The sequence below is a fragment of the Ralstonia sp. PBBBR1 genome, assembly GCF_002256165.1.
GTDB classification, from domain to species: domain Bacteria; phylum Pseudomonadota; class Gammaproteobacteria; order Burkholderiales; family Burkholderiaceae; genus Ralstonia; species Ralstonia thomasii.
Genome location: NZ_NKIL01000002.1, coordinates 56,491 through 170,850, shown reverse-complemented (window position 1 = coordinate 170,850; position 114,360 = coordinate 56,491). Strand labels below are relative to the sequence as shown.

Annotated in this window: 99 protein-coding genes and 4 tRNA genes (2 of these 103 cut by a window edge); 41 read left to right on the top strand and 62 right to left on the bottom strand. The window is 63.2% G+C overall.

The window, feature by feature from the left end; genetic code table 11:
* The 4 genes from CFE42_RS00790 to CFE42_RS00775 all read right to left on the bottom strand — a co-directional run.
* On the bottom strand, positions 1-1,278 hold the 5' portion of the coding sequence (locus CFE42_RS00790; RefSeq protein WP_004626954.1) for a branched-chain amino acid ABC transporter permease. It extends 57 nt beyond the left edge of the window; the window shows 1,278 of its 1,335 coding nt (coding positions 1-1,278); it begins with the start codon at positions 1,276-1,278; its stop codon lies beyond the left edge, outside the window.
* A complete protein-coding gene (locus CFE42_RS00785; protein ID WP_024541690.1) occupies positions 1,279-2,226 on the bottom strand; it encodes a branched-chain amino acid ABC transporter permease in 948 nt (315 codons plus the stop codon).
* A 126-nt stretch (positions 2,227-2,352) separates the two neighbouring features.
* The gene (locus CFE42_RS00780; RefSeq protein ID WP_004626959.1) at positions 2,353-3,609 is read right to left on the bottom strand and encodes a branched-chain amino acid ABC transporter substrate-binding protein; all 1,257 of its coding nucleotides are present in this window, start codon (positions 3,607-3,609) and stop codon (positions 2,353-2,355) included.
* 219 nt (positions 3,610-3,828) lie between these two features.
* Positions 3,829-5,457: a 3-(methylthio)propionyl-CoA ligase gene (locus CFE42_RS00775; RefSeq protein WP_004626960.1), complete on the bottom strand. Its 1,629-nt coding sequence runs from the start codon at positions 5,455-5,457 to the stop codon at positions 3,829-3,831.
* Positions 5,458-5,801: 344 nt separating this feature from the next.
* Between CFE42_RS00775 and CFE42_RS00770 the strand changes: the two genes are divergently transcribed.
* The 13 genes from CFE42_RS00770 (at position 5,802) to CFE42_RS00710 (ending at position 19,198) form a co-directional block, all read left to right on the top strand.
* On the top strand, positions 5,802-7,391 hold the full coding sequence (locus tag CFE42_RS00770) for a protein adenylyltransferase SelO (protein WP_004626962.1): 1,590 nt from the start codon (positions 5,802-5,804) through the stop codon (positions 7,389-7,391).
* A gap of 157 nt (positions 7,392-7,548) precedes the next feature.
* Complete coding sequence (msrB, locus tag CFE42_RS00765) at positions 7,549-7,935, top strand: peptide-methionine (R)-S-oxide reductase MsrB (protein ID WP_004626963.1); 387 nt, start codon at positions 7,549-7,551, stop codon at positions 7,933-7,935.
* 48 nt (positions 7,936-7,983) lie between these two features.
* Entirely contained in the window at positions 7,984-8,556 is a 573-nt protein-coding gene (locus tag CFE42_RS00760; RefSeq protein ID WP_004626965.1) for a septation protein A, read from the top strand.
* On the top strand, positions 8,556-8,828 hold the full coding sequence (locus tag CFE42_RS00755; protein ID WP_004626967.1) for a BolA family transcriptional regulator: 273 nt from the start codon (positions 8,556-8,558) through the stop codon (positions 8,826-8,828). Before CFE42_RS00760 ends, CFE42_RS00755 begins: the two co-directional genes overlap by 1 nt.
* Before the next feature lie 42 nt (positions 8,829-8,870).
* Entirely contained in the window at positions 8,871-9,668 is a 798-nt protein-coding gene (locus CFE42_RS00750) for a peptidylprolyl isomerase (RefSeq protein ID WP_004626968.1), read from the top strand.
* A 291-nt stretch (positions 9,669-9,959) separates the two neighbouring features.
* Positions 9,960-10,940, top strand: coding sequence for an ABC transporter substrate-binding protein (locus tag CFE42_RS00745; protein ID WP_004626970.1), 981 nt, complete (start codon positions 9,960-9,962; stop codon positions 10,938-10,940).
* Positions 10,941-11,115: 175 nt separating this feature from the next.
* The gene (locus CFE42_RS00740) at positions 11,116-12,024 is read left to right on the top strand and encodes an ABC transporter permease (protein WP_004626972.1); all 909 of its coding nucleotides are present in this window, start codon (positions 11,116-11,118) and stop codon (positions 12,022-12,024) included.
* Between the two features lies 1 nt (position 12,025).
* A complete protein-coding gene (locus tag CFE42_RS00735) occupies positions 12,026-12,820 on the top strand; it encodes an ABC transporter ATP-binding protein (RefSeq protein ID WP_004626975.1) in 795 nt (264 codons plus the stop codon).
* Between the two features lie 243 nt (positions 12,821-13,063).
* The gene (gene tssI / locus CFE42_RS00730; RefSeq protein ID WP_004626976.1) at positions 13,064-14,611 is read left to right on the top strand and encodes a type VI secretion system tip protein TssI/VgrG; all 1,548 of its coding nucleotides are present in this window, start codon (positions 13,064-13,066) and stop codon (positions 14,609-14,611) included.
* A 161-nt stretch (positions 14,612-14,772) separates the two neighbouring features.
* A complete protein-coding gene (locus CFE42_RS00725; RefSeq protein WP_004626979.1) occupies positions 14,773-15,861 on the top strand; it encodes an ABC transporter ATP-binding protein in 1,089 nt (362 codons plus the stop codon).
* Between the two features lie 71 nt (positions 15,862-15,932).
* Positions 15,933-16,973, top strand: coding sequence for an ABC transporter substrate-binding protein (locus CFE42_RS00720; protein WP_004626981.1), 1,041 nt, complete (start codon positions 15,933-15,935; stop codon positions 16,971-16,973).
* Between the two features lie 103 nt (positions 16,974-17,076).
* Positions 17,077-18,345: an ABC transporter permease gene (locus CFE42_RS00715; protein WP_004626984.1), complete on the top strand. Its 1,269-nt coding sequence runs from the start codon at positions 17,077-17,079 to the stop codon at positions 18,343-18,345.
* Between the two features lie 16 nt (positions 18,346-18,361).
* The gene (locus tag CFE42_RS00710) at positions 18,362-19,198 is read left to right on the top strand and encodes an ABC transporter permease (RefSeq protein WP_004626986.1); all 837 of its coding nucleotides are present in this window, start codon (positions 18,362-18,364) and stop codon (positions 19,196-19,198) included.
* A 198-nt stretch (positions 19,199-19,396) separates the two neighbouring features.
* Here the strand turns inward: CFE42_RS00710 and CFE42_RS00705 are convergent, their stop codons facing one another.
* On the bottom strand, positions 19,397-20,161 hold the full coding sequence (locus CFE42_RS00705; RefSeq protein WP_004626988.1) for an SDR family oxidoreductase: 765 nt from the start codon (positions 20,159-20,161) through the stop codon (positions 19,397-19,399).
* 131 nt (positions 20,162-20,292) lie between these two features.
* On the opposite strand from CFE42_RS00705, the gene CFE42_RS00700 reads away from it, so the two are divergent.
* Entirely contained in the window at positions 20,293-21,219 is a 927-nt protein-coding gene (locus CFE42_RS00700; RefSeq protein WP_004626990.1) for a LysR family transcriptional regulator, read from the top strand.
* A gap of 9 nt (positions 21,220-21,228) precedes the next feature.
* Here CFE42_RS00700 and CFE42_RS00695 read toward each other — a convergent pair whose 3' ends face one another.
* The 4 genes from CFE42_RS00695 to CFE42_RS00680 all read right to left on the bottom strand — a co-directional run bounded on the left by CFE42_RS00695 (position 21,229) and on the right by CFE42_RS00680 (position 31,269).
* Entirely contained in the window at positions 21,229-22,122 is an 894-nt protein-coding gene (locus tag CFE42_RS00695) for a transporter substrate-binding domain-containing protein (protein WP_004626991.1), read from the bottom strand.
* A gap of 208 nt (positions 22,123-22,330) precedes the next feature.
* Complete coding sequence (locus CFE42_RS00690) at positions 22,331-26,152, bottom strand: autotransporter domain-containing protein (protein WP_004626993.1); 3,822 nt, start codon at positions 26,150-26,152, stop codon at positions 22,331-22,333.
* Positions 26,153-26,445: 293 nt separating this feature from the next.
* The gene (gene purL / locus CFE42_RS00685; RefSeq protein ID WP_004626994.1) at positions 26,446-30,552 is read right to left on the bottom strand and encodes a phosphoribosylformylglycinamidine synthase; all 4,107 of its coding nucleotides are present in this window, start codon (positions 30,550-30,552) and stop codon (positions 26,446-26,448) included.
* Positions 30,553-30,699: 147 nt separating this feature from the next.
* Entirely contained in the window at positions 30,700-31,269 is a 570-nt protein-coding gene (locus CFE42_RS00680) for a winged helix DNA-binding protein (protein ID WP_004626997.1), read from the bottom strand.
* An 85-nt stretch (positions 31,270-31,354) separates the two neighbouring features.
* Here CFE42_RS00680 and CFE42_RS00675 point away from each other — a divergent pair, with 85 nt between their 5' ends.
* Together CFE42_RS00675 and pgi are read left to right on the top strand one after the other, a co-directional pair.
* Positions 31,355-32,950 (top strand): bifunctional ADP-dependent NAD(P)H-hydrate dehydratase/NAD(P)H-hydrate epimerase, encoded by a 1,596-nt coding sequence (locus tag CFE42_RS00675; RefSeq protein WP_004626998.1) that lies wholly within the window; start codon positions 31,355-31,357, stop codon positions 32,948-32,950.
* Positions 32,951-33,021: 71 nt separating this feature from the next.
* Positions 33,022-34,641, top strand: a complete 1,620-nt coding sequence (pgi, locus tag CFE42_RS00670; RefSeq protein ID WP_004627001.1) for a glucose-6-phosphate isomerase — start codon at positions 33,022-33,024, stop codon at positions 34,639-34,641.
* 9 nt (positions 34,642-34,650) lie between these two features.
* Here pgi and CFE42_RS00665 read toward each other — a convergent pair whose 3' ends face one another.
* A complete protein-coding gene (locus tag CFE42_RS00665; RefSeq protein WP_004627002.1) occupies positions 34,651-35,361 on the bottom strand; it encodes an ABC transporter ATP-binding protein in 711 nt (236 codons plus the stop codon).
* Between the two features lie 64 nt (positions 35,362-35,425).
* Between CFE42_RS00665 and CFE42_RS00660 the strand changes: the two genes are divergently transcribed.
* Both CFE42_RS00660 and lepB read left to right on the top strand, forming a co-directional pair.
* Entirely contained in the window at positions 35,426-36,043 is a 618-nt protein-coding gene (locus CFE42_RS00660; protein WP_004627004.1) for an arylesterase, read from the top strand.
* Positions 36,044-36,127: 84 nt separating this feature from the next.
* Positions 36,128-36,820, top strand: coding sequence for a signal peptidase I (gene lepB / locus CFE42_RS00655; RefSeq protein ID WP_004627005.1), 693 nt, complete (start codon positions 36,128-36,130; stop codon positions 36,818-36,820).
* 84 nt (positions 36,821-36,904) lie between these two features.
* Here the strand turns inward: lepB and CFE42_RS00650 are convergent, their stop codons facing one another.
* From CFE42_RS00650 to cyoA, 15 genes are all read right to left on the bottom strand, one after another.
* A complete protein-coding gene (locus CFE42_RS00650) occupies positions 36,905-38,845 on the bottom strand; it encodes a SurA N-terminal domain-containing protein (RefSeq protein ID WP_004627008.1) in 1,941 nt (646 codons plus the stop codon).
* A gap of 158 nt (positions 38,846-39,003) precedes the next feature.
* Positions 39,004-39,080: transfer RNA gene (locus tag CFE42_RS00645), tRNA-Asp, on the bottom strand.
* A gap of 44 nt (positions 39,081-39,124) precedes the next feature.
* Positions 39,125-39,200, bottom strand: a tRNA-Val gene (locus CFE42_RS00640).
* Between the two features lie 67 nt (positions 39,201-39,267).
* Complete coding sequence (locus CFE42_RS00635) at positions 39,268-39,540, bottom strand: HU family DNA-binding protein (RefSeq protein WP_004627009.1); 273 nt, start codon at positions 39,538-39,540, stop codon at positions 39,268-39,270.
* A 157-nt stretch (positions 39,541-39,697) separates the two neighbouring features.
* Positions 39,698-42,112, bottom strand: coding sequence for an endopeptidase La (gene lon / locus CFE42_RS00630; protein ID WP_004627012.1), 2,415 nt, complete (start codon positions 42,110-42,112; stop codon positions 39,698-39,700).
* A gap of 170 nt (positions 42,113-42,282) precedes the next feature.
* The gene (gene clpX, locus CFE42_RS00625; protein ID WP_004627013.1) at positions 42,283-43,557 is read right to left on the bottom strand and encodes an ATP-dependent Clp protease ATP-binding subunit ClpX; all 1,275 of its coding nucleotides are present in this window, start codon (positions 43,555-43,557) and stop codon (positions 42,283-42,285) included.
* Positions 43,558-43,754: 197 nt separating this feature from the next.
* Positions 43,755-44,402 carry an ATP-dependent Clp endopeptidase proteolytic subunit ClpP gene (gene clpP, locus CFE42_RS00620; protein WP_004627017.1) on the bottom strand — a complete coding sequence of 216 codons (648 nt, stop codon included), beginning with the start codon at positions 44,400-44,402 and terminating at the stop codon, positions 43,755-43,757.
* A gap of 41 nt (positions 44,403-44,443) precedes the next feature.
* Positions 44,444-45,787: a trigger factor gene (tig, locus tag CFE42_RS00615; RefSeq protein WP_004627018.1), complete on the bottom strand. Its 1,344-nt coding sequence runs from the start codon at positions 45,785-45,787 to the stop codon at positions 44,444-44,446.
* A gap of 245 nt (positions 45,788-46,032) precedes the next feature.
* A complete protein-coding gene (mnmC, locus tag CFE42_RS00610; RefSeq protein WP_037043516.1) occupies positions 46,033-48,051 on the bottom strand; it encodes a bifunctional tRNA (5-methylaminomethyl-2-thiouridine)(34)-methyltransferase MnmD/FAD-dependent 5-carboxymethylaminomethyl-2-thiouridine(34) oxidoreductase MnmC in 2,019 nt (672 codons plus the stop codon).
* 294 nt (positions 48,052-48,345) lie between these two features.
* Entirely contained in the window at positions 48,346-48,540 is a 195-nt protein-coding gene (locus CFE42_RS00605; protein ID WP_004627020.1) for a hypothetical protein, read from the bottom strand.
* 217 nt (positions 48,541-48,757) lie between these two features.
* Positions 48,758-49,183, bottom strand: a complete 426-nt coding sequence (locus CFE42_RS00600; protein ID WP_004627021.1) for a GNAT family N-acetyltransferase — start codon at positions 49,181-49,183, stop codon at positions 48,758-48,760.
* Between the two features lie 7 nt (positions 49,184-49,190).
* The gene (cyoD, locus tag CFE42_RS00595; protein WP_004627022.1) at positions 49,191-49,619 is read right to left on the bottom strand and encodes a cytochrome o ubiquinol oxidase subunit IV; all 429 of its coding nucleotides are present in this window, start codon (positions 49,617-49,619) and stop codon (positions 49,191-49,193) included.
* A complete protein-coding gene (cyoC, locus tag CFE42_RS00590; protein WP_004627023.1) occupies positions 49,616-50,281 on the bottom strand; it encodes a cytochrome o ubiquinol oxidase subunit III in 666 nt (221 codons plus the stop codon). Before cyoC ends, cyoD begins: the two co-directional genes overlap by 4 nt.
* Positions 50,274-52,277 (bottom strand): cytochrome o ubiquinol oxidase subunit I, encoded by a 2,004-nt coding sequence (gene cyoB, locus CFE42_RS00585; RefSeq protein WP_004627024.1) that lies wholly within the window; start codon positions 52,275-52,277, stop codon positions 50,274-50,276. The genes cyoC and cyoB overlap by 8 nt, the downstream gene beginning before the upstream one ends.
* A 103-nt stretch (positions 52,278-52,380) precedes the next feature.
* Positions 52,381-53,433: a ubiquinol oxidase subunit II gene (gene cyoA / locus CFE42_RS00580; protein ID WP_004627025.1), complete on the bottom strand. Its 1,053-nt coding sequence runs from the start codon at positions 53,431-53,433 to the stop codon at positions 52,381-52,383.
* A 156-nt stretch (positions 53,434-53,589) separates the two neighbouring features.
* Between cyoA and CFE42_RS00575 the strand changes: the two genes are divergently transcribed.
* Positions 53,590-54,909, top strand: coding sequence for an MFS transporter (locus CFE42_RS00575; RefSeq protein WP_004627026.1), 1,320 nt, complete (start codon positions 53,590-53,592; stop codon positions 54,907-54,909).
* An 83-nt stretch (positions 54,910-54,992) separates the two neighbouring features.
* Positions 54,993-55,181: a CsbD family protein gene (locus CFE42_RS00570; RefSeq protein ID WP_004627028.1), complete on the top strand. Its 189-nt coding sequence runs from the start codon at positions 54,993-54,995 to the stop codon at positions 55,179-55,181.
* A gap of 138 nt (positions 55,182-55,319) precedes the next feature.
* Here the strand turns inward: CFE42_RS00570 and CFE42_RS00565 are convergent, their stop codons facing one another.
* From CFE42_RS00565 to CFE42_RS00555, 3 genes are all read right to left on the bottom strand, one after another.
* Positions 55,320-55,535: a hypothetical protein gene (locus tag CFE42_RS00565; protein ID WP_004627029.1), complete on the bottom strand. Its 216-nt coding sequence runs from the start codon at positions 55,533-55,535 to the stop codon at positions 55,320-55,322.
* A gap of 486 nt (positions 55,536-56,021) precedes the next feature.
* Positions 56,022-56,774: a hypothetical protein gene (locus tag CFE42_RS00560; RefSeq protein WP_004627030.1), complete on the bottom strand. Its 753-nt coding sequence runs from the start codon at positions 56,772-56,774 to the stop codon at positions 56,022-56,024.
* Positions 56,775-56,800: 26 nt separating this feature from the next.
* Positions 56,801-58,120 carry an MFS transporter gene (locus tag CFE42_RS00555; RefSeq protein ID WP_004627032.1) on the bottom strand — a complete coding sequence of 440 codons (1,320 nt, stop codon included), beginning with the start codon at positions 58,118-58,120 and terminating at the stop codon, positions 56,801-56,803.
* A gap of 213 nt (positions 58,121-58,333) precedes the next feature.
* Here CFE42_RS00555 and CFE42_RS00550 point away from each other — a divergent pair, with 213 nt between their 5' ends.
* Together CFE42_RS00550 and CFE42_RS00545 are read left to right on the top strand one after the other, a co-directional pair.
* Positions 58,334-59,263, top strand: a complete 930-nt coding sequence (locus CFE42_RS00550) for a LysR family transcriptional regulator (RefSeq protein WP_004627034.1) — start codon at positions 58,334-58,336, stop codon at positions 59,261-59,263.
* A 34-nt stretch (positions 59,264-59,297) separates the two neighbouring features.
* A complete protein-coding gene (locus CFE42_RS00545; RefSeq protein ID WP_004627035.1) occupies positions 59,298-59,612 on the top strand; it encodes a hypothetical protein in 315 nt (104 codons plus the stop codon).
* A 108-nt stretch (positions 59,613-59,720) separates the two neighbouring features.
* Here the strand turns inward: CFE42_RS00545 and CFE42_RS00540 are convergent, their stop codons facing one another.
* The 9 genes from CFE42_RS00540 to CFE42_RS00500 all read right to left on the bottom strand — a co-directional run bounded on the left by CFE42_RS00540 (position 59,721) and on the right by CFE42_RS00500 (position 69,930).
* Positions 59,721-60,188, bottom strand: coding sequence for a hypothetical protein (locus CFE42_RS00540; RefSeq protein ID WP_004627037.1), 468 nt, complete (start codon positions 60,186-60,188; stop codon positions 59,721-59,723).
* A gap of 17 nt (positions 60,189-60,205) precedes the next feature.
* Entirely contained in the window at positions 60,206-60,955 is a 750-nt protein-coding gene (locus CFE42_RS00535) for an FAD:protein FMN transferase (protein WP_238563712.1), read from the bottom strand.
* A gap of 29 nt (positions 60,956-60,984) precedes the next feature.
* Entirely contained in the window at positions 60,985-61,545 is a 561-nt protein-coding gene (locus CFE42_RS00530) for an FMN-binding protein (RefSeq protein WP_004627041.1), read from the bottom strand.
* Between the two features lie 35 nt (positions 61,546-61,580).
* Complete coding sequence (locus CFE42_RS00525; RefSeq protein ID WP_004627043.1) at positions 61,581-62,957, bottom strand: porin; 1,377 nt, start codon at positions 62,955-62,957, stop codon at positions 61,581-61,583.
* 37 nt (positions 62,958-62,994) lie between these two features.
* A complete protein-coding gene (locus CFE42_RS00520) occupies positions 62,995-64,401 on the bottom strand; it encodes a cytochrome-c peroxidase (RefSeq protein WP_004627046.1) in 1,407 nt (468 codons plus the stop codon).
* Positions 64,402-64,990: 589 nt separating this feature from the next.
* A complete protein-coding gene (locus CFE42_RS00515; RefSeq protein WP_004627049.1) occupies positions 64,991-65,128 on the bottom strand; it encodes a hypothetical protein in 138 nt (45 codons plus the stop codon).
* A gap of 194 nt (positions 65,129-65,322) precedes the next feature.
* Positions 65,323-65,409: transfer RNA gene (locus CFE42_RS00510), tRNA-Leu, on the bottom strand.
* Between the two features lie 150 nt (positions 65,410-65,559).
* The gene (locus tag CFE42_RS00505) at positions 65,560-68,679 is read right to left on the bottom strand and encodes an efflux RND transporter permease subunit (protein WP_004627051.1); all 3,120 of its coding nucleotides are present in this window, start codon (positions 68,677-68,679) and stop codon (positions 65,560-65,562) included.
* A 42-nt stretch (positions 68,680-68,721) separates the two neighbouring features.
* Positions 68,722-69,930 (bottom strand): efflux RND transporter periplasmic adaptor subunit, encoded by a 1,209-nt coding sequence (locus CFE42_RS00500; protein ID WP_004627052.1) that lies wholly within the window; start codon positions 69,928-69,930, stop codon positions 68,722-68,724.
* A gap of 185 nt (positions 69,931-70,115) precedes the next feature.
* Between CFE42_RS00500 and hpnD the strand changes: the two genes are divergently transcribed.
* Positions 70,116-70,949: a presqualene diphosphate synthase HpnD gene (hpnD, locus tag CFE42_RS00495; protein WP_004627055.1), complete on the top strand. Its 834-nt coding sequence runs from the start codon at positions 70,116-70,118 to the stop codon at positions 70,947-70,949.
* On the opposite strand, the gene CFE42_RS00490 is transcribed toward hpnD, so the two are convergent.
* The 3 genes from CFE42_RS00490 to CFE42_RS00480 form a co-directional block, all read right to left on the bottom strand.
* Positions 70,950-72,134 (bottom strand): DUF1501 domain-containing protein, encoded by a 1,185-nt coding sequence (locus tag CFE42_RS00490; protein ID WP_004627057.1) that lies wholly within the window; start codon positions 72,132-72,134, stop codon positions 70,950-70,952.
* Between the two features lie 25 nt (positions 72,135-72,159).
* Positions 72,160-73,785 (bottom strand): DUF1800 family protein, encoded by a 1,626-nt coding sequence (locus CFE42_RS00485; protein ID WP_004627059.1) that lies wholly within the window; start codon positions 73,783-73,785, stop codon positions 72,160-72,162.
* 70 nt (positions 73,786-73,855) lie between these two features.
* Positions 73,856-74,302, bottom strand: coding sequence for a hypothetical protein (locus tag CFE42_RS00480; RefSeq protein WP_012435871.1), 447 nt, complete (start codon positions 74,300-74,302; stop codon positions 73,856-73,858).
* 191 nt (positions 74,303-74,493) lie between these two features.
* Here CFE42_RS00480 and ompR point away from each other — a divergent pair, with 191 nt between their 5' ends.
* The 4 genes from ompR to CFE42_RS00460 all read left to right on the top strand — a co-directional run bounded on the left by ompR (position 74,494) and on the right by CFE42_RS00460 (position 78,045).
* On the top strand, positions 74,494-75,216 hold the full coding sequence (gene ompR, locus CFE42_RS00475) for a two-component system response regulator OmpR (protein ID WP_004627064.1): 723 nt from the start codon (positions 74,494-74,496) through the stop codon (positions 75,214-75,216).
* 33 nt (positions 75,217-75,249) lie between these two features.
* Positions 75,250-76,611 carry an ATP-binding protein gene (locus CFE42_RS00470; RefSeq protein WP_004627065.1) on the top strand — a complete coding sequence of 454 codons (1,362 nt, stop codon included), beginning with the start codon at positions 75,250-75,252 and terminating at the stop codon, positions 76,609-76,611.
* Between the two features lie 283 nt (positions 76,612-76,894).
* The gene (locus CFE42_RS00465; RefSeq protein WP_004627068.1) at positions 76,895-77,443 is read left to right on the top strand and encodes a peroxiredoxin; all 549 of its coding nucleotides are present in this window, start codon (positions 76,895-76,897) and stop codon (positions 77,441-77,443) included.
* 80 nt (positions 77,444-77,523) lie between these two features.
* Positions 77,524-78,045, top strand: coding sequence for a carboxymuconolactone decarboxylase family protein (locus CFE42_RS00460; RefSeq protein ID WP_004627069.1), 522 nt, complete (start codon positions 77,524-77,526; stop codon positions 78,043-78,045).
* Between the two features lie 81 nt (positions 78,046-78,126).
* Here the strand turns inward: CFE42_RS00460 and ispF are convergent, their stop codons facing one another.
* Both ispF and ispD read right to left on the bottom strand, forming a co-directional pair.
* The gene (gene ispF, locus CFE42_RS00455) at positions 78,127-78,633 is read right to left on the bottom strand and encodes a 2-C-methyl-D-erythritol 2,4-cyclodiphosphate synthase (protein WP_004627072.1); all 507 of its coding nucleotides are present in this window, start codon (positions 78,631-78,633) and stop codon (positions 78,127-78,129) included.
* Positions 78,630-79,388, bottom strand: coding sequence for a 2-C-methyl-D-erythritol 4-phosphate cytidylyltransferase (gene ispD, locus CFE42_RS00450; protein ID WP_004627075.1), 759 nt, complete (start codon positions 79,386-79,388; stop codon positions 78,630-78,632). The genes ispF and ispD overlap by 4 nt, the downstream gene beginning before the upstream one ends.
* Before the next feature lie 172 nt (positions 79,389-79,560).
* Between ispD and mfd the strand changes: the two genes are divergently transcribed.
* From mfd to CFE42_RS00430, 4 genes are all read left to right on the top strand, one after another.
* Positions 79,561-82,992, top strand: coding sequence for a transcription-repair coupling factor (gene mfd / locus CFE42_RS00445; RefSeq protein ID WP_004627077.1), 3,432 nt, complete (start codon positions 79,561-79,563; stop codon positions 82,990-82,992).
* Positions 82,993-83,029: 37 nt separating this feature from the next.
* Positions 83,030-84,223 (top strand): acetylornithine deacetylase, encoded by a 1,194-nt coding sequence (gene argE, locus CFE42_RS00440; RefSeq protein ID WP_004627079.1) that lies wholly within the window; start codon positions 83,030-83,032, stop codon positions 84,221-84,223.
* A 112-nt stretch (positions 84,224-84,335) separates the two neighbouring features.
* Complete coding sequence (gene serB, locus CFE42_RS00435; RefSeq protein WP_037043458.1) at positions 84,336-85,193, top strand: phosphoserine phosphatase SerB; 858 nt, start codon at positions 84,336-84,338, stop codon at positions 85,191-85,193.
* 6 nt (positions 85,194-85,199) lie between these two features.
* Complete coding sequence (locus CFE42_RS00430) at positions 85,200-86,261, top strand: PDDEXK nuclease domain-containing protein (RefSeq protein WP_004627083.1); 1,062 nt, start codon at positions 85,200-85,202, stop codon at positions 86,259-86,261.
* 74 nt (positions 86,262-86,335) lie between these two features.
* Here CFE42_RS00430 and CFE42_RS00425 read toward each other — a convergent pair whose 3' ends face one another.
* From CFE42_RS00425 to phaC, 9 genes are all read right to left on the bottom strand, one after another.
* A complete protein-coding gene (locus tag CFE42_RS00425; protein ID WP_004627086.1) occupies positions 86,336-87,547 on the bottom strand; it encodes a cystathionine beta-lyase in 1,212 nt (403 codons plus the stop codon).
* A 41-nt stretch (positions 87,548-87,588) separates the two neighbouring features.
* Entirely contained in the window at positions 87,589-88,332 is a 744-nt protein-coding gene (locus CFE42_RS00420; RefSeq protein WP_004627087.1) for a hypothetical protein, read from the bottom strand.
* Complete coding sequence (bktB, locus tag CFE42_RS00415) at positions 88,307-89,491, bottom strand: beta-ketothiolase BktB (protein ID WP_004627089.1); 1,185 nt, start codon at positions 89,489-89,491, stop codon at positions 88,307-88,309. The genes CFE42_RS00420 and bktB overlap by 26 nt, the downstream gene beginning before the upstream one ends.
* An 87-nt stretch (positions 89,492-89,578) precedes the next feature.
* Positions 89,579-90,940, bottom strand: a complete 1,362-nt coding sequence (gene rimO / locus CFE42_RS00410) for a 30S ribosomal protein S12 methylthiotransferase RimO (RefSeq protein WP_004627092.1) — start codon at positions 90,938-90,940, stop codon at positions 89,579-89,581.
* Between the two features lie 66 nt (positions 90,941-91,006).
* Positions 91,007-91,987, bottom strand: a complete 981-nt coding sequence (locus tag CFE42_RS00405) for a tRNA-dihydrouridine synthase (protein ID WP_037043460.1) — start codon at positions 91,985-91,987, stop codon at positions 91,007-91,009.
* A 198-nt stretch (positions 91,988-92,185) separates the two neighbouring features.
* Positions 92,186-92,740 carry a polyhydroxyalkanoate synthesis repressor PhaR gene (gene phaR, locus CFE42_RS00400; RefSeq protein WP_004627096.1) on the bottom strand — a complete coding sequence of 185 codons (555 nt, stop codon included), beginning with the start codon at positions 92,738-92,740 and terminating at the stop codon, positions 92,186-92,188.
* Between the two features lie 405 nt (positions 92,741-93,145).
* On the bottom strand, positions 93,146-93,886 hold the full coding sequence (locus CFE42_RS00395) for a 3-ketoacyl-ACP reductase (protein ID WP_004627097.1): 741 nt from the start codon (positions 93,884-93,886) through the stop codon (positions 93,146-93,148).
* A 122-nt stretch (positions 93,887-94,008) separates the two neighbouring features.
* A complete protein-coding gene (locus CFE42_RS00390) occupies positions 94,009-95,190 on the bottom strand; it encodes an acetyl-CoA C-acetyltransferase (RefSeq protein WP_004627100.1) in 1,182 nt (393 codons plus the stop codon).
* 89 nt (positions 95,191-95,279) lie between these two features.
* Positions 95,280-97,073, bottom strand: a complete 1,794-nt coding sequence (gene phaC / locus CFE42_RS00385; RefSeq protein WP_004627102.1) for a class I poly(R)-hydroxyalkanoic acid synthase — start codon at positions 97,071-97,073, stop codon at positions 95,280-95,282.
* Between the two features lie 269 nt (positions 97,074-97,342).
* Here phaC and CFE42_RS00380 point away from each other — a divergent pair, with 269 nt between their 5' ends.
* The gene (locus CFE42_RS00380) at positions 97,343-97,579 is read left to right on the top strand and encodes a hypothetical protein (protein ID WP_004627104.1); all 237 of its coding nucleotides are present in this window, start codon (positions 97,343-97,345) and stop codon (positions 97,577-97,579) included.
* Between the two features lie 4 nt (positions 97,580-97,583).
* On the opposite strand, the gene pgeF is transcribed toward CFE42_RS00380, so the two are convergent.
* Positions 97,584-98,393, bottom strand: coding sequence for a peptidoglycan editing factor PgeF (pgeF, locus tag CFE42_RS00375; RefSeq protein WP_004627107.1), 810 nt, complete (start codon positions 98,391-98,393; stop codon positions 97,584-97,586).
* Complete coding sequence (locus CFE42_RS00370; protein ID WP_004627109.1) at positions 98,377-99,489, bottom strand: RluA family pseudouridine synthase; 1,113 nt, start codon at positions 99,487-99,489, stop codon at positions 98,377-98,379. Before CFE42_RS00370 ends, pgeF begins: the two co-directional genes overlap by 17 nt.
* A gap of 15 nt (positions 99,490-99,504) precedes the next feature.
* On the opposite strand from CFE42_RS00370, the gene CFE42_RS00365 reads away from it, so the two are divergent.
* Positions 99,505-100,362, top strand: coding sequence for an outer membrane protein assembly factor BamD (locus CFE42_RS00365; protein ID WP_024541696.1), 858 nt, complete (start codon positions 99,505-99,507; stop codon positions 100,360-100,362).
* Positions 100,363-100,428: 66 nt separating this feature from the next.
* On the opposite strand, the gene CFE42_RS00360 is transcribed toward CFE42_RS00365, so the two are convergent.
* The 3 genes from CFE42_RS00360 to CFE42_RS00350 all read right to left on the bottom strand — a co-directional run bounded on the left by CFE42_RS00360 (position 100,429) and on the right by CFE42_RS00350 (position 103,657).
* Positions 100,429-102,570, bottom strand: coding sequence for an ATP-dependent DNA helicase (locus CFE42_RS00360; RefSeq protein WP_024972642.1), 2,142 nt, complete (start codon positions 102,568-102,570; stop codon positions 100,429-100,431).
* Between the two features lie 84 nt (positions 102,571-102,654).
* Entirely contained in the window at positions 102,655-102,858 is a 204-nt protein-coding gene (locus CFE42_RS00355; RefSeq protein ID WP_004627116.1) for a DUF465 domain-containing protein, read from the bottom strand.
* Positions 102,859-102,892: 34 nt separating this feature from the next.
* A complete protein-coding gene (locus tag CFE42_RS00350; protein ID WP_012435888.1) occupies positions 102,893-103,657 on the bottom strand; it encodes a hypothetical protein in 765 nt (254 codons plus the stop codon).
* On the opposite strand from CFE42_RS00350, the gene CFE42_RS00345 reads away from it, so the two are divergent.
* The 3 genes from CFE42_RS00345 to CFE42_RS00335 all read left to right on the top strand — a co-directional run bounded on the left by CFE42_RS00345 (position 103,647) and on the right by CFE42_RS00335 (position 106,728).
* Positions 103,647-103,775, top strand: a complete 129-nt coding sequence (locus CFE42_RS00345; RefSeq protein ID WP_259393685.1) for a hypothetical protein — start codon at positions 103,647-103,649, stop codon at positions 103,773-103,775. The genes CFE42_RS00350 and CFE42_RS00345 overlap by 11 nt on opposite strands.
* Positions 103,768-106,101, top strand: a complete 2,334-nt coding sequence (locus CFE42_RS00340; RefSeq protein WP_004627120.1) for a Tex family protein — start codon at positions 103,768-103,770, stop codon at positions 106,099-106,101. The genes CFE42_RS00345 and CFE42_RS00340 overlap by 8 nt, the downstream gene beginning before the upstream one ends.
* Positions 106,102-106,287: 186 nt before the next feature.
* Positions 106,288-106,728 (top strand): hypothetical protein, encoded by a 441-nt coding sequence (locus CFE42_RS00335; protein ID WP_004627123.1) that lies wholly within the window; start codon positions 106,288-106,290, stop codon positions 106,726-106,728.
* 79 nt (positions 106,729-106,807) lie between these two features.
* Here the strand turns inward: CFE42_RS00335 and CFE42_RS00330 are convergent, their stop codons facing one another.
* On the bottom strand, positions 106,808-108,709 hold the full coding sequence (locus CFE42_RS00330) for a potassium transporter Kup (RefSeq protein ID WP_004627126.1): 1,902 nt from the start codon (positions 108,707-108,709) through the stop codon (positions 106,808-106,810).
* Between the two features lie 390 nt (positions 108,710-109,099).
* Here CFE42_RS00330 and CFE42_RS00325 point away from each other — a divergent pair, with 390 nt between their 5' ends.
* Positions 109,100-109,339 (top strand): hypothetical protein, encoded by a 240-nt coding sequence (locus tag CFE42_RS00325; RefSeq protein WP_004627127.1) that lies wholly within the window; start codon positions 109,100-109,102, stop codon positions 109,337-109,339.
* 16 nt (positions 109,340-109,355) lie between these two features.
* Here CFE42_RS00325 and CFE42_RS00320 read toward each other — a convergent pair whose 3' ends face one another.
* Entirely contained in the window at positions 109,356-110,390 is a 1,035-nt protein-coding gene (locus tag CFE42_RS00320) for a quinone-dependent dihydroorotate dehydrogenase (RefSeq protein WP_037043519.1), read from the bottom strand.
* Between the two features lie 230 nt (positions 110,391-110,620).
* Here CFE42_RS00320 and CFE42_RS00315 point away from each other — a divergent pair.
* From CFE42_RS00315 to CFE42_RS00300, 4 genes are all read left to right on the top strand, one after another.
* Positions 110,621-110,697: transfer RNA gene (locus CFE42_RS00315), tRNA-Met, on the top strand.
* A 193-nt stretch (positions 110,698-110,890) separates the two neighbouring features.
* Positions 110,891-111,478, top strand: coding sequence for an NUDIX hydrolase (locus tag CFE42_RS00310; protein WP_004627131.1), 588 nt, complete (start codon positions 110,891-110,893; stop codon positions 111,476-111,478).
* A gap of 24 nt (positions 111,479-111,502) precedes the next feature.
* Positions 111,503-112,249 (top strand): leucyl/phenylalanyl-tRNA--protein transferase, encoded by a 747-nt coding sequence (gene aat / locus CFE42_RS00305; RefSeq protein WP_004627134.1) that lies wholly within the window; start codon positions 111,503-111,505, stop codon positions 112,247-112,249.
* The gene (locus tag CFE42_RS00300; protein ID WP_004627135.1) at positions 112,236-113,003 is read left to right on the top strand and encodes an arginyltransferase; all 768 of its coding nucleotides are present in this window, start codon (positions 112,236-112,238) and stop codon (positions 113,001-113,003) included. Before aat ends, CFE42_RS00300 begins: the two co-directional genes overlap by 14 nt.
* Here the strand turns inward: CFE42_RS00300 and CFE42_RS00295 are convergent, their stop codons facing one another.
* The 4 genes from CFE42_RS00295 to CFE42_RS00280 all read right to left on the bottom strand — a co-directional run.
* Positions 113,004-113,171, bottom strand: coding sequence for a hypothetical protein (locus CFE42_RS00295; protein ID WP_004627138.1), 168 nt, complete (start codon positions 113,169-113,171; stop codon positions 113,004-113,006).
* 14 nt (positions 113,172-113,185) lie between these two features.
* Positions 113,186-113,500 carry a TM2 domain-containing protein gene (locus CFE42_RS00290; RefSeq protein ID WP_004627140.1) on the bottom strand — a complete coding sequence of 105 codons (315 nt, stop codon included), beginning with the start codon at positions 113,498-113,500 and terminating at the stop codon, positions 113,186-113,188.
* A gap of 69 nt (positions 113,501-113,569) precedes the next feature.
* Complete coding sequence (locus CFE42_RS00285) at positions 113,570-113,851, bottom strand: hypothetical protein (protein ID WP_004627142.1); 282 nt, start codon at positions 113,849-113,851, stop codon at positions 113,570-113,572.
* Positions 113,848-114,360: the end of a LutB/LldF family L-lactate oxidation iron-sulfur protein gene (locus CFE42_RS00280; RefSeq protein ID WP_004627143.1), read on the bottom strand. The gene runs 897 nt beyond the window's last position; only the last 513 of its 1,410 coding nucleotides appear in the window; the start codon falls outside the window, past its right edge; it ends in the stop codon at positions 113,848-113,850. Before CFE42_RS00280 ends, CFE42_RS00285 begins: the two co-directional genes overlap by 4 nt.

Sequence of the window (114,360 nt, the reverse complement as noted above, 5' to 3'; positions counted from 1 at the left end):
AGCACGCAGGCCGAAGGCGCCCACCAGCCACAGCACGGCGGTGACAATCCATGGCTTGAGGGTATTCGGTTCGACAGACAGGCCGAACAGCGTGGCCACGCCACCCGAGGCGTCGTCCTGCACGGCGTAGATCATTTCCACGGTGGAAATCAACGCGACCAGCAGGATGACCGCCGGCACAATCGCCAAACCGTAAGCTGGCAGGAGCGTCTTCAGCTTGCCGCGTCGCAGGATCGGCAGATGTATGACCAAAAGGCTGGCGATGCCGCCCGGCGCGTACATGACCATCAGCACAAAGAACAACCCCAGGTACAGCAGCCACGCCTTGGTGATGCCCGACAGCGCCACGGTGAAGAACACCGTGAGCACCGCGCCGATGATCGGCCCGAAGAAGCTGCCCATGCCGCCAATGAACGCCGCCAGCAGCACGGAGCCCGAGCGCACTGCCGACACGTTCTCGGCCGTCACGATCTCAAAGTTGATGCACGACAGCGCGCCGGCAATGCCAGCGAAGAACGCCGACAGAATTACTACCAGGAAGCGCACGCGCTGCGTGTTGTAGCCGATGAACTCCACGCGCTCAGGGTTGTCGCGCACCGCGTTGGCGATGCGGCCCAGCGGCGTCTGCGTCCAGGCGTACATCAGCGCCATTGAAATCAGGCACCACGCGGCGATCAGGTAATACACCTGGCGTGCCGGGCCGAAGGTGATGCCGGCCAGGGCATCGCCAATGCTGCGGTTCGTGGAGACACCGCCCTCGCCACCAAAGAAGTCCGGAAACATCAACGCGCTGGCAAACACCATCTCGCCGATACCCAGCGTGATCATGGCGAACGTCGTGCCGGACTTCTTGGTGGTGACGTAGCCGAAGATCACGCCGAATAGCGCACCGCCCAGGCCGCCGGCAATCGGCAACAGCGCAACGGCGAGCGGCCCGCCGATGCCCAGCGCCTGCACGGCGCCGATCTTGTTGAGCAGGTGCACGGCCATGAAGGCGCCCAGGCCGGCATACACCGCGTGCCCGAACGACAGCATGCCGGACTGCCCCAGCAGCATGTTGTACGACAGCGCGAAGATGATCATGATGCCCATCTGCGAAAGCAGCGTGATGGCAAAACCCTGCGGCCAGATGAGCGGCAGCACGATCATCACCAGCGCAGTGGTGGCCCAGAGCATCCAGCGGGCAAGATTGACAGGCTTGAACTTCATCGTCCGCGCTCGATCGTTGGCCGGCAGCGCGGCTTGTTGTTGCGCTTGTTGGTGCATGGTGCGTTCCATTTAGCTCTCCCGCGTACCCATCAGCCCACGCGGGCGGAAGATCAGCATCAGCACCAGCAGCAGATACGGCAGCACCGGTGCGACTTGCGCAATCGTCAGGTTCCAGACCGAGATGAGCGGCACGTCGGGGTTGAGCGTGACACCGATCTTCCCGAGCACGCTGGTCACCGAAATATCAAGCGTGACGGCAAAGGTCTGGATGCAACCGATCAGCAGCGACGCAACGAACGCGCCCACAAGAGACCCCATGCCGCCCACGACCGCCACCACGAAGACGATGGAGCCGACCGCTGCCGCCATCGATGGTTCGGTCACGAACGCGTTGCCGCCAATCACGCCCGCCAACCCGGCCAGCGCACAGCCGCCGCCGAACACCAGCATGAACACGCGCGGTACGTTGTGACCCAGCGCTTCCACCATGTCCGGATGCGTGAGCGCAGCTTGAATGACGAGCCCGATACGCGTGCGCGTGAGCAGCAGAAAAATGCCAACCAGCATCAGTAACGACACCAGCATCATGAAGGCGCGGTACTTGGGAAACGACGAGGTGAACAGCGTGAACAACGGGCCATCCAGCGCGTCCGGCACGCGGTACGGCACGGCGGGCAGGCCCCACACCAGCTTCACGCCTTCTTCAATCAGATAGGCCAGTCCGAAGGTAAACAGCAGTTCGGCCACGTGGCCATAGCGGTGCACCGTGCGCAGGCCGAAGCGCTCGACAACTGCGCCCAGCGCGCCCACCAGCAGCGGCGCCACGATCAACGCGGTCCAGAAGCCCAGATAGCCGCTGACGACATAGGCGAAATACGCGCCCAGCATGTAGAAGCTGGCGTGTGCAAAATTGAGCACGCCCATCATGCTGAAGATCAGCGTCAGGCCCGAAGACAACATGAACAGCAGCAGCCCGTAGCTGATGCCGTTCAAGAGATTGATGACTAGAAATTCCACGCTGCAGCCCTTCCAGCAGATTCGGCGGAGCACGGGCGAGCGCATCAATGCGCTGGCCCATGGACTCCGTTTAAAACATCGCCGCACGATAGCATCGGACGGCCCTTCGGCACACCACCCGCCGCCTTACTGTGGACGCTTCATCTGGCAGGAAGTCGGCTGCGACGCGACGTACTGGTCGAGCACCGCATCGGTCTTCCAGCCGTAGCCGGTGTTTTCCTGGTCGAACTTGACGTTCTTGCCGTTGGTTTTTTCCCAGGTGGCGATGTAGAGCGGCTGCTGGCCCTGGTGGTCAGACGCGCGCATCTCGAAAGTGCCGTTCAGGCTGTCGACCTTCATGCCTTCGAAGGCCTTGGCCACCTTGGCAGGCTCGGCCGACTTCGTCTGCTTGATGGCCTTGGCCAGCATGGCGATGCCGGTGTACGACGCCATGAGGTAGTAATCGTCGTTGTACTTCTTCTTGTAGCCCTCGACGATATCGGCGCCCTTGTAGCCGTCGTTGTTGACGTTCCAGTAGCCCACGTATTTCACATGATCTGCCCCTGCGGAGCCCATCGCTGTCGGAACGCCCGTGGTCGAGGCGTAGTACGTATAGAAGTTCGCGTTCAGGCCTGCATCCTTGCCGGCTTTGATGAGCAGTGCCAGGTCGCTGCCCCAGTTGCCGGTGATGACGGTGTCGGCACCCGACGACTTGATCTTCGAGACGTACGGCGAGAAGTCCTTCACCTGCGCCAGCGGGTGCAGGTCTTCACCCACGATCTCGATGTCTGGACGCTTGCGCTTGAGGTATTCCTTGGCCGCACGCGCGACCTGATGGCCGAACGAATAGTTCTGGTTGATCAGGTAGACCTTCTTGACCTTCGGATCTTTCGCCAGGAAGCTGGTCAGCGCTTCCATCTTCATGTCGGAGTTGGCGTCCAGGCGGAAGTGCCAGTAATTGCACTTGCTGTTCGTCATGTCCGGATCCACCGCAGCGTAGTTCAGGTAGACGATTTCCTTACCCGGATTACGCTCGTTGTACTTGGCCACGGCGTCTTCCAGCGCCATGCCCACGCTCGAGCCGTTGCCCTGCACGATGTAGTGGATGCCCTGATCAGCCACCTGCTTGAGCGCCGTCAGGCTTTCCTGCGGCGAGAGCTTGTTGTCGAAGCCCACCACTTCGAACTTCGTGCCGTCGCCGGCCCAGTTCTTCTGCGTGGCGAGATCGGCAATGTACTGCCAGCTGCGCAACTGGTTCTGACCCAGCGCGCCCATCAGGCCGGACAACGGATCGATCCAGGCGATCTTCACGGTTTCGGCGGCGGACGCTGCAGTGGGCAGAGCTGCCCCACCGATTGCCGCAACACATGCAACAGCCACAACCAACGGACGGAACTTCGTCATGCGTGTCTCCTTCATGTGGTGGAGCCGCCGGCGAGTCACTCTCCGCATGCCTCTGGTGGGCGTGCGGCTGCTTGCGTCTCCAGGTTGCAACGCGCCCGGGCTTCATCCCGCTGCGTCGACGTGTCCGTCGCGCGGCGGCCGGCCCTGATCCGGTTGTCTTACGTCCGCCGTCCTCGTGCCGGGGTGACCCCGTGCACGGGCGGCGGTTTCTATATGTAGCTAAGCCTGTACAGCGGGGAACTGATAATCCTTGAACTGCTCGCGCAGCTTCAGCTTCTGCATCTTGCCGGTGGCCGTGAGCGGAATTTCGGTGACAAACACCACGTCATCCGGAATCCACCATTTGGCAACCTTGCCTTCGAAGAACTTGAGCATCTCCTCACGCGTGAGTTCCACACCTGGCTTCTTCATCACCACCAGCAACGGGCGCTCGTCCCACTTCGGGTGGTGGCACGAGATGCATGCGGCCATGTGCACGCCGGGGTGCGCAGCGGCCACGTTTTCCACATCGATGGACGAAATCCACTCACCGCCCGACTTGATCACGTCCTTGCTCCGATCTGTGATCTGCATGTAGCCATCGGCATCGATATTGGCCACGTCCCCCGTCGGGAACCAGCCATCAACCAGCGGCGACACCTCGTTGCGGTAATAGCTCTGAATGGTCCAAGGCCCGCGCACGTAGAGGTCGCCGAAAGCCTTGCCGTCCCACGGCAGTTCGTGGCCCTCGGCATCGACGATCTTCATCTCGACGCCGTAGATGGCGCGACCCTGACGTTCGAGCACATGCTGCTTGGCCTCGTCCGGCAGGTCGGCATGCTTGCCCATCAGCTTGCACGTGGTGCCCAGCGGGGACATTTCCGTCATGCCCCACGCGTGGATGACTTCGACGTCCAGTTCTTTGAGCGTACGGATCATGGCCGGCGGCGCAGCCGAGCCGCCAATCACGGTCTTGCGGAACGTCGAGAATTTCAGCTTGTTGGCCTGCACGTGTTGCAGCAGGCCCAGCCATACCGTCGGCACGCCGGCGGAGAACGTGACCTTCTCCTGCTCGAACAGTTCGAACAGCGAAGCGCCATCCAGTTTCGGCCCCGGGAAGACGAGCTTGGCGCCCACCAGCGGCACCGAATACGGCAGCCCCCACGCGTTGACGTGGAACATCGGCACCACCGGCAGAATCACGTCCTGCGCCGAGCACCCGAGCGCATCGGGCAATGCAGACGCATACGAATGCAGCACTGTGGATCGATGCGAGTACAGCGCGCCCTTCGGGTTGCCCGTAGTGCCCGACGTGTAGCACAGGCCTGCTGCGGTGTTCTCGTCGAACTGCGGCCAGGTGTAGTCGGCGCTCTGCGCGTCCAGCAGCTCTTCGTAGCAGAGCATCGGCACGCTGGAAGTGGGCATGTGCGCGCGATCGGTCATCGCCACCCAGCCCTTCACGTTCGGGCAGTGCGGGGCGATGCCCTCGATGAGCGGCACGAACGTCAGGTCGAAGAAGACGTACTGATCGTCTGCGTGATTGACGATGTAGGCGATCTGGTCAGGAAACAGCCGCGGGTTGATGGTGTGGCACACCGAGCCCGAACCGGAGACGCCGTAATAGATTTCGAGATGGCGATAGCCGTTCCAGGCCAGCGTACCGACGCGTTCGCCGGGCTGCACGCCCAGTGCGGCCAGCGCATTCGCCAGTTGCTTGGAACGGTCTCGCACGTGCCGGTACGTGGTGCGATGGATATCGCCCTCGACACGGCGCGACACGACTTCAGTCGAACCGGAATTGCGCGCTGCATGTTCGATGATGGTCGAGATGAGCAACGGAGCGCTCATCATTTGTCCCATCAGGGCCATGGTGTCTCCTAGAAAAAACTGAACAACCGTTCTATTTTTTGGCCGATTGTTCCCGTGATCGCCAAGCACGTCAACGGGATATTGTTGTGCGCTGCCACATCGGCCCCCATGTTTACCCGGCCATCTGAAAAATCCTGCGAATCGTTGTGGTGCAAGGGTTCGCAGGCTGCAGCTTTTTTTACTCGCAAGTACAATACGCGATAGCGTTGCTGCGTCTCAACATGGCGTTTTCCCCTACGCAGAGCGCATTTTGCTGCGCTGCAAAGCGCACAACCTTTGAGGATTCGGCACTGTTTTTGCGCCGTTTCCTGTGTTATCCGCCCCCTGCCCGGCGCTCCCATCCCATGACTGCCTCCCCCGCCGCCTTGCCTGACGATTCCCTTGCGAGCCCCTTCGACTGGCCTGGCCGCCCCGCAGCAGCCCCCGGTTTCTCGGCACTGGGCGAACGCTTTCTTACACGCCTGCCCCCGATGCCCATGCCTTTGGGAGCGATTGGCGAACCGTATCTGGTCGGGTTCTCGCCAGATGCCGCAGCGTCGCTCGGCATCACGCGCGCCGAACTCGACACCGCTGCGGGGCTGGCCGTATTCACCGGTAACGCCGTCGCCACCTGGAGCGACCCGCTCGCCACTGTCTACTCAGGCCACCAGTTCGGCGTGTGGGCAGGCCAGTTGGGCGATGGCCGTGCGCTGCTGCTGGCGGAATTCCAGACCGCCGACGGCCCCTACGAAGTCCAGCTCAAAGGTGCCGGCCGTACGCCGTATTCGCGCATGGGCGACGGGCGCGCCGTGCTGCGATCGTCCATTCGGGAATTCCTCTGCTCGGAAGCCATGGCAGGCCTCGGCATTCCGACCACGCGCGCCCTGTGCGTGACCGGCGCTGACGCCCCCGTGCGCCGCGAAGAGATCGAAACCGCTGCCGTCGTTACGCGCCTCGCGCCGTCGTTCGTGCGCTTCGGTCATTTCGAACACTTTGCGGCCAGCGAACAGCTGCCCCAGCTTCGTGCACTCGCCGATTACGTCATCGACCGCTTCTACCCCGCCAGCCGCAGTGAGCCGCAACCGTATCTCGCGCTGCTGCGCGAACTCGCCCGCCGCACCGCTGAACTGATGGCCGACTGGCAAGCCGTTGGCTTCTGCCACGGCGTGATGAACACAGACAACATGTCGATTCTTGGCCTCACGCTCGACTACGGCCCGTTCGGCTTCCTGGACGGCTTTGACGCCAACCACATCTGCAACCACTCGGACACCGGCGGCCGTTACGCCTATGCGCAGCAGCCGCAGATCGGCTACTGGAACCTGTTCTGCCTCGCGCAGGCGTTGCTGCCGTTGTTCGGCGAAGATCCCGACGTTTTCGTCAATTTGAGCGACGAAGCGCAGGCTCAACCCGCCATCGATGCCGCGCAAAACGTATTACTGACCTACCGCGACGTCTACGGCGCGGCGTTCTACGCACGTTATCGCGCCAAGCTCGGCCTCTCCACCGCACAGGACGCAGACGAGGCGCTCTTCGGCGATCTGTTCAAGCTCCTGCACAACCAGCGTGCCGATTACACGTTGTTCTTCCGCCACCTCGCCGACGTACGCCGCGACGACACGCCGGCTGCGGCAGAAGCGCGCACCGTGCGCGATTTCTTCTTCGACCGTGCAGCCGCAGACGTATGGCTTGCCGCTTATCGGCAGCGCTTGCAGGCCGAACCGCAATCCGACGACGAACGCGCAGCCGCCATGCAGCGCGTCAACCCGAAATACGTGCTGCGTAACCACCTGGCTGAAATCGCCATCCGCCGCGCCAAGGAAAAGGATTTCTCCGAAGTCGAAAACCTGCGCGCCGTGCTGGCCCGCCCGTTTGACGACCACCCCGGCTTCGAGCACTACGCGCAGCCCGCGCCGGACTGGGCATCGTCATTGGAAGTGAGCTGCTCGTCGTGAGCCGGCATGCCGACATGCGGGGCGCGTGATGCACCGGAACTGACGCCGTGCTCTAATCCGCGCCTGTCAGGATTGCCGCTGCCGCACGACAAAACAACGTCAGCCGCTCGATCGCTCCATCCCGCGGTTGCCGAATCCAACAAGGAGTCTCATCACCATGACCGTCAAGAAATCCGACGCCGAATGGCGCGACCAACTCTCCGACATCGAATACCGTGTCACCCGGGAAGCGGCCACTGAGCGCCCCTTCACCGGCAAGTACTGGGACCACTGGGATCGCGGCGTCTACAACTGCGTCTGCTGCGGCACGCCGCTGTTTGAATCGTCGACCAAGTTCGATGCGGGCTGCGGCTGGCCGAGCTATTTCCAGCCCATCAACGGCGAGGTGATCGACGAGAAGACGGACCGCTCGCACGGCATGCTGCGCATCGAAGTGCAGTGCAAGAATTGTGGCGCGCACCTCGGCCACGTGTTCGAGGATGGCCCCGCGCCCACTGGCCTGCGGTATTGCATCAACTCGGCTGCGCTAAAATTCGGCGATTGATCTTTCCCTACTCATCGTCCGTATAGGCCCGCACAAGCGCGTTCCCGCATGAAATTCCTGTTCGATCTGTTCCCGGTCATCCTGTTCTTTGCTGCCTTCAAGGTCGCCGGTATTTATGTGGCGACCACCGTCGCGATGGTCGCCACCGTGCTGCAGATCGCCTGGGTGTGGTTCAAGCACCGCAAGGTCGACGCCATGCAGTGGCTGTCGCTGCTCATCATCGGGGTGTTTGGCGGCGCAACGCTTATCTTCCACAACGAAACCTTCATCAAGTGGAAGCCGACGGTGCTCTATTGGCTGTTTGGCGTTGTGCTGTTGGGCAGCGTGGTGGTCGTTCGCAAGAACCTCATCCGCGCCATGATGGAGCAGCAGGTATCGCTGCCCGAAACGATGTGGGGGCGCCTGAACCTGGTGTGGGCGCTGTTCTTCCTGGTCATGGGCTGCCTGAACCTTTATGTGGCCTACAACTTCGACACCGACGTGTGGGTCAACTTCAAGCTGTTCGGATCGATGGGCCTGATGGTGGTATTCATCCTTGCGCAGAGTGTCTGGCTGGCGCGCCACATGCAGGAGCGCCCGGCCAACGCGGCCAACGATGCCAACATCGGAGACGACCGCTGATGGCCGCAGATCCGCAAGAAATTGAACGCCTCCTGCGGGAGGCCTTCCAGCCTGTCCAACTGGTCGTTGAAGACGACAGCGCCAAGCACGCCGGGCACGCCGGCGCAGCCTCCGGCGGCGGGCATTACAACGTCGAAATCGTCAGCGCGGCCTTTGCAGGCAAGAACCGTTTGGCCCGTCATCGCATGGTGTATGATGCGCTGCACACGCTGTGGCCGGCGGCAATCCATGCGCTGGCGATCCGCGCGGTCACTCCCGAAGAAAACACGTAAGCGCATTCCACGCTCACTCGTCCTTCCCTCGAACGCAATCCCATGAAGATTTCCAGCCTCACTGCCAGCCTGCTGGCTGCTGCCCTTGCTGCGACCGTTGCTCCCGCGATGGCGCAAAACGCCGCGGTGGTCAACGGCAAAGCCATCCCGAGCGCCAAGGTGGACGCGCTGATCAAGAAGTCGGGCCAGCCCGAATCGCCCGAGCTGCGCGCCAGGGCCCGCGACATGCTGGTCGACCGTGAACTGATCGAGCAGGACGCGGCCAAACGCGGTCTGCTGGAGCGTGACGACATTCAGGAACAACTCGCTGCTGCGCGCCTGAATGTGCTCGTGGCCGCCGAGTTCGAAGACTACGTCAAGAACAGCCCTGCCACCGAAGACGAACTGCACAAGCAGTACGACAAGATCAAGGCGCAGTTCGGCAACGGCAAGGAATACCACGCCCACCACATCCTGGTGGACAAGGAAGCCGACGCGAAGGCCATCATCGCCAAGCTCAAGGCCGGCGCCAAGTTTGAAGACATCGCCAAGGCGCAATCGAAGGACAAGGGATCGGGCGCCAACGGCGGCGATCTGGACTGGGCGAACCCGGGCACCTACGTGCCGGAATTCTCGGCCGCTCTCACCGGCCTGAAGAAGGGGCAGATCACCCAGACGCCGGTCAAGACGCAATTCGGCTGGCACGTGATCCGCCTGGACGACACGCGCGACGCCAAGATCCCGTCGTACGAAGAGGTCAAGCCGCAACTGCTCGAGATGATGATGGGCGACCAGAACTGGCAACGCAGCAAGTTCCAGGCGATGCTGAAAGACCTGCGCGAAAAAGCGAAGATCCAGTAAGCAGAGCAGCCCGTTGGGGCAGTGAAAAAAGGGGCCGCGTGCCCCTTTTTGATTTGATGGCGACGTTGCATCGCACGCAATCGGAATCCCCTCCCTGCCCCAGGTTTTCTTTTGAAGTGTTTGCTGAAAAGCATTGCGATTTGGCCGATAATGTGCGCCCACGCGCGCCGGCATTGCACTGCTTCGGTGCGCTCAAGAATCAAGACAGTCTTACAAAACCAACCACGCCGGCACGGGCATATCCCGCCCGCCGCCAGAGCGAAACCACCCAAAAGGAAACAGGAGATCCTTATGTCCACGTTCAAGCACGCCTTCCGCATTGCCGCGCTTGCCGCCATTCCGATGGCACTGCTGCAAGCCGCACCGGCACTGGCCCAGGCCACCAAGTCGGTCGAAGTGCTGGCCATCGTTGAGCACCCGGCGCTCGACGCCATCCGCGATGGCGCCAAGGAACAACTCAAGGCCGAAGGCTTTGACGCAGGCAAGAACCTGAAGTGGGAATACCAGAGCGCACAAGGCAGCACGGCCACCGCCGCGCAGATTGCCCGCAAGTTCATCGGCGACAAGCCGGACGCCATCGTCGCCATCGCTACCCCGTCGGCGCAGGCCGTTGTGGCTGCCACCAAGTCGATCCCCGTCGTGTATTCGGGCGTGACCGATCCGGTTGCCGCACAACTGGTCAAGAGCTGGGCGCCGACCGGCACCAACGTGACCGGCGTGTCTGACAAGCTGCCGCTGGACAAGCAGATCGCCCTGATCAAGCGTGTGGTGCCCAATGCCAAGCGCGTGGGCATGGTCTACAACCCGGGCGAAGCCAACTCGGTCGTGGTCGTCACCGAGCTGAAGAAGCTGCTGTCGGCGCAAGGCATGACGCTCGTCGAGTCGGCAGCTCCGCGTACCGTGGATATCGCGCCGGCCGCCAAGAACCTGATCGGCAAGGTCGACGTGATCTACACGAACACCGACAACAACGTGGTGTCGGCGTACGAATCGCTGGTGAAGGTGGCCAACGAAGCGAAGATCCCGCTGGTGGCCGGCGATACCGACAGCGTCAAGCGTGGCGCCATCGCTGCACTGGGCATCAACTACTACAAGCTGGGCCAGCAGACCGGCAAGGTCGTCGCCCGCATCCTGAAGGGTGAGAAGCCGGGCGCGATTGCGTCGGCCGGCAGCTCCGACCTGGAGCTGTTCGTGAACGAAGGCGCAGCCAAGAAGCAAGGCGCCACCCTGTCGGCGGACCTGCTGAAGGACGCCAAGGAAGTCATCAAGTAACTCGCAAGGCGCCGGGCCGGCCTCCGCCCGACGGAGCCGGCCCGGCGCGGGTCTGCCTGCCCGAGCCCCAACGCGGCTATCCGCCGCATAATGGCCGGGCGCTTACGCTCCTACCCACAAGCGTCCCCGTTCATTGCACACAGGCCGGTGCCCAATCACCGTGCCCTACTCTGTCATGTCACTGTTTTCATTGCTCGGCGCCCTGGAGATCGGTCTGATCTTCAGCCTCGTGGCGCTCGGGGTGCTGATCTCCTTCCGCATCCTCAACTTCCCTGACCTCACTGTCGACGGCAGCTTCCCGATGGGCGGCGCTGTGGCGGCCACGCTCATCGCTGGCGGACACGATCCGTTCATGTCGACGCTGGGTGGCACGCTGGCCGGCGCAGTTGCCGGCTTCATTACGGGCTGGCTCAACGTGCGCCTGAAAATCATGGACCTGCTCGCCAGCATCCTGATGATGATCGCGCTGTACTCGGTCAACCTGCGCATCATGGGTAAGCCGAACGTGCCGCTCATCTCGGAGCCGACGATCTTCTCGCTGCTGCAGCCGGAGTGGATGCCCGACTACGTGTTCCGACCCGTACTGCTGGGTGTTGTCGTGGTCGTCGTCAAGCTGCTGGTGGACTGGTTCTTCTCGACGCAGATCGGCCTGTCGCTGCGCGCGACCGGTGCCAACCCGCGCATGGCACGCGCGCAGGGCGTCGCCACCGGCGCGGCCACGTTGGCCGGCATGGCGCTGTCCAACGCACTGGTGGCGCTTGCTGGTGCGCTCTACGCGCAAACGCAGGGCGGCGCCGACGTGTCGATGGGTATCGGCACCATCGTCATCGGCCTGGCTGCCGTCATCATCGGCGAGACCGTGCTGCCGGCACGCCGCCTGGTGCTGACCACGCTGGCCGTGGTGGTGGGCGCGATCCTGTATCGCTTCTTCATCGCCCTGGCGCTCAACAGCGATTTCATCGGCCTGCAGGCGCAGGATCTGAACATGGTGACCGCCGCGCTGGTGGTGATCGCGCTCGTGCTTCCCGGTGTGCGCCGCAAGGTGTTCGGCAAGCTCGCCAAGAACGGTACCAAGGGGAACTGACATGCTGAGCGCACAAGGACTCACCCTCACCTTCAACCCGGGCACGCCGATTGAGACGCGCGCGCTGCGCGGCCTGTCGCTGGAGATCCCGTCGGGCCAGTTCGTGTCCGTGATCGGCTCGAACGGGGCCGGCAAATCGACGTTCCTGAACTCCATCAGCGGCGACCAGCTGGTCGACTCGGGCCGCATCACCATCGACGGTGAAGACGTCACGCGCAAGACCGCGTGGCAACGCGCCGACAAGGTCGCCCGCGTGTTCCAGGACCCGATGGCCGGCACCTGCGAAAACCTGACCATCGAAGAGAACATGTCGCTGGCCATGTGCCGCGGGCAGCGTCGCGGTTTCAAGTTCGCGACCAACCGCAAGTGGCGCGAGATCTTCCGCGAGCAACTGCGCCGGCTCGACCTAGGCCTGGAAAACCGCCTGACCGATCGCATCGGCCTGCTCTCCGGCGGGCAGCGCCAGGCCGTGAGCCTGCTGATGGCCTCGCTGCAGCCGTCGCGCATCCTGCTGCTGGATGAGCACACCGCCGCGCTCGACCCGAAAACGGCCGCCTTCGTGCTGGAGCTGACCGCCAAGATCGTCTCGGAGAGCAAGCTGACGACGATGATGGTGACGCACTCCATGCGCCAGGCGCTCGACTACGGCGACCGCACGGTGATGCTGCACCAGGGCAACGTGATCCTCGACGTGCAGGGCGAGGAACGCCGTGGCCTGGACGTGCCGCACCTGCTGCAGAAATTCGAGGAAACGCGCGGTGCCAAGGTGGACGACGACGCGCTGTTGCTGGGCTGAACCAACCGCTGCTTTTCAACGCGCTAGAGAAACGGGCACCTTCGGGTGCCCGTTTTCTTTTGGGGCAAGCGCATCAATGTCGCATTCGACGTTCGATTTACTATCACTTGTTCTGAATTCTGATTTTGAAAATTAGAAACGGCTTTCAGAACCGTCTCATGTATTTGCAGCATCGCTTTTGGCAGCCTTTGGCAGGTTTGCACGTATTTCATTTTGTCGATTACTTGCCAAAGGAGCCCCTTCATGGACGGCCTAGATCATTTGCCGCTTTCTGGCCGGACCATTTCCGTTTCAGGCGCGGCATTGCCCATGCTTCTTGGGCAACCCACCTTGGTGTTTTCAAGTCTATCCGGCACGGACAACCTCAACGAACTGTTCGAATACGATCTGGAACTGCGCACGCCAGATGAACGTAACGCAATCTATGGCCCCGCAGCCGACCTTGACAAAAAGACCCTGGAGGGCACCGAAGTCACGATCCGGATTGAACTGGATGGCTCGGGCATCGGGTTGCAAAGCGGCACGGGTGCAGGCACACGCGAGATCACCGGGATCGTCACACGGGTGCGCGGCCCCTATCTGGTAGGCCGACATATCGCCTATCGCCTCACACTGCGGCCCTGGTTATGGCTTGCAACGCTGCGCTCAGACTACAAGATCTACCAGGAAATGAACGTTGTTCAGATTCTGGATGCGTTGCTGGGAAATTACATCTACCCGGTAGAAAAACGCCTGGATGTGCGGAGGTACCCGAAAAGGGTCTTTCAGCAACAGTATGGCGAGACGGACTTCGCCTACTTCCAGCGCCTCACTCAAGAGTGGGGAATTTCCTGGTTCATGGCCCATTCCGGCGGGCGGCAACGCCTTGTGCTAACCGATAGCAATAGCGCATTCGGGCCCTGCTCAAGCGCCGCATATCACACGATCCGCTGGCAGGCCACACCCAACCGCATCGACGAAGAACATGCCCATGAATTCGAACTCATTGACCAGCTTGTCTCGGGCGAGTGGCGTACATCGGACTACGACTTTGGCAAGCCTCGTGCCGACCTGAGCATTCGGGACCGCGACCCGCGCGAGACTGCGCACTCAACGCACAGTCTCTACGAATACCCCGGCGACCACAGCCAGCCGGCAACCGGCAGCGACCCATGGGACGAAGGCCGATTCATCGCTCGCATTCGGATGGAGGAAATCCGGCAGCATGGATTGCGCGGCAAAGGCAAGGGTAACTTGCGCGCAATGGTGCCGGGCTGCACCTTCCACCTCGTTGGTTTTCTTGAACAGGAAGCCAACCGTGAATACCTCATCTTCGGCACCAAGCTTCGCATTGAAGACATCGGCGAAACCACGGGAACCGGCCAGCAATGGCGTTGCGAAGTGGAATTCGAGGTACAGCCAACCAACGAAATATTCCGGCCCGCACGCACGCAGCACAAGCCACGTATGTCTGGCCCGATCCAAGCGCGTGTCGTCGGCCCGGCAGGACACCCGATACATACCGATCAGTACGGGCGCATCAAGGTGCAGATGCCGTACGACCTGTACGGCAACAACGACGAGCACAGCTCATGCTGGGTACGCGTTGCCAATGCGTGGGCGGGCATACGACCTAAACTCAGACACATCGGCACCACCACACGATCGACCGCCGAGCTTGCTCGGGCAAGGCATCCGGGGTTTTCCCTATTGTGGTGCCACGGGCCCGCGCGCCCGTGGGACGTGCCTGCGCGGCTGCCAAAAATGGCTCCATCAAATAACCGGGATTGGGTCCACTTGGCAGAACAATGAGCCGCTATAGTCCATCAACAATTCGTCACAACACAGCATGTGGACCGAGGCAGATGGATCGGGAAACAGCACAACGGGCTGCATGAGCGCAAGCCAGCGAATGCAGTCTGCAGCCGACAGGGCTCAGGCTGGATGACCGACATGGTACGGAGGAAGCAGCAATGAAGACCGACGACGTGATCGTCAGCTTTCGCGGTGTACGCAAGACGTATGACGGCGAGACCCTCGTGGTCAAGCACCTGGACCTGGACATCTACCAGGGCGAGTTCCTCACCCTGCTCGGCCCCTCCGGCTCGGGCAAGACCACGTGCCTGATGATGCTGGCCGGGTTCGAATTCCCGACCGGCGGCGAAATCCGCCTCGAAGGTGCGCTGCTCAACAACGTGCCGCCGCACAAGCGCAACATCGGCATGGTGTTCCAGAACTACGCGCTGTTCCCGCACCTGACGGTGGCGCAGAACGTGGAATACCCGCTGACGGTGCGCAAGATCCCCGCCAGCGAGCGTGCAGACCGCGTGCACAAGGCCCTGCAGATGGTCCGCATGGAAGGCTTTGCCAAGCGCTACCCCGCCCAGCTCTCCGGCGGCCAGCAGCAGCGCATTGCCCTGGCCCGCGCGCTGGTGTTCGAGCCCAAGCTCGTGCTGATGGACGAGCCGCTCGGCGCGCTCGACAAGCAACTGCGCGAACACATGCAGTACGAGCTGAAGTCGCTGCACGAAAAGCTCGGCGTGACCTTCGTCTACGTGACGCACGACCAGGGCGAGGCGCTCACCATGTCCGACCGCGTGGCCGTGTTCGACAAGGGCATCGTGCAGCAGCTCGACACGGTGGACAGCCTCTACGAACGCCCCTGCAACGAGTTCGTCGCCAACTTCATCGGCGACAGCAACACGCTGCGCGGCACCGTCACCCGTGTCGACGGCGACTACTGCGAACTGCAACTGAACAACGGCGCCCGCATCATGGGCCGCAATATCGCCGGCGCCAATGTGGGGGCCGCCGCCACCGGCTGTATCCGCCCGGAGCGCATGCGCCTGGCCGAAGGCGCCTCCGCCGCCGGCAATGCGCTGGTGGGCCAGACGCGCGGCCTCGTCTACTTTGGCGACCACGTGCGCATGCGCTGCGCCCTGCCCGATCAGCCTGAATGTTTCGTGAAGGTGCCGCTGGGCACGCGTGCGCTTGAAGGCTTCGCGCCCGGCGCGCCGATCCAGCTTGAGTTCGCACCTGAACATCTGCGCGTTTTTGCATGACGCACGCGGGCAGCCCTGCCGGCATGCCTCGACCACACGTTGTACCCACACGCCAATAAGAGGAGCCAGGAATGAAACAGATCACAAAGACGCGTCTGTCCGTGCTTGCCGGCGCATTCGCCATTGCATTCGGCGCGCACGCTGCGGAAATCACCGTTGTGAACTTCGGCGGCGCCAATGGTGACGCACAGAAGGCCGCCTTCAACAAGCCGTTCGAGGCGCAGACCGGTAACAAGGTCACCGTGGTCGAGTACAACGGCGAGCAGGCCAAGATCAAGGCCATGGTGGAAGCCAAGCACGTCAACTGGGACGTAGTGGAAGTCGAATCGGGCGACATCGGCCGCGGGTGTGACGAAGGCCTGTTCGAGAAGCTCGACTGGAGCAAGATCGCCAAGAAGAGCGATCTGATCCCCGAGTCGCCGAGCACCTGCGGCGTGGGCTTCTTCGTGTGGTCGACCGCGATGGCGTACAACGCCGACAAGCTCAAGACTGCCCCGACCGGCTGGGCCGATTTCTGGGACGTGAAGAAATTCCCGGGCAAGCGCGGCATGCGCAAGGGTGCGCGCGGCAACCTGGAATTCGCGTTGATGGCCGACGGCGTGCCGGTCAAGGACGTCTACAAGGTGCTCGCCACCAAGGACGGCCAGAACCGCGCGTTCAAGAAGCTCGATCAGCTCAAGCCGAACATCCAGTGGTGGGAAGCCGGCGCACAGCCGCCGCAGTTCCTGGTGGCGGGTGACGTGGTGATGTCCACCGCGTTCAACGGCCGCATCGACGCCGCGCAGCGCGAAGGCAAGAACCTGAAGGTGGTCTGGAACGGCAGCATCTACGACCTGGACTACTGGGCCATCCCCAAGGGCACGCCCAACAAGGCGCTGGCCGAGCAGTACATCGCCTACACGCTGTCGCAGAAGCCGCAGCAGGAATACGCCAAGCACATCGCGTACGGCCCGGCCAACGTGGCGGCGATCAAGGCGCTCGACGCCAAGACGCAGGCCAACATGCCGAACTCCCCGGAGAACGCCAAGAACGCCGTGCTGCAGAACCTGCAGTTCTGGACCGACCACGGCGACGAGCTGGAACAGCGCTTCGCCTCGTGGGCGTCGAAGTAACCGCATAGCGGTGTAACGCAGTGACCGCGCGGATGCCTTGCAGGTTTGGCAAGGCATCCGCCGGACGAATTCCCGTAGCGATGGCGAGGCAGCATTGAACACCATGACGATCGCGGCTGAATCGGTTCCGGAATCGACGGCCAAACTCAAACGCGAATTGAAGAGCGCTGAGGCGCGCAGGCGTGCGATGGCGCTGGCGCTGGTGGCGCCGCTCGCCATCTTCCTGCTGCTGATCTTTGTCGTGCCGATCGGCGCCCTGCTCACGCGCGCCGTGCAAAACCCCGAGGTGGCCGACGCGCTGCCCAAGACAGTCATCGCCCTGAAAAACTGGGACCGCAAGAGCCCGCCGGCCGACGCCGCCTACGCCGCCCTCGCCGCAGACCTCACCATCGTGAGCGAAGGCGAAGCGATGGGCGCACTGGCCCGCCGCCTCAACACCGAAATCCCGGGCTTCCGCTCGCTGGTTGCAAAGACCGCGCGCGCCATGCCGCTGGCCGATGATCAGGGCAAGGCATTGACGCTGACACCCGGCCAGATCCGCGCCAAGCTCCTCGAAGTCGACGAGCGCTGGGGCGATGTCACCTACTGGCAGGCCATCGCCAAGAACAGCAGCCGCACGTCGCCGTTCTATCTGCTGGCCGCGCTGGACCACCGGCAGGATGCCTTCGGCCAGATCGAAGCGACCGACCCCGACGAGCAGATCTACGTGACGGTGTTCATCCGCACCTTCGTCATCAGCGCGATGGTGACGTTGTTCGCGCTGCTGCTGGGTTATCCGCTCTCGTACTGGATTGCCTCGCTGCCGGAGCGCCGCGCCAATCTCGTCATGGTGATGGTGCTGATCCCGTTCTGGACGTCCATCCTCGTGCGCGTGGCGGCGTGGATCGTGCTGCTGCAGACCGAGGGCCTGATCAACCACGGCCTGATGGACCTCGGCATCATCAAGGAGCCGCTGGCGCTGCTGTTCAACCGCGTGGGCGTGTACATCTCGATGACGCACATCCTGCTGCCGTTCATGATCCTGCCGCTGTACAGCGTGATGAAGTCGATCCCGCCTACGTACCAGCGCGCGGCAGTGTCGCTGGGCAGCCATCCGTTTGCCGCGTTCTGGCGCGTGTATGTGCCGCAGACGTATCCGGGCATCGGCGCCGGCGCGCTGCTGGTGTTCATTCTCGCGCTGGGCTACTACATCACCCCCGCACTGCTCGGCGGACCGAACGACCAGATGGTCAGCTACTACGTGGCCTACTTCACCAACGTCACGATCAACTGGGGCATGGCGTGCGCGCTGGGTGCGCTGCTGTTGCTGGCGACGCTGGTGCTGTATGCCGTGTATGGACGCTTCACGCGGCCCAAGGTCCGCGTTGGTTGAACGGAGCCCATCGACCATGAAACTCACCAAACCGATGTTTGCCCCGCACACCTCGCTCATTGAACGCATCTGGTACTTCGCGCTGCGCGGCCTGGCCGTGCTGACGCTGCTGTACCTCGTGCTGCCGGTACTGGTGATCGTGCCGCTGTCGTTCTCGTCGAGCACGTTCCTCTCGTACCCGATTCCGAGCTATTCGCTGCGCTGGTACCAGAACCTCGTCACGTCGGACGAATGGCGCATGGCCGCCGAGAACAGCTTCATCGTCGCGCCTGCCGCCACGATCGTGGCAACGGTACTGGGCACGCTGGCCGCCATCGGGCTGAACAAGGCCGACTTCCGTGGCAAGGGCCTGCTGATGGCGGTGCTGGTGTCGCCGATGATCGTGCCGGTGGTGGTCGTGGGCGTTGGCATGTATCTGTTCTTTGCCCCGCTGGGCCTGGCGAATACGTATATCGGGCTGATCCTCGCGCATGCGGCGCTGGGCGTGCCGTTTGTGGTGACGACCGTGCTGGCGACGCTGCAGGGCTTCAATCACAACCTCGTGCGGGCAAGCCTTTCGCTGGGTGCCAACCCGGTCGTGACGTTCTTCCGCATCACCCTGCCCGTGATCGCACCGGGCGTGATTTCCGGCGCGCTGTTTGCGTTTGCCACCTCATTTGATGAGGTGGTGGTGACGCTCTTCCTGGCGGGTGCCGATCAGGTGACGCTGCCACGCCAGATGTTCACAGGCATTCGCGAGAACATCTCGCCGACGATTGCGGCGCTGGCGACGATCTTGATCGTGTTTTCGACTTGCCTGCTGCTGACGTTTGAGTGGCTGCGGGGGCGGGCTGCGGCTAAGGCGGTGGCGTAAGCGGTTTGGGTTTTGGTTGTTTTCTGTGGTTCATTCCCTGTTTCAGCCCCGGCAGGGGGTGAAACAGGGAATGCGCTGCTGTCCCAAGCATCAAGCCCCAAGTTCCCACACCTCGGAACTCAACACGCGAAGCTCTTCGCACGGCGCTCAGAGCTCGGCAGTTGGCGTTCTGAACGCCATGCCCCGGGACGGGCGTGCTTAGAGGAACATCCCGCCCGAAGCTTCAATACGCTGCGCATTGATCCACCGGTTGTCCGGCGACAGCAGCGAGGCCACCACGCCGCCAATATCGTCCGGCACACCAGCGCGTCCCAGCGCCGTATTGGCCGCCACCATGGCATTGAGGCTGGCGTTGTCGCGCACCGCACCGCCACCAAAGTCCGTCTCGATGGCGCCCGGCGCCACCACGTTCACGGCAATGCCGCGCGGGCCGAGTTCCTTCGCCAGATACCGCGTCAGCACCTCCACCGCGCCCTTCATTGCCGCATACGCGCCGTAGCCCGGCAGCGCAAAACGCGCCAGCCCCGACGAGATATTGACGATGCGCCCGCCGTCAGCCATGAGCGGCAGCAGGATCTGCGTGAGGAAGAACACGCCTTTGAAATGCACATTCATCAGTTCGTCGAACTGGGCTTCAGTGGTTTCGGCCACCGTGGCGTGCACGCCCACGCCGGCGTTGTTGACGAGGTAATCGAAGCGCTCGGCCTTCCACTGCGTCAGCACGCCGTGCACGGCCTCGGCAAAGGCGGGGAACGTGGCGATCTTGCCGGTGTCAAGCTGCAAGGCAGCGGCACGGCGACCCTGGGCTGCCAGTTCGGCGACGAGGGCATCGGCTTCAGCGCGGTTAGTGCGGTAGGTGAAGATCACGTCGGTGCCGCGCTGGGCCAGCTTCTGCACCATGTTCTTGCCAAGGCCGCGGCTGCCGCCGGTAATGATCGCGATGGGGGTATGGGTCTGCGTCATGGTTGCTCTCCGGTTGGGTTTGGGATGGGTGTTGAACACCGTGAGAGCATGGTATTGAGCGATAAATAAAGAATAAATCTCGCTTATCCTATCGCTGTGTTTGCTCACAGATAACAATCAACCCACCCGCCATGTCTACCAACCGACTAGAAGCCATGCAGATTTTTGTGCGCGTGGCCGAACTTGCCAGCTTCACGCGTGCGGCAGAAGCGCTGAGCATTCCCAAACCGGCCGCCTCGGTGGCGGTGCAGCAGCTGGAAACGATGCTCGGCACGCGCCTGCTGCACCGGACCACCCGCAAGGTGCAGCTTACGCAGGACGGCCAGACGTTCTATGAGCGCTGCCAGGATCTGCTGGCCGACATGGACGAGCTGCAAACGATGTTCCGCCAGAGCCCGCAAGCCCTGCGCGGCCGCCTGCGTGTCGACATGCCGGTGGGCGTTGCGCGCCGCATCGTCATCCCCGCCCTGCCCGCGCTGCTCGATGCGCATCCCGAGCTGGAAATCGAACTCTCCAGCACCGACCGCCGCGTTGACCCTGTACGCGAAGGCTTCGACTGCGTATTGCGCATCGGCGTGCTGACCGACAGCAGCCTGATCGCCCGCCCGCTCGGTCAACTGCATCAGGTCAACTGCGCGAGCCCCGCCTACATCGCGCGCTATGGCATGCCGAGAACGCTCGACGACCTCGACCGCCATCGCATCGTCCACTACGTGCAGACGCTGGGGACGAAATCGCCTGGATGGGAATACACGGTGGACGGCCGCTCCGCATTCCGGCCGATGAAAGGCGCGGTGACCGTCAGCTCAGCCGAGAGCTACGACGCTGCGTGCCGCGCGGGGCTGGGGATGATCCAGGCGCCGGTGTACGCGGGGCTGTCGTCGGCGATTGCGGACGGCACGCTCATCGACGTCATGCCCGACTTCCGGCCCCCGCCGATGCCGGTGTCGCTGGTGTACCCGAACCGGCGGAATCTGCCGGTTCGGGAGCAAGTATTCATGAACTGGATGGCAAACCTGTTGGCGACGCACCTGGAGACGGCATCGAGCGGGCGATAGTGAGCGAGGTCACTGCGCCGGCTTATCGCTACGCTTTTTCAGGTTGGCGCGCAGTGCATCGCTCATCGGCATGTCGAGGTTTGCACCGGCCGGCGGGATGGGCGACTCGAACCATTTCTTGTACAGCGCGGTGAATTCGCCGGATTTCATGAGCCGTGTGATGGTCGCATCCACGAGCCGCTTGAAGGCGGGGTCGTCCTTGCGAACCATGCAGGCGTACGGCTCGACCTGCAGGGTTTCCGCCACGACTTCCAGCGCAGCGGGATTTGCAGAATTGGCACGCAGGCCGTACAGCAGCACGTCATCGAGCGCCAATGCCGTCGCTCGGCCGGTTTCGACGAGCTTCAACGCGTCTGCGTAGTCCTTGCCGGAAATGATCTGGACGTCGATGTTGTGTTCTACGGCAAACTTCTTGAGCACCTTTTCGTTCGTGCTGCCTGCCGTGCTCGCGACGGTCTTGCCGGCCAGGTCCGGGTAGTTTTTGATGCCCGAATCGCGCTTGGTCAAGAGGCGCGTTCCCGCGTAGAAGAAATTGATCGAGAAGGCCACGTCCTTGCCGCGCGCGCTGGTGTTGGTGGTCGATCCGCATTCGAGGTCGTAGGTGCCGTTCACCAGCAGCGGGATCCGATTCGTGCCGGTCACCGGAATCGCTTCGACCTGCAGAGACGGCTTCTTCAGCCGGGCGCGCACATCGTCGACGATGGCTTGCGTCAGGTCGACGGAAAATCCGACCGCCTTGTTCGGGGCCAGCAAGTAGCTGAACGGAACCGCCGCTTCACGGTAACCAACCGTGATCTTGCCTGCCGCAGCGACCTTTTCCAGCGTCTGGGCGTGGATGCCCTGCGCCGCCACCGTTAGACCCGCCACGACAAGCGTGGAAGCGAGTGTGTGTCTCGTGTTCATTTGCGTCTCCATGGATGCGTCCCGCACTCTGTAGGCTTTTGGCAGCTACAGCGCCCTCCCTACGGAATCTAGGCGCAACCCCGTTCTTGCCATTGATGCAGGTCAACATGCCGGACCCGTGTGGCTCAGCATGAAAAAAAAGCGCCGAGTTGCCCCGGCGCGTTGTTCATCGTTCTGTCCAGCGTGCGCATTGGCACGCCCTATTCCGTCAGAACCTGTGATTGACCCGCACATACGCGGACTGCGTAGACACGTGGCTCGTGTTGAGGGTCGCATCCACGCCCAACGACACCGTGGTTGCCTTGGTTGCCTGAAGCGTGACGCTGGCACCGGTCGTCAGGAACGAACGCGGCAGATCGGTGCCCGGGGCGGTGAACGCGGTGGCGTCCTGGCTCTGGACCTGGACGACGCGCCCCGCGTTCATCAGCTCGTGCGCATAGCCCACGCGAAGCTGCACGTTGAGCGGGCGCACATCACCGAAGGCCTTGTCGAGCGTGACGCCCACATACGGCTGGAGACTGCGCGCGCTGTCCGGACCGGCTTGCAGGTTCTGGCCGTTTGCGCCGTTCTCGCCGAAGCCGCTGCCGCGCACATAGGCATAACGCATGCCGACGTGTGGCGCGAGCCGGATGCCGCCCATCTCCAGGGGCAAGCTGGCCTGCGTGGCGGCGGTGAATTCGTGCGCCAGATGGTCGCCCTCAGCGGTACCCACACTGCCAAACGGCCGCTTCTGCGAGAGGAAATCGAGCCCATAGCCCACGGTAGCCGATAGATCGACGGCGCCCATCGGCTGCGCGCCGTAAAGCGCCACGCGCAACGTGTCGATGGTGCCCGATGCGCCGGTGGTGTCTTCGCCGAGCGTGGTGTGCGTGTAGCCGCCCGCTACGCCAACGGTGGCGGCACCCACGCGGCCCTCCGCGCCCGCGAGGAACCCATAGGCATGCGTGAGGAAGCCCGGCGCATTGCCCGACCCACCCACCTTCGTGCTGGAGCCGCTGGCCGTGACCCACACATCTTTGGAACCAGCCAGGGCATCCTGCGGCCCAGACACCCGACCGAGCAGCGCCGCGTTGGCGCCCTGTGCCTGCAGCAGCGCTGTCGTGCCCTGCGCCGTGTAGATGGTGGTCTTTGTCGGCGCCACGACGGTCGGACTGCCTGGGTTGCCGGGCGCTGTTGCTTCAGCAAGCAGCACGTCGACCGCATTCCTTCCGTAGTCCACCGATGTCTGTAACGTGCCGAGGTTGGCTCCGGCCGTTGCTGTGTTGACGTTTGCGAAGCGCCCCGTCACGCCACTGGCTGCGCTCAGCACGGTATAGCGGCGGGCGGTATAGGTGCCTGGATCGAACACGATGGCCAGCGAGCCGCCGAGCGCTGCCGCACCGCCCACGCGCAGTTGCGCTGCGTCCGTGGGGCTGACTTCGATGGCGAGCATCCCCGTCGAGCCTTGCGTGTAATTGCCGCCCACGGAAAGCGTTCCGATGGAGCCGCCCGGCGCGACCACCCCGCTGCTGCTCACATCGCCGGAAACCGTGCCATGGCCGCGCAGGGTGCCCAGCGCGTTCACCAGGACATTGCCGCCAAGCACAGCACCGGCGTTCGCTGCATCGCCAACGGCCAGGGTGCCGCCCGCTACCGTGGTCGACCCCGAGAAGCCGCTGCTGACACCGTTGAGCGTGAGCGTGCCCGTGCCCTGCTTGATCAACGCGCCGTTGCCGCTCAGGCTGCCGCTGAAGGTTTGGGAGGAATCGTCGGCCAGCGTAAGCGCGCTGCCGTTCAGCACCACGCGGCTACCAGCTACGCCGGAGAGATACGCCACCGTCTGGTTGCCGCCAGCAGACAGATCGAGTGACGAACTGGCCCCCGTGAGCGTGACGCGCGTAGCCGAAGCCAGGCGGCCGGCACCCGACAGCGCCAGCGTGCCGGCGTTGATGGTCGTTGCCCCGCTATAGGTGTTCACGCCGGACAGTGTTTGCGTGCCGCCATTCAGCGTGAGGCCACCCGTACCGCCGATCGCGCCGCTAAACGCGCCGCCTGCATTGGCCAGCGTGAGTGTCCGGCTGCCCAGGGCGACCGCGCCCGAGCCGCTCAACGCGTTGATGGTGGCGTCGGCGGTCGTCCCGGAAATATCGAACGAGCCGTTGTTGACCACGCCGCTCGAGGCCGCAATGCTGCCGCCCCCGGTCAACGCCAGTGTGCCGGCGTTGATCGTCGTCGCGCCGGTAAAGCCGTTCGCACCCGACAGCGTTTGCGCGCCATTGGCGACCGTGAGGCCGCCCGTACCGCCAATCGCGCCGCTGAACGTGCCGGCTGCGTTGGCCAGCGTGAGTGTCCGGCTGCCCAGGGCAACTGCGCCCGTGCCGGTCAATGCGTTGATGGTGGCGCCGGAGGTCGTCCCCGAAATATCGAACGTGCCGTTGTTCACCACACCGCTCGAAGCGGCGATACTGCCCGCGCCGGACAACGCGAGCGTGCCCGCATTGATGGTCGTGCTGCCGGCATAGCCCGCCGTGCCCGAGATGGTCAACGTGCCAGCCCCCGTTTGCACCACATTGCCCGACCCGCTGATGGTGCCTGCGTACGTCACTGCATCGCTGCGGTTGAAAGCCAGCGTGCCGTTGTTGACGATATTGCCCGCCACCGAGCCGGTGGTCGCACCGTTGCCGATCTGCAGCGTGCCGGTGGTGATGGTAGTAGCGCCCGTGTAGGTGTTGTCGCCCGTCAGCGTGATCGTTCGACTGCCGGTGACGCCCACGCTGCCCGCGCCCGATATGACGCCTGAAACAACGAGATTCGTCGTGGTCGAATCGAGCGTGACACGCGACGTGGCGTCGCCCAGCGTGACGTCGTTGGACAGCGAGAGGCCTGCACTGCCCGCCGTGATCTTTGCTGCCGCCCCCGCGGCCACGTCGAGGTTGCCGATGATGTTGGACCCCGTCAGCAGTTGCAGCGTGTTGTTCGTCCCATTGAACTGGATGGCAGCCGCCCGCGTGAGACCGTCGCTGTACAGGCCGCCGCTAATGGTGCCGCCATTGACGATGACGTCACCGTTGGTAATGACACCCACGCCCGCGGCACCGCCATTGCCCGCACCGCCGGTGATCGTGCCAACGTTGGAAAGCACGTTGAACCCGGCAGCCAGATTGACGCCCGCGCCGCTGGCACCGGCCGTGCTGCCGCCGCCACCACTGGCACCGCTTACACCGCCCACGATCGACCCAATGTTGGTCACCTGGGTACCGGAGCCCAAGGTCAGCAACCCGTCGCCGCCGCCACCGCCGCCGCCCGGGTTCCCGGCAGAACCTCCGTTGCCGCCGTTGCCACCGATCAGCGTGCCTTGGTTGTTCACGTCGGCCGCTGGCGTCACTATGACGAACGCTGCACCGCCACCGCCGCCGCCACCGCCGTTGGAGGCCGGCCCCGATGTGCCGGCACCGCCATTTCCGCCCGCGCCCCCCTGCACGGTCATCCCGCCGTTGACTGTGACGCTGGTGCCCGTGGAATACACGCCCGCACCGCCGCCGCCCGCGCCGCCTGCAAAAGTGAATCCGTCGAACGCTTGGCCAGACCCGCCCTGCGCGTTTGCATTGACCACGGCATCGCCAGCGAGCACGACTGCGGGCGCGCCGCCCGGGCCGCCCTGCCCGCTGTCGTTCGTGGCACCGGTGCCGCCCGTCCCGCCGGAAGTCGGCCCGCCCGGGACCTGAACGGTGGCCGAGCCTCCGCCCAGCGTCGACGAACCACCGCCCCCGCCATTGCCGCTGCCGCCATTACCGCTGCGGTTCGGGATGCCATTGCCGCCAGCAGCGCTGCAGGCTGTGATCGTGCTCGACGAGCAGGTCGCGGCCCAGCTCGGGAGTGCCGCGCCGGCCAGACCGAGTGATACGCCAATCGAAATGATGGATGCGCGCCGACGCGCATGTGTCGTGTCGCCGCTGGCGTCAACGCCCCCGCGCGATGCCTTTGTCAGTTCCGATACCACTTGCGGAGCACGCAAGGTGCGGCTCCAGACCAGCCGATAGACCCGGTTCATGTTGATCCCCTCGTCGCGTAGTCCCATGGGTCGGGCGCTGATCATTGAGAGGCTGGACCGTGGCGCGAGTGACCCGTTTTTTTTTCTTGTCGTTCTCTGGCGCGCCGGCTGCGGGACTGCATTTTCGGCTCATCGGCCGGGGCGCATGCGCGCGAAATATAACATTTGCCTAGGAAATATTGCCCGGGCTATCGGTAAGGGTTGATGTCCAGCCTCGTCGTCCCAACGGAGGGCGAAAAAAAACGCGCCGAGTCGCCCCGGCGCGTTCTTCATTTTGCTGCTGAGCGGACTGCTTACGCCATCCACTTGCGCGCATTGCGGAACATCCGCATCCACGGGCTGCTGCCGTCGCCGGCGGCTTCCCACTCCTTCGGATGCCAGCTCATCTGCACGGCGCGGAACACGCGTTCCGGGTGCGGCATCAGTGCGGTGAAGCGGCCGTCGTGCGTCGTCACCGAGGCAATGCCCTTAGGCGAGCCGTTCGGGTTCAGCGGATAGGTCTGCGTGACTTCGCCGCGGTTGTCGACGTAGCGCAGGCCAACAGCCACCTTGTCGATGTCGCCTTGCTGCGAGAAGTCGGCATAGCCTTCGCCGTGCGCAACGACGATGGGAATGCGGCTGCCTTCCATGCCCGCGTAGAAGATCGACGGCGATGCTTCGACCTGCACGGTCACCAGACGCCCTTCGTACTGCTCCGACTGGTTGCGCGTGAACTTCGGCCATGCACCGGCGCCCGGGATGATCGGGGCGAGGTTCGCCATCATCTGGCAGCCGTTGCACACGCCCAGCGCGATCGAATCGGTGCGGTTGAAGAAAGCCGCGAACTGCTCGGCGAGCATGCTGTTGAAGAGGATCGTCTTCGCCCAGCCTTCGCCCGCGCCGAGCACGTCGCCGTAGCTGAAACCGCCGCAGGCGACGAAGCCCTTGAAGCTGGCGAGGTTCGTGCGGCCGGCCAGCAGGTCGCTCATGTGCACGTCGTAGGTATCGAAGCCGGCCTTGTCCATCGCGTAAGCCATTTCGATCTGCGAGTTCACGCCCTGCTCGCGCAGGATCGCCATGCGCGGGCGGGCGCCCGTGGCAATGAACGGCGCGGCCACGTCTTCCGCAATGTCGAACGTGAGCTTGGGTGAGATGCCCGGGTCTTCAGCGTCGAGGATGCGGTCGTATTCGCTCTGCGTGCACTCGGGGTTGTCGCGCAGGCTGGCGATGCGCCAGGAGACATCCGTCCAGGTGCGTTGCAGTTCGATACGCGACGCGCTGAACACCTTCTTGGCGTCGCGCCAGACTTCAATGTGGTCGTTGGCGTTGGGCGCGCCGATCACGTGGCTGCAACCGGCCAGGCCGTGCTCGCGCAGCACCGCAAAGACGGCGTCGCGCTGGGCCAGCGGCACCTGGATGACGGCGCCGAGTTCTTCGGCAAACAGCGCGCGCAGCGTCAGGTCGGCGCGGCGGCCGGAGACTTGCTGCGCCCAGTTCTTGGCGTCGCCGTAGTCGGATTCGTGCGCACCGTCGAGCGTGAGCATGTCGACGTTGATCGACACGCCGCAGTGTCCGGCGAAAGCCATTTCGCAGACGGTCGCCCACAGGCCGCCGTCGGAGCGGTCGTGATACGCCAGCAGCGAACCGCTGGCATTCAGTTGCTGGATGGCTGCGAAGAAGCGCTTGAGGTCTTCGGCGTCATCCACGTCCGGCACGCTGTTGCCGATCTGCTCCGTGACTTGCGCCAGGATGCTGCCGCCCATGCGGTTCTTGCCGCGGCCCAGGTCAATCAGGATCAGCGTGCTGTCGGCCGGCGCGTTCGCCGATTCGACCTGCTTGAGCTGCGGCGTGAGCGTCTTGCGCACATCCGTCACGGGCGCAAACGCCGAGACGATGAGCGAGACCGGCGCGACCACTTCATTCGCCGCGCCTTCGTCTTCCCACTTGGTGCGCATCGACAGCGAATCCTTGCCCACCGGAATGCTGATGCCCAGTGCCGGGCACAGCTCCATGCCGACCGCTTTGACGGTGTCGTACAGGCGCGCGTCTTCACCATTCACGCCGCAGGCGGCCATCCAGTTGGCCGACAGCTTCAGTTGCGTGAGGGAGTCGATCGGGGCGGCGGCGATGTTGGTGATGGACTCGCCGATAGCCATGCGGCCCGAAGCCGGTGCGTTGATGACGGCCAGCGGCGTGCGCTCGCCCATCGTCATCGCTTCACCGGCGTAGCCCTTGTAGTCCAGCGTGGTGACGGCCACGTCGGCCACCGGCACCTGCCAAGGGCCGACCATCTGGTCGCGCGTGTTCAAGCCGCCAACGGTGCGGTCCCCAATGGTGATGAGGAACGACTTGCTGGCCACCGTCGGGTGACGCAGCACGTCGCGTGCGACGACTTCCAGGTCCAGACCGGTGACATCGACTTCCGGCAGTTCCTGCGCGACGCGGCGCACGTCACGGTGCATGCGCGGCGGCTTGCCGAGCAGCACGTCCATCGGCATGTTGACCGGGAAGTGTTCGGGCAGGTCGGCTGCGGTGTCGCTGTCGACCACTTGCAGTTGCTGTTCATCCGTGGCGAAGCCGACCACCGAGAACGGGGCGCGCTCGCGCTCGCACATGGCCTGGAAGCGCGGGAAATCGCCGGGGGCAATCGCGAGCGTGTAACGCTCTTGCGATTCGTTGCACCAGATTTCTGCAGGGCTCAAGCCCGACTCTTCCAGATGCACCTGACGCAGATCGAAGCGCGCGCCCTTTCCGGCGCCGTCCACGATTTCCGGGAAGGCGTTGGAGATGCCGCCCGCGCCCACGTCGTGGATCGACAGGATCGGGTTGTCTTCGCCCAGCGCCCAGCACGCGTTGATGACTTCCTGCGCGCGGCGCTGCATTTCGGGGTTGCCGCGCTGGACGGAATCGAAGTCCAGGTCGGCGGTATTGGTGCCGGTAGCCATCGAGCTGGCAGCACCGCCGCCCATGCCGATGCGCATGCCGGGGCCGCCCAGCTGGATCAGCAGCGTACCGGCCGGCAGGCCGTGCTTGTGCGTATGACCGGCGTCGATATTGCCGATACCGCCCGCGATCATGATCGGTTTGTGATAACCGCGCACAGTGCCGCCGACGTTCTGCTCGTAGACGCGGAAGTAGCCGCCGAGGTTGGGCCGGCCAAATTCGTTGTTGAACGCAGCGCCGCCGATCGGGCCTTCGATCATGATCTGCAGCGGCGAGGCGATGCGGTCCGGCTTGCCGACCGGGCCCGGTACAGCTTCATCCGGGTTGCGGTGCGCCACCGGCTGGGCGGTATCGCGCGCGTTTTCCCACGATTGCACGGCTTCCGGCAGCAGCAGGTTCGACACGGTAAAGCCAGTCAGGCCCGCCTTGGGCTTGGCGCCGCGGCCGGTTGCGCCTTCGTCTCGGATTTCACCGCCGGCGCCGGTCGACGCACCCGGGAACGGCGAGATGGCCGTCGGGTGGTTGTGCGTCTCCACCTTCATCAGCGTGTGCGTGAGGGCTTCGCGGCGGCCATATTGCGGCACGCCTGTCTCGCCTTCCGTGCCAGCGTGCGCAAACCAGCGCTCGGCCATGCCGCCTTCCATCACGGCGGCGTTGTCGGAATACGCGACGATCGTGCCCTGCGGCGCCAACTGGTGCGTGTTGCGGATCATCGCGAAGAGCGACTTGTCTTGCGTCTGGCCGTCGATGGTCCAGTCTGCGTTGAAGATCTTGTGCCGGCAGTGCTCGCTGTTGGCCTGCGCAAACATCATCAGCTCGACGTCGGTCGGGTTGCGTTCGAGCTTGCGGTAGGCGTCGACCAGGTAGTCGATTTCATCGTCAGACAGGGCGAGGCCCATCTCGACGTTGGCGGCTTCCAAGGCACGACGACCAGCATCCTGGCCACCGGCGATATCGACAAAGCGCAGTGCCTTGGCGGGCAGCACGTCGAACAGGCCATAGCCGGCTTCGCGCGAGTCGATGACGGTTTCGGTCATGCGGTCGTGCAGATGCTCGGCGACGGCGGCGCGGGTGGCGTCGTCCAGGTGCTTGGCAGCACCGGTCAGGCTGCGAATGAGGCCCTTCTTGCATGTGACGGTGAATTCCACGCCACGCTCGATGCGATGGATTTGCAGCAGTGCGCAGTGGCGGGCGATTTCCGTCGCCTTGCTGGCCCATGGCGAGATCGTGCCGAAGCGCGGGATGACCACAAAACGGTCGCCCTCGACATCGGCCGGCGCGGGCGAACCGTAGGTCAGCAGCGCTTGCACACGGGCGGATTCATCGGCCGACAGGGGCGTGTCGGCGGCCACGAAATGCAGGTATTGGGCACTGACGGCATCGATGTCCGGATCGATGCGCTTGAGGGTGGAAAGCAGGCGTTGCTGACGGAAGGCGGACAGCGCGAGAGCGCCGGGAAAGCACGAGAAATGCGCCATGGTGGGCAAGGCAGGCAGTAGCTGGAAGAGGAGGTTCCCGGCGTGCGCGGGGAAACCGCCATTGTACCTTGCCCCGTCCTTGTTACCGACCCTCAAATCGGCCCGAAATGCGCCTGCCTCGGCCGGAACGGGTCAAAAACGCCCGTTTTACAGCGACGTAGCGGACCGTGCCGCCTGCTCGTAAAGACCCGTCAGCACGCGCAGCAGGCGCGCCAGTTCGCCAATTTCGGCATTTTCCTCGCCGCTGGGCGAAATATTGCTGGTCAGGCACTGCTCGCGGATCTCGCGGTAGCGGGCGCAGGCCTTTTCGCCGGCTTCGGTGGTGGTGTAGGTGACTTCCTTGCCGTTGCGCGTGCCCTCCACCAGGTCCATCCCCTGCAGTTTCTTGAGGGAATACGTGACAAGGTGGGTGTCTTCCACGTTCAGCACGAAGCAGATGTCGGCCAGGCGCTTGGCGCGGCCGCGGTGGTTGACGTGATGCACCACCAGCACGTCGAGGAAGGTCAGGTCGCGCACGCCGGCGGCGGCCATGCAGCGCACGCACCAGCGGTTGTAGGCGTTGTAGGCGGTGTTGAGCGCGAACTCGAACTCCGACAACTCGGGGCTGCGCGCCGACACCAGGTGTGACGAAGACACGATCGGCCCGCCCTTGCCTGCGTCCTCATTGGCTGCGGATTGCGGCAGATCAGCTTTCGGGGTGGTCGGCGATTTGGACATTGCAACAGGCTGGGAAAGGACCGGAAACGCGGGCTATTGTAAGAGAATAGATCGTCATGTCTGCACTGTTGAAAGCGTAGTTGCCATGTCCTCACACCCTAGCTGGCGCGAAATCCTGATCGACGGCGCACTGGCCGCACACCACGGCGCCGACCTGCTCTTCGGCACAGCGGGCATCCGCGCGCTGGAAGCAGCTGCGTACCGAACCCTCGAACCCTTCACCTTGATGGCCAGGGCGGGCGAAGCCGCCGCCGACTGGCTGCAGACGCGCGCGCCACACGGGCATGTCCTGCTCGTTGCCGGCCCAGGCAACAACGGTGGCGATGCGCTCGTTGCGGCGACGGTGCTGCATCTGGCGGGGCGCGCCGTCACGGTGTGGCTTGCCGCAGACCCGGCCAAGCTGCCTGATGACGCGCGCCGCGCCTGGACGGAGGCTTGTGCCGCGAATGTCCCCATTGAACCTCTGCACACGGCCGTTTCGGTGCCGGCGGCTGCCTCCGTCATCGTCGACGGCCTCTTTGGTATCGGACTCGCCCGGCCGCTGACGGGGTTGCATGCCGCACTGGTCGACACCATCAACGCCAGCGGCTTGCCGGTGTTTGCGCTGGACATTCCCTCGGGGCTGAACGGCGATACGGGCCAGCCGCCCGCCCCAGATTCGCCCGTCATTCAGGCACGCGCCACCATCACGTTCCTCGCCGTCAAACCGGGGTTGCTGACCGGCGATGGCCGCGACGCCACCGGCGACATCGCGCTGGCCGACTTGCAGGCTGCGCAAGCGGCTTATGACGGCGTGATTGAAGCGGACGCCTTTGTCAACACGCCGTCACGCTGGCTTGCGCATGTGCCGCGCCGGCGGCATAACGGCCACAAGGGCACATATGGCAGTGCGGCAATCGTGGGCGGTGCGGCAGGCATGGTCGGAGCGCCGCTGCTGTCGGCGCGCGGAGCGCTCTATCTGGGCGCGGGCAAGGTGCACGTGGTCTCGCTTGCCGCCGATGCACCGCGCATCGACCCCGCGCAACCGGAATTGATGCTGCACACCTGGGGCGCACTCGATCTGGGCGGCATGCAGGCGCTGGCCGTGGGCCCCGGCATGGGTACCGGCAAGGAGTCGGAAGCCGCGCTCGAGCATCTGCTGGACCGCATGCTGTCGGTGCGCACGCCCGCCGTGTTCGACGCCGATGCACTGAACCTCTTTGCGAAAACGCCCGCCCTGCTCGCGCGTCTCACGCAACTGGCCGGCAGCGGTGTGCCGTTGGTGCTGACGCCGCATCCGCTGGAAGCCGCGCGACTGCTGCATACCGATGCGCTCGCCGTGCAGCACGATCGGCTGTCCGCCGCCAAGGCGCTTGTCAATCGGACGGGCGCGGTGGTCGTGCTCAAAGGCTCGGGCACAGTCATCGCGGCGCCTGGCATCCCGCCGGCCATCAACCCAACCGGCAACGGCGGGCTCGCCACCGGCGGCACGGGCGATGTACTGACCGGCATGATCGGCGCACTGCTTGCGCAAGGCATGGGCGCGCGCGAAGCTGCACTTGCGGCCGTCTGGCTGCATGGTCGTGCGGCCGATGACCTTGTCCACGCGGGTGTGGGCCCCATCGGGCTGCACGCAAGCGAGCTTTGCGTACCGGCACGGCGTGCGCTCAACGCCTTGCTGGCGTCGGACGTTCGCCGATAGAAACGCGTCATACAGCACCGTTATACTGCCCACTCGTTTTCCAGCCCCTACCTCACGTCACATCACGCCGTATGCCTACAGCCCTACCCGCCTGGCAGTCCCTCACGCAACATGCAGAATCGATCCGCGCGACACATATGCGCGACTGGTTTGCCGCGCCGGACGCCGAAGAACGGGTACGTGCCTTCACGCTGGAGGCCGCTGGCCTGACGGTCGATTACTCAAAAAACCGCATCACCCCCGACACGCTTTCCCAACTGCTGCAACTTGCTGAGGAAGCCGGCGTGCTCACCCTGCGCGACGCCATGCTGCGTGGCGAACGCATCAACAACACCGAGCACCGCGCCGTCTTGCACGTGGCCCTGCGTGGCCGCGCTGAAGACGACTATCGTGCCGACGGCGAGCCCGTCATGCCCGAAGTGCTGCGCGTGCGCGCGCAGATGCGCGACTTTGCCAACCGTGTGCACAGCGGCGCATGGACAGGCCATTCCGGACGGCGCATCACGGACGTGGTGAACATCGGCATCGGCGGATCGGACCTCGGCCCGCGGATGGTATGCCGTGCGCTCGACCACCTTGCCGTGCCGCAGGTGCGCGTGCATTTCGTCTCCAACGTCGACGGCACGGACCTGGCCGAAACGCTCGACCATCTGAACCCCGACACCACGCTCGCCATCGTCTGTTCCAAGACGTTCACCACGCTGGAAACGATGGCCAACGCGCACAGCATGCGCCGGTGGTTTGTCGACCACGGCGTCGCGGAAAGCCAGCTCAAGCACCACTTCGTCGCTGTCTCCACCAACCGCGAGGCCGTCGTGCAGTTCGGCATCGACCCGGACAACATGTTCACGTTCTGGGATTGGGTTGGCGGGCGGTTCTCGCTGTGGTCGGCGGTGGGCCTGTCGATCGTGCTGGCGATCGGGCCGCAGCAGTTTGAAGCGATGCTCGACGGCGCGCGTGCGATGGACCGCCACTTTGCGACGGCCGCGCCGCGCGAGAACCTCCCGCTCATTCTCGGGATGCTGTCGGTCTGGTATCGCGGCTTCTTCGATGCGGCGAGCGCATGCACCGTGCCCTACTGCGCGCCGCTGGAACTGCTGACCGACTTCATGCAACAGTTGGAGATGGAGAGCAACGGCAAATCGGTCCAGCGCAACGGCGCGGCCATCGATACCGACACCGGCCCCATCGTCTGGGGCACGGCCGGCACCAACGGGCAGCATGCGTATTTCCAGTTGATCCACCAGGGCTCGCAGATCGTGCCGGTGGATTTCATCACCACGCTCGAGCCGGTGCGCAACCTGCCTGGCCACCATGCCAAGCTGCTCGCCAACTGCTTCGCGCAGGGCGAGGCACTGCTGCTGGGGCGCACCGCCGAGGAGGTCCGCGCGGGCGGCGTCACCGACGAAGCGCTGGTGCCGCATATGGTGTTCGAAGGCAATCGCCCGAGCACGACCATCCTGATGGAGCGGCTGGACGCTGCCTCACTCGGCGCGCTCATCGCCTGCGCCGAGCACCGCACCTTCGTGCAGGGCGCGGTCTGGAACATCAACTCGTTCGATCAGTGGGGCGTGGAGCTTGGCAAGAAACTCGCCAAGCCGATCCAGGCGGAACTGGAAGGTGCGCCGGCCTCTGTGGCGCATGATGCGTCGACGGTGGCGTTGATTCGCCGCGCCAAAGCCGCGCTCTGACGCAAACGTTCAGAGTTCGGTGACAGCCTCGTCGCCCACGAGATGCCCTGCTTCGATGGTGAGAATGCGGCTGCAACGCGCCGCCACGGAGCGGTCGTGCGTCACCAGCACCAGCGTGGAGCCGGCACTGCGGTTGAGTTCAAACATCAGCGCGATCACGGCCTCGCCCGTGGCGGTGTCGAGACTGCCGGTCGGTTCATCGGCAAAGAGAATGTCGGGCTCGGTCACAAACGCACGTGCCAAGGCCACGCGTTGCTGTTCGCCGCCCGAAAGCGTCTTTGGATAGTGCGACAGCCGCGCACCCAGGCCGACGCGCTCCAGCAGAACCGTTGCGCGACGCCGCATTTCGGCGGTGCTCACGTCGCCCTGCAACTCCAGCGGCAACATCACGTTCTCAAGCGCCGTCAGATGGGGCAGCAGCTGGAACGATTGGAAGACAAAGCCCACGTGGCTGCCGCGCACGGCCGCACGGCCATCCTCATCCAAGACGAACAAGTCGTTGCCCAGCAGCTTGACCGAACCCGATGTCGGCAAGTCCAGGCCGGCGAGCAACCCTAGCAACGTCGATTTGCCCGAGCCGGAAGCGCCAACAATGGCCAGTGTCTCGCCCCTTTCCACACGGAAGGCAACATCGCTCAGAATAGGCAACTCACCGGTGGCATCGCGCACGGTCTTGTGCAGCGAATCGACTTCAATCACCCAGGTAGCGGAAGACGACATGATTGAACTGGTAGGTAGTAGAAGGCGCAGTGTGAAGTCACTAGCAGCGGCACTAGGCTTCGCCATGTTCAGCATGCTGCCGCTCGCACAGGCCGCTGCAGCAGAAGGCGCGCCGGCATCGCATCGTGTGGTGGTGCTGGGTGACAGCCTGTCGGCGGGATACGGTCTGGCGCAAGGCACAGGCTGGGTCGCGTTGCTCGACAGGCGCCTCAAAGAACGGAAGCCCGATTATAGCGTCGCCAATGCAAGCATCAGCGGCGACACCACGGCCGGCGGCCGCTCGCGCCTGCCCGCCGTGCTGGCCCGCGAAAAGCCCTCTGTCGTGATTCTCGAACTGGGCGGTAACGACGCGCTGCGCGGCCTGTCGCTCGCCTCCAGCGAGGGCAACATGAAGGCGATGATCGAAGCATCGCAAGCGGCTGGCGCGAAGGTGCTGCTGGTGGGCATGCGCATCCCGCCGAACTACGGCCCGGATTACAGCGAGCGCTTCTTCGCCATGTTCGGCAAGCTGGCGCAGCAGTACAAGCTGCCACTGGTGCCATTCCTGCTCGAAGGGGTTGCGCAGCGGCCCGACTGGTTCCAGGAAGATCGCATCCACCCCATTGCCGCAGCGCAGCCGACGATGCTCGATAACGTGTGGCCCAAACTGGAACCTCTCCTTAAAGCCCGGGTCGGAAGATGACCCTTCTGCCGCACCGATGGCGTCATCCGGCGCATCGGATTTCCGGCTCCGGCACGGCGGCCACCTCTCACTCGGGCGAACACCATGAAGCTTCTGGCAAGCGGGCTGCGCGCAGCGCGTGACAACAAGCGGTTCCTGGTCGGCATGTCGCTGCTTTTTGCCTTCCGCGCCTGCATTGCGGACTGGGCAGTCGTGCCGAGCGGCTCAATGAATCCCACGCTCATCGAAGGCGACTACATCTTGATGAACCGGTTGGCTTACGGGGTGCGCGTACCGGCCACCACCGTCTGGCTCAAGCGCGGCAGCGACCCGCGACGTGGTGATGTCGTCGTCTTCTCCTCGCCCGAAAACGGCACGAAGCTGGTCAAGCGGCTCATTGGGCTGCCCGGCGACGTGGTTGAAATGCGTGACGAAGCGCTCTACATCAATGACCGGCGCATGGCCTATGCGCCGCTGCCAGACGTCGCACCCGGCGCGCTGCCGCAAGCAACGGCGATGCTGCCGCACGAACTCTGGTCGGAAGCGCTACCGGGCCGGGAGCACACCGTGATGGTCTTGCCGGAGGTGCGTGCCCTGCGCAGTTTCGGTCCCATCACCGTCCCGCAAGACCACTACCTCATGCTGGGTGACAACCGCGACAACAGCCGCGACTCCCGCTACTTCGGCCTCGTACCGCGCAAGAATCTGATCGCCCGCGCTTCCCATGTGGCCCTATCGTTCGATCCAGACCACTTGTACATGCCGCGCCTCGCACGCATGGGCAAGCCGCTGGACTAGCGCAACGCCAAAAAGTACGCAAAGAAAAAGCCCCCTCGTTATTGAGGGGGCTTTTTCGTCAGGCTACGTGCTCTGCACGCCGTATCAGTCCTCTGCCGTATTGGCTGGCTTGCTGCTGTCGACCGCGCTGCTGTTGATCTTCACCTTCGAGCGCGCCTTCAGTGCTTCATAGTAGGCGTTGAACTCGGTCTGACCAGCGGCCTGAGCCAGTTGTTGTGCATCGGCAGCACGGCGCGTCTCGTCCACATTGGCCGGCGGCAGCACCTTGTTGATGCGATACAGCGCGTAGCCCTCAGGACCCAGGTCGACACCAATGGTGGTCGGCAGCTTGGTCGCATCCGCGCGCAGGATGGCTGTCAGTGCAGCCGGCGGCGTGCCCTGCGCCTGCTGGCGCGAGACCGTCTGTGCAGCACCGAAGCCATCGGCGCTGTTGCTCTGCTTCACGGCGGCAAGCTTCTCTTCGCCAGCCTTCTTGGCCAGCGCAGCCGCTTGCTCGGCGATCACCTTGGCCTTGACCTGTTCACGCACGTCGGCCAGCTTCTTCACCGTGGCCGGGCGGTACTCCGCCGCGCGCGCTGCAACCAGCGTGGTCGGGCCCACTTGGATGGCGGCCGTATTGCGGTGATTCTTGATCACGTCGTCAGCGAACAGCGCCTTGAGCACCTTGTCGTTGCCGATGGGGCTGCCGGACTGCGCCGGGCTCGGGGTGCGGGTTACGTTGTCGGTCGTCTGGATCTGCAGCTTGAGCTTGTCAGCCACCGGCTTCAGGCTGTCGGACTGATCTTCCACCGTGTTGGAGAACGCATCGGCCAGCTCCGAGTACTTCTTGTTCGCGAGTTGCGTACGCAGTTCGCGTTCAAGCTCAGGCTTCACGGCTTCCAAGGGCTGCACGCCGCCGCCCTTCACTTCTTCCAGCTTGATGATGTGGAAACCAAAATCGCTTTGGACCACGTCACTGATGTCGCCCGGCTGCTTGAGCGCAAACAGCGCGTTCTCGAACGGCGGCACAGTCGCGCCCTTGCCGAGGAAGCCCAGCTCGCCACCCTGCGCGGCCGAGCCTGGATCACCCGAGTACTTCTTGGCAAGCTCGGCAAAGCTCGCGGGATTCTTGCGCACCTCGGCCAGGACTTCTTCGGCCTTCTTCTTGGCGGCTTCCTTGTCGGCAGGCTTGGCGTTATCCGGCAGCTTGATCAGGATGTGAGCGGCGCGGCGTTCTTCCTGTGTCTTGAAGCGCGCAGCGTTCTGATCGTAGTACTCCTTGATCTGCTCGGGCGGGACCGGAATCTGCTTCATCATCTCTTCGCCCGAGAACACGACATACTCGGCCTTGACTTGCTCCGGCACAGAGAATTCCTGCTGGTGCGCGTCGTAGTAAGCCTGGATGGCCTTGTCGTCCGCATTGACCTTTGCAGCGTAGTCGGCCGGCTTGAACAGCAGTGTCTGAACTTCGCGTTGCTGATCGCGTACCTGGATGAGGCGCTCCACCAGCGACTTCGGCACAAACGCCGACGACACGATCGATTGCGGAATCTGTTGCTGCGAGAGCTCGAAGCGCAGATTGCCTTCCAACTGCTCGGGCGTCATGTTCTGCGCAGACAGCAGCCGTACGTAGGCTTCCTGATCGAAGGAGCCATCCGGCTTGCGCAGCGCCGCCACGGCCGGAATCTGCAGGATCGTGTCGCGAATCTTCTCGTTCGAGATGGTCAGGTTCGCACGCACGACTTCATTGGCCAGCACGCGTTGCTGAATGATGCCGTCGAGCACGTCGCGGCGCATCTGTGGACCTTCGAACTGGCGCGGATCATATTGCGCGCCAAGCATCTGGCGCAGGCGCTCGGTCTGCTCGCGCACGCGCGCGTCGACTTCGTTGGTCGAGATGACCTTGCCGTCGACCTTGGCGGCGTCATGCGAGCTGTCCATGAAGCTCGAATAGCTCTGCACGCCGAAGAACACGAACGACGGGAACACCAGAATCAGCAGCACCAGAAACATCAAGCGCCGATGCGTACGTACGAAATCAAGCATGCTGGACCGGAGGTGAATGGAAGATGGAAAATCCGGCGATTCTATCAGGTGCCGCCGACATTCCGGACAATCGCGGCACAGCGTCCCGGCATGACCTGCAAAGCATTCGCCGCTGAAAAGACAAAGGCCCGAACGAATCGGGCCTTTGTACAGAAATCTGGCGGAGCGGACGGGACTCGAACCCGCGACCCCCGGCGTGACAGGCCGGTATTCTAACCGACTGAACTACCGCTCCAGATTGGGTCGGACCACCCGACACGTGAGCGGCAATACGAACGATGGTGGGTGCTGAGAGGCTCGAACTCCCGACCCGCGCCTTGTAAGGGCGCTGCTCTACCAACTGAGCTAAGCACCCGTTCGTACTGCCGGCGTGAGCCGGACTGTCCGGCGCCCGCGTTGTCACCCACGAGCACCAAAGCCCGTTAGTTTAGCGCATCTTTCAGCGCTTTGCCAGGTTTGAATTTCGCAACCTTACCGCCTTCGATTGTGATGGCGGCACCCGTGCGCGGGTTGCGTCCATTACGCGAAGATCGCTTGCCGACCAAGAATGTCCCGAAGCCGACCAGCGTGACCGACCCGCCCTCGCACAACGCATCCTTGATGCCGTCGATCAGTGCGTCGATGGCGCGACCCGCTGCGGCTTTTGACATGTCAGTTTGCGTCGCCACATGGTCGATGAGATCTGTTTTGTTCATCGTGCCACCTCCCCGAACACCCGCTAGTGTGGATTCATTAAAGTGGCCGTCAATCGACGTGTCAAGGCGAAGAACTGTGTGCCACATGTCGCAGCCAGCGCAAAGAAAAAGGGCCCGAACATGTCGGGCCCTTCTTCAACCTCGGCAGGCTACGGTGTCAGTGATGCACCATTTCCTGCGACTTGCCGTCATCGCCCTGGGCGGGCGCCGGCTTGGCTTCTTCCTCCGGAAGAGGCTCCGGCTTGCGCACCAGCGCGAGTTCCAGCACCTTGTCGATCCAGCGGACCGGCTGAATCTCGATGCTGTTCTTCACGTTGTCCGGAATGTCAGCCAAGTCCTTGACGTTCTCCTCCGGAATCAGCGCGAGCTTGATGCCACCGCGGTGAGCTGCCAGCAGCTTTTCCTTCAAGCCGCCGATCGGCAACACTTCACCGCGCAGGGTGATTTCGCCGGTCATTGCCACGTCTGCGCGCACCGGAATACCGGTCAGCACCGACACCAGCGCCGTCGTCATTGCAATACCTGCCGACGGGCCATCCTTGGGCGTCGCACCTTCGGGTACGTGGATGTGGATGTCACGCTTTTCGAACATCTCATCCTTGATACCCAGCCGAGCCGACCGCGAACGCACCACCGAGCGCGCAGCCTCGACGGACTCCTTCATCACGTCGCCCAGCGAACCGGTGCGGGTGATGTTGCCCTTGCCCGGCATCAGCGCGGCTTCGATGGTCAGCAGATCGCCGCCCACTTCGGTCCATGCCAAACCAGTCACCTGGCCCACCTGGTCTTCCTTGCCGGCCAGACCGAAGTCGAAACGACGCACGCCAAGGAATTTGTCCAGGTTCTCCGAATCGACCTTCACGGACGTATTGGCTTCCTTCTTCAGCAGCAGTTGCTTGACGACCTTGCGGCAGATCTTCGAGACCTCGCGTTCCAGGGAACGCACACCAGCTTCCCGCGTGTAGTAGCGGATGATGTCGCGCAGCGCGGCTTCGGTCACCTCGATCTCGCCCTCTTTCAGACCATTGTTCTTGATCTGCTTGGGCAGCAAGTAGCGACGGGCGATGTTGACCTTTTCGTCTTCCGTGTAGCCCGACAGACGAATCACTTCCATCCGGTCCAGCAGCGGCGCCGGAATGTTCAGCGAGTTCGACGTCGCCACGAACATCACATCCGACAGGTCGAAGTCCACTTCGATGTAGTGGTCCTGGAACGTGTGGTTCTGTTCCGGGTCCAGCACTTCGAGCAGGGCCGACGAGGGATCGCCGCGGAAATCCGCACCCATCTTGTCGATCTCGTCCAGCAGGAACAACGGATTGCGCACGCCGACCTTCGTCAGGCTCTGCAGGATCTTGCCCGGCATCGACCCGATGTACGTACGGCGGTGACCCCGAATCTCGGCCTCGTCACGCACTCCGCCAAGCGCCATGCGCACGAACTTGCGGTTCGTTGCACGCGCCACCGACTGCCCGAGCGACGTCTTGCCAACACCCGGCGGCCCCACGAGGCACAGGATCGGCGCCTTCAGCTTGTCGACGCGCTGTTGCACCGCGAGGTATTCAAGGATGCGCTCCTTGACCTTCTCCAAACCATAGTGGTCCTGATCCAGCACCTGCTCGGCGTTCGACAGATCGTTGTTCACCTTGCTCTTCTTGCGCCACGGCAGACCAACCAACGTGTCGATGTAGTTGCGCACGACCGTCGCCTCGGCCGACATCGGCGACATCAGCTTGAGCTTCTTGAACTCGGACTCGGCCTTCTTCTTGGCCTCCTTCGGCATGCGGGCGGCCTTGATCTTCTTGTCCAGCTCTTCGAGATCGGCGCCTTCCTCGCCTTCGCCCAGTTCCTTCTGGATGGCCTTGACCTGCTCGTTCAGGTAGTACTCGCGCTGGCTCTTCTCCATCTGGCGCTTGACGCGGCCACGGATGCGCTTTTCCACCTGCAGGATGTCGATCTCGCCTTCCAGCTGCGAAAGCAGGCTCTCCAGACGTTCGGTCACATTGAACATCTCGAGAATCTTCTGCTTCTGCTCGAGCTTAATCGGCAGATGCGCAGCAATGGTGTCGGCCAGACGACCCGGCTCGTCGATGCCCGACAACGAAGTCAGGATTTCAGGCGGGATCTTCTTGTTCAGCTTCACGTACTGATCGAACTGCGACACGATGGCGCGACGCAGCGCCTCGGTCTCAGCCGATTCAGTGGGTTCCGGGCCGACGGGCACAGCTTCGCAGAAGAAGTGCGATTCGTCGTCGGTGACGGACAGGATATTGGCGCGCTGCGTGCCCTCGACCAGCACCTTCACGGTGCCGTCCGGCAGCTTCAGCATCTGCAGAATGTTGGCGATACAGCCGACCTCATACAGATCCTTATCGGTCGGCTCGTCCTTGGCGGCAGTCTTTTGCGCCACGAGCATGATGCTCTTGCCCGCCTCCATCGCAGCTTCCAGCGCCTTGATGGATTTGGGGCGCCCCACGAACAGCGGAATCACCATGTGCGGAAACACCACGACGTCACGCAGCGGCAACAGCGGCAGGCGAATCTGCTCAGCGGGTAAAAGTTGGGTTCCGGACATTATTTTCCCCAGAAAGTCATGTAAGGGCTAAATTGGGCACAGCGGCGGTTTTACAAGACCGCTGCTGCAAGTCGCATGCCGACCCGGTTTCCCGAAGCAAAAAAAGCCGCTCGCGAGCGAACGGCTTCCTGCAGGGGATGCATACGGCGCATCCCGGCCGGGCATTCGCGTCAGTTGGAACCTGCAACCTTGGGTTGCTCTTCGTAAATCAGCAAGGGCTTGCCTTCGTCGGAGATCGTACTTTCATCGATCACCACCTTTTGCACACCCTTGTGGTTGGGGAGGTCATACATCACATCCATCAAAGCGTGCTCAACGATGGAACGCAGACCGCGCGCTCCCGTCTTGCGCTTGATCGCCTTGCGGGCAATTGCCGTCAGCGCGCTCGGACGAATCTCCAGCTCCACCCCTTCCATTGCCAGCAGCTTCTGGTACTGCTTGACGATTGCGTTCTTTGGTTCGACCAGGATTTCCATCAAGGCAGCCTCGTCGAGCTTGGCCAGCGTCGCCACCACGGGCAGACGGCCGATCAACTCGGGAATCAGACCGAACTTGATGAGATCTTCCGGCTCCACTTGCGGCAGAACTTCGCTGACGTCGCGCTCTTCCTTGCTCTGCACCTCCGCGCCGAAGCCGATACCGGTCTTGTCGGAGCGCTGCATGATGATCTTTTCCAGACCATCGAACGCGCCGCCGCAGATGAACAAGATGTTGGTCGTATCAACTTGCAGGAAGTCTTGGTTTGGATGCTTGCGGCCACCTTGCGGCGGCACCGACGCCATCGTCCCTTCCACCAGCTTCAGCAGCGCCTGCTGCACGCCTTCGCCAGAAACGTCCCGGGTGATGGAAGGGTTGTCAGACTTGCGCGAAATCTTGTCGATCTCGTCGATGTAGACGATGCCGCGTTGGGCTTTGTCCACCTCGTAATTGCAGTTCTGCAGCAACTTCTGAATGATGTTTTCGACATCCTCGCCCACATAGCCTGCTTCGGTCAGCGTGGTGGCGTCGGCGATGACAAACGGCACGTTCAACAGACGCGCCAGCGTTTGAGCAAGCAGGGTCTTGCCCGAGCCAGTTGGCCCGATGAGCAGGATATTGCTCTTCGACAGCTCGACATCGTCCTTCTTGCCGAGGTGCCTTAAACGCTTGTAATGGTTGTAGACCGCGACCGCCAGGATCTTCTTGGCCTGCTCCTGACCGATCACATATTGGTCCAGGCTTTGGCGGATTTCATGCGGTGTGGGCAGATCGGACTTGACCGCCAGACCACCTTCCTTTTCGGAGATGGCGGCTTCGTCCCGGATGATCTCGTTGCACAGGTCGATACATTCATCGCAGATGAAGACCGAGGGGCCGGCAATCAGTTTTTTGACCTCATGCTGGCTCTTGCCGCAAAACGAGCAGTACAGCAGCTTTTCGCCAGTCGAGCCTTTCTTGTCCGCCATAACGATTACCAGTAGTTCTTGGCAGCATCATACGCCAAATTATCTGGCGACGATCCGCAGGTGTTGTTCGAAGCAAAAACGAGGCGCGAGGCCTCGTTTTTGACACCGCTTGACATGTTTCGTGCGGTTAACCGGGGTGCCGTAGAATGCACCGGCAACCTCGCCTACCGCGCACATCGGCGCACGACTTCGACACTTCAACGCTTGGCGATGACCTGGTCGATCAGGCCGTACTCCTTGGCCTGCTCGCTACTCATGAAGTTGTCGCGATCCGTATCGCGGGCGATCTTGTCGACGGGCTGACCCGTTACCTCCGAAAGCACCGTGTTCAGGCGCTCGCGCAGATACAGAATCTCGCGCGCCTGGATCTCGATATCCGAGGCCTGGCCCCGAGCACCGCCCAGCGGCTGGTGAATCATGATGCGCGAGTTTGGCAGCGCCAGACGCTTGCCCTTGGCACCGGCCGCGAGCAGGAACGCGCCCATGCTGGCCGCCATGCCCATGCACAGCGTCGACACGTCGGGCTTGATGAACTGCATCGTGTCGTACATCGCCAGGCCGGACGAAACCGAACCACCCGGGGAATTGATGTACAGCGAGATGTCCTTGTCCGGATTCTCGCTTTCCAAAAACAGCAACTGTGCCACCACGAGGTTGGCAGTCTGGTCGTTGACCTCGCCCACCATGAAGATCACTCGTTCCTTGAGCAGGCGCGAGTAGATATCGTAGGCGCGCTCGCCGCGGCCCGACTGCTCGACCACCATCGGCACCAGACCGAGCCCCTGCGTTTCGAGCGCGGAAGCCTGGGTGCGGGCAAGTTGGTCGATCAGTTCATTGCGGATCATGCGGTTCTCCGGTGCTTATTTCGGGAGCTATATCGATCGAATCAGCCTTGCGCCGGCGTGGCAGTCAGCTCTTCGAACGACACGGCCTTGTCAGTGACTTTGGCCTTGTCGCACACAAAATTTACCACGTTGTTTTCGAGCACGTAGGCTTCCATCTCGGCCAGGCGCTGTTGGTCGCCGTAGTACCAGCGGATGACTTCCTTCGGATCTTCGTAGCTCTTGGCGAACTCTTCGATCTCGGTCTTGATCTGCTCCGGCTTGGCTTCCAGGCCGTTGGCCTTCACGACTTCGGCCAGCACCAGGCCCAGCTTCACGCGGCGCTCAGCTTGCTGCGTGAACATCTCGGCCGGGATCGGCATGTTCTTGGCGTTCGGCATGCCGCGCGATTCGAGGTCACGGCGAGCCATTTCAACCAGGCGCTCTTGGTCTTGCTCGACCAGCGACTTCGGCACATCCAGCTCTGCCACCTTCAGCAGCGCTTCCATGACTTGGTCCTTGAGCAGCGCGTGCGTGCGGCGCTTGACTTCACGCTCGAGGTTCTCGCGGATATCGGCGCGCATCTTGTCCAGGTTGCCGTCGGCGATGCCCAGCGATTGGGCAAACGCTTCGTTGACTTCCGGCAGGTGCGCCCACTCGACTTGCTTGAGCGTGACGGTGAATTCAGCCGTCTTACCCGCGACATCCTTGCCGTGGTAGTCCTCGGGGAATGCCAGCGGGAATTTCTTCGACTCGCCTTGCTTCAGGCCCAGCGTGGCTTGCTCGAACTCGGGCAACATGCGGCCTTCGCCCAGCACGAAGCTGAAACCTTCAGCCTTGCCACCGGCAAATTCCACACCGTCAATCGTGCCGACGAAATCGACCGTCACGCGGTCGCCGTCCTGGGCAACGGCTGCACCGCCGTCACCATGCTCGCCGGCTTCGCCGCGCGGGTGGTAGTGCACGCGTTGCTTGCGCAGGATGTCGAGGGTCTTGTCGATCTCGGCATCGGTGATTTCGGTCTTGGTGCGGGTCAGTTCCGCGCTGGCCAGATCGCCGAGCCTGACTTCCGGATACACCTCGAAGGTGGCGTCGAACGCGACCTGGTCATCGGCCACGCCTTCGGTCTTCAGCTCGAAGCGCGGTTGGCCGGCAACCTTCACGCCTTGTTCGTTGGTGATGTCAAAGAACTGACGGGCGGCCTTGTCGTAGCGCACCTCGAATTCGACCTGTTGGCCGTATTGCTTCTCGACCATCTTCATCGGGACCTTGCCCGGGCGGAAGCCGGACATCTTGACGGTCTTGGACAGACGCGCCAGACGGCTTTGCTTCTCTTGCTCCACTTCGGCCTTCGGGACAGCCAGGGTCACTTTGCGATCAAGCTTGCCGAGGTTTTCGATAGTCGACATGGTCGTAATTCCAGATTCAGAAGATGGTTGCGTCGAACGGCGCAGCGCCAGCAGCAGCCGTGGTTCAAAGTTCTTGGTCTTGCCGGGCTTGCAGGAATGCGGCGCGAAGGCTGCACTGATTGCACAATGCACGGCACAACGGACGCGTTCAGGCTGGCAAACGCAAAACGCATATTATGGCATGGAACGTTCGGCGGCCCTGATTTTTTGGGTCGGAACGCTTGGAAAACCCTTCAAACGGCGCGTTAATCCAGAGGTTCCGCAGCTTCGCTTTCCGCGGGTGCGGCGCCCTGCTCCTGCGTGCGTCGAAGCTGCAATGCGCGCAGGATGAAACGGCCGGGATCAAGCGCTGCAGCCAGGTCCGATTCAAGCGGCAGCGGACCACCGTCGATCTGGGCCGCCAGCAACTCCGCACCCAGTACCGACCAGGTGAGGCCCCGCGCGCCATACGCAAGTGCGGCATACAGCCCGGCGAGGCGAGGCAGCTGCGCATGCGGACCGCGCAAACGAAAGCCCGGCGCCAAGGCCGCCGCCTCATCCACCAGCGGGCCGATCAACGGCAGCCGATTGGCTGACACGCACCGCACACCGACGTAGCCCTGCAGTTGCGCAGGGTCCAGCTTCGCCAGTGCACCCAATTGCTGAGGCTGCAACCCAGACAGTCGCCGGAGATTGCCGGCGTGATCGGCCACGCGCTCGGTCAGATCGGCTTCACCGGGCTGGAACGACGAGCCCGTGCGCACCGTTTTCGCGCCCGGCTCGGTGGGCAGCAAGTAGCCATCGCCGCAGACGACGGCCTTCGGCCACGCGGCGCCCGCTTCCAAACTGGTGATGGGCACGTCGGTGAGTTGACCGCGAACGGGCTTGAGCGACGCGGATGTCAGCGCAGCCAGGCGCGTAGCGCCAAGACCGTTGGCGAGGATGACGACCGGCGCGCTCGCGATCACATCGCCCTGCGCATCGAGGACCTGCCATTGATCGCCGTCTTGGCGCAGCGATTCGACGTGCGTACCCCAACGTGTGTCGATTGCAGCGCCTGCAGCGGCCAGATTGGCACGGCAAACATCAGGCGGCGCAACCCAGCCCGCTTGCGCAAACCACCAGCCGCCCTGCGGCACGCTGGCACCGACGCGCTTGGCGGCGGCGTCCACATTGAGCCAATCGATGTAGTCGACCGGGTAGCCGAGCGCCCGCACGATGCGTTGCTGTTCAGTGGCGTCGCCCACGTGTTCGGCGAGTTGGAGCACGCCGGTGGGCTGGAAACCTGTGGCGAAGCCGGCGCGATCGAGAGCATCCCAATGGCGGCGTGCGAGCAGGTTGCCGGCGCGCGATAGGCGCGAGAGCACGCTGTCGTCGATGGATACATGCGGATGCATGGCCGCAGCACGGTGCGCCGACGTGCCGTGTGCGGGGCCATCGTTTGCGTCGATGAGCGTGATGCGCCAGCCGCGCGACGCGAGCCGTTCCGCAACGGAGCAGCCCGCGAGCCCGGCGCCGAGCACGATGGCGTGACGCTGGCTCCAGACAGGCGCTTCAGCCGGCCCACGCCGTGTGCGCCAATGGGTCGGAAATTGCGCGACGGTCATGTCGCGCTTGGTTCCGAAACCGGGCGCCTTGTGCGCCTCGAAGCCGGCCTCCTGCAAGCCGCGCCGCACGAATCCTGCGGCGGTGTACGTGGCCAATGTCGCGCCGGCGCGAGCGACCCGCGCGAGCTGCCTGAACACGCGCGGCTGCCACAGATCGGGGTTCTTGGCGGGAGAAAAACCGTCGAGATAGAACGCGTCGGCAGCGCACGACAGTCGCGGCAGCATCTCCATCGCATCACCGAAAAACAGCATCAGCGTAACGCGGCCGCCGTCGAACGCCAGTCGATGCACGCCGGGCACCGGCACCGGCCATGATTGACGGAGCGTCTCGGCCAGCGGAGCCAGCGCACCGATTGTCGGATGCACGATCGACAAGCCTGCGCGATCGAACGGATGCTTCTCGATCGAGACGAAATCGAGCCGTGCACAACGCTGTGGATCGTCGCGCCATGCAGCCCAGGTGGCCAGGAAATTCAAGCCCTGGCCGAAGCCGGTTTCGACAATGGTGAAGGTGCGTTTGCCTTGCCACGCGCCCGGCAAGCGGTTACCGCCCAGGAAAACGTGAATCGCCTGGGCCAGACCGCCTTCGGAGCTGTGATAGACGTCGTCGTATTGCGCGGAGAACGGCGTGCCGTCCGACGTGAGCTGAGGCGTGGCGAGAACGAGGCCGCGTGGCATGGAACACCCTGGGAAGAAGCAGCGAATTGTAACGCCGCCCTTCCCCTGCGCTTTGATCTGAAGCAGTCCGCTTGCCGTCTTCAGGCTGGATGCCGGACCGACCCGACTGTCCATGCGCACGGTCATCGAATGCTCGGTCATTGTGGCCGGATAACCGCGCGGCTCGTCCAATCCATCCCGTCTTTACGGCGTCGCGGTACACGCGTGAGGGTGTCGGTCAACACCACTGCCGCATCTTATGAATGGGAATTCAGAATGGAGCGCCAAGAATGGGCGGGGCGCAGCCAGACGGCCTCAAGCCGCATCATCTGCAGACCGGCGCCGCCAAGCCATGAGTGCAACCGCCAGCGCCGCCACTGACAGGCCGATTGCCAGCCCAGTCAGCCGCCCCGCGCGACGGGCCTCATCAGCTTGCTGGCGCGCCTCGATGGCCTGGCGCACGGTTTCCCAGAAGGCCTCGCGGTGCTCGTTTTCGTCGAAGATGGACATGGCATGCCTCCCCGTTATGCATGACTTGTCTTGCCATCGTAGGGAACGTGCGCCAGATGTGCCACCGCGCGTTGCGCGTAGGACGCGGGGTTCCATACGCTGAAGAAGGCTCGTGCTGTCATTACGACGCACGGGCGATACAGAGGCGGTCGCCAGCCGCTTTCTGAAATACCTCGAAGCCGCTGCGCAGGAGAACGTGAAACCTTGACGGCTTAACTCACAACGCTTTACTGAGGAAGACCCGGCTCGTACCGGGCGGATCGCAGGGTACCTCTCCGAACCGCACCCAGCCGTTGCGTTCGTAAAACCATGGCGCCTGAAAGCTGATCGTATAGACCACCGCCGAGCGACAACCGCGTCGGCGCCCTTCTTCTTCAAACCTGCGCAACACCTCGGTGCCAATACCCATGCCGCGTAACGTCTCGGGCAGATGGAACAGATCAAGAAACAGCAGCCCCAGCGATGTTCGTCCGCTTGCGCCGCCAACCACGTCGCCGCTCTGCGGATCGCGGGCCAGCACCGCAAGCGGTTGCCGGTCGCGGTAGCCGACGTGCTGATCGTTAAAGTGATTCAGCCCGTTGCCGATGACCTGGATCGATTCGTCATTCGCTTCGTCGGTGACGATGATTTCTGGAGCTTGCACGCAGGCCCTACTGTGTTCGGGACGGCAGGATGGCGGGAGCGGACTGCGGGGGCGGCCGCATGTGCGGCATCATGTTCGTATTCAGGTGGTACATCACCCAGAGCGAACCGCTGAGCGTAATGACCACCAGCACCAATGTGAACATCAACGACAGCATGTTCCAGCCGCCTTCGGATTTGGCGTTCATGTGCAGGAAGTAAATCATGTGCACTACGATCTGCACCGCGCCGATGAGCAGGATCGTCACCGCCGTGGTCGATGATCTGTCGAAGACGTTCGCCATCACCAGCCAGAACGGGATCGCCGTCAGGAAGACGGACAGCACGAAGCCCGTCAGGTAACCGCCCAGCGTGGCGTGCGGCCCGATCTCTTCTTCGTGATGGTGACCTTCGTGGCCATGACCGTGGCCGTTCATCGTTTGATCTTGCGCGCTCATGGCAGCGTTCCCATCAGGTAGACGAAGGTAAAGACGCCGATCCAGACAACGTCCAGAAAGTGCCAGAACATCGACAGGCACATCAGGCGACGCTTGTTGGCCGTAATCAAACCGTGCTTCGACACCTGCACCATCAGCACGATCAGCCAGATCAGGCCAAACGTCACGTGCAGCCCGTGCGTGCCGACCAGTGAGAAGAACGAAGTCAGGAATGCACTCCGTGTGGGCCCGGCACCCTCGTGGATCAGATGCGCGAATTCATAGAGTTCCACCGCCAGGAATGCGGCACCGAAGACCCACGTGATGGCCAGCCAGATCTGCATGGCCGAGACCTTGTTCTGCTGCAACTGCAGCATCGCAAAGCCGTACGTAATAGACGACAGCAGCAGGAAGGACGTGTTCAACGCCACCAGCGGCAGCTCGAAGAGTTCCGCCCCCGTGGGGCCGCCTGCGTATTCGCGGCCCAGCACGCCATAGGCGGCAAACAGGCACGCGAAGATCAGGCAATCGCTCATCAGGTACAGCCAGAACCCGAGCAGCGTGCCGTTTGGCACGTGCGGTTCTTCGGTGACGTGGAACTGGTAGCCGCCCGGCGGTACGTCATCCGCCGTGGTAGTACCCGTGGGGCCGGTCACATGCAGGGATGCGGTCGTTTCAGCCATGGCCTGCCATCAGTTGCGTGCGCGATGCTTCGGTGCGGATCACCTCTTCCGCCGGAATGTAGTAGTCGCGCTTGTAGTTGAAGGTATGAATGATCGCCGAGAGGATCGTGGCCGCGAACGACACGATGGCCAGCCACCAGATATGCCAGATCAGCGCAAAGCCGCACAGCGTCGAGAGCCCCGCCAGCACGATGCCGGCAGCGGTGCCCTTGGGCATGTGAATCGGCTTGAAGCCTTCCTGCGGCCGCCGGTAGCCGTACTGCTTCATCTGCCACCAGGCGTCGGCGTCATGTACGAGCGGCGTCATTGCGAAGTTGTACTGCGGCGGCGGCGACGAAGTGGACCATTCCAACGTGCGGCCGTTCCACGGGTCGCCGGTCGTGTCGCGCAGTTCTTCCCGATGGAGGAAGCTGACCACCAGCTGGATCAGGAAGCAGGCAATGCCGATGGCGATCAGCAAGGCGCCCAATGCGGCAATCTGGAACCAGATCTGCAAGGACGGATCGTCGAAATGGTTCATGCGGCGTGTGACCCCAAGCATGCCCAGCCAGTACAACGGCATGAACGCGATGTAGAAGCCGACAAACCAGAACCAGAACGACGCCTTGCCCCACGACGACACGAGGCGGTAGCCAAACGCCTTGGGGAACCAGTACGTAATGCCGGCCATGAGGCCAAACAACACGCCGCCGATGATCACGTTATGAAAATGCGCGATCAGGAACAGGCTGTTGTGCAGCGAGAAATCCGCCGGCGGCACCGCCAACAACACGCCTGTCATGCCGCCAATGACAAACGTCACCATGAACCCGATCGTCCACAGCATGGGCGGCTCGAAGCGGATCTTGCCGTGGTACATCGTGAACAGCCAATTGAAGATCTTGGCGCCTGTCGGGATCGAGATGATCATCGTCGTGATCCCGAAGAACGAGTTGACGCTGGCGCCGGAGCCCATGGTGAAGAAGTGGTGGAGCCAGACGAGGTACGACAGCACGGTAATCACGACCGTGGCGTACACCATCGACGCGTAGCCGAACAGGCGCTTGCGTGAATACGTGGCCACCACTTCCGAGAAGATGCCGAACGCGGGCAGCACCAGGATGTAGACCTCGGGGTGGCCCCAGATCCAGATCAGGTTCACATACATCATTGCGCTGCCGCCCTGCTCGACCGTAAAGAAATGGGTGCCGACGTAACGGTCCAGGGCGAGCAGCGTCACGGCGGCTGTCAACACCGGAAAGGCGGCAACGATCAGCGTGTTCGTGCACAGCGCCGTCCAGGTGAAGATCGGCATGCGCATCAACGTCATGCCGGGCGCGCGCATCTTGACGATGGTGACCAGCAAGTTGATGCCCGATAGCACGGTACCAACCCCCGCTATCTGCAATGCCCATATGTAGTAGTCGACGCCCACATCTGGGCTTGCAAGGATGCCCGACAGCGGCGGATACGCCAGCCATCCGGTACGTGCGAACTCGCCCACGAACAGCGACATCATCACCAGGATGGCGCCGCCGGTGGTCATCCAGAAACTGAAGTTGTTGAGGAACGGGAATGCCACGTCGCGCGCGCCGATCTGCAGCGGCATGACAAAGTTCATGAGCCCGGTCACCAGCGGCATGGCGACGAAGAAGATCATGATCACACCGTGCGCGGTGAATATCTGGTCGTAGTGGTGCGGCGGCAGGTAGCCCAGGTTGTCGCCGAAGGCCACCGCCTGCTGTATCCGCATCATGACGGCATCGGCAAAGCCGCGCAGCAGCATCACGATGCCCAGCACGACGTACATGATGCCGATCTTCTTGTGGTCGATGCTGGTGAACCATTCACGCCAGAGGTAGCCCCAGAGGCGGAAGTACGTCAGCGCACCGACCAGCACGAGGCCGACCAGCGCGACGACCGCGAAGGTGGCGAGCAGGATCGGCTCGTGATACGGAATGGCCTCCCACGTCAGGCGGCCAAAAATCATGTTGGCGAGTTCAGAACGCTCGGGCATGGATGTCACCTGTGCCTGTATTGACCAATTCTGGCCGATCAATGTTGGCGAACAACATCAACGGGGCGGAAAGAGCTGAAAAGCCGAACGGGCAAGGCCCGGCCTACCGCAACAACCTTCGACCGTCGTTGATGGCCGCATCCGGCGCAAACATGGGCATGGCATCGGCCGTATTGCTGGCGGTACAGATTTCCGCCGACGGGTCGAAGCGCCTCACGTTGCGGTTGCTCGCCATGGTGTCGGCCAGGCATGCCTGGCCATCCACACAGCGGTTCAGGATGCGGTCATAGAGGTCCGGCGCCACGCTGGCGTAACGCTGCACCGGTTCGCTCTCGCTGGGCTTGGCCAGCTTCAGATAGGTGTCCTTCGACAGCGACGTGCCCGACGACTTGACCTGCTGGACCCACCGGTCGAACTCGTCGTTCGACAGTCCGTGGAATTTGAACCGCATGTGCGAGAAGCCCGCGCCGCTGTAGTTGGAAGAGAGCCCGTCATAGACGCCAGGCCGGTTGATCACCGCATGAAGCTTGGTTTCCATGCCCGGCATGGCATAGACCATGCCCGCCAGAGAAGGCACGAAGAACGCATTCATGACCGTGGTCGCTGTGATCCGGAACGCGATGGGCCGGTCGACCGGGGCGGCCAGCTCGTTGACGGTGGCAATGCCCTGCTCGGGATAGACGAACAGCCACTTCCAGTCCATTGCCACCACCTCAACGGTAAGCGGCTTGGTCTCGGCGTGCACCGGACGGTCCTGATCCAGCCGCGTCAGCGGCCGATACGGATCGAGTTGATGGGTGCTAACCCAGGTGACGGCGCCCAGCGTGATGATGATCAGGAGCGGCGCGGCCCAGATGGCCAGCTCCAGCACAGTGGAATGATCCCAATCGGGGTTGTAGTGCGCGTTCTCAGCGCTCTCCCGATACCGCCATGCAAACAACAGGGTCAGAACGATCACCGGGACGATGATCAGCAACATCAGACATGTCGCGATGATGATCAAGTCCCGCTGTCGCACCGCCATGTCGCCAGCCGGCGACAGCAGCACGGCATTGCTACAGCCTGCAAGGGTCACCAACAAGGCAATTGCTGCACCTCGCCAAAGCGACCTTCCCGTAATTCCAAGGGGTGTCACTACTGCATTGAAGCGTGGCATGGGTCTCGGAAGTGGCGTTTGGTTAACGTCGCGCTGGGATGGCCCAACGATCTTTCGACTTGTCGTTGCAGTTTAGGCGCTATTCTGGTCTTGTGATGACGGACTTTTGATCGCCGTACGACATCCCCTCCCCCGAATCCCGATGGAGACTCAACGATGGCAAGTCTGACCCACCAGCATCGCGCGTCGCCCACTGCACCTCCCGCACCAGGTCACCATGAAGTTGCCCCGGCAGAGATTGCCATAGGCGTCGTGATCGGGCGCGCGTCGGAGTACTTCGATTTTTTCGTCTACGGCATCGCGTCGGTGCTGGTGTTCCCTTCGGTCTACTTTCCGTTTGCCAGTGAATTGGCCGGTCTGCTGTTCAGCTTTACGGTCTTCTCGTTCGCCTTTATCGGGCGCCCGTTCGGCACGGCGCTGTTCATGCGCATCCAGCGCCGATGGGGGCGCAGTACCAAGCTGACGGCATCGTTGTTCCTGCTCGGCACAGCTACGGTGGGCATTGCGTTCTTACCGTCGTACGCATCGATCGGCCATTCGGCAATCTATCTGCTGGCGCTCTTCCGCTTCATGCAGGGCATCGCGTTTGGCGGCTCGTGGGATGGCCTGCCGTCGCTGCTGGCCTTGAACGCGCCCGAAAACAAGCGCGGCTGGTACGCCATGGTGGGGCAACTGGGCGCGCCCACCGGCTTCATCATTGCCGGAGCGCTGTTCCTCTTCCTCTATACCAGCCTGACGTTTCAGGAATTCATCGAATGGGGCTGGCGCTATCCGTTCTACGTCGCCTTTGCCATCAACGTGGTGGCGCTGTTTGCGCGGCTGCGGCTGGTGGTCACGCACGAATACACGCAACTGCTTGAGGAAGAAGAGCTGGAACCGATCAGCACCCTGCAGATGGTCAACGCGCAGGGGTTCAACATCTTCCTGGGGGCCTTTGCCGCGCTGGCCAGCTATGCGCTGTTCCACCTGGTCACCGTGTTTCCGCTGTCATGGGTGTCGCTGCGCAAGACACAGAGCGTACCTGCCGTGCTGACCGTCCAGATCATCGGCGCTGCGATTGCGTTCGTGGGTACGCTGGTTTCCGGCCTGATTGCAGACCGGTTTGGTCGGCGCACCACCTTGGCGGCCATGGCCGTGCTGATTGGCATCTTCAGCCTGGCCGCACCTTGGCTGCTCGATGGCGGTGTTGCGGGCCAGGACATTTTCATCCTGGTCGGCTTCGGTCTGCTGGGGCTGTCCTATGGCCAGGCGGCCGGCGTGGTGACGTCCAACTTTGAGAGCCGATTCCGCTATACCGGTGCCGCCCTGACGACCGATTTCGGCTGGCTGTTCGGTGCGGCATTCGCACCGCTCGTGGCGCTAGGCTTGTCGTCGCTGTTCGGACTTGGCGCGGTCAGCCTGTACCTGCTCTCAGGGGTGGTTGGGACGCTGGTGGCGCTGCGGATCAATAAGGCGCTTGGGACACCGGATTCCTAATGCCGTTGCCCGGGAAGCTCCGTAGGCACGCGAACTGCTAGGAACCCGCAGTGCGCAAGAGCGCTTTTTCAAAGGAGCAGACCATGAACAAGGATCAAGTGAAAGGTACTGTCGAGAAGATGAAGGGCAAGGTCAACGAGGCCCTGGGCAAAGCGACCAATAATCCTGCACGCGAGCTGAAGGGCGACCTCCAGCAGGCCGGCGGCCAAGCGCGCAAGGACGCGGGAGACGTCAAGGAAGCAGCGAAGGACATTGCAAAGAAGTCCCGCTGATTGGCGCGCGCATGGCTTCGGCACCGCGGTGCTGACGCGCATGGCCTAGAAGGGGGGCGACCGGGCGGTCGCCCTTTTTTTCGCCCATAGCGGAGCAGGCATGCTGCCATCGCAACGTGCAGCGGCCCAGAGTCGCGCTCAAGAAACGGTTTGCCCGATGGCCAGAAGATTGCCTTCATTGTCTCGGAACCACGCCCCCTTTTCCGCCGCCCCAGCCTTGGACGGGTAATTTCCTTCAATGCGTGCAACGCTGTTGACGGTCTTCAGCCCAGGAAGGCCGTATTCCTCAAACGTCACCCCGCGCTGCCGCAGCTCGCGAACCGTCGCCTCGATGTCAGAGACTTCCCTGCCCATTTGCGTATGGGCCCGGAGGCACCTCCGGCGGACTGGAACAGCGTGAAATAGCCATTCCCGCATTTGTAACGCAGACCGCCGGGCCGCTCCTCAACCAGCTCAAGACCCAGCTTCGACTGCCGCGCGCGTGCGAGATCCTGCGCCGGAATCAGGGTTGATACGTCGCCGGCGAGCGGGGGTGATAGCCGCCGGTGGTTTTCCATTCGCGTCGACAACTCTGCTCGATGACACCGATGGCCTCGTTACGTCAAGTTGCGCAGGCAGGACGTGCGCTCGCACATCGCGCGAATCACATCAATCGCGCAGTCGCTCGACGGTGAAGTCTTCATCGTCGACGTGGTCGCCAAAGACGACGATCTCCGCCCTCCCCTTCACGGGCGACTAGTCGGCCACCGTGCGGGCGGTGCCCTGGCGGGCATCCAGGATGGCAACCATTCTTGCGGAGGTCGTCGTCATGGCATCTTCAATCAGTCTGGTTTGCTCGCTTCAGAATGCTCCGGACAGCAGATAACCTGCATTCGGAACCTTGGCCTTCAGCCCAAGCGTCTTCAGCATCTGGTAGACCGTAGAAGTCGCCGCCGAGAACACAGGCCGATCGAGCCGGTCTTCGACCACCTGAATTGATGGCAGCGACGGCATCTGCACGCATGCCGACAGCACGACCGCATCGGCGCCGCTGATGTTGAGGCGATCCGCATGGCCGACGAGGTTTGCCGGATCGAGCCGACCCACGGCAAGATTGTCCGACACTTCCAGGCTGATTGAATCGGTGACTTCGATACCGGAATCCTCGATGTAGTCGATCACCGTTTGCGTGAGCGGCTTCATGTATGGCGTGATGATTGCTACCTTCTTGTAGCCCTGTACATGGATGGCGTCTATCAGGGCACCGGCGGAACTGAGCACAGGCGTAGGGGCATTGTTCTGCTCGGTAATCCTGGCCAGACGTTCCTGCGAAACACGGTGATAGCCACGGCCCTGGCTCATGATGGCGACCAGGCAAGCATATGCCATGACATCGCAGCGGGCATCACTCAATTCAAGCGCGCAGCGGTCGCTTGCCACGTCCATGTTTTTCAGTTCCTCTGGCGTGACATGCATCATGCGCATGCGGGCTGAGTGGAACGTGAAACGTTCATCGGGAAACTCGGCGTAGCGGGAGGTCAGCATCGCCGGGATTTCGGTCTCCATCGTGGTATTGGAGCTGGGGACAATTTGCCCAATGCGGAAATTCTTCATGATCAGAGGCTTCCTTCGAGAAGAGATTAGTTGTCGCTGGTGAGACGCACGCCCTTGGTTTCCTGAAGCAGGAACACCATGGCCGAAGCAATGAGGTAGGACACCGATGCCAGCGAAATCGTCGCAGTGAATCCGATCAGCGGTATCAGGATCGGCACCAGCTTGATACCGAGGATGGCGCCCACGCGGCCAAAGTTGAAACAGAAGCCTGCCGCCGTGGAACGAATGCTGGTGGGGAACAGTTCGGAATACCAGGCGCCGAAGCCGCTGAAGTAGCCGGTAAAGAAACCGAGCAGTGCCGCAAGGACGCCAATGGCGACGATGTTGCGGGTTGTGAATGCTAGTTTTCCGTCCGTCAGTGGCATCAATGTCGCGCCGTATGCGAACACCGGCACCATGATCGCCATGCCCAGGAAGAACAGCGCAAACGACTTGCGGCGACCAATCAATTCGGCAAGCTGGCCGTAGACGAGATAGCCTATCGTGGCACCGATGCCGGTCCAAATCAGGAACACCGGAGCCTGGTCCACACGCACATGCAGGATGCTCTGCAGATAGGTCGGGGTAAAGGTCGTGATGATCCAGTACCCGTACATGCCGAAGATCGAAATCGACAGGCCCAGCAGGGTCATCTTCAGGTAGGCCGGGCGGAATATCTCGAACAGGCTCGACTTCTTCGCGTGTTTCGCCTTGTAGGTTCGGTTAGCAAGCCAGACCGGCGACTCCTTCACGAACAGCAGGATGAATACAAACGTGACGTATGCAGGAATCGATGCGTAGATGAAGAGCTTGCGCCAGGAATCGGGGTTCGAGGGGTCGAGTAGCGTCCATGCGAAGCATGCCGCCAGGAGTCCGCCGCCTGACCAACCGGTTTGCATGAACGCGATGGCCTTGGCGCGGCCCTCCGGGGCCCAGATCTCAGACACCAGTGCCGATGCAGCGGACCACAGGCCACCCACGGCCACACCGACGCAGAATCGGTAGACATTCAGCTCGAGCACGCTCGATGCGAAGCCACACAGCAGCGTTCCGGTGCCATAGATGAACACGGACGCGAGAATGGTCTTCTTGCGTCCGATCCGGTCCGCGATATTGCCGAGAAACAGCCCACCGATCCCTGTTGCGAGCAGAAACCATGCGACAGTGGAGACGACATCCCTCAGGCCAACGGAAAAGGTATTCGCAATCGCAAGCATCACGAAACCGAAGATGGTCGCGTCCAGCGCATCGAACAGCCATGCCGCCCAGGAACCACCGAGCGTCACATAGCGCTGTACGGTAGACGAAAGAGCAGGCTGCCGGAACGCCCCGGTGCTTGCGGCGTCTGGCGATGAGTTGATAGTCAATTTGGTCTCCGTTCGTTATTGCCAGGTCTTGTCCGCTTGTGGGAAGAGGCCGACAGATCTTCGAGCTTGCGGCTACACTTGCGCCATGCGACTAACTCTGGGCGGATGAATGTTAGAAGCCCAACCAATGTTGGTACATCAATCATTCGCGAGCTCACCATCGCAGATTGCGATGGTGCTTCAGCAGCCAGGGCCACTGGATCACGCACGCCAATGAAACTGGATCCGCAATCACTTCGCCTGTTTATCAGCGTGCTTGAGGAAGGCACCATTGCGGCTGCCTCGCAGCGCGAACACATTGCCGCGGCCGCCGTGAGTCGCCGGCTCAGCGAGCTGGAGTCGCTTCTGGGATCGCAACTCCTGATTCGCAGCAATAAGGGCATCGAACCTACCGAAGCCGGAACGGCGCTGATGTACATGGCGCGCGGTGTCCTGAACGACCTCAGCGGCATCGTCTCGGAGATGCGGGAGTACTCGCATGGCAAGCGGGGATCGGTTCGCCTGCTCGCCAATATTTCCGCGATTACCCAGTTTTTGCCCGCGCTCCTGAAATCGTTCATGGAAAAGCACCCGAATATCCGGGTGACCCTTGAACAGATGGAGAGCCTCGCGATCACGCGGAGCGTCGCCGAAAGCCGTGCCGATATTGGGCTCTTTACGCGCATGCCGCATGAGGCCAGCGTCGAGATCCACCCCTTTCGCACCGATGAACTCGTGGTCTTGCTTCAAGCGGATCACCCGCTTGCGGACCGCGCCAGCGTTTGCTTCGATGAAGTACTTGATTTCGACGTTGTGTCCCTGCACGGTGGGACACACCTGCACTACCAGATGCTGCAGGCCGCAAACGAATCCGGCCGCACATTCTCGCCGCGGATGGAGGTATCCAGTTACGATGCGCTCTGTTTAATGGTGCAGACCGGCATGGGCATCGGCATATTGCCAAAGGGCAGTACCAGCGCGTATAGCATGCCGGAAATGAAGATCCTGCGTCTGGACGAACCGTGGGCCCAGCGAGAACTATCGATGTGCGTGCGCAACGTGGAAACACTGACACCGGCGGCACGGCTCCTGTTCGATCACCTTCAGCGCGAGCAATCTGCTGAAATACCGGCAGTGAATGGCACCGCGGCGACGTCCTCCTAGATGAAGCCGCCGTGCAAGCTGTCCGGTCAATGGCGTGCGCGCCTTTCAAAGACCCGAAGACCGGTCAACCAACGCACACACCCTTCTCCAGACTGTTCGCATTCGGCCTAGACCGCACCGTACCGCCGCCCGCACACCCGCCGACGTCGAGCGCGCGCTGCAACTGCTCAACAAACACCTCTACCAGGCAGACCGCTACACCGGCATGCTCATCGTCCTGCAGCACGACGACGCCAAAGAGCCCGCTGTCATCTCCGCCGGCACCTATCGGCACGAGCGCGCCCGCGCGCTGACTGATTTTGCGCGGGCGTCGGTGCAGATTTCGGAGTTGATTGAGGCGGGGGTGTAGACGCCAAACTGCGGGACGCATCGCTGGAGGCTTCGGCCATGCGATGCGGCGCTCAGAGTGAGACTTAAAGCAGAGCGAGCGCCTGCGCGCAAGACTGCCAGCCAATCTTTACACGGCCACCTTGCGCTTGCGGCGTCCGACCGCGATGTGTACCCACAGGGCGACACACGACAAAAGACCCGCAGACCAGTGAAGATACTCTGCACTTTGGCGCAACAACTGGCCATTCACGTAGTACAGCGCATAGCCCGTGACGACCAGCATCAATGCGAGGGAGCCGAGCAACGCTCCGGCTGCGCGATTACGTTTTCGCATCCATGCGTTACGGATATGCGGCGCCCACAGCATTCCAAACAGGTAAAGCACTGCCATGGCGGCCGCGCCGTGCAGCTTCATGCTCCAAGCGAGCACCAGCGTTCCGCCTTCGCTGCCGTCGTCTAGAAAATGCAGGACCAGCCAGGCGAGCCCCGTAACCAGCAGGGCAGCAAATACCCCATAGACCAGCCAGCGCCGTCGCGGACTAAGGCGAAAAGCGCTTTCGCGCAGATGGAGGGAGAAGCGTGGTGGAACGGACATGGAGTACTGTCGGCCGGCTAAGCTGGCGAGTATACGACCACAGCCCCGCCGTACCGTCTCAACAGCGGATGCGCTGCATCGCCAGTGGCAAGCACGACTTTGGTCAGCGCGTCGGCCAGCATGCAGGTGGGTGCCTGCACCGTTGCACCGGCAAGCGGTGGCAGCAACCTGCCGCGAGCATCGCGGATGCGGGATGCACTTTCGGCGACTGCGCCAAAACCGCCAGCCGTCGAACTCGCCAGTGCCGCGTTGTCGAGCAGCACAGACGTTGCAACACGGGCAGCGTTTTGCGGGTCACGCACCTGCACCGACATCGGCCAGGCGCCGTGGTGGCGCAGGTCGCCGCCGGCATTCACGATCGCGCGCTCGACCGCGAAGGTGCGCAACACCTCGATCGCACAATCCACCGCAAAACCCTTGGCGATGCCTCCAAGATCCATGTATGCGCAGGTTTCTTTGACGACGATGTCGCCGTCGAAGGAAATGGGAAACCGCCTGTCCGCGAGCAAGTCGGAGGGGCCGACACGGCAATCGAATGCGCGCTCCGACACGATATGCAGTTCAGCCGCAAGGCGCAGAACGGCAAGGGTCCGAGGATCTGCAATGAGCCTCTCACCCGGCGCCGCGCGATTGATGACCTGCAGTTCACTGTCCTTCGCATGAAAAGTGAGCAATGCGTGCACAGCGGCCATCTCGTCGAACGCGGCCGCCACGGCGGCTTCCGCCTCCGACCCTTCAGCCTGCACGTCGACCAGGGTGCCGAGCAACGGGCGCGCGCGCCGGCAAGTCGCGAGCATCAGCGCTGGACGAGCGCCAACTGCGCCATCACCGCAATGCGCCGGATGCCATCGGTGAGATGCGTGCACGACAACGTTGCTCCGCTGATGTTGTTGATGTCATCGCCCACACGCAGCGCCGACTTGGCCGACTTGCCCAGAAACTGTGCGCGCCACGGCTTGTTGCGGACTTCGTAGCCGTGGCTTTCTCGGTAGGTAAGGATTTCCACGCCACTGATCTCGCCAGCGGTGTTCAAGGCCACGGCGTAGTTGATGAGCTCGAATTTGCCGATGACGGCGTCGGTCACGAAGTAGCCGAGCGTCTTATCACCTTGCTTGGCTTGCCATGCGCGCCACGCACCCGGCTTGGCCGGGCCGCCCGCACGCTCGGCCAACTGCTTGAGCTGGTCGGCTGAGAGCGTGAGCGGCACCGGCTCAAAGCCTGTGGCGCCGGGAAACATTGCCTTCTGGGTCTCGGCAGCGGACAGGTAGTCCGCCGCAAACGCCTTGGTGACAATCATGCCCGGCGCCCCCACGGCGGCGGCACAGACAAGAACAATGGGCACTGGCTGGTAACGCATGGCTTGCACCTCCTTGGATTTGCCGCTCCCGCGGCTTAGAACGACACGCCCAGGCCCAGATCCACACGCGAGAAATCGCGGTTCTGCTTGAAGCGCTGGTAGTCCACCTTGAAGACCACGTTCGGGTTCAGATAGAAGTTCGCGCCGATGGTGTACACGGTGTCCGACAGCGAGGGCCAACCGGCAGGCATCGTGAAGCCCGGAGCCAGACCTTCGTACTTCTCGGCCATGTTGTAGCGTTCATAGCGGACGAACGGCGCGAAGCGGTAGTCGCCCTTCTGCCACAGGTTGTAGGCCGCCTGTGCATACCAGCCGTAGAACGCCGCCGGCATCGGGTTGGCGGCACCCGGGTTCAGCTGATTGGCGGCAGCGGTGTTGCTGAACGTACCGCGTGCATACAGGGCAGACAGATCCCACTTGCCCGGTGTCCAGCGCGCGTGCGCTTCGTACAGCGTGGCGCGCTGTTCAGGCAGCACGGCTTCGGTGCTCGACCGGCTGCTCTTGCCCGTGAAGACCGAGCCGCCCAGCGTTACGCCCGAAATACCGGTGTAGTTCAGCGCCACATACTGCGACAGGTTCTTGGCGTTGGCCAGCCCCAGTTCCTGGTGCGAGGTCTGCATCGGGGCGATGGCGTTGTTCTGCATCTCCAGCGCGGACTTAAACAGCGGGTTCTCCGGGTTGAAGTTCCACTTGGCCAGGTCCAGCCCGGTAGTCAGACCCACATTCCAGTTCAGGCCGAAATCGGTATCGCCGTACAGCGAGAGACCGCCCTCACGCCACGTGCTCGGGATGATCAGCGTCTCGACAAAGTTGCGATGCACGCCGTAGTAGTTGGTCGGCTCATGGTTGCGGTTGATGAACCCCGCTGGGATCAGGAACAGGCCTGCATTCAGGCCGATCTTGTCGGTCAGCTTGTGGTCGATGTAGAACTGCTCGACTTCGAATTCACCCGAGTCGGTGGCCGACGTGATGGCGTGCTCGATCTCGAATTCGGAGTTGAAGCGCGTCTTGTCGTCGAACTTGTAGCCGATACCGAACACTGCGCGCGCGAGATCGAACTTGGTGTCTTCGGAGCGGCGCGTCGGGCGGCTGTAGTTGGCTTCGCCGTAGCCCCACAGCGTGAGGTTGTCCAGCGGCGACGGCCTGGTCGAGGCGAGCTGTGCCGTCTGCACGGTCTGCTGCACGTCTTGCAGGGCCGCGGTTTGCTGTGCCTGTGCCTTCGCCTGCGTCTGCTGCTGCGTGGCGAGCGTCGCGTTCTGCGCCTTCACCTCTTTCAGTTCGGCCTTGAGCGCTTCAATCTGCGCGGCCATGGCGTCGAGTTTCTGTTCGAGTTGCGCGGTGGTGGCGGCATTGGCTGCGCCGGCCCCCATCAGCGCAATGGCGGCGGCTACCGACAAGGCGGTTCGTTTCATGCTGTGACGCTCCCTGGTCTTGAAATTTTGAATTGGCTTACTTGCTTGTTGCCGTCTTGCTCTGCGTGGCTCCGCTGGCAGAGACGGTCTGGATACGGGCGGCACCCACGCTGGCTGCGGTGGAACTGCATTGCGCTGGCACGCGATAGGCCGACGGGTTGGCCGGATCAAATCCGTCGGTGAGCGTGCACAGGAAATGCACGAGATCGCTCATCTCCTGGTTCGTCAGCGACGGCGCGGTGCCGGGGTTGTATGGCACTTCGGCCACGTTCACGTTGGCATCGAAGGCGGCCGGCAGATCGTTGTATGGCACATCGGGTGTGCCGTCGGCCTTGACGTACCAGCGGCCGGGGTCGGTATCGCGCGTGATGTACCACGCCACCACCTGATCCAGCGTCTGGAACACGCCGTTGTGGAAATACGGTGGCGTCAGCGCGATGTTACGTAGCGTCGGCACTTTGAACTTGCCGCATGTCGAGCCACCTACGCGGAAGTCGGTACGCAGCGGCCCGCAGATGCCGAGGTCGTAATAGCTGTAGTTCGGATTGCCCAGCGCCAGGCCGTTCTTCGGCACGTACGGCAGCGTGGTGCCTTCCTGGTTGGCGGCGATGCTCCAGTTGCGCGGGATACCGACGTTGTCGTACGTGAAATCGGTAAACAACGCCGGCGTGCTGCCCTTGCCTGTGGAGATATGGCAAGCGTTGCAGTTGCCCTTGGTCGGGTTGTTGAACAGCAGCAGGCCGCGCGTCTCGGCATCCGTCAGGTTTGTCTTGCCGGCGAGGTAGGCGTCGAACTTGCTGTCGAAGGTGTGGAAGCTCGGGTCTTCAGATTGGAAGGCCGCCAGCGCGCGGCCGATGCTCTGCATGGCGTTCGCGCTGTCCTGGATGCCGGCGGGGGTGAACACGGCCTTGAACTGTTCTAGGTAAGGGCGCGTCAACAGCGTTTTGAAAACATCGTCGGCCGAGAGGTTGGCCATCTCAAACGCGTTGGTGAACGGCTGCTGTGCCTGGTCCGCTAGCGACGCAGACCGGCCATCGCGGAAGAAACCGCCGGAAGCCTTGCCGGTACTGTCGATCTTGAAGTTGGGCGTGAACGAAGCGTAATTTAGCGACGGCGTGTTTCGCAGGCCGGGCAAATCGGAATTCGGCCCGCCGATCGATACGGCCAGATTGTTCGGATCAGTGAAACCGCGCGCCGGGTCATGGCACGACGCGCAAGACTGTTTGCCCGAGGCCGAGAGCGTCTGATCGAAAAAGATTTGCTTGCCGACCTGCGCCAGGGGCGACAGGCCATCTGTTGCCGCGGGGGAAGACGTGCTAGCGCTATCTCCGCCACCGCCGCATCCCGACACCAGCGCGGCGGACGCCGCGGCCGACAGCACCAAGCGAGCCGCACGCCACAGTCGGGCTTGTGCGCTGCTTCCTCCACATTTCTCTGCTTTCATTTCCCTGACGCGGCAAGCTCTTTAGCCTACTAAGGCGGCTCAATTAATGGTAATAGGAACAATTCGCGTTCGCATTCTATGCGAATGTCCAAAGGAAATCACCTGCATTTTTTCAAGAGGTCTCCCGCGCGCGGCCGACGCACGTTCGTTTCGTGGGCGCCGCCCACCTTGCACCCACAATTTGGGCCTCACTGGCACCTGTGGAACGCAAACTCCGGCCGCAGCAAGCGCCCCTCCCTCCCCTGCAGATACCTCAGTTTCTCCGCATCCCACTGGCCACAAGCGCCACGATGTCAATGGCGGTGAGCACGTCGTTTTGGCTGATCGTCATTCTTTGCGGCCTCCCATCCAGCGTTAGGCCGCCTGCTGCAACCACGCGCAGCAGCGCGCCCCAACCCGTTTGCTCTGCCATTCATGCGCCCACTGCCCAGCGCGCGGGGTGGCTCTGCGCCCTCCATGGACAGGCGAGCGCAGGCGGCGAGGCTGCAGCCTTGCTGAAGGATTGTTGGTTCATGGCGAGGAAATGAAAAAGCCCGCCGGGTGGCGGGCTGTTTGGATGCGGCCGCAATTGCGAACGCGCGGGGTCTCGTTACTTGGGCTGCGCCGGAATGACCAGGTTGGTCGCCTTGGCCGCCTTCTTGGCTTTGCTCTGCCCGGCTTTGGCCTTGCCACTGTCAGGCAGGCACACCCATGCGTTGACGATGCTCTCTGCCGGCGAACACCCCATGTGGGTCGCAAAGCAGATGGGCCACGCGGACTGGACGATGATCGCGCGCGTCTACGGCCGATGGATGCCGAGGCCGGTTCCAGGGCGGTGGAAAAGTTCGCCGGAAATGCTGGCAAATCGGACGCCAAACTGGCAAAAAGCGGCTGGATTTTCGCCAACCCGAAAAATTAAACCGTTGATTTTAAAGGGATTTTTGGTGCGAGGGAGGGGACTCGAACCCCTACACCATTGCTGGCGTCAGGACCTAAACCTGGTGCGTCTACCAATTTCGCCACCCTCGCCGGATGGATCGCGGCGCCCCTGAGCAGGGGCGCCGGAAAGGAAGCCCGCGATTATATCGCAGTCGTTCGGGGGTTTCCATCCCTACCCGATTTGACGTGGTGTAGGGGGTCGACTCCCCCTCCCTCGCACCGGCTGCCGGGGCGCAAACGTCAGACCGTCGGGGCGACCGCTTGCGCATCGGGCCGCTTAACGCGGAACCACGCCGCATACAGCGCCGGCAGGAACAGCAACGTCAAGACCGTGGCGATGATCAGGCCACCCATGATGGCGGCGGCCATCGGGCCCCAGAACACGCTGCGCGACAGCGGAATCATTGCCAGCACCGCCGCCGCCGCAGTCAGGATGATCGGCCGGAAACGACGCACGGCCGCCTCGACGATGGCATTCCACGTCGGCACGCCGGCCGCCACATCCTGCTCGATCTGGTCCACCAGAATGACCGAGTTGCGGATGATCATCCCGATCAGCGCAGTAATGCCAAGTTGCGCGACAAAGCCCATCGGGGCGCGCAGCAGCAGCAACGTGGCTGCCGCGCCAATCAACCCCAGCGGCCCGGTCAGGAACACCATCACCGAGCGCGAGAAGCTGTGCAGCTGCAGCATCAGCAGCGTGAAGATGATGAAAATGCACAGCGGCATCTGCGCAGCGATGGACGCACCCGCGTTGGCACTCTCCTCTTCCGCACCGGCAATCTTGATCTGATAGTCCGGCGGCAAGTCCGCGCGAATCTTGTCGAGCAACGGGTTGATCTGCGCGGTCACGGTCGGGCCCTGCACGCCGTCCACCACGTCGGATTGCACGGTGATGCCGTAGTCGCGGTTCTCGCGCCAGATCACGCCGGGTTCCCACGCAAAACCAACTCGCGCCACCTGCGTCAGGGGCACCGTACGGCCACTGCTGGTCGGGACTTGCACGCGCTGCAGCGCGTCGAGCGTGTTGCGCTCGTCTTCCTGCGGACGCATCACGATGTCGAGCAGCTTGTCGCCGTCGCGGTATTGGGCGATGGGCGCGCCGGACATCACCGTCTGCGTCACCTGCGAGATGGAACCGGTCGACACACCCAGCGCACGCGCCTTGTCCTGGTCGATGTCCAGGCGCAGCACCTTGACGTTCTCGTTCCAGTTGTCGTTCACGCCGACGGTGTTCGGATTGGCACTCATGATGGCCTTGACCTGATCGGCAATCTTGCGCACCCCGCCAATGTCCGGGCCCATCACGCGGAACTGCACCGGATACGGCACTGGCGGCCCGTTCGGCAGCAGTTTCACGCGGCCGCGCAACTGCGGGAATTGCGACTTGAGCAACCCGATGACGTGTTGCCGAACTCCCTCGCGCGCCTCCAGCGAAGTGGGCATCACGATGGCCTGCGCCACGTTGGTCTGCGGAAGGATCTGGTCCAGCGGCAGGTAGAAGCGCGGCGCGCCGGAGCCGATGAACAGCGTCACGCTGTCGACGTTCTGCTCCTTGCGCATCAGGGCTTCAAAGCGTTTGGCTTCGGTTTCGGTCTGGTTGAAGCTGGAGCCTTCGGGCAACCACAGCTCGACCATCAGCTCTGGGCGGCTGGAATCGGGGAAGAACTGCTTCTCGACATACTTGAAGCCGAACACGCCAAGCCCAAACGCCACCAGCGTGATGACGATCACCGTCTTGCGGTACTCCACGCACCAGTTCACCCAGCCGCGGAATCGGTTGTAGAACGGCGTGTCGAACAGCTCGTGGTGCACACCGCCATCCACATGTGATTGGGTCCGCAGCAGCAGGAAGCCCAGATACGGCACAAACACCACCGCTGCAAACCACGACAGCACCAGCGCCAATGCCGTCACCGCAAAGATGCCGAACGTGTATTCGCCCACCGTCGAACGCGCCAGCCCCACGGGCAGGAACCCCGTGGCAGTGATGAGCGTGCCGGTCAGCATCGGCATGGCGGTCGAGGTGTATGCGAAGGTGGCGGCCTCCATCTTGGAGAAGCCCTCTTCCAGCTTGCGCACCATCATTTCGACCGCGATGATCGCGTCGTCCACCAGCAGACCCAGCGCGATGATCAGCGCACCGAGCGAAATCTTGTGCAGGCCGATGTCGAAGATGTTCATGAACAGGAACGTCACCGCCAGCACCAGCGGGATCGTCAGGCCCACCACCAGGCCCGGCCACACGTCAATGCGCAGCTTCGGCTTGGTGTGCAAGCCGAGCGAGAGAAAGCTCACGCCCAGCACAATCACCACCGCCTCGATCAGCACATGGACGAACTCGCCCACCGAACTCTGCACCGATTTCGGCTGGTTCTGCACCTGCTGCATCTCGATGCCCATCGGCAGCTTGGCGCGGATCTTGTCAACCGTGGCACGCAAGTCCTTGCCGAGCTGGATGATGTCGCCGCCCTTGGTCATCGAGATGCCCAGGCCGATCACCTCCTTGCCGTTGAAGCGCATCTTGGCGTGCGGCGGGTCCACGTAGCCGTGCTTGACCGTGGCGATGTCGCCGAGGCGGATATTGGTCGTGCCGCCGGGGCCGCGCAGCGTCAGGTTCTCCAGATCGCGGATGTCCGAGAACTGGCCTGACAGGCGAATCTGCACGTTGTCGGTCGGCGTCACCAGCACGCCGCTGGGGCCGATGTTGTTCTGCTGGCCGATCTGCGTGGCGATGCTGTTGATGTCGAGCCCCATCTGCGACAGCTTCGCCTGCTGGAACTCGATGTAGATCTTTTCGTCCTGGTCGCCGAGCAATTCGACCTTGGCGACGTTGCGCACGCGCAGCAATTGCTGGCGGATCGCATCGGCGTAGTCGTTGAGCTGACGATAGGTGAAGCCATCGGCGGATAGCGCATAGATCGAGCCATACACGTCGCCGAAATCATCATTGAAGTACGGCCCGCGCACGCCTTGCGGCAACGTCGGCGCGATATCGCCCACCTTCTTGCGCACGGTGTACCAAAGCTGCTGCGTTTCCTTGGCGGGCGACGTGTCGGCCAGTTGGAAGGTGACGAGCGTTTCGCCGGGCTTGGAGTAGCTGCGGATCTTCCAGGCGTACGGCACTTCCTGCAGCGCCTTCTCGATCTTGTCGGTCACCTGGCGCGACATCTGCTCGGCCGTGGCGCCGGGCCAGAAGGCCTGCACGACCATCGCCCGGAAGGTGAAGGGCGGATCTTCATCCTGCCCCAGCTTGGAATACGCAAAGATGCCGCCGAGCAACAGCGCCACCAGCAAGAAGCGCGTGAGCGGTTGATGTTCAAGCGCCCAGCGTGACAGGTTGAAACGGGAATGTTCCATACGCGCGAAGGTTGGCGTGTTGGGGCGGGAGCCGGATGCGGCTTACCGGCGCGGCGTGATGGCGGACTGCGCCGACGGCTGATCGGCCGGCGCCATCGGCATCACCTTCTGGCCCGCCTTGAGCAAGTGCACGCCAGCGGTCACGATCGTCTGGCCGGGCTGCAGGCCGCTCGTCACCAGTAGCACGTTGTCGCGCGGCGCGCCCACCGTCACCGGCACGGGCTTCACCGTTTGCGATGCGGCGTCGTACAGCCAGACCACGTTTTTGCCTTGATCCTGGAGCAGCGCGCTCATCGGCACCCGCACGCCCATGCCGCCGCTATCGCCACCGCCGCCGGGCCGCACAAAGGTGGCCGCTGCGGTCATGCCAAGCTTGAGTTCCGGCGGTGGATTCGGTACCGAAATCTTGACGGTGTACGTGCGTGTGACCGGGTCGGCTGCCGGCGCAATCTCGCGCACCTTGGCCGGAATGCTGCGCGACTGATCGGCCCACAGCTTCACGCTCACCTCGGGCGATTTGCGCAGCGTATCAACCTGATCCTCAGGAATGCCGACCACGACTTCCTTCTCTGCCGTTTGCGCCACGCGCACCACCGGTTGGCCTGCGGACACCACCTGTCCGACTTCGGCGTCGACCCCGGTCACTACGCCATCGGCGTCGGCTTCGAGCGTGGCATAGCCGGCTTGATTCACCTGGTTGCGATAGCCAGCTCCGGCCTGCTCGTAGCGGGCTTGTGCGGCGTCATAGTTGGCTTGATGGCGTTGCTGCTCCGCCGCGCTGATAAAGCCCTTGGCGAACAGTTCGGAGTAGCGCTTAAGATCGGCGGCGGCCAGATCGCGGTCGGTCTTGGCCGCCGACAACTGCGCCTGGGCCGATTGCTGGGCAAGCGCCAGATCGGTCGGGTCCAACCTCGCCAGCACCTGGCCTTTCTTGACCGTGGCACCGACGTCCACCAGCCGGGCAACGATCTTGCCGGGCACGCGGAAGCCCAGGCGCGATTCAATGCGTGGGCGGACGTCGCCGGAGAACTCCGCCGTGCCGGCACCCTGCTCGCTGCTCACCGTCATGGTGCGCACGGGGCGTACGTCGACCGCCTTGGGCGGCTCCTTGCTGCAGCCGGCCAGCAGCGCCGCGCCGATCAGCAAGGCCGCCGATGCCGCCATCGGCAATGAACGCCGGCGCGGCCGAGATCGCGTGTCGGAGAAACCGGTGAAGTCGGAATGCGGGTACGGCAAACGCAACGCTGGCATGACACGCTCTCAGTAAATAACTGACCGGTCAGTAATATACCCACGGCAATGCGCAGGGTCAACGACACGGCCGCGTCTGATTGACTTTTCTTGGCAGATGCCCAGGCAAGGCTCTACGGCATGCTGCACCGCAACGCGCTGTAGAATGGCCGCCCTGCTTCAAACCTCACCAGAACGGCCTCCTCGTGACCCCCGACGATTACTGCGCCGACAAAGCGGCACCGCCCGGCAGCGACGTGTACTACAGCGTATTGTTTCTGGCGCCCGAACGCCGCCGCGCGACCATCGCGCTGGAAGCCGTGCGCCGTGAGCTGGAAGACGCCGTACGCGACGCGAGCGATCCGGCGGTCGTGCAATCGAAGCTGCAGTGGTGGCGGCAGGAGCTTGCGCGGCTGTTCGAGGGCCGCCCTGAGCACCCCGCGGCGAAGGCATTGCAGCCGCATCTGGCCCGCTACGATATCGGCGCCGTGCATCTGGGCGAATTATTGGCCGGCGTCGAGGCTGACGCCATGCAAAACCGCTATCTGGATTGGCCCAACCTGCGCCGCCACGGCGATCAGGTGGCGGGCGTGGCAGGCCGGCTGACGGCTCGCATTGCCGGACAGACGCATGCGCGCACGCTGGAATTCGCGCGGCTGATGGCACTCGCCGAGCAGCTCGTTCATTTCGTCAGGAACCTGGGCGAAGACGTGCGCCATAACCGCGTCTACATCCCCGTGGACGAGCTGCAGCGGTTCAACGTACCCGCCGCCGATCTGTTCAATCGCCGGTATGCAGAGGGCTTTAAGCCGTTGATGGCATTTCAGGCCGAGCGTGCCCGCGCGACCTACAAGGAAGCACTTGCCGCGCTGCCGGCAGAAGATCGCCGCGCGCAGCGTTCAGCGCTGATTCGCGGCGTGCTGGCCATGCGCCTGCTCGACGAGGTGGAAGCCGACGGCTTCCAGGTGCTCACGCAGCGTACGGACCTGACGCCGCTGCGCAAGCTCTGGCTGGCCTGGAAGACGCAGATCCGCGGTTGATCAGGCTTTGATCAGATCCAGCGGCGCAAACCGCCCTGCCAGCACCGGCTGCGAATCCATCCCCCACCAGCGCTCCAGCACCGTGGCATAAAGCGAGCGGAAATCGACCGACGGGTCGAGATTGCCGCCGCCGTCCAGGCGTTCCAGCACCGGCCCCTGCCCGGCCAGCCCGCCCTTGACGCGGCCACCGGCCACGAAATGCGCGGCAGCCGTGCCGTGATCCGTACCGTTGTTCATGTTTTCGCGCGGGCGGCGGCCAAACTCCGAATACGTGACGATCAGCGTGTCGTTCCAGCGGCCCAACTCGGTCAACGCGCTCTTGAGCGAAGCGATGCCCTCGCCCAACTGCCGCAGCAGGTTCGCCTGCGTGCCTTGCTGATTGGTATGCGTATCAAAGCTACCGAGCGACAGGCACACCACGGCGACGTCTGCGCCGCCATGGCCCGGTGCTGCCACCACCTGCATCGCCGCCTTGATCGAGTTACCGAACCCGCCGTCCGGAAAATGCGTCTGGAACGCGAACTTGCCGGACTTCGGACGCAGTCCGTCGGCCGCCTTGACGATATCAGCCTCGACCTTCAGCACGTGCGCGAGTGTGGCGTTGCCCATCGCGTGCGAAGGCATCGCCAGCTTGGCTTCGTTGAGGAACGCATCGGGATTGGCGAGCGCTACGGCACGTGCGCCGCCGTCGAGCGGGCCAAGATCGGCGCTGCCAATGATTACGCCATCTGCACCGAACGATGGCGGCACCGGCTGTGCGGCAAACGCACGCGTCAACCAGCCTTCGCGCAGGTATTGGTCGGAGCGCGACGCCGTGTCCCAGATCTCGATCGAGCGGAAGTGCGAAAGATTCGGCTGCGGATATGACAGCCCCTGCACCACCGACAATTCCCCCGCCTGCCACAGCGGCATCATCGCCTGCAAAGACGGATGCAGGCCGTAGCGGTCATCCAGTTGCAGCACCTGCTCCCGCTTGATGGCGATGCGCGGGCGCAGCGCATAGTACTGTGCGCTCGTGTAGGGCACCACGGTGTTCAGCCCGTCATTGCCGCCCTTGAGTTCGATGAGGATGAGCAGGTTGCCGTAGCCCTTGCGCTTGTCTTGCCCTTGCGCAAAGACAATCCCCGGGACCGCGCCACCCATGCCGAGCATGGCGCCGGCCTTCAGAAAATTGCGACGTTCCATGATGTGTGCTCCTGCGGCGGTGGCGTTACTTCAACTGGTAAGCCGGGTCCATCATCAGCGTGCGCAGGTACGCCGTACCGGCCAGCTTGACGGGAATCGGCGCAGTCGGCTCGATGGGCAACACGGCACGCTGGATCGAAATGCGCGGCGCCAGTTGCGGCGGATCATCGCCATCCGCTCCGAACTGCGCCAGCCACTTGGCCGAGTTGAACGACACCATCGTCTGCGACTGCGCAAGCTTGAAGCGCCCCTCCTGCCCCATGCCCTTGAGCGCCTGGCCCAGGCCCTGCACGGTGCCACCCTGCTTCAGGTCTTCGCGCATGGCAGCCATCATCATGCCGGGCTTTTGTTGCTGGGCCTGCTGTTGCGCTGACGGTGCCTTCATCTCCGTCGAACGGAAGAGTTGATCGAGAAACTGCTTGCGCCCCAGCAGCGTGGTTGAGTTGATCCACGCATCGCCGCCGGGCCAGCCCTTCACGTTGGGCGGGGCCAGCAGGTTCTGCCCCAGCTGCGCAGACTTGATCGCAAATGGCGTCGGGTCGGTATACTGCACGTTGAACTGCTTGAGCGTGCCGACAATCATTTCCACCGGGGACTTCACGAGCGTCGCGTGCGATTGCGGCGCCCAGAACGCCGGCGTCAGGAACACTCCGCGCAACGCCACCTTGATGTCATAGCCACTTGCCCGGAACGCATCGGCCACGCGCAGCGCCTGGGCCGCGTCCACGTCAGGCGAAACAAACTCGCGCCAGAGCTTGGTGACGATGAAGTTTGCCGTCTCTGGGCGAGACAGCAGGATGTCGAGCATCTGGTCGCCGTCGTAATCGCCGCTCTGGCCGAATACCGTCTTCACGCCCGTGTCGTGAATCTGCGGCCGCCAGACGTAGGCGAAATCGTGCTCGCGATCGATGCTCCAGCCCGTGTAGGTGCGCGCAGCTTCCTTGATGTCCTGCTCGGTGTAATGCCCCTCGCCGAGCGTGAACAGCTCCATCACCTCGCGTGCGAAATTCTCATTCGGCTTGCCCTTGCGGCTCTCGGCGCCATCCAGATAGATCAGCATCGCCGGGTCTTTGCCGATGGCGTGCAGCATCGTGCCGAAGTTGCCCACCGCGTTCTGGCGCAGCAGCACGTTCTGCCGATACATCAATTGCGCGAACGGCACCTTCTGCGAACTGGAAACGAAATGGTTGTGCCAGAACAGCGTCATGCGCTCTGTCAGCGGCGACGGCGTCTTGATCATCTCGCCCATCCACCAGGCGCGCAATTCCAGCTCGTGCGCGGCATTCTTCTGGCGCGCCGCCTTGCGGGCGTCTTCGTCGGGCAATTTGTTGTAGGGGACGATCGGCTCGTTCACCCACGCTGGGGGCGCTTGCGTGGCAACGGTGCCCGTCTGGGCAAGGACGCGGTCGACGGCTTCGCGGTGTGCGAGTCCGGCGTAGGCGTCGAGTTCGCTCTCGGAAGGCGCAAAGCCGATGCGGGTGAGGAAATAGCGTGCATCGTCGCGGTCCAGGCGCTGCTCGTCGGCGGCTGGCGCCTTGGCTTGCGCGGTGTGGCGATGCGGCTTGTCCTGCGTTGCCGCATGCGCGGTCTGCAGTGAAAGCGCGCCGGCGGCTGCCAGCGCCAAGAAGATCGTGGTGCTACGGATTCGCATGTCGGCCCCCCGAAACGACCCTACTGCTTTGCCGGGGCAGCGACTCGTGCGCCGTTCCTCGGCCCCCTACCTAGCCGCCACGGTGGTAGATATCCCGCGTGACGTCATAGATGTTCTGACGCAATTGCTTGCGTTCCTCGGGAGACAGCTTGCGTTGCGCAGACCCACGATCGGCATTCTCTCCCCGGCGGTTCTCCATCGCTGCGGCGCGGCGGCTGCGTTCCTCGCCACCTCGGCCGTGCGCCGAACCCTGCCCGCCCTTTTTCTCCTGCGCGCCGGTCTGCATTGCATGTCCGCCGCCGAAAAAACCGCCGAATCCGCCAAAGCCACCGCGTTCACTGCGCGCGTGCGCCTGCGAGCCGGCCGCACAGAGGGCAAGAACACAGGTCAACAGCGCCGCGCGCCGCCGAAACATCACCGAGCGATTCGAAAAAGGAAGTTGAGAAGCCACGTCTTTGTTGCTGGAAACCGATGCGCCATGCATCATTGCGCGACAATCGATAACAGGCAACCGCATTGCACGCCAGTCCCCTCCGCAGGGGGGAAACAGACCCCAAACCGTTGCGAGGAACTGCCAAGGCAGTGTAGCTGCGCGTCCTACAGACTGTTCGCGTGACTCGGTAAATAATGTAACCGTCTGTTTCAATTGGGCTATTACCGCCTCCTGTTGTCGATTGGGCCCATGTTTTTGTCGTTACCATTAGCGCCATGGAAAATTCCGGTCAAAAGATTCTCGTCGTCGACGACGACCCCCGCCTGCGCGACCTGCTGCGCCGTTACCTGGGGGAACAGGGCTTCACCGTGCTGGTGGCGGAAAACGCCACGGCCATGAACAAACTCTGGCTGCGCGAGCGCTTCGACCTGCTCGTGCTTGACCTGATGATGCCGGGTGAAGACGGCTTGTCGATCTGTCGTCGCCTGCGCGGCGCGAACGATCAGACGCCGATCATCATGCTCACCGCCAAGGGCGAAGACGTTGACCGCATTGTCGGCCTCGAAATGGGCGCGGACGATTACCTTCCCAAGCCTTTCAACCCCCGCGAACTGATTGCGCGCATCCACGCAGTGCTGCGCCGCCGCGGCCCGGCCGAAATCCCGGGTGCGCCGTCCGAGACGCCGGAAACGTTCGCCTTTGGCGATTTCGTCCTCAACCTGGCCACGCGCACGCTCAAGAAAAACGACGAAGAGATCACCCTCACGACGGGTGAATTCTCGGTGCTCAAGGTGTTTGCACGCCATCCGCGCCAACCCCTATCGCGCGAAAAGCTCATGGAAATGGCGCGCGGCCGCGAATACGAAGTGTTCGATCGCAGCCTTGATGTGCAGATTTCGCGTCTGCGCAAGCTGATTGAACCTGACGCCAGCAACCCGCGCTTCATTCAGACCGTGTGGGGCCTGGGCTACGTGTTCATTCCCGACGGCGCCAAGTAAGCACCCGAGCAACCTTTCTCTTCCGCATCCGACTTGCGCATCCCGCGTCCGGCCGCGTTGCGGCATCTGCTGATCAGTGTGTTTGGTTCGCTGTTCTGGCGAACCTTCATGCTGATCGCATTGCTCATCGCGATTTCTCTGGGCGTGTGGTTCCAGAGCTTCCGTATTTTCGAGCGTGAACCGCGCGCGCAGCAGATCGCCATGCAGGTGGTCAGCGTGGTCAAGCTCACGCGGGCGGCGCTGCTGTATTCGGATCCGTCGAGACGCCGCTTCCTGCTGCTCGATCTCGTGCAGAACGAGGGCATCAAGGTCTACCCACGCGAGAAGGAAGACGAATACCGGGAGCCGCACACCAACCCTTACCTGACGCAGCTTGTCCAGCAGGAGATCCGCAACCGGCTCGGGGCCGATGCGGTGATCGCCACGGCCGTCAACGACATCCCGGGCGTGTGGGTGAGCTTCCAGATCGAGGGCGACGACTACTGGGTCGCCATCAGCCCGGACCGTTTCGAGCACGTGCCGGGGTTGCAATGGCTGTGGTGGTCGATGGCGGCGCTGGTGCTGTCGGTGCTGGGCGCGGCGTTCATTACGTCACGCGTGAACCAGCCGCTCAAGCGCCTGGCCGATACAGCGCGCGCCATCAGCGCCGGGGAGGACCCGAAGGCATTGCCCGAAGGCGGCGGCACCGAAGTGGCACAGGCGAATCACAGCTTCAACCAGATGGTGCGCGACCTCAAGCAGCTCGAGGCCGATCGCGCCGTCATGCTGGCCGGCATCTCGCACGACCTGCGCACGCCCCTTACGCGCCTGCGCCTGGAAACCGAGATGAGCCCCGTAGACGAGCAGACGCGCGAACTGATGGTGGCCGACATCGAACAGATGGACGCGATCATCGGCCAGTTCCTGGACTACGCGCGCCCCAGCGGGGAGATGCTCGAGGACGTGGACCTGACCGAACTCGTGCGCGACACGGCGCCCGTCTACTCTGCGCATGACGATATCGACCTGACACTCAAGCTCGCGCCCGAGGCCATCGCCCGCTGCAACCGCATGGAAACGCAGCGCATTCTCGACAACCTGATCGAAAACGCACGCCGCTACGGCAAGACCCCCGGCACGAACCGCGCAGAGATCACCGTCAGCACGTTCCTGCAAGGCAACGAGGTTGTATTGTGCGTGGCCGATCGCGGTACAGGTGTGCCGGCCAACCAGCTTGCATTGCTCACCCGGCCGTTCTACCGCCTTGAATCGGCACGCAGCGAAGCCAAGGGCGCCGGGCTGGGTATGTCGATCGTCAATCGCATCCTGCAGCGCAGCGGCGGCCGCCTCGTGCTTGAGAACCGCACACCGCCCGAAACGGGACTGCTCGTCAGCGCCTGCTACGCGCGCGCCTGATCCGGCACACTGCGCGGCCTCTCCCGGGCATATCCCCTGCTTCCCACGCCTGTCATGCGTCGCCGATAAGGTGCGGCGGCGGGCAGCGCTATGGCTGGCGTTGAGAATATCAATTGGCCGGTTTTGAATTCATCGCCAATACTCCAGCCGCCAGGCTGCGCGCCTGCGCGTTCTTCGTCTCCGTCCGAACATCCTCCAGTCGGACCGGACGGCCGGTGAGCGTGTGTCTGCAAGTCCCCGCTTGGGTTTCGTACCCATTGCCACACAACTCCAGGAGAAGCTCATGAAGACCATTGGTGACAAGCTCGAACCGTTCAAGGTCGTCGGCGTCAAGCCCGGGTTCAACAATCACGAAGAGAACGGCGAGTCGGCGTTCGAGGACATCACCGAGACCTCGTTCCCGGGCAAATGGAAGGTCATCTTTTTCTATCCGAAGGACTTCACGTTCGTCTGCCCGACCGAGATCGTTGCCTTCGCCAAATTGAACGATGACTTTGCCGACCGCGACACCATCGTGCTCGGCGGCTCGACCGACAATGAATTCGTCAAGCTCGCATGGCGCCGCGAGCACAAAGACCTGAACAAGCTCAACCAATGGTCGTTTGCCGACTCGACGGGTGCCCTGGTCGACCAGCTTGGCGTACGCGAGCATGAGGCCGGCGTTGCGTTGCGCGCCACCTTCATCGTCGACCCGGACAACGTCATCCAGCACGTGTCGGTCAACAACCTGAACGTGGGTCGCAACCCGGACGAAGTGCTGCGCATTCTCGACGGCCTGCAGACGGACGAGTTGTGCCCGTGCAACCGCGCAGTCGGCGGTGCGACGCTGTAACGGCCACGCGGCGCCCTCCGAAGCCGAAGCCCGCCCCTGCGCGGGCTTTCTTTTTCAGCCGCCGCTGACAGGAGACATCGATGGAATTTCTGCAGACGATCAAGGGTCGGATTCCCGACTACGCCAAGGACATCCGCCTGAACCTGGATGGCACGATCGCGCGCTCCTCGCTGGAGGGCAATGACGCGGTGGGCGTCGCGCTGGCGGCCGCTTTTGCCACGAAGAGCAAGGTGCTGACCGACGCCATCCGCAATGCCGGGGTGCTATCCCCCGAGGAGGTGAACGGCGCGCTGACCGCCGCCGCCCTCATGGGCATGAACAACGTCTGGTATCCGTACGTCGAGATGGCCGACGATTCCGACCTGGCGCAGCAGAAAGCGGAGTTGCGCATGAACGCCTACGCCAACAACGGCGGCGTCGACAAGCGCCGGTTTGAGATGTACGCCCTGGCCGCGTCCATCATCGGCAAATGCCATTTCTGCATTAAATCGCACTACGACTTGCTGAAGAATCACCAGGGCATGAGCGCGCAGCAATTGCGCGACGTTGGTCGCATCGCGGCCGTCATCAACGCGACAGCGCAGGTCATCGCGGCCGAATAGCCGCACCAGTTCAGCAAACGAAAACGGCAGCCCGCATCGCTCCGGTGCTGCCGCTTGCCTTGGCACGATAACGATGCCAAGTCAGTCCTGATCGGCGGCTTCTGCGCGATAGATCAACACCACCGCCTGCGCGACGATGCCTTCCTCCTTGCCTTCGAAGCCGAGCTTCTCGTTGGTCTTGGCCTTGACGTTGCACCGGTCGGGCGCGATGCCGAGGTCTTCCGCAAGATTGGCCACCATGCCCGGCACATGTGGCGCGAGCTTCGGCTTCTGCGCGATGACGGTGGCGTCGACATTGCCGATCGCATAACCGGCCTTGTGCACGCGGCGCACGGCTTCGCGCAGCAGCACGCGGCTGTCGGCGCCGGCAAAGGCCGGATCGGTGTCGGGAAAGTGCCGGCCGATGTCGCCCAGGCCGGCGGCGCCGAACAATGCATCGGTAATCGCATGCAGCAGCGCATCGGCGTCGGAGTGGCCGAGCAGACCGCGTGTGTGCGGAATCTCCACGCCGCCCAGGATCAGCTTGCGGCCCTCCACCAGCGCGTGCACGTCATAGCCTTGACCAATGCGGATGTCCATCCAGTTCATGCTTGCGATGCCTCGTTGGGTTGTGCGCGCTGCGCGAGGATGGCCTCGGCGAGTGCGAAATCGTCGGGATACGTCACCTTGAAGTTGCGCAGCGCCCCCGGCACAAGCAGCGGCGGGTGACCGGCGGCTTCAATGGCGCTGGCTTCGTCGGTGACGATGCGCTGTTGCAACAGCGCCTCCCGCAAGGCGCGCTCCAGCAGGCCAAGCGGAAACATCTGCGGCGTCTGCGCTTGCCACAGGCCATCGCGCGGCACGGTGGCGTTGATGTGCTGAGCCGCATCGGCACGTTTGAGCGTATCTGCCACGGGTAGCGCAAGGATGCCTCCCGCAGCTTGCGTGCCTCCGGCCTCCACGGCCGCGACCAAACGCGCGACCAGTGCGGGCGTCAGGCCCGGACGCGCCGCATCATGCACGAGCACCCAGTCGTCATCGTGCGCACCGAGACCACGCAACGCCGCCAGCCCATGCGTGACGGATGCGTGGCGCGAGTCGCCGCCGCAATCGACCTCCACCAGCTTGGGCGCGTTGAAACCGCCCTCGGGAAAGCGCTGCACGAGCGGCTGTGCGCCGGGCGTTGTCACGACCAGCACGGTGTCGATTTCGGGGCTGGCCAGGAATGCCTGCGCCGTGTGCCACAACATCGGCCGCCCGGCAATCACCTGATATTGCTTGGGCAGATCGCCGCCGGCGCGCGAGCCGGTGCCGGCCGAGGGAATCAGCGCAAAACGGCGTCGGCCAGGGTGTGAAATCGACATGAGAGGCGGGAAAGTGAACGTGGGCGCAGCATTTGCGTGGGTTTTGGCCCGCCCAAGCGCGCGGCTGGCGCGGATTTTATAATAGCGCTCTGCGTCGCGACACCCCGCCTGCACATGCCGGCGGGGTGTCGTGCATTGTCTTGCAGTCGTGCCCCACACAACCTCACGCCTCATGTCCGATTTTTCGCTCTCTGCCCTGCCCGCCGTCAAACCGGGCGCGCGCTTCGTCTTCAGTGGCCTGCAGGGCGCGGCAGATGCCCTGCTGCTGGCACGCTACCTGGAGCAGCATCGCGCTGCGGCGCCGATGCTGGCGGTGGTCTGCGCCAATGCCGTCGATGCCCAGCGCCTGGCGGAGGAGCTACGCTGGTTTGCCCCGCAGGCGCGCGTGAAGCTGCTGCCGGACTGGGAAACGCTGCCGTACGACAATTTCTCGCCGCACCAGGATTTGATCTCCGAGCGGCTGGCGACGCTGCATGACCTGCAGAACGGTGCGTGCGACATCCTGCTCGTGCCTGCCTCCACGGCGCTGCAGCGCGTGGCGCCGCCATCATTCCTCGCCGCTTACACGTTCTTCTTCAAAAAGGGGGAAAAGCTGGACGAGGCGGCGCTGAAAGCGCAGTTCACGCTGGCCGGCTACGAGCACGTCAGCGCCGTGATGCGGCCAGGCGAATACTCCGTGCGGGGCGGCCTGATCGACTTGTTCCCGATGGGCTCTCCGCTGCCGTATCGGCTTGACCTGTTTGGCGACGAAATCGAGACGATCCGCTCGTTCGACCCAGACACGCAGCGCAGCCTCTACCCGGTGAACGAAGTCCGCCTGCTGCCGGGCCGCGAATTTCCGATGGACGAGGCCTCGCGCACTGCCTTCCGCGGACGCTGGCGCGAGGTGTTCGAGGGGGACCCGACGCGCTCGCCCATCTATAAGGACATCGGCAACGGCGTGCCGAGCGCCGGCATCGAGTACTACCTGCCGCTGTTCTTCGACGAGACCGCGACGCTGTTCGACTACCTGCCGGGCACCACGCATCTTGCCTTCGTGGGCGACATCGAAGGCGCGGTGCGCCGCTTCTGGGCCGACACCACGCAGCGCTACAACTTCATGCGCCACGACCGCGAGCGCCCGCTGCTGCAGCCGTCGGCGCTGTATCTGGATGAAGAGGCGTTCTTCGTCGCCGCCAAGCCGCACGCACGTCTGGTGTTGCGCGCCGAGCCCGGCGATGCACCGCTTTCGCTGCCGTTGCCGAACGTTGCCGTCAACCGCCGCGCGGAAGACCCGCTGGTCAATCTCGAATCGTTCCTGATGCGCAGCAACTGCCGCGTGATGATCTGCGCCGAATCCGCAGGCCGCCGCGAAACGCTTGCGCAAATGCTTGCCGCCAGCGGCCTGCACCCCGAAGGCGTCGCGGACTTTGCCGACCTGATGAGCGGCGATGCCAAGTTCGTGCTGGGCGTGGCACCGCTGTACCAGGGCTTCATCCTCGGCGACGAACGCATCGCGCTCATCACCGAGACCGAGCTGTATGCGCAGACCGTGCGCCGCGTAGGTCGCCGCAAGCAGGAACAGGCCACCGCCGTCGATTCAATGGTGCGCGATCTGGCCGAGCTGAAGATTGGCGACCCGGTGGTGCACAGCGAGCACGGCATTGGCCGCTACCAGGGCCTGGTGTCCATCGACATGGGCAATGGCGAGGAAGAATTCCTGCACCTCGACTACGACAAGGGCAGCAAGCTTTACGTGCCGGTGCATCAGTTGCACGTGATCTCGCGCTACTCGGGCGCCGATCCGGAAACCGCGCCGCTGCATTCGCTCGGCTCCGGCCAATGGGAAAAGGCCAAGCGCAAGGCGGCGCAGCAGATTCGCGATACGGCGGCTGAACTGCTGAACCTGTACGCGCGGCGCGCATTGCGCCAGGGCTTTGCATTCCCGCTCACGCCCGAGGACTACGCGACGTTCGCCGAGAGCTTCGGCTTTGAGGAAACCCCCGATCAGGCCGCCGCCATCGCGGCAGTGATCGCCGACATGACGTCGGGCAAGCCGATGGACCGGCTCGTCTGCGGCGACGTCGGCTTCGGCAAGACGGAAGTCGCGCTGCGTGCCGCGTTTGTGGCGGTCATGGGTGGCAAGCAGGTGGCCATCCTGGCCCCGACCACGCTGCTTGCCGAACAGCATTACCAGACGCTGGTCGACCGCTTTGCCGACTGGCCGGTGCGCATTGCCGAGATCTCGCGTTTCAAGAACAAGAAAGAAATCGACGCCGCGATCGAAGCCATCAACGCCGGAACCATCGACATCGTGATCGGCACGCACAAGCTGCTCTCGCCGGACGTGAAGTTTGACCGCCTGGGGCTCGTCATCATCGACGAGGAACATCGCTTTGGCGTGCGCCAGAAGGAAGCGCTCAAAACGCTGCGCGCCGAGGTGGACGTTCTTACGCTCACCGCCACGCCGATCCCCCGCACGCTGGGCATGGCGCTGGAAGGCCTGCGCGATTTCTCCGTGATCGCCACCGCGCCGCAAAAGCGGCTGGCCATCAAGACGTTCCTGCGCCGCGAGGAAGATGGCGTGCTGCGCGAGGCCATCCTGCGCGAGCTGAAACGTGGCGGCCAGGTCTATTTCCTGCACAACGAGGTCGAGACCATCGAGAACAAGCGCGCCAAGCTCGAAGAGCTGATTCCGGAAGCGCGCGTGGTCGTCGCCCATGGCCAGATGCACGAACGCGAACTGGAACGCGTGATGCGTGATTTCGTGGCCCAGCGCGCCAACATCCTGCTGTGTACGACGATCATCGAAACCGGCATCGACGTGCCGACCGCAAACACGATCCTCATCCACCGTGCCGACAAGTTCGGCCTGGCGCAACTGCATCAATTGCGCGGTCGCGTCGGGCGCTCGCACCACCAGGCATATGCGTATCTGCTGGTGCATGACGTAGACGGCCTGACCAAGCAGGCACAGCGCCGGCTTGAAGCCATTCAGCAAATGGAAGAACTCGGTGCGGGCTTCTATCTCGCAATGCACGATCTCGAAATCCGCGGCGCCGGCGAGGTACTGGGCGACAAGCAATCGGGCGAGATTTCCGAGATCGGCTTCCAGCTCTACACCGACATGCTCAACCAGGCGGTGAAGTCACTCAAGGCCGGCAAGGAACCCGACCTGATGGCGCCGCTCGCGGCCACAACCGAGATCAACCTCGGCACGCCGGCCTTGCTGCCGCAGGACTATTGCGGCGATGTGCAGGAGCGCCTGTCGCTGTACAAACGCCTGGCCAACTGCGAAAGCAGCGAGACGATCGACAATATCCAGGAGGAGCTGATCGACCGTTTCGGCAAGCTGCCGCCGCAGGCGCAATCGCTCATCGAAACGCACCGGCTGCGCATTGCCGCCGCGCCGCTGGGCATTCGCAAGATCGACACGGGCGCGAACGCGGTCACGCTGCAGTTCATACCGAACCCGCCTGTCGACGCCATCAAGATCATCGATCTCGTGCAGAAGAACCGGCAGATCAAGCTGGCGGGGCAAGATCGGCTGCGTATCGAGAACATTCCGGTCGAATTCGCCGCGCTGGCGCAGACCATTCGCCACGCCATGCGGCAATTGACGTGATCCAGTAGGATCAGCCCGTCAGAACAAGGAAACCATCATGAGCACCGCCCTCACCCCGTTCTCCACGCTTGACTGGACGAACAAGCTCGTCAGCTTCGACACCACGAGCCGCGGCTCCAACCTGGCGCTGATCGAGACCGTGCGCGACTACCTGCGCGGCGTCGGCCTCGAGTCGCATCTGTCGCATAACGACGAAGGCAACAAGGCCAACCTGTTCGCCACCATTCCGGCAGCGGACGGCAGCGTGCAAGGCGGCATCGTACTGTCGGGCCATACCGATGTCGTGCCGGTGGATGGCCAGAAATGGGACAGCAACCCGTTTGCGCCGGAAGTGCGCGACGGCAAGCTCTACGGACGCGGCACGTGCGACATGAAGGGCTTCATCGCGTCCTCGCTGGCGCTGGTGCCGTCGCTGCTCCAGGCCAGACTGCGCGAGCCTGTGCACTTTGCGCTGTCATACGACGAGGAAGTCGGCTGCGTGGGCGCGCCGCGCATGATTGAAGACCTGATCGCCCGCGGCATCAAGCCTGCCGGCTGCATCGTCGGCGAACCCACCTCCATGCGCCCGATCGTCGCCCACAAGGGCATCAACGCCTACCGCTGCCGCGTGCACGGCCGCGCCGCGCATTCGTCGCTCACGCCGCAGGGCGTGAACGCCATCGAATACGCCGCGCGCATCATCTGCTTCGTGCGTGACCTGGCCGATGAATTCCGCGCCAAGGGACCGTTCGATGACGCGTTTGACGTGCCCTTCACAACGGCATCGACGGGTCTCATCAACGGCGGGATTGCGCTGAACACGATTCCCGCGCTGTGCGAGCTGGTATTCGAATTCCGCAACCTGCCAGGCGTGGATGCGCCGGCCATCCGCGCACGCGTCGAACGCTATGTGCGTGAAACCATCGAGCCCGCCATGCAGCGGGAGCATCCTGACGCCCACATCGAACTCGACGAGATTGCCGCCGCGCCGTCGCTGGACGCCTCCGAGCAAGCCGCCATCACGCAGCTTGTGCGTGTGCTGACCGAAGACAACGACAAGCGCAAGGTCGCCTACGGCACGGAAGCCGGCCTCTTCCAGCGTGCCGGCATTCCAGCCGTGCTGTGCGGTCCGGGCAACATCGAACAGGCGCACAAGGCCAACGAATACGTCGAACTGGCCCAGCTCGACGCCTGCGACCGCTTCCTCGCCAAGGTGGCGCGCAGCCTGATGGTCGAGACCGCGTCCGCCTAACGCTTACACAGCAACGCCTCACCTTTTGGTGGGGCGCATGCCGCCCGGGGCGTTCGCTACAATAGCGGGCTTCCCCGGCGCCGAACCGCCCGCTCCCCGCTCCTTTCACCCCATGCCCGTCATTCTGCAAAGCCCGTCGCCGCTGTCCACCGGTGACATTGAATCCGTCCGAAGCCTGTTCGGCAGCGCCACCTATGAGATGCGCGCGCCCAACGTCGCGGCCATCGAATGGGTGCACGAACTGCCCAGCGAATTACGCGTCCAGCTTGATGCCATCTGCGCCAACCTGAAGATGGACTACGCATGGATTCCCGACGAATGGACGTTCGGCGATTTCCGCGTGCTGGCGATGGACATGGATTCGACGCTGATCACCATCGAGTGCATCGACGAAATTGCGGATTTCTGCGGACTCAAGCCGCAAGTGGCGGCCATCACCGAAGCGTCGATGCGGGGCGAGATCAAGGATTTCAACGAGAGCCTGACGCGCCGCGTCGAACTGCTCAAGGGCCTGGATGCAAGCGTGCTGGAGCGCGTCTACGCCGAGCGCCTGCAGCTCTCCCTGGGCGCCGAAAAGATGCTCAAGGCCGTGCAGGCGCTGGGCATCCGTACGCTGCTGGTGTCGGGCGGCTTCGAATTTTTTACCTCACGCCTGCAGGAGCGCCTGGGCCTCGACCGCACGCGCGCCAACACGCTGGAGATCGTCGATGGCAAGCTGACCGGCCGCGTGCTCGGCGAGATCGTCAATGCGGATGTGAAGGCGCAGACGCTCAAGGCGTTCTGCCAGGATCTGGGCGTGTCGCCGCACAACGCCATTGCCATGGGCGACGGCTCGAACGATCTGAAGATGATGGCCGTGGCGGGCCTGTCGGTCGCGTTCCGCGCCAAGCCCATCGTGCAGGCACAGGCCGACGTGGCGTTCAACGTTGTCGGCCTGGATGGCTTGTTGAATCTGTTTCCGCAGCAATAAGCCGCGATGGCGACCCGCCCGCCTGCCCGCAGAAAACTCGCACCGGTGGTGCGAGAAACGGTAGATGCGCAGGATTACGCCGCCTTGCTCACCGAGATCAGGGCGCGCATCCAGGCTGCGCAATATGCGGCCCTACGGGCGGTCAACAAAGAGCTGGTGGGACTGTATTGGGACATCGGCCAAATGATCGTGGCGCGGCAGCAAACCGAGGGTTGGGGTAAAGCGGTCGTGCAGCAACTCGCCACAGACCTGCAGGCGAGCTTTCCTGGCACGGGCGGTTTTTCGGCATCCAACCTCTGGCGGATGAAGGGTTTCTTTGAGACCTACCGCGACGCAACAAAACTCGCACCTCTGGTGCGAGAAATCGGGTGGAGCCATAACCTGCTCATTCTTGAGCGTTGCAAAGACGCTCAAGAGCGCGAGTTCTACCTGCGCATGACGCGCAAATTCGGTTGGTCGAAAAGCGTTCTGGCACACCAGATCGACAACCAGAGCTACGAAAAGTCACTCCTGGGCCAGACCAATTTCGACAAGGCGCTGACGCCGGCCCTGCGCGCGCAAGCCAAGCTGGCGGTCAGAGACGAATACGCCTTCGATTTTCTCGAACTCGGCAACCAGCACAGCGAACGGGAGCTGGAGCGCGCGCTGATCACCCGCATCGAAGATTTTCTGCGCGCAATGGGCGGCATGTTTGCCTTCCTGGGTAGCCAATACCGGCTTGAAGTGGATGGCGACGAGTATTTCATCGATCTGCTGCTGTTCCACCGCCGCTTGCGCTCGCTGGTGGCCATCGAACTGAAAATCGGCAAATTCGAACCCGAGTTTGTCGGGAAGATGCAGTTCTACCTGGCCGCTCTGGACGAGCAGGTTCGCCAGGACGACGAGAACCCGTCCATCGGCATCATCCTGTGCAAAGAAAAGAAGCGCACCATCGTCGAATACGCACTTCGCGACGCAAGGAAGCCGATTGGCGTAGCGACTTACGCCATCACCAAGAGTCTGCCCAAGGAGTTACAGGGCCAGTTGCCTTCGCCTGAAACCATTGCGCGCCTGCTTGAAACGCTGTAGCCACGACGATTGAAAACGGGGCGGCACGATCAACTCGCACGCCCCGCCATCACCGCCGCCTGAAGCTTGAAAGGTCAAGCCCGCAGGTGCGCCTCCATCGCCTGCTTCAAATCCGCAATCAAATCACGCGGATCTTCCAGCCCGATATACAGACGCACGAAACCGCCCGCGTTTTCCCAATCGGCCGGCGGCCAGGCGGTCGCCGTGCGCATCGACGGAATGTTGTACGGCAACGCCAGGCTGTGGGCCCCGCCCCACGAAAAACCGATCGCGAAGTAGCGCAACCCTTCGATAAAGGCGTCGATCTGCGCCTGCGAATAGCGCTCGTGCAGCACGATCGAGAACAAGCCGCTCGCGCCGGTAAAGTCGCGCTTCCAGTTTTCGTGGCCCGGACAATCAGGCAGTGCCGGGTGCAGAACGCGCACGACTTCGGGCCGATCCGCCAGCCATTCGGCCACTTCGCGGGCGTGTGCATCGTGTGCAGCCAGGCGCGTTGGCAGGCTCGGCAGGCCACGCAACACGAAATAGCAATCGTCCGCCGAAACGCCCCAACCCATGCGCATGCGTGTGGCAAGCAGCTTATAGTGCAGCGCTTCGTCGTTGGTGATGGCGGCGCCCATGAGCACGTCGCTGCCACCCGATTGGTACTTGGTCAGCGCCTGCACAGAGATGTCGATGCCGTGCTCGAACGGCTGGTAATACACGCCACCGCTCCAGGTGTTGTCGATTGCCGTAATGGCGCCGGCCTTGCGCGCCGCCTCGGCGATGGCCGTGCAATCGGGCACCTCCATCGTCACCGAACCCGGCGCTTCGAGCCACACGAGTTTGGTGTTGTGACGGATCAGGTCGGCAATGCCGGCGCCGATCATCGGATCGTAATAGCGCACGGTGATGCCGAACTGGCGTGCCATCCACTCGCCATGGTCGCGGTTCGGACCGTAGGCGTTGTCCGGAATCAACACGTCGTCGCCGGATTTGACGAGCGTGAAGTACACCAGCGAAATCGCCGCCAGCCCTGATGGGAGCAGCAGCGTGTGTGAGCCGCCCTCGATCTGCGCCAGCGCCTGGCACAGCGTGTCGGATGTCGGCGTGGCATGCAGGCCGTAGCGCCAGTGCACCACACTACCGCTACCGAAGGCACGCATGTCTGCGAGATTCTTGAACACCACCGTCGACGCACGATACGTGGCATGCGAGAACGCCGTGAAGCCCGGTGGGATATGCAATTCCGGATGCACAGCCTGGGTCGCGGGAAACATGGGCGGGAGCTTGGTGTCGTCGTTCACGTGGTTTCCTGTTTGATGGCGTATGAGCGTTTTGCGGCCGCTTACCAGTGCGCGCTTGATCGTGTTGGACTGCCGGCCGGTGGTGCAATCTGACCAGGCCCCGCTGGGACCAGCGGCGTCATTGGCGTGGCTGGCGAGGCCGCATTGCTGTTTGCTGCGGCATCGTACGGCGGAATCACGACCACGGCGACGGGCCGCAGCACAAACGGCAGCGTATGACCGTCGTGGGCGACGTCCGTCCACGTGCCGCGCACAATGCCGTGGCCGTCGATGGCGCCTTCCCAGGTGCCTGTGACGTGCGTACCGTCATCGGACTCCTCCATGAGGAAGCCGCCGTTTTCGTATTCGCCGGCCACCAAGCGAACGCCCGCCGCGTTGCCCGCGACGTATTCGCCGTGGACGCTGTCGATTTCACCGGCCTTGCGGCCAAGGCGCATGTGGATCGGCATGTCGCCAATTGCGCCTGTGTAGACAGGGTATTTCGCGTAGTCGGGCTGCGGTTGCAACACACGCGGCGATGCGGTCTGTGCGGAGAAGCCGTTGTCGCCCCTCCTGGCCTGAGCGCGACGCTTGTCGCCATCGGCAACGGCGCGGTTCAGGCCCAGGTCACCTGGCTGCACGTTGGTGCTGCCGGTCGACACCTCGTAGCCGTTGTTGGCAGCCGGCGTCTGGGCAGACACCGGCGCCACGCCTGCGGCCAGCACCAGCGCAAGCAACGCGCCGGTTGGCCGAATCAGGCGTTCAATCGAGAAAATGCGTTCAGATGCGCTCGAACACCGCCGCAATGCCCTGTCCTCCACCAATACACATGGTCACCAGCGCGTAGCGACCACCGATGCGCTGCAGCTCGTGCAACGCCTTGACCGTGATAAGCGCACCCGTTGCGCCGATCGGGTGGCCGAGCGAAATGCCCGAACCGTTTGGGTTGACCTTGGCCGGGTCCAGGCCGAGTTCCTTCGTCACCGCACAAGCCTGGGCGGCAAATGCCTCGTTGGCTTCGATCACATCCAGATCCTTGACCGACAGGCCTGCCCGCTCCAGCGCCTTGCGCGTGGCCGGCACCGGGCCGATGCCCATGATCTTCGGATCGACGCCAGCGTGGCCGTACGACACCAGCCGCGCCAGCGGCTTGAGGCCGCGCTTTTCGGCCATCGAACGCTCCATCAGCACCAGCGCCGCGCCTGCATCGTTGAGGCCCGAAGCGTTGCCCGCCGTCACCGTACCGTTTTCTTTCGTGAAGACCGGCTTGAGCTTGGTCATGTCGTCGATGGTCGCGTCGTGGCGGACGTGCTCATCGGTATCGAACTGGATATCGCCCTTGCGCGACTTGATCGTCACCGGAACGATCTGGTCCTTGAAGTAGCCGGCCTGGATGGCACGCCATGCACGCTGGTGGGACTCCAGCGCGGTCTGATCTTGCTGCTCGCGGCTGATGCCGAATTCGCGGGCGACGTTTTCCGCCGTCACACCCATGTGGATCGTGTGGAACGGGTCGTGCAGCGCGCCGAGCATCATGTCGACCATCTTGGCGTCGCCCATGCGCGAACCCCAACGGGCGGCAGGCGCCAGGTACGGCGCGCGGCTCATGCTTTCCGCGCCACCGGCAATGGCGATATCGGCATCGCCCAGCAGCACGGTTTGCGCTGCGCTCACCACGGCCTGGAGGCCAGAGCCGCACAGGCGGTTGACGTTGAATGCGGGCGTTTCGGCCGACACCCCGCCGTTGACTGCGGCCACACGCGAGAGATACATGTCGCGCGGCTCGGTGTTGATCACGTGGCCAAACACCACGTGGCCGACGTCCTCGCCCTTCACGCCGGCGCGGGCCAGCGCCTCGCGCACGACGAGCGCGCCCAGTTCGCACGGCGCCACATCCTTCAAGCTGCCGCCAAACGTCCCGATTGCGGTACGAACGCCGCTGACCACCACCACTTCACGTGCCATTGCTGTCTCCTGTGCCATCGAAATTGGATGGCGGCCAGTATAAACGCACGACCGTTCGCAAAATTTAGGTACGACTACCTAAGTGGGTCAGACCTCGCCCCACAGGTCGTGGCCATCCGCGCCGGTAATCTTGACCGACACGAAATCGCCCGCCTTATAGCGCTTGTACGGCTTCGACGGCGGCGCGATATAGACGAGGCCGTCAATCTCCGGGGCATCCGCCGATGAACGGCCGATGCCGCCGTCCTGATTCACTTCGTCCACAAGCACGCGCAGCGACTTGCCAACCTTGCGCTGCAGACGGCGCGCAGACACGCGCTCGGCGACTTCCATGAAGCGCGCGCGGCGCTCCTCGCGCACCTCATCGGGCAATGCCCCCGGCAGATCGTTGGCGGTCGCGCCCTCGACCGGCGAATACGCGAAGCAGCCCACGCGGTCCAGTTCGGCCTCGGCAATGAAGTCGAGCAGCGTTTGGAACTCTTCCTCCGTTTCACCTGGGAAACCCGCGATGAACGTGCTGCGGATGGTCAGCTCCGGGCACACCTCGCGCCAGGCGCGGATGCGGTCCAGCGTCTTCTCGGCGTTGGCGGGGCGCTTCATGCGCTTGAGCACGTCCGGGTGGGCGTGCTGCAGCGGCACGTCCAGATAGGGAAGGACCTTGCCCTCAGCCATCAGGGGCATCACCTCATCCACGCTCGGATAGGGGTAGACGTAGTGTAGGCGCACCCAGGCGCCGTACTGCGACGCCAATTCGCCGAGCGCGCCCACCAGCTCGGTCATGCGCGTCTTCAGCGGGCGGCCGTTCCAGAAGCCCATGCGGAATTTGACATCGACGCCATAAGCGCTGGTGTCCTGCGAGATGACGAGCAGTTCCTTCACGCCGGCCTTCAGCAGGTTTTCCGCCTCCAGCATCACTTCGGCCACCGGGCGCGAAACGAGATCGCCGCGCATCGACGGGATGATGCAGAAGCTGCACCGGTGGTTGCAGCCCTCGGAAATCTTCAGATACGCGTAGTGCTTCGGCGTGAGCTTGATGCCCTGCGGCGGCACCAGGTCAATGAACGGGTCGTGCGGCTTGGGCAGGTGCGTGTGCACCGCTTCCATCACCTCGCCCAGCGCATGGGGGCCCGTCACAGCCAGCACCTTCGGGTGCACGCTGGTGATGATGTCCTGGCCCGAAGCGTCCTTCTTGGCACCCAGGCAGCCGGTCACGATCACCTTGCCGTTCTCGGCCAGCGCCTCGCCAATCGCATCCAGGCTTTCCTGCACAGCCTCGTCGATGAAGCCGCAGGTGTTGACGACCACCAGGTCCGCCCCGCCGTACGTGCCGGAAATCTCATACCCCTCCGCGCGCAGTTGGGTGATGATCTGCTCGGAATCGACCAAGGCCTTGGGACAACCGAGACTGACGAACCCCACCTTGGGGCTCTGGGTACTGACGTCGGACATGGGAACAACCTGATGTGGGAGAGGATTTGCGCTGCGCACGTGGGGTGTGCCGCGCGGTTGCGTATTTTAACCGTTCGCCGCGCCTGGGCGGCCAAGCCGAAGCTGCATCTGCTCAATCACGCGCTCGATTTCCAGCGCGTCCTGCAACCTGCGAATGGCATCGTGCAGCTCGGCGGCCTGGGGCCACGTCCGCTTCAGATAGCTCAGCCACAGTTTGACGCGGCCATGCTCGTGCTTGGCAGAGATGCGCGCATGGAGCTTTTTCAAGTAGTCGGCGAGATAGCCCAGCACGATCGGCCATTCCGTCGCGGACGGCGCCTGGTCCATCTGCCCGCGGATGCGCTGGGCCAGGAATGGGTCGGACACGGCGCCACGTCCGATCATCACGTCACTGCAGCCACTGACGGCGCGGCAGCGCTCCCAGTCAGCCACGGTCCAGACTTCGCCGTTGGCGGTCACGGGGATGCTCACGGCATCGGCGATGCGTGCAATCCAGTCCCAGTGGGCGGGCGGACGGTAGCCGTGATCGCGCGTGCGGGCATGCACGACGAGCGATTCCGCACCGCCTTCCGCCAGGGCCGTCGCACAGTCAATCGCACGGGAAGTATCGGAAACGCCAAGCCGCATCTTCGCCGTCACCGAAATGTTGGCCGGCACCGCGGCCCGCACGGCGCGCACGATGTCGTGCAGCACTTCCGGCGTGGCAAGCAGCATGGCGCCGCCGCCATGCCGGTTCACGACCTTGGCGGGGCAGCCGAAGTTGAGGTCGATGCCATGTGGCGTGAGGGTTGCCGCGTATGCCGCATTGCGGGCCAGCCATTCCGGATCGCTGCCGAGGAGTTGGATGGTCATCGGCGTGCCGCTGGCGGTATAGCCGCCGTTGCGGATCTCGGGCGTCTCACGCTCATAAGTCCGCGCGGGGAGCAACGAGCCCGTCACCCGGACAAACTCCGAGACGCATCCGTCGTAGCCGCCGGCTTGCGTCAGCACGTCACGCATGACGTAATCCGCGACCCCTTCCATCGGGGCAAGCAAAAGGCAGCTCATGCGAAAACGGAAGACAGCCGGCGCACACGCCGGGGGCGGACATCAAACATGGGAGACCGGGGAGGGAATCGTGATCGACGGAGAGGCGTACACCTCACCTGAAGGACCGGTATTTTACCTTGCTGCCCTCTCCGGCGTGCGCCCAACAAAAAAGGCGAACCGCCATGCGATTCGCCTCGTTTTTCCAGGCCGCCGAACTTACTTTTTCTCGGGCGGCTGGTTGAACGGGAAGGTCCCGAACATGTTCTTGGCCTGGCTCTGCATCTGCTCCTGCATCTGCACGAACAGGTTTTTGCTCTGCTCGATGTAGTTGCTCATCATGCCTTGCATCATCGGGCCCTGCATGTTCATGAACTGCGACCACATGTCAGGGTTGAACGTGTTGCCGCTGTACAGGTCCTTCGAGTTCTCGGCCAGCTTGCTCTGGATGTCGACAAATGCCTGGATGTTCTTTTCCAGGTACGTGCCCATCATGCCCTGCATGGCGTTTCCATAGAAACGGATGATCTGCGCGAGCATCGCGCCGGAGAACATCGGCACGCCGCCGGTTTCCTCTTCCAGAATGATCTGCAGCAGGATGCTGCGGGTCAGATCTTCACCGGATTTCGCATCGACGACGCGAAACTCTTCGGTTTCCATGACGAGCTGCTTGACGTCTGCCAGCGTGATGTAGGTGCTGGTCTGGGTATCGTAGAGCCGGCGGTTGGGATATTTCTTGATCAGCCGTTCGGTGCCCTTCTTGCTGGTGGCCATCGTGCCTTTCCGTGTTGGCGATGCTGCTGCGGTGCAGCCGATGCACTGCGAAATGACTGCACCGAGCGATGCAGCAAAATACGCGGTTGCCCGGCTGTTCCGATCTGCGCGCGAATGCTGCATTCAAGAGCAGCGCAGATGCATCCGTTTATGATCGGACGCCCCGTGTCTCCCTGCGGAGCGCCTCCGTGATTGGATTCTATGCGGATCGCTCTGCAAAGAAAAGGCGACCTCCCCCGGTAAAAACCCGCAGCATTTTGATGCGGCTCACGCACTCGGACAGTTGTACGGAGAGGACGCAAAAGGCCTGCTGCAATGCACTCAAGCATCGCAGCATGCAGGCAAATCAGGAGAAAAATTGCTGCGCCTGTGCTGCAGCATCGCCGCAGCACAGGCGTGGGAGCGTCAGCCCATGTGCAGGCCGCCGTTGAGGGAGAAGTCCGCACCGGTGGAGAAGCCGGATTCTTCCGATGCAAGCCATGCGCAGATCGAGGCAATCTCGGTCGGCTCGCCCAACCGCTTGACCGGGATCGTGCCAATAATCTTGTCGAGCACATCCTGACGAATCGCTTTCACCATGTCGGTGGCGATATAGCCCGGCGACACGGTGTTGACCGTCACGCCCTTGGTAGCGACTTCCTGCGCCAGCGCCATGGTGAAACCATGCAAGCCAGCCTTGGCGGTCGAGTAGTTGGTCTGGCCAAACTGCCCCTTCTGGCCGTTCACCGACGAGATGTTGATGATTCGACCCCAGCCGCGATCCGCCATGCCGTCGATGACCTGCTTCGTCACGTTGAACAGCGACGTCAGGTTGGTATCGATCACCGCATCCCAGTCGGCGCGGGTCATCTTGCGGAACACCACGTCGCGCGTAATGCCGGCGTTGTTGATCAGGACATCCACCTCGCCCACTTCGGCCTTGACCTTGTCGAACGCGGCCTTGGTCGACTCCCAGTCACCGACGTTCCCTTCGGACGGCACGAAATCGAAACCGAGCGCCTTTTGTTGTTCGAGCCATTTCGCCTTACGCGGCGAGTTCGGGCCGCAGCCTGCGACAACAGTGAAGCCGTCGCGCGCCAAGCGCTGGCAAATCGCCGTTCCGATACCGCCCATGCCGCCGGTGACGTATGCGATGCGTTTGGTCATGTCCACTCCTAGTCCTTGTTGTTAGAATCGCCCGGCCTCTTGCCGGGCGGCAAATGCTCAGGTGTCTCGGATTGGCGCGTCAGGCATTCGTTCCGATTCACGCCAATCCCACTGCAAAAAACTTACGGGCGCTCAACGGCCAGCGCCACGCCCATGCCACCGCCGATACACAGCGAAGCCAGGCCCTTCTTCGCATCGCGCTTCTGCATTTCGTGCAGCAGCGTGACCAGGATGCGGCAGCCCGACGCGCCGATCGGGTGACCGATCGCAATCGCACCGCCGTTGACGTTGATCTTGGACGTGTCCCAGCCCATCTGCTGATGCACGGCCAGCGCCTGAGCGGCGAACGCCTCGTTGATCTCCATCAGGTCCAGGTCGCCCACCGACCAGCCGGCGCGCGACAGGCAGCGTTTGGATGCCGGCACCGGCCCCATGCCCATGACCTTCGGGTCCAGGCCGGCGCTCGCGTAAGCACGGATGGTGGCCAGTGGCGTCAGGCCCAGTTCCTTGGCCTTGGCGGCCGACATCACGACGACTGCGGCGGCGCCATCGTTCAGGCCCGAGGCATTGGCCGCCGTCACCGTACCTGCCTTGTCGAAGGCGGGCTTCAGGCCAGCCATCGACTCGAGCGTGGCACCATGGCGAACGAACTCGTCCTGCGAGAAGGCAATCGGATCGCCCTTGCGCTGCGGGATCAGGATCGGAACGATTTCGTCATTGAAGCGGCCCGACTTCTGCGCAGCTTCCGCCTTGTTCTGCGAAGCCACGGCAAACTCGTCCTGCGCTTCACGCGTGATGCCGTATTCCTTGGCGACGTTCTCGGCCGTGATGCCCATGTGGTACTGGTTGTAGACGTCCCATAGCCCATCCACAATCATCGAATCGATCAGCTTGGCGTCGCCCATGCGGAAACCGTCGCGCGAGCCTGGCAGGACGTGCGGCGCTGCAGACATGTTTTCCTGGCCGCCAGCCACGACGATCTCGGCATCGCCCGCGATGATGGCGTTGGCGGCCAGCATCACGGCCTTCAGGCCCGAGCCGCACACCTTGTTGATGGTCAGGCCCGGCACCATGTTCGGCAGCCCAGCCTTGATGACGGCCTGGCGCGCCGGGTTCTGACCCGAGCCTGCCGTCAGCACCTGGCCCATGATGACTTCGCTCACCTGGTCCGGCGCCACCTTGGCGCGCGCCAGCGCTTCACGGATAACGGCCGCGCCAAGCTCAGGCGCAGCGATCTTCGCCAGCGAGCCACCAAACTTGCCCACGGCGGTGCGTACCGCCGATACGATCACAACATCGGTCATTTGCTTACCTTCCACTGTCGAAAGAGAGGGTCGTTGGATACCGTCAGCGGCCGAAGCCGCGACGGCAACGGGGGTTCATGCGCGCGATCTTACGCTTTCTGTTTGACGTAGCGGCCAGGCGCCGGCTCGATGGCTGGGTAGTCCGCATTGCCGTAACCCTTGGGTGCAGCTTTCTGCGCACCGGCGTGTGACGCCAGCCACGTTGACCAATCCGGCCACCAGCTGCCCGGATGCTCCTTGGCCCCCTCGAACCACGCATCTGCGGTCTCGGGCAGCTTGGCATTGATCCAGTGCGAACGCTTGTTGGCCGCAGGCGGGTTGATGACGCCTGCGATATGTCCCGAAGCGCCCAGGACGAAACGCCGCTTGCCCTTGAGCAGCGGCACCGAGCCATAGGCCGACTTCCACGGCACGATGTGGTCTTCACGCGAGCCGTAGATGTAGACCGGCGCCTCGATCTTGCCGAGGTCCACCGGCGTACCGTTCACCTTCAGCTTGCCCGGCGTCTTGAGGTCGTTCTGCAGATACGTATGGCGCAGATACCAGCAGTACCACGGGCCCGGCAGGTTGGTGGAGTCGCCGTTCCAGTACAGCAGATCGAACGGCGCCGGCGTCTTGCCCTTCAGATAGTTCTCGACAACGTAGTTCCAGACCAGATCGTTCGGCCGCAGGAACGAGAACGTGTTTGCCAGCTCCACGCCACGCAGCAGGCCCGGGCCGGTCGGCGCATTGCTGCCGATGGTCTTTTCACGCATTTCCACCTGGGCCTGGTCGACAAACACGTCGAGAATGCCGGTGTCCGTAAAGTCGAGCAGCGTGGTCAGCAGCGTCAGGCTCGCGGCCGGGTGCTCGCCGCGCTCCGCGAGCACGGCCAGGGCTGTCGAGAGGATCGTACCGCCTACGCAAAAGCCCAGCACGTTGATCTGGTCCTGCGCGGAGATCTCGCGTGCAACGCGAATGGCCTCGATCGCACCACCTTCGATGTAGTCGTCCCACGTGCGGGAGGCCATGCTCGCGTCCGGATTGCGCCACGACACCAGGAATACGGTATTACCCTGCTCCACCGCATAGCGGACGAGCGAATTGGCCGGCTGCAGATCGAGGATGTAGTACTTGTTGATGCAGGGCGGCACCAGCAGCAGCGGGCGCGCATGCACCTTGGCTGTCAGCGGCTTGTACTGGATGAGCTGGAAGTAGTCGTTCTCGAAAACGACCGCGCCTTCGCTGTTGGCGACGTTGCGGCCGATCTCGAACGCAGTTTCGTCTGTCTGCGAGATCTTGCCGCGCTCCATGTCCTGCAGCATGTTCAGGATGCCGGTGCGCAGGGATTCGCCACGCGACTCAATCAGTTGTTTCTGCGCTTCCGGGTTGGTCGCAAGGAAGTTGGACGGCGACATGGCCGCTGTCCATTGCGAAACGGCAAAGCGCACGCGCTCGCGGGTCTTGACGTCCGCCTGGACTGCATCGGCCATTTCCATCAACGTGCGGGCGTTCAGCACGTAGAACGCGGCGGCGTAGCCATAGAGCGGACTCTTGCGCCAGGCATCGTTCGAGAAACGACGATCAGACGGAGCCACGGCTTCGGCGCTTTCGCCGGTGCTCATTTGGCGCCAGATCTGAAGCCATTCTTCAAGATACTTCTGCTGGATTTCGGCCAGCCGCTCGTGCGGAATCAGTGCGAACGGAGCCGCACCCTCACCCATCGCTGCGCCGTTGAACTGGCCAAGACCAGGCGCCGCCGCACCGGGTTGCGCGAAGGCGCCCGCAAAGGCTTGCCATTGCTTGAACTGCTCTGCCCACTGCGTAGGGTCCGACAAGCCCGGCCAGGGAGCTTGAGTGTGGGCGCTAGATGCTTTGGATGATGTCGATTGACGCGATGCCATAGTGCCCTCGATCCGACGATATGCGCCGCTCCGGTTGGAACGGCGGCGCAACTCGTAGTATTGCGAGGCATTGTTGCCTTGCCGTTTCAAGGCTGTCAATCGTAGTACCTGACGATCGAACAGAAACGCCGGCCCAGCGCGGGTCTTGCGGCATTCAACGAAAACGGCGGCCACCAAATGGCTAAGCGCGGCGCCAGGGCTATGATCCAATTTGCGCAGTTTCGTGCGAGACTGCCCCATTGCGCCAACGCCGGGCACCGCTTCTTCCCATGTATATCGTCGCCATCGCGTGGCTCTATGTCGTGCTGATGATGTCCTTGACTGAGCAATCTTGGATTGCCGGCATCGGCACATTTGTCTTCTACGGCGTGGCGCCGCTATCGCTCTTCCTGTGGATTGTCAGCACGCCGGCGCGCAGGCGGCGCCGGAAAGCCCAGGAAACTGCGCAGGACGAGGCGGACACCACCGCCACATTGAGCAGCGACACAGGCGACGGCGCCGCCTGAACGCTTACTCGGCGCGCCAGATCAGCGTGGCCATACGGCCTGTGATGCGCTCCCGTCGGTATGAATAGAAGCGCTCGGCGTCCATCATCGTGCACAGGCCGCCGCCGTACACGTCGGTACAACCAACCCGCGCCAGCCGCAGCCGGGCCAGCGCATACAGGTCGGCAAAGAACTTGCCAGCCGATACGCCCTCCCGGAACGCCGCTTCCGTGGCAGGCAGTTCGCCGGGCCTGACGGCGTCGATAAAGGCTTGACGCACTTCCTCACCCACTTCAAAGCATGATGGTCCGATGGCGGGCCCCAGCCATGCCAGCCACGTGGGATCGGCCTCCTGGCCGCTGGCACGCAGCCGCTGCATCATGGCGTCGAGCGTGCGCTCGATCACGCCGCCACAGAGACCACGCCAGCCCGCATGCGCGGCGCCCACAGTGACGCCGCGGGCGTCGCTCAGCAAGACAGGCAGGCAATCGGCCGTCATGACTACGCAGACGCGATCCCGCCAGGACGCCACCGCCGCATCGGCGACCACAGGCGCTGACGTACCAACGAGTTGATCAAGATCAGCCACATCGGTGCCGTGCACCTGTTCCATCCATGTTGGATCGGCGGGTAGCGCTGCACGCAAGATGCGGCGATTCTGATCAACGGCTTCGGGCGCGTCACCGACGTGCTGGCCGAGGTTCAGGCCACCCGGCAAACCGCCGGCCAAACCGTAAGGTCCTGTACTGACGCCACCCAGGCGCGTCGTGGCCAGCGCCTTGACGCGAGGATGCGCAGGCCAGTCGGGGACGATCCAGTCAGTTGACATCGGCATCGGGGTCCAGGTCGAGAGCTTCCAGCAGATCGGCAAAATCGTCGGGCACGCCGGCTTCCCAGTGCACCGATTTGCCCGATGCTGGGTGCACGAGCCCCAGGCGCACTGCATGCAGCGCCTGCCGCGTAAAAGGCACCGGCAACTGCGCCTTGATCGTCTGCGGCTGGCCACGTCGGAAGTTGCGCGTGTAGACCGGATCGCCAAGCAACGGATGCCCCTCCGATTCAAAGTGCACACGAATCTGGTGTGTACGGCCGGTCTCGAGCTGGCAACGCACCAGCGACACCTGTGCGCGCCCGAGGTCCACCACGTCAAGCGTCTTGAAATGCGTGCGCGCCGGCTTGCCGCTGGCTGTCTCGATGATGGCCATGCGCGTGCGGTCACGCGGGTCGCGGCCGATCGGGGCGTCAATCGTGGCTTCGTCCGGCGTTTCACCCCACACGAGCGCGAGATAAGTCCGCTTGACGGTACGTGCCTGCAATTGACGCACAAGATCCGTCTGGGCAGGCAGCGTACGGGCAACCACCATCAGGCCGGAGGTGTCCTTGTCGAGGCGGTGGACGATGCCGGCACGCGGCAACTCCACGGCGTCCGGATAGCGGTGCAGCAGGCCGTTGAGCACCGTGCCGCTCCAGTTACCCGCGGCGGGATGCACGACCAGCCCGGCAGGCTTGTTGATGACGAGCAGCGTGTCGTCTTCGTACACCACATCCAGATCGATGGGCTCGGCGACGAAGGCGTTTTCGTCGGCCGCGCGTTGCGGGACGACTTCGATGCGGTCACCGCCGGAGATGGCCGCACGCGGGCGCACCACCTCACCACGCAGGCGCACCGCGCCGGCATCAATCCATTGCTGGAGGCGGCTGCGCGAATAGTCGGGCAGCAGCTTGGCAAGCGCCTTGTCCAGGCGTTCGCCGTGCATGGTTTCCGGAATCTCTATGATGATCGGCTCGGCTGCCTGGCCCGCACCGGCGGCAGGCAAATCGAGCGCCTCATCATCGAGGGCGTCTTCCGTCTCCGGCGCAGTGAGGGAAACGTCAGCCAGTGCGTCGTCTGACACAGGGCTTGGGCTATAATGCTTGATGCGATTTTTCATTCAGAAAAGGTGCCCATGTCGGTCACGAGCGTAAAGCAGGCGCGTATTGTTAGTCGAATTGGCAATCGAATCCGCGCGCAAATCGGAGCAGTGTTGATGGCAGGCGTTGCATGCCTGGCTATCTCGGCCTGCGGCATCCTGCCGGAACAGCAAGACGAAACGGCTGGCTGGTCAGCCAACAAATTATATTCCGAAGCGAAGGACTCGCTCGACGGCGGCGACTACGCCAAGGCGGTCAAGTACTACGAAAAGCTCGAAAGCCGCTATCCGTTCGGCCAATATGCCCAACAGGCCCAGATCGAGACCGCCTACGCCAACTACAAGGATGGCGAGACGGCTGCCGCACTGGCCGCCGTGGACCGCTTCATCCAGTTGCACCCCAATCACCCCAGCGTCGATTACGCCTATTACCTCAAAGGCCTGATCAACTTCAACGACAACCTGGGCTGGCTCGGCCGCTTCTCGAACCAGGACTTGAGCGAGCGCGACCCGAAGGCCGCACGCGCCGCGTACGATGCGTTCAAGACGCTGATCACGCGTTTCCCGAACAGCAAGTACACGCCGGACGCCACCCAGCGCATGCAGTACATCGTGAACGCGATGGCCGAGCATGAAGTGGGCGCCGCACGCTACTACTACCGCCGCGGAGCCTACCTGGCCGCCGTCAACCGTGCGCAGGACGCCATCAAGGATTACGACCGCGCCCCGGCTGTGGAAGAAGCGCTGTACATCATGATGAAGTCGTACGAAGCACTGGGCATGAAAGACATGCGCGACGACACCGAACGCATCATCAAGCAGAACTACCCGAAGAGTGATTTCCTCGCCTACGGCCAGCGCAAGAAAGACAAGCCCTGGTACCAATGGTGGTGAGCAAGGTTCGCACAGCACAGCAAAAAGCCCGGTCGATTGGCCGGGCTTTTTGTTTGTGCGTGCGGGTCAGTCTTCAGAGCCGCCCGTGGGCTGCTCATCCGAATCCGCCCGCAGGGAACGAAGGAATTCGGCAGCCGTCTCGGCCTCGCGCGTACGCTTGAAGGGTGGCAGGCTTTGCCAGATCTGGCGACCGTAGTTTTTCTCAACCAGCCGCGGGTCGCAGATCATCAGCACGCCGCGATCGGTCTCCGAGCGAATCAACCGCCCCGCCCCCTGCTTGAGCGTGATGACCGCGTGCGGCAACTGGTGGACGGCAAACGGGCTCAGCCCCTTTTTCTCCAGCGCCTCCATGCGGGCACTCAACACCGGATCATCGGGCGGGGCAAACGGCAATTTGTCGATCACGACCAGCGAGAGCGCCTCGCCGCGTACGTCCACACCCTCCCAGAAACTCTGGCTACCGACCAGCACGGCGTTGCCGAGCGTGCGGAAACGGTCCAGCAGTTCCGTCCGGCTGGCCTGACCTTGCACGAGCAGCGGGAAATCCCAACCGCGTTGCGCGAATTCATCCGTCAATCGTTCGGCCGCACGGTTGACGGCGCGCAGCGTCGTGCATAGCAAGAACGTCTTGCCACCCGCTGCTTCAATGAGCGGCAAGGTAGCGTCGAGCACCGCATCGGTAAAGCGCGGATCGCTCGGCTGCGGCAGATCGCGCGGCACATAGAGCAAGCCTTGCGATGCATAGTCGAACGGGCTGTCGAGCGTCATCGATCGATCACGATCCAGGCCCAACTGCGCGGCATAGTGCGTGAAGTTCCCGCGCACCGACAGCGTAGCCGAGGTGAAGACCCACGCGCGCGGCTGGCCGGCACGCTGGCGCGAAAAAATCGGCGCGATCGACAATGGCGTCAGATGCAATTGCACGGAGTTGGCGAATACCTCGACCCAGCGCACACGTTCATCGACAGGCGCCGCGCTTTCGCCCTCCTTGCCCTCGTCGTCACCTTCCTTCTTTGGCGCCTTTGGCGGCTTGGGATCGACCCACGCCTCAAGCTTCTCGCACAGCGCCACGGCGCGGCGATGGCATTGCTCGATGGTCTCCGCGCGTTCCGCCTGGGCCTCCAGCGCGCCGGTAAAGTCGGAGAGCGCCTGCTCCAGCTTCGGCAGTACCTCGTAGAACGGCTTGGCGAGGGCTGCATCATTGTCGATCTGCTTGATCGACAGGCGGGAGCCATCCTGGCGGAAGACCAGGCGCAGATCACGCGCGGCACGCTCCAGCGGCGCGGCAATCGCGACCCAATCCACCGCATCGCGTGCGTGCGAAAGGCCTTCGGCCACGCTGTCGCGTGCGAGTTCGAGAATCTGGTTCGTGGAGATGGTCTCGCCAAAGAACAACGTGGCGGTTTCTGGCAGCTGGTGCGCTTCGTCGAAGATGATCGTGTTGGCAGCGGGCAGCAGTTCAGCCATGCCGGTGTCCTTCAACATCACGTCTGCAAAGAACAGGTGATGGTTCACCACCACCACGTCGGCCTGCTGCGCCTCCTTGCGGGCGCGCATGACGAAGCAGTCTTTGTAGTATGCGCAGTCCGAACCCAGGCAATTGTCGCGCGTGGAGGTGACGAGATTCCACACCGGTGCGTTCTCGGGCACGCTGGCAAGTTCGGCTTTGTCGCCCGTTTTCGTCGTCTTCAGGAACAGGTTGATCTGGCGCAGCCACGCGGCGTCCTGGCGCGAAGAGAGACGTCCGTTCTGCGACGCGCGCTCCACGTGGTAATGGCAGACATAGTTGGCGCGCCCCTTGAGCAACGCCACCGACACCGGTGCATTGAGCGCCTTGCGCACCGTCGGGATGTCGCGCAGGAAAAGCTGGTCCTGCAGGTTCTTCGTCCCGGTGGAGACGATCACCTTGCCGCCCCAAAGCATCGCGGGAACAAGGTAGGCGTACGTTTTGCCCGTGCCGGTCCCGGCCTCGACGATGATCGAATCGGCGGCTTCGATGGCGTTGGCCACGGCCTGCGCCATCGTCAGCTGCGCACTGCGGGGCCGGTACCCCTCGATACCCTTGGCGAGCGTACCGTCGTCGGCGAACAGCGTCGACAGTTCGGCATGATGGGCATCGGCGGGTACAGAGGCAGCGGGAGCCGAAGCGTCGCCGGCATCGGCGTCGGAGTCAGCCGACGGCTCGGCCAGCGGGGAAAGCGAAGTCAACGCGGAATCCGTGGGGTCAAATGACGGAGGCCGCACGTGATTGCGGCCTCTCGGGATGAAAATCGAACCAAGTTCGGGCGGGCGCTAGGCCGGCACGTCCGGCTCAAGCTGCAACTGTAGCAGGGTGATGGTGTCCTTGAGTTTCAGGCGGCGCTTCTTGAGACGGCGCAACTGCAACTCGTCGTGATTGGCAGTCGTCGCCAGCCGGTCGATCAGGAAATCCAGATCGCGGTGCTCGATCTGCAATTCAATGATGCGACGCGAGATCGTATTCAGATCGCTGTCCATCGCTCTCCTCCGGAAACCCGGCCTTGGCTGAAGTTTAGAACCCCAGCGGACTGGTGTTGTTCTGGTTTTGCTGGTTTCGGCGCTTGGCTTGTTCGCGGCGCTCTTCCAATTCCTTCTGGCGCTTGGCGGCGTCTTGCTGCTTTTCCTGGAATTGCTTGGCGCTTTCCGCACGCTTGGCGGCATTGGCTGCGCCCTGCTCCTGCGCGGCTTTCAGCTTAGCGTCGTAATCGGTCTGCTTTTTGGCAGCGGCCTGCGCGTTGGCAGCGCGCTGCGGCGCAGCGGCCTGGCGCTGCGCCTCATTCAGCCGCTGCTGCTCCTGCTTGCTCGCAAAATCGGTGCGATTCTTCTGCTCGGCAGCTTCGCGCTGGGGCCGTTCGGCGTTGTACTGGGCCTCGCGGATGGCACGCTCCTGGTCGCGACGGGCAGCGCGGTCGGCGCGCTCGGCTTCGTCTAATGCCAACTCGCGTTCGCGGATGGAGTGGAGTTCCGTGCGACGCACATCCTTGGCCTTGTCGATGCAGCGCGTGACGAGGAATTTGTCGTAGCAGGCCCGCTCGGCCTGGGCGTACCGGTATTCGGCCCAGGATTTGGCGCTGGCGATGCGATCGTGCTCGGCGCCGAAATCGGGCTGCGTGGCGGGCACCGCCGCAGTCGGCGCAGAGGCGGGCTGAGACTGACTCCATGCGGGCGCGGCAAGCAGCGCGACACTGAGCACGGACGCCGGCAGAACCAGCTGGGAAGCGCGGCGCGCAGCAGCGCGGCGACGGGCAGAAAACAGGAGCGTAGGCATGACGCGCATTTTATCACCGCGCCTGTGCGGCAAACGCCGCGCGGCCACGGATTTCAGCTCAGGAACAGGGTTCGCGTTGTGGCAAAATGCGCGGCTTTCCATCGCACTCTCTGGAAGCAATGACTGATTCCGTGTTGCAGAAGATCGTCTCCCGCATCGCCATTGAACTGGCGGTCCGGCCCCAGCAGGTTGCCGCCGCCGTGCAACTGCTGGACGAAGGCGCCACCGTGCCCTTCATCGCACGTTACCGCAAGGAAGTGACGGACAACCTGGACGACACGCAACTGCGCAACCTGGAAGAGCGCCTGCTGTACCTGCGCGAACTGGAAGACCGCCGCGCGGCCATCCTGGCTTCCATTGAAGAGCAAGGCAAGCTGACCGATGCCCTGCGCACCGCCATCGAGGCGGCCGAGACCAAGCAGGTGCTGGAAGATCTCTACCTACCCTACAAGCCCAAGCGCCGCACACGCGCTCAGATCGCCCGCGAATGCGGCCTGGAGCCGCTGGCCCAGGCGCTGCTGGCCGACCCCACGCTCGATCCTCAAACCGAAGCCGCCAAGTTCGTCAACGGCAATCCGACCGCCGATGGTGGCGTGCCGGACGTGAAGGCCGCACTGGACGGCGCACGCGACATCCTCTCCGAGCAATTTGGCGAGACAGCCGAGCTGCTTGGCAAGGTGCGCGACCATCTTTGGAATCAAGGCCAGGTTTCGTCGACCGTGGTGGAAGGCAAGGAAACCGCCGAAGAAGAAAAATTCCGCGATTACTACGCGTATAGCGAGCCGATCCGCAACGTGCCGTCGCACCGCGCGCTGGCCCTGTTCCGCGGCCGCAATGCGGGCGTGCTGTTCGTCAAACTCGGACTCGGCGAAGAACAGGACGCGCTGAACCCGCACCCGTGCGAAATCATGATCGCGCGCCATGTCGGCATCGAAAACAGGGGCCGCGCAGCTGACAAGTGGCTGTCGGACGTGTGCCGCTGGTGCTGGCGCGTGAAGGTTCAGCCGCATATCGAAACCGAACTGCTCACGCAACTCCGGGAATCGGCCGAAGCCGAGGCCATCAAGATCTTCGGCCGCAATCTGCACGATCTGCTGCTGGCCGCGCCGGCCGGCCCGAAAGCGGTGATGGGCGTCGACCCGGGCATCCGCACGGGCTGCAAGATCGCGGTGGTTGACCACACTGGCAAGCTGCTCGAAACCGCCACGATCTATCCGCACGAGCCGCGCCGCGACTGGAACGGTTCGCTCGCGACGATGGCCCGCCTGGCCAAGCAGCACGGCGTGGCCCTGGTTTCCATCGGCAACGGCACAGCAAGCCGCGAGACCGACAAGTTGGTGCAGGACCTGATGCGTAACGCACCGGAGCTGAAGCTGACCAAGATCGTGGTGAGCGAGGCCGGCGCGTCTGTGTATTCGGCGTCGGAGCTGGCGGCCAAGGAGTTCCCCGAACTGGACGTGTCGCTACGTGGCGCGGTGTCGATCGCGCGCCGCCTGCAAGACCCGCTGGCCGAACTCGTGAAGATCGACCCGAAGTCGATCGGCGTCGGCCAGTATCAGCACGACGTGAACCAGCGCGAGCTGGCACGCGCGCTGGACGCCATCGTCGAGGATTGCGTGAACGCGGTCGGCGTGGATGTGAACACAGCCTCTGCCCCGCTGCTGGCGCGTGTATCGGGCCTGAACTCCATCCTCGCCAAGAACATCGTCGAGTATCGCGATGCCAACGGCGCGTTCGCCAACCGCGACGCGCTCAAGAAAGTCCCGCGCCTGGGCGACAAGACGTTCGAGCAGGCCGCAGGCTTCCTGCGCATCAACGACGGCGACAATCCGCTGGATCGTTCCTCGGTGCACCCGGAAGCGTATCCGGTGGTCAAGCGCATCCTGGACAGTATCAAGAAGGGCATCGGCGACGTGCTCGGCAACCGCGAGGCACTGCGTGGCCTGACCGCCCGTGACTTCACCGACGAGAAATTCGGCCTGCCGACCGTGGTCGACATCCTGTCTGAACTGGAAAAACCCGGCCGCGACCCGCGCCCCGAGTTCAAGACGGCGACGTTCCAGGACGGCGTGGAAGACATCAAGGACCTGCAGCCCGGCATGGTGCTCGAAGGCGTGGTGACGAACGTGGCGGCGTTTGGCGCCTTCATCGACATCGGCGTGCATCAGGACGGCCTGGTACACGTGTCGGCGCTGTCGACCAAGTTCGTGCGCGACCCGCACGAGGTGGTCAAGCCTGGCCAGATCGTCAAGGTCAAGGTGATGGAGGTGGACGTGAAGCGCAACCGCATCGGCCTGACGATGCGCCTCTCGGATGAGCCCGGTCAGACGGCCGCGCGCACGGGCGGCAGCGATCGCCCGAGCAGCGGCGGCGGTCGCCACGTCGGTCAGCAACGTCGTGCGCCGGAACCGTCCGGCGCCATGGCAGAAGCGTTCGCCAAGCTCAAGCGCTAACGCGCATTCTATTGAGCGGAACCCGCCCGGTTTTCGGACTCGGCGGGTTTTTTCATGGCCGCGTGCGGGCCGTTACAAGTCCTTACGCGCATGGATCTTTGCTAACACTCATGCGTCGTCGGCCAGTCTTTTCGGCCCGTTAAGGTGACACAGGCGCACCGCCTGGGACCCACGAGGAGAAACGCCATGAAGACGAGCCACACCCTGATTGCCGCCCTGCTTGCTGTTGCCGGTACCGCCGCTTTCGCGCAGACCACGCCCGTCCAGCAAGTTCAGCAAGACAATCAGCAGATTCGCCAGGACAACCGTGACATCCGCCACGACAACCGCGATGTCCGCCGTGATCGCGCGGACATCGGCGCCGACAAGGCCGCATTGAACGCCGACCGCGCCGACCGCAACGCCGATCAACGCCGCGAAGACCGCGACCTGGCCAAGGGCAACGTCGGGGGTGCCGAATACTGGAACAAGAAGCGCGCCGAAGAGCAGCATGAAGTCAACGCCGAGCGCCGCGACCTGCACCGCGATCGCAAAGACCTGCGACACGACGTCAAGGACCGCAACCACGACGTCCACGCCCGCAACGACGAAGTCCGCGAGCGCAATCACGCCGCTGCGAAGATGTAATTGCGGCCCCGCCCCAACAAACAAAACGACCCGTGCGTCTCTCTCGCACGGGCCGTTTTGTTATGCAGCGGAAGGTTGATCAGATTTCGACCTTGGTACCCAGTTCCACCACGCGGTTGGCGGGGATGTGGAAGAAGTCCGACGGCTTGGCGCCGTTTTGATGCATCCATGCAAACAGCCGCTCACGCCACATCGACATACCCGGCAGCTTGGACGGCACCACCGACTCACGCGCGATGAAGAACGATGTATCCATCAATTCACAGCGCGTGCCGATCTGCGGCTGCCCCAGTTCGAGCACGCGGTACACATCCGGCGTTTCCTTGAAGCCATAATCCGCCTTGACGATGTAGATGCCGCTGCCGAGATCGCGCACGGACACGCGGTGCTTGTCGTCCACGTAGGGAATATCGCGTGTGACGAAGCTGATGAAGATCACGCGCTCGTGGAGCACGCGGTTGTGCTTGAGGTTATGCAGCAACGACACCGGCACGAATTCGGTATTGCCTGTGAGGAAAACGGCCGTGCCCTCGACCCGATGCGGCGGATGGGCCAGCAACCCAGCCAGGAACGGCTCGAGTGGGATGCCATCCTCCAGGCTGCGCGCACGCAGAAGCTTCTTGCCCTTGTACCAGGTCATCAGGAGGAAGAACACACCGGCGCCCAGCGTCAACGGGAACCAACCGCCATCGCGGATCTTCAAGAGGTTCGCGGCGAAGAACGCCAAGTCCACCACCAGGAAACAGACACTCACGAGCGTCACCAGCGCCGGATGCCAACGCCAGACCGAGCGCATCACCACCGCAGCCAGCACCGTGGTAATGACCATCGTGGTCGTCACGGCGATGCCGTAGGCGGCGGCCAGGTTGTCGGATTTCTTGAATGCCAGCACCACGCCCACCACCAGGATCAGCAGCATCCAGTTGACCATCGGCACGTAGATTTGGCCGATCTCGGCTTCCGACGTGTAGCGAATGCGCATGCGCGGCACAAAGCCAAGCTGAATCGCCTGACTCGTCAGCGAGAACGCTCCCGAAATCACGGCCTGCGAGGCAATGACGGTAGCCGCCGCCGCAAGCACCACCATCGGGAGTTGCAGCGCTTCCGGCACGGAACGGTAAAACGGGTTTTCGATGGTGCTTGGGTCGGTCAGCAGCATGGCGCCTTGGCCGAAGTAGTTCACCAACAAGCTCGGCGCTACGATGAAGAACCACGCCCAGCGGATGGGCCGGGCGCCGAAGTGGCCCATGTCAGCGTACAGCGCTTCAGCGCCGGTCAGCACCAGAAACACCGAACCCAGCACGATGAACGCCTGCAGCGCATGGTCGTGCAGGAACGAAATCGCATACATCGGGTTGACGGCCACCAGAATCTGCGGCGCCTTCACCAGATTCATCATGCCCAGCGCGGCTAGCGCGGCAAACCACAGCAGCATCACCGGACCGAACAGCTTGCCGACCACCGACGTGCCGCTCCGTTGGATGAGGAACAGGACTGCCAGAATCACGATCGTGATCGGCAGCACAAACGGCGACAGCGCGGGCGCGGCGATCTCCAGGCCCTCCATGGCCGACAGGACGGAGATGGCCGGCGTGATCACGGCGTCGCCGTAGAACATGCACGCGCCGAAGACGCCCAGCATCATCAGCAGCGACATGCGCCGGGAATCGGTATTGGCCGTACGCAGCGACAGCGCCATCAGCGCGAGAATGCCGCCCTCGCCGTTGTTGTCGGCGCGCATGACGAACAGCACATACTTGAGCGACACCACGATCACCATCGCCCAAAACAGCATGGAGATGATGCCGAGCACCGCACCGCTGGAGAAGGGAATGCCGTGATCAGGGCTGAAGCATTCCTTGAGCGAATACAGCGGGCTGGTGCCGATGTCTCCGAACACCACACCCACGGCGCCGATCACCATGGCGCGCAGGTTCACGTTGGTCTGGGGCGACCCGGTTGCTGTGAGAGCTTGACTCATTAACTTGGAAATCGGCCGAACTTCTGGCCGCTCAAAAAATCGTGCATTGCACAATGAGGGCGGATTGTACTCCCCGCCTTCGTCACGCCAACCCCTCGAACGGGCATTCGTTGCCGCAGTGCATCACGATGCTCTGCCCTACAGGGAAAACGTTCCCCAGCGCCGAAATAAAATTGCCCAGGCATATAAAACCCGAATGGAGCACATTGTGCAACGCCAATCCGGCTCCCTAGCGTGCGGGCAACACATTGTGCGTGCGGCACTGCACATAGCCGAAAGTAGGACTGCAGCCGACAGAACTTTGTAGGAAAATGCCTGACAAACCTTTATTGCAAACTACGTTGAGCGACTTGCAACCAGCCGCCCGACGCATCCAAAACGGGGACGGCCTTGCCCCACTCATCCATCCGCATCCTGGGGCGTTCCAAGCCTTCGCTGACCGCACTGATCGTGCTGCTGGTTGTGGCCGCCCTATTGTTTACGATCCCGCGCATGATCCTGCCATGGGCGCAATCGGCCTTCATGCAGCGGCTCGACCCGTCTGTTTGGGCCGATTACGCCGGCCCGTACGATCTGGCAGCCGCCGTGGTGGCCGCCAGCGCGCTCATCATCTTCTTGCTGCGCCGCTAGGCGCGACCAGCCAGCATCAACGCGCCAGTGCGCGCGCGCATTCCGCCACCAGACCTGGGCCGCGATAGATCAATCCCGTATACAGCTGCACCAGCTGCGCGCCAGCGTCGATCTTCTCGCGCGCGTGCTCGCCCGCGAGAATGCCGCCCACGCCAATGATGGGCACAGCATCGCCCAGCAAACCATGCAAGGCGCGAATCACCCGCGTCGAGCCCTCGCGCACCGGCTGGCCCGACAATCCGCCCGCCTCTTCCGCGTGCGCCAGACCGGCGACGGCCTCACGGCTGATCGTCGTGTTGGTCGCAATCACGCCGTCCATCTTGTGGCGCAGAAGTGCGTCGGCAACGTTGGCAATCTGGTCGTCATCCAGGTCCGGCGCAATCTTCAGCACTACCGGCACGTAGCGCTTATGCAGATCGGCCAGACGCTGCTGTGCGTCGCGCAGCGTACCTAGCAGGCTGTCCAACTCGCTCGCGCCCTGCAGTTGACGCAGGTTCTTCGTGTTCGGCGACGAGATGTTCACCGTCACGTAGCTTGCGTGCGGATACACACGCTCCAGGCAATGCAGGTAATCGTCGACGGCGCGCTCGATCGGGGTGTCGGCGTTCTTGCCGATGTTCAGGCCGAGCACGCCGCCGGCCTCACGCCACTTCGATGCCTTCACGTTATTGATGAACGCATCGACACCGCCGTTGTTGAATCCCATACGGTTGATGAGCGCATTGGCAGCCGGCAGCCGGAACATGCGCGGGCGCGGGTTGCCCGGCTGCGCACGCGGCGTGACCGTGCCAACTTCAATAAAGCCGAAGCCGAGCGCGCCGAGCGCATCGATATACGCGCCATCCTTGTCCAGGCCGGCAGCCAGCCCCACCGGGTTGGGAAACTTTACGCCCATCACCGTGCGCGGCCGCGGGGCTACGCGGCCACCGATGCAGCCCGAAAGGCCCATCGCGTGCGCCCGCTTGAGCTGGTTCAGCGTGAAATGATGCGCGTCTTCGGGGTCCATCGAAAACAGCAGCGGGCGGGCAAGCGGGTACAGGGCGTTGAGCACGGTCGGAATCAAGAGAAGAACGCGAAAGGCGGCATTGTAAACGGCCGGCACGCCGCAATGCATCGTGCGCACCGCTTTCGAACATGACTGCGCACGATGTGTCTAACAACCCGTCGGCGCGTGGCATCGCGGGCCCTCTCCACGGGTAACATGCACCATCAATATGCATGCCGCGCGAAATAAGTGTTGCGTTGCCGCATAGGTTTCCCTATACTCCTTTATTCGACGGACGCGGGGTGGAGCAGTCTGGCAGCTCGTCGGGCTCATAACCCGAAGGTCGCAGGTTCAAATCCTGCCCCCGCAACCAGCCAAAGTAGAACGGCTCGCTCCAAGACCTGAGCCGAATCATCAAGCCCGCACACAGCGGGCTTTTTGTTTTCCGACGCCTCTGTGTGCACCGTTTCGCGTGCAACTCCGTGGATACTCCCACCCCAACTGCGTCACGCGGGGCCACATCGCCGCGGTGATACACTGAGGCATTCCACCCGCGACGATTCCCCATGAAATTCTGTTCCAACTGCGGCCAGTCAGTCGTCTCGCGCATTCCCGCCGGTGACAACCGACTGCGCGACGTTTGCGACCATTGCAATACGATTCACTATGTGAATCCGCGCAACGTGGTCGGCACCGTGCCGGTTTGGAACGATCAGATCCTCCTGTGCAAGCGCGCCATTGAACCGCGCTACGGCTTCTGGACGTTGCCCGCAGGCTTCATGGAAATCGGGGAAACCACCGCGCAGGCCGCCAACCGCGAAACGCAGGAAGAAGCCGGCGCCAACGTCGAAATCGGCGAGCTGTATTCCGTGCTCAACGTGCCGCACGTGCACCAGGTGCACCTGTTCTATCTGGCCACGCTGAACGATCTGGATTTCGCCCCGGGCGAAGAAAGCCTGGAAGTCGCACTCTTCCATGAAGCCGACATCCCTTGGGATGACTTGGCCTTCCCGACTGTCATCCACACGCTGCGTTGCTTCTTTGCAGACCGCGCAGCCGGCAGGCTGGCTGACGGCAGCTTCCGCCTCCACACGCTCGACATCTACAAGCCGATGCGCTCGGCTGCAATCGACACGCCGGCCACGACGCCGTAACACTCAACCAACGTTGTCCGCATCATGATTGCCTGGCTGGATCCGCACGATCCCTTCCCGCCGGTCGATCGCGCGCTCGGGCCGGAGTCCGAAGCGCCCGGCCTGCTGGCCGCCAGCGCTGAGCTATCGCCGCAACGGCTGCTGATTGCGTATCGACAAGGCATTTTTCCGTGGTATGCCCAGGGCCAGCCGGTGTTGTGGTGGAGCACCGATCCACGCATGGTGCTCCGCCCCGAAGACTTTCGCGTATCAACCACGTTTCGCAAGACGCTGCGCCGCGTGCTTGACGACCCGGCCTGGGAAATCCGCATCGACCACGCCTTCCGCGAAACGATGGTCGCGTGCGCCACCACAGCGCGCCCTGGACAGCACGGCACGTGGATCACCGAAGACGTCATCCAGGCGTACACAGCCCTGCACCGCCGCGGCTACGCGCACAGCGTGGAGACGTGGCACGCCGGGCAACGTGTGGGTGGCCTGTACGGCGTGGCGCTTGGCCGCATGTTCTACGGTGAATCGATGTTTGCGCATCGCACCGATGCCTCGAAAATCGCGCTGGCAGCGCTCTGCGCCTTCCTCGGCGGTCAGGGCGTCGCGATGATAGACTGCCAGCAGGAAACCGAGCATCTGGCGTCGCTGGGCGGTGCCCCGGTGCCGCGCGCGGCGTTTCTCGCACATGTGCGCGAAGCGGCCAGCGCGCCGGCCATTGTGCCGTGGCACTTCGACAAATCGGTGCTCCGCCGGTGGACCGTACGCAATGAGCAAGCTTAAGGAACTCCCCCTCTCGGCATTGCAGTTCTATGCCACCGCGCCTTACGCATGCAGCTACCTCGATGGCCGCCTGGCGCGCTCGCAGGTCGCCACCCCGGCGCACCTGATCAACGCAGACGTCTATTCCAAGCTCGTGCGCGCTGGCTTCCGGCGCAGCGGGATCTTCACCTATCGCCCTCACTGCGACGATTGCCATGCGTGCACGCCATGCCGCGTCGTCGTTGATCAATATTCACCATCGCGGGCGCAACGCCGTGCCGCCGAGCGGCATCAAGGGCTTGAGGCGCTGGTTGCACCGCTCACCTATGTCGAAGAGCACTATCAGCTCTACCTGCTGTACCAGTCAGTCCGCCATGCGGGCGGCGGCATGGATCACGACAGCCGCGATCAATACGAGCAGTTCCTGCTGCAGAGCCGCGTGAATTCGCGCTTGGTGGAGTTTCGCGAGCCGCCCGAATCGCCATCGGCGGGCAAGCTGCGCATGGTGAGCATGATCGACGTGCTGGAAGATGGGCTGTCGTCGGTCTACACGTTCTACGACCCGATCGAGCAGAGGGCGAGTTACGGAACGTACAACGTCCTGTGGCAGATCGCCCAGGCGCAGGCGCTGGACCTGCCCTACGTCTATCTCGGCTACTGGATCGAGCAGAGCCGCAAGATGGCCTACAAGGCCTTGTTCCAGCCGCTGGAACTGCTTGTCAATGGCGAGTGGCGGCGGTTTGAAGACGTCGCGCCGCAGGCCGCGGAAGGATGATCAGCGCGACGTGCGCTCGACGCCGACATCGACCACGCCGTAAGTGCTGATGTTGGAACTCTCGCGGTATTGATCGCGCGAAGTCGTGCAGCCTGCCAACGCGCCGGCTGCGCAAACCAAACCGGCCGTCCAGAGTGCGGCGCGCTTCCACCAAGTGGTTTTGTTCATGAGGTCGATTCCTTTCAGGGCGTGGTCGAGAGCCGCTCGGCGAGCGCCGTGTTGTTTGCGCGGACCATACCCGGAATCAGGAACATGTCCACCAGCACCCACAGCCCGCCGATGACGGCCAGCACCCAGCCCGCGGTGTTATCCATGTCACGAAACGCCAGCCATGTGCCGCCGATGTTGGCAATGGCCTGCGCGATACCGCTGCCTGGCCGCTTCAGGTAGAAGCGATGCGCCCCCAGGAAGCCCAGCAGAAACCACCAGAGGTAGGCAACGCCCGGACTCTTCTTCTGGGCGTCGTACAGCATGATTTCGCGGGCGGTCTGATTCATGGCATTGGCTGACACGGGAATAAGCTGTCAGACACTAGCACGCATCCTGCGTTCCATGTCGCCCCGCGATTACATGCTGGCGAGCTTCGCCTCAGCCTTGTCCGTCCACAAACGCATTTCGGCCAGCAACGACGACGGCGAGAACGAACAGCTTTCTTCGCCAAACGACACCGCCATATCCAGCCGCTGCAGCAAGGAGCGCCGCACCTGGTCATACGCCGGCGGCAAGATTGCCAACGGCGCGAGCACTGCGTCGTCGCGCCACTGCTTGAGCAAGTGCGGCAGGTCGGGCGACTTTGCGTGACGGTCGAGCGCGTCGCGCAGCGTTTGGAGGGATTCAGCGCTGCTCATGCTCGGGCCTTCTTCTCACGATACAGCTCGCGGAACGTCTTGCCTGCCGGGGCCGGCATGTCACGTGTGTCGGTCCAGCCTTTTCCGACGGGCAGCGAGTGGATCAGCTTCTTGTCACCGCCCATCCAACGCAGCACGCGCGCTGCAACCCAGGTACCGGCCGAGTACAACGCCGGTCGCCGTGCCATGAAGCCCCACACGCGCAAGCCAAAGCGCTCCGCTTGCGGGCGCAATTCGCGCTCCATTTGCTTCTCGCGCAGCGTACGCAACAGATCCGACAACGGGATGGACGCAGGACACACGCGATTGCATTCACCGCACAGCGTGGCCGCTTGCGGAAGGTCCAGCGCGTTCGACAGCCCCACGTAGCTCGGCGTCAGCACGCTGCCCATCGGGCCCGGATACACCCAGCCGTACGCATGGCCGCCGATCTTCTGATAGACCGGGCAGTGGTTCATGCACGCGCCGCACCGGATACAGCGCAGCATCTCCTGGAATTCGCCGCCGAT

What these genes read in the sequence shown, in the direction of transcription:
- CFE42_RS00780 (WP_004626959.1), bottom strand. Translation starts at nt 3,609, where the DNA reads ATGACGAAGTTCCGTCCGTTGGTTGTGGCTGTTGCATGTGTTGCGGCA.
- CFE42_RS00775 (WP_004626960.1), bottom strand. Translation starts at nt 5,457, where the DNA reads ATGGCCCTGATGGGACAAATGATGAGCGCTCCGTTGCTCATCTCGACC.
- CFE42_RS00770 (WP_004626962.1), top strand. Translation starts at nt 5,802, where the DNA reads ATGACTGCCTCCCCCGCCGCCTTGCCTGACGATTCCCTTGCGAGCCCC.
- msrB (WP_004626963.1), top strand. Translation starts at nt 7,549, where the DNA reads ATGACCGTCAAGAAATCCGACGCCGAATGGCGCGACCAACTCTCCGAC.
- CFE42_RS00760 (WP_004626965.1), top strand. Translation starts at nt 7,984, where the DNA reads ATGAAATTCCTGTTCGATCTGTTCCCGGTCATCCTGTTCTTTGCTGCC.
- CFE42_RS00755 (WP_004626967.1), top strand. Translation starts at nt 8,556, where the DNA reads ATGGCCGCAGATCCGCAAGAAATTGAACGCCTCCTGCGGGAGGCCTTC.
- CFE42_RS00750 (WP_004626968.1), top strand. Translation starts at nt 8,871, where the DNA reads ATGAAGATTTCCAGCCTCACTGCCAGCCTGCTGGCTGCTGCCCTTGCT.
- CFE42_RS00745 (WP_004626970.1), top strand. Translation starts at nt 9,960, where the DNA reads ATGTCCACGTTCAAGCACGCCTTCCGCATTGCCGCGCTTGCCGCCATT.
- CFE42_RS00740 (WP_004626972.1), top strand. Translation starts at nt 11,116, where the DNA reads ATGTCACTGTTTTCATTGCTCGGCGCCCTGGAGATCGGTCTGATCTTC.
- CFE42_RS00735 (WP_004626975.1), top strand. Translation starts at nt 12,026, where the DNA reads ATGCTGAGCGCACAAGGACTCACCCTCACCTTCAACCCGGGCACGCCG.
- tssI (WP_004626976.1), top strand. Translation starts at nt 13,064, where the DNA reads ATGGACGGCCTAGATCATTTGCCGCTTTCTGGCCGGACCATTTCCGTT.
- CFE42_RS00725 (WP_004626979.1), top strand. Translation starts at nt 14,773, where the DNA reads ATGAAGACCGACGACGTGATCGTCAGCTTTCGCGGTGTACGCAAGACG.
- CFE42_RS00720 (WP_004626981.1), top strand. Translation starts at nt 15,933, where the DNA reads ATGAAACAGATCACAAAGACGCGTCTGTCCGTGCTTGCCGGCGCATTC.
- CFE42_RS00715 (WP_004626984.1), top strand. Translation starts at nt 17,077, where the DNA reads ATGACGATCGCGGCTGAATCGGTTCCGGAATCGACGGCCAAACTCAAA.
- CFE42_RS00710 (WP_004626986.1), top strand. Translation starts at nt 18,362, where the DNA reads ATGAAACTCACCAAACCGATGTTTGCCCCGCACACCTCGCTCATTGAA.
- CFE42_RS00705 (WP_004626988.1), bottom strand. Translation starts at nt 20,161, where the DNA reads ATGACGCAGACCCATACCCCCATCGCGATCATTACCGGCGGCAGCCGC.
- CFE42_RS00700 (WP_004626990.1), top strand. Translation starts at nt 20,293, where the DNA reads ATGTCTACCAACCGACTAGAAGCCATGCAGATTTTTGTGCGCGTGGCC.
- CFE42_RS00695 (WP_004626991.1), bottom strand. Translation starts at nt 22,122, where the DNA reads ATGAACACGAGACACACACTCGCTTCCACGCTTGTCGTGGCGGGTCTA.
- CFE42_RS00690 (WP_004626993.1), bottom strand. Translation starts at nt 26,152, where the DNA reads ATGAACCGGGTCTATCGGCTGGTCTGGAGCCGCACCTTGCGTGCTCCG.
- purL (WP_004626994.1), bottom strand. Translation starts at nt 30,552, where the DNA reads ATGGCGCATTTCTCGTGCTTTCCCGGCGCTCTCGCGCTGTCCGCCTTC.
- CFE42_RS00680 (WP_004626997.1), bottom strand. Translation starts at nt 31,269, where the DNA reads ATGTCCAAATCGCCGACCACCCCGAAAGCTGATCTGCCGCAATCCGCA.
- CFE42_RS00675 (WP_004626998.1), top strand. Translation starts at nt 31,355, where the DNA reads ATGTCCTCACACCCTAGCTGGCGCGAAATCCTGATCGACGGCGCACTG.
- pgi (WP_004627001.1), top strand. Translation starts at nt 33,022, where the DNA reads ATGCCTACAGCCCTACCCGCCTGGCAGTCCCTCACGCAACATGCAGAA.
- CFE42_RS00665 (WP_004627002.1), bottom strand. Translation starts at nt 35,361, where the DNA reads ATGTCGTCTTCCGCTACCTGGGTGATTGAAGTCGATTCGCTGCACAAG.
- CFE42_RS00660 (WP_004627004.1), top strand. Translation starts at nt 35,426, where the DNA reads ATGTTCAGCATGCTGCCGCTCGCACAGGCCGCTGCAGCAGAAGGCGCG.
- lepB (WP_004627005.1), top strand. Translation starts at nt 36,128, where the DNA reads ATGAAGCTTCTGGCAAGCGGGCTGCGCGCAGCGCGTGACAACAAGCGG.
- CFE42_RS00650 (WP_004627008.1), bottom strand. Translation starts at nt 38,845, where the DNA reads ATGCTTGATTTCGTACGTACGCATCGGCGCTTGATGTTTCTGGTGCTG.
- CFE42_RS00635 (WP_004627009.1), bottom strand. Translation starts at nt 39,540, where the DNA reads ATGAACAAAACAGATCTCATCGACCATGTGGCGACGCAAACTGACATG.
- lon (WP_004627012.1), bottom strand. Translation starts at nt 42,112, where the DNA reads ATGTCCGGAACCCAACTTTTACCCGCTGAGCAGATTCGCCTGCCGCTG.
- clpX (WP_004627013.1), bottom strand. Translation starts at nt 43,557, where the DNA reads ATGGCGGACAAGAAAGGCTCGACTGGCGAAAAGCTGCTGTACTGCTCG.
- clpP (WP_004627017.1), bottom strand. Translation starts at nt 44,402, where the DNA reads ATGATCCGCAATGAACTGATCGACCAACTTGCCCGCACCCAGGCTTCC.
- tig (WP_004627018.1), bottom strand. Translation starts at nt 45,787, where the DNA reads ATGTCGACTATCGAAAACCTCGGCAAGCTTGATCGCAAAGTGACCCTG.
- mnmC (WP_037043516.1), bottom strand. Translation starts at nt 48,051, where the DNA reads ATGCCACGCGGCCTCGTTCTCGCCACGCCTCAGCTCACGTCGGACGGC.
- CFE42_RS00605 (WP_004627020.1), bottom strand. Translation starts at nt 48,540, where the DNA reads ATGTCCATCTTCGACGAAAACGAGCACCGCGAGGCCTTCTGGGAAACC.
- cyoD (WP_004627022.1), bottom strand. Translation starts at nt 49,619, where the DNA reads ATGAGCGCGCAAGATCAAACGATGAACGGCCACGGTCATGGCCACGAA.
- cyoC (WP_004627023.1), bottom strand. Translation starts at nt 50,281, where the DNA reads ATGGCTGAAACGACCGCATCCCTGCATGTGACCGGCCCCACGGGTACT.
- cyoB (WP_004627024.1), bottom strand. Translation starts at nt 52,277, where the DNA reads ATGCCCGAGCGTTCTGAACTCGCCAACATGATTTTTGGCCGCCTGACG.
- cyoA (WP_004627025.1), bottom strand. Translation starts at nt 53,433, where the DNA reads ATGCCACGCTTCAATGCAGTAGTGACACCCCTTGGAATTACGGGAAGG.
- CFE42_RS00575 (WP_004627026.1), top strand. Translation starts at nt 53,590, where the DNA reads ATGGCAAGTCTGACCCACCAGCATCGCGCGTCGCCCACTGCACCTCCC.
- CFE42_RS00570 (WP_004627028.1), top strand. Translation starts at nt 54,993, where the DNA reads ATGAACAAGGATCAAGTGAAAGGTACTGTCGAGAAGATGAAGGGCAAG.
- CFE42_RS00565 (WP_004627029.1), bottom strand. Translation starts at nt 55,535, where the DNA reads ATGGGCAGGGAAGTCTCTGACATCGAGGCGACGGTTCGCGAGCTGCGG.
- CFE42_RS00560 (WP_004627030.1), bottom strand. Translation starts at nt 56,774, where the DNA reads ATGAAGAATTTCCGCATTGGGCAAATTGTCCCCAGCTCCAATACCACG.
- CFE42_RS00550 (WP_004627034.1), top strand. Translation starts at nt 58,334, where the DNA reads ATGAAACTGGATCCGCAATCACTTCGCCTGTTTATCAGCGTGCTTGAG.
- CFE42_RS00540 (WP_004627037.1), bottom strand. Translation starts at nt 60,188, where the DNA reads ATGTCCGTTCCACCACGCTTCTCCCTCCATCTGCGCGAAAGCGCTTTT.
- CFE42_RS00530 (WP_004627041.1), bottom strand. Translation starts at nt 61,545, where the DNA reads ATGCGTTACCAGCCAGTGCCCATTGTTCTTGTCTGTGCCGCCGCCGTG.
- CFE42_RS00525 (WP_004627043.1), bottom strand. Translation starts at nt 62,957, where the DNA reads ATGAAACGAACCGCCTTGTCGGTAGCCGCCGCCATTGCGCTGATGGGG.
- CFE42_RS00520 (WP_004627046.1), bottom strand. Translation starts at nt 64,401, where the DNA reads ATGAAAGCAGAGAAATGTGGAGGAAGCAGCGCACAAGCCCGACTGTGG.
- CFE42_RS00515 (WP_004627049.1), bottom strand. Translation starts at nt 65,128, where the DNA reads ATGGGGTGTTCGCCGGCAGAGAGCATCGTCAACGCATGGGTGTGCCTG.
- CFE42_RS00505 (WP_004627051.1), bottom strand. Translation starts at nt 68,679, where the DNA reads ATGGAACATTCCCGTTTCAACCTGTCACGCTGGGCGCTTGAACATCAA.
- CFE42_RS00500 (WP_004627052.1), bottom strand. Translation starts at nt 69,930, where the DNA reads ATGCCAGCGTTGCGTTTGCCGTACCCGCATTCCGACTTCACCGGTTTC.
- CFE42_RS00490 (WP_004627057.1), bottom strand. Translation starts at nt 72,134, where the DNA reads ATGGAACGTCGCAATTTTCTGAAGGCCGGCGCCATGCTCGGCATGGGT.
- CFE42_RS00485 (WP_004627059.1), bottom strand. Translation starts at nt 73,785, where the DNA reads ATGCGAATCCGTAGCACCACGATCTTCTTGGCGCTGGCAGCCGCCGGC.
- CFE42_RS00480 (WP_012435871.1), bottom strand. Translation starts at nt 74,302, where the DNA reads ATGCGGTTGCCTGTTATCGATTGTCGCGCAATGATGCATGGCGCATCG.
- ompR (WP_004627064.1), top strand. Translation starts at nt 74,494, where the DNA reads ATGGAAAATTCCGGTCAAAAGATTCTCGTCGTCGACGACGACCCCCGC.
- CFE42_RS00465 (WP_004627068.1), top strand. Translation starts at nt 76,895, where the DNA reads ATGAAGACCATTGGTGACAAGCTCGAACCGTTCAAGGTCGTCGGCGTC.
- CFE42_RS00460 (WP_004627069.1), top strand. Translation starts at nt 77,524, where the DNA reads ATGGAATTTCTGCAGACGATCAAGGGTCGGATTCCCGACTACGCCAAG.
- ispF (WP_004627072.1), bottom strand. Translation starts at nt 78,633, where the DNA reads ATGAACTGGATGGACATCCGCATTGGTCAAGGCTATGACGTGCACGCG.
- ispD (WP_004627075.1), bottom strand. Translation starts at nt 79,388, where the DNA reads ATGTCGATTTCACACCCTGGCCGACGCCGTTTTGCGCTGATTCCCTCG.
- mfd (WP_004627077.1), top strand. Translation starts at nt 79,561, where the DNA reads ATGTCCGATTTTTCGCTCTCTGCCCTGCCCGCCGTCAAACCGGGCGCG.
- argE (WP_004627079.1), top strand. Translation starts at nt 83,030, where the DNA reads ATGAGCACCGCCCTCACCCCGTTCTCCACGCTTGACTGGACGAACAAG.
- serB (WP_037043458.1), top strand. Translation starts at nt 84,336, where the DNA reads ATGCCCGTCATTCTGCAAAGCCCGTCGCCGCTGTCCACCGGTGACATT.
- CFE42_RS00430 (WP_004627083.1), top strand. Translation starts at nt 85,200, where the DNA reads ATGGCGACCCGCCCGCCTGCCCGCAGAAAACTCGCACCGGTGGTGCGA.
- bktB (WP_004627089.1), bottom strand. Translation starts at nt 89,491, where the DNA reads ATGGCACGTGAAGTGGTGGTGGTCAGCGGCGTTCGTACCGCAATCGGG.
- rimO (WP_004627092.1), bottom strand. Translation starts at nt 90,940, where the DNA reads ATGTCCGACGTCAGTACCCAGAGCCCCAAGGTGGGGTTCGTCAGTCTC.
- CFE42_RS00405 (WP_037043460.1), bottom strand. Translation starts at nt 91,987, where the DNA reads ATGAGCTGCCTTTTGCTTGCCCCGATGGAAGGGGTCGCGGATTACGTC.
- phaR (WP_004627096.1), bottom strand. Translation starts at nt 92,740, where the DNA reads ATGGCCACCAGCAAGAAGGGCACCGAACGGCTGATCAAGAAATATCCC.
- CFE42_RS00395 (WP_004627097.1), bottom strand. Translation starts at nt 93,886, where the DNA reads ATGACCAAACGCATCGCATACGTCACCGGCGGCATGGGCGGTATCGGA.
- CFE42_RS00390 (WP_004627100.1), bottom strand. Translation starts at nt 95,190, where the DNA reads ATGACCGATGTTGTGATCGTATCGGCGGTACGCACCGCCGTGGGCAAG.
- phaC (WP_004627102.1), bottom strand. Translation starts at nt 97,073, where the DNA reads ATGGCATCGCGTCAATCGACATCATCCAAAGCATCTAGCGCCCACACT.
- CFE42_RS00380 (WP_004627104.1), top strand. Translation starts at nt 97,343, where the DNA reads ATGTATATCGTCGCCATCGCGTGGCTCTATGTCGTGCTGATGATGTCC.
- pgeF (WP_004627107.1), bottom strand. Translation starts at nt 98,393, where the DNA reads ATGCCGATGTCAACTGACTGGATCGTCCCCGACTGGCCTGCGCATCCT.
- CFE42_RS00370 (WP_004627109.1), bottom strand. Translation starts at nt 99,489, where the DNA reads ATGAAAAATCGCATCAAGCATTATAGCCCAAGCCCTGTGTCAGACGAC.
- CFE42_RS00365 (WP_024541696.1), top strand. Translation starts at nt 99,505, where the DNA reads ATGTCGGTCACGAGCGTAAAGCAGGCGCGTATTGTTAGTCGAATTGGC.
- CFE42_RS00355 (WP_004627116.1), bottom strand. Translation starts at nt 102,858, where the DNA reads ATGGACAGCGATCTGAATACGATCTCGCGTCGCATCATTGAATTGCAG.
- CFE42_RS00345 (WP_259393685.1), top strand. Translation starts at nt 103,647, where the DNA reads ATGACGCGCATTTTATCACCGCGCCTGTGCGGCAAACGCCGCGCGGCC.
- CFE42_RS00350 (WP_012435888.1), bottom strand. Translation starts at nt 103,657, where the DNA reads ATGCGCGTCATGCCTACGCTCCTGTTTTCTGCCCGTCGCCGCGCTGCT.
- CFE42_RS00340 (WP_004627120.1), top strand. Translation starts at nt 103,768, where the DNA reads ATGACTGATTCCGTGTTGCAGAAGATCGTCTCCCGCATCGCCATTGAA.
- CFE42_RS00335 (WP_004627123.1), top strand. Translation starts at nt 106,288, where the DNA reads ATGAAGACGAGCCACACCCTGATTGCCGCCCTGCTTGCTGTTGCCGGT.
- CFE42_RS00330 (WP_004627126.1), bottom strand. Translation starts at nt 108,709, where the DNA reads ATGAGTCAAGCTCTCACAGCAACCGGGTCGCCCCAGACCAACGTGAAC.
- CFE42_RS00310 (WP_004627131.1), top strand. Translation starts at nt 110,891, where the DNA reads ATGAAATTCTGTTCCAACTGCGGCCAGTCAGTCGTCTCGCGCATTCCC.
- aat (WP_004627134.1), top strand. Translation starts at nt 111,503, where the DNA reads ATGATTGCCTGGCTGGATCCGCACGATCCCTTCCCGCCGGTCGATCGC.
- CFE42_RS00300 (WP_004627135.1), top strand. Translation starts at nt 112,236, where the DNA reads ATGAGCAAGCTTAAGGAACTCCCCCTCTCGGCATTGCAGTTCTATGCC.
- CFE42_RS00295 (WP_004627138.1), bottom strand. Translation starts at nt 113,171, where the DNA reads ATGAACAAAACCACTTGGTGGAAGCGCGCCGCACTCTGGACGGCCGGT.
- CFE42_RS00290 (WP_004627140.1), bottom strand. Translation starts at nt 113,500, where the DNA reads ATGAATCAGACCGCCCGCGAAATCATGCTGTACGACGCCCAGAAGAAG.
- CFE42_RS00285 (WP_004627142.1), bottom strand. Translation starts at nt 113,851, where the DNA reads ATGAGCAGCGCTGAATCCCTCCAAACGCTGCGCGACGCGCTCGACCGT.